This window comes from Streptosporangium sp. NPDC050855 (assembly GCF_044456585.1).
Taxonomy (GTDB): domain Bacteria; phylum Actinomycetota; class Actinomycetes; order Streptosporangiales; family Streptosporangiaceae; genus Streptosporangium; species Streptosporangium longisporum.
This window is the reverse complement of sequence record NZ_JBITFY010000011.1, coordinates 171,529-284,316: the sequence shown is the minus strand read 5'-3', so window position 1 is coordinate 284,316 and position 112,788 is coordinate 171,529. Positions and strand designations below refer to the sequence as shown.

At 72.5% G+C, this 112,788-nt stretch carries 105 protein-coding genes and 2 pseudogenes (1 of these 107 only partly in view); 55 read left to right on the top strand and 52 right to left on the bottom strand.

Translation table 11 applies throughout. From position 1 onward, the window contains the following. From ACIBCT_RS23355 to ACIBCT_RS23345, 3 genes are all read right to left on the bottom strand, one after another. Positions 1–235, bottom strand: partial view of a DUF4396 domain-containing protein gene (locus ACIBCT_RS23355; protein ID WP_399191770.1) — the 5' end (the start) only. 290 nt of this gene lie to the left of the window's left edge; only the first 235 of its 525 coding nucleotides appear in the window; it begins with the start codon at positions 233–235; its stop codon lies off the left edge, out of view. A 236-nt stretch (positions 236–471) separates the two neighbouring features. After that, positions 472–978 carry a GNAT family N-acetyltransferase gene (locus ACIBCT_RS23350; protein ID WP_399191768.1) on the bottom strand — a complete coding sequence of 169 codons (507 nt, stop codon included), beginning with the start codon at positions 976–978 and terminating at the stop codon, positions 472–474. Positions 979–1,089: 111 nt separating this feature from the next. Further along, the gene (locus ACIBCT_RS23345; RefSeq protein ID WP_399191766.1) at positions 1,090–2,037 is read right to left on the bottom strand and encodes a helix-turn-helix transcriptional regulator; all 948 of its coding nucleotides are present in this window, start codon (positions 2,035–2,037) and stop codon (positions 1,090–1,092) included. Between the two features lie 188 nt (positions 2,038–2,225). Here ACIBCT_RS23345 and ACIBCT_RS23340 point away from each other — a divergent pair, with 188 nt between their 5' ends. Beyond that, the gene (locus tag ACIBCT_RS23340) at positions 2,226–3,170 is read left to right on the top strand and encodes an alpha/beta fold hydrolase (protein WP_399191764.1); all 945 of its coding nucleotides are present in this window, start codon (positions 2,226–2,228) and stop codon (positions 3,168–3,170) included. Between the two features lie 195 nt (positions 3,171–3,365). On the opposite strand, the gene ACIBCT_RS23335 is transcribed toward ACIBCT_RS23340, so the two are convergent. Next, positions 3,366–4,211: an arylamine N-acetyltransferase gene (locus ACIBCT_RS23335; RefSeq protein WP_399191762.1), complete on the bottom strand. Its 846-nt coding sequence runs from the start codon at positions 4,209–4,211 to the stop codon at positions 3,366–3,368. A 75-nt stretch (positions 4,212–4,286) separates the two neighbouring features. Here ACIBCT_RS23335 and ACIBCT_RS23330 point away from each other — a divergent pair, with 75 nt between their 5' ends. The 3 genes from ACIBCT_RS23330 (at position 4,287) to ACIBCT_RS23320 (ending at position 6,733) form a co-directional block, all read left to right on the top strand. Further along, positions 4,287–4,949 carry a TetR/AcrR family transcriptional regulator gene (locus ACIBCT_RS23330; protein ID WP_399191760.1) on the top strand — a complete coding sequence of 221 codons (663 nt, stop codon included), beginning with the start codon at positions 4,287–4,289 and terminating at the stop codon, positions 4,947–4,949. Between the two features lie 223 nt (positions 4,950–5,172). After that, positions 5,173–5,580, top strand: coding sequence for a YciI family protein (locus ACIBCT_RS23325; RefSeq protein ID WP_344897820.1), 408 nt, complete (start codon positions 5,173–5,175; stop codon positions 5,578–5,580). Between the two features lie 7 nt (positions 5,581–5,587). Then, positions 5,588–6,733 carry an RNA polymerase sigma factor gene (locus tag ACIBCT_RS23320; RefSeq protein WP_399191758.1) on the top strand — a complete coding sequence of 382 codons (1,146 nt, stop codon included), beginning with the start codon at positions 5,588–5,590 and terminating at the stop codon, positions 6,731–6,733. A gap of 9 nt (positions 6,734–6,742) precedes the next feature. On the opposite strand, the gene ACIBCT_RS23315 is transcribed toward ACIBCT_RS23320, so the two are convergent. Then, positions 6,743–7,126 carry a hypothetical protein gene (locus ACIBCT_RS23315; RefSeq protein ID WP_399191756.1) on the bottom strand — a complete coding sequence of 128 codons (384 nt, stop codon included), beginning with the start codon at positions 7,124–7,126 and terminating at the stop codon, positions 6,743–6,745. 261 nt (positions 7,127–7,387) lie between these two features. Here ACIBCT_RS23315 and ACIBCT_RS23310 point away from each other — a divergent pair, with 261 nt between their 5' ends. Beyond that, positions 7,388–7,918 carry a MarR family winged helix-turn-helix transcriptional regulator gene (locus ACIBCT_RS23310; RefSeq protein ID WP_399191754.1) on the top strand — a complete coding sequence of 177 codons (531 nt, stop codon included), beginning with the start codon at positions 7,388–7,390 and terminating at the stop codon, positions 7,916–7,918. Positions 7,919–8,084: 166 nt separating this feature from the next. Here ACIBCT_RS23310 and ACIBCT_RS23305 read toward each other — a convergent pair whose 3' ends face one another. From ACIBCT_RS23305 to ACIBCT_RS23295, 3 genes are read right to left on the bottom strand one after another with little or no spacing between them, the layout of a single operon-like run. Next, a complete protein-coding gene (locus ACIBCT_RS23305; RefSeq protein ID WP_399191752.1) occupies positions 8,085–8,411 on the bottom strand; it encodes a DUF1048 domain-containing protein in 327 nt (108 codons plus the stop codon). Position 8,412: 1 nt separating this feature from the next. Then, positions 8,413–8,769 carry a DUF1048 domain-containing protein gene (locus tag ACIBCT_RS23300; protein ID WP_399191750.1) on the bottom strand — a complete coding sequence of 119 codons (357 nt, stop codon included), beginning with the start codon at positions 8,767–8,769 and terminating at the stop codon, positions 8,413–8,415. Further along, a complete protein-coding gene (locus ACIBCT_RS23295; RefSeq protein WP_399191748.1) occupies positions 8,766–9,092 on the bottom strand; it encodes a PadR family transcriptional regulator in 327 nt (108 codons plus the stop codon). The genes ACIBCT_RS23300 and ACIBCT_RS23295 overlap by 4 nt, the downstream gene beginning before the upstream one ends. 290 nt (positions 9,093–9,382) lie before the next feature. On the opposite strand from ACIBCT_RS23295, the gene ACIBCT_RS23290 reads away from it, so the two are divergent. Together ACIBCT_RS23290 and ACIBCT_RS23285 are read left to right on the top strand one after the other, a co-directional pair. Then, a complete protein-coding gene (locus ACIBCT_RS23290; RefSeq protein WP_399191746.1) occupies positions 9,383–10,801 on the top strand; it encodes a sensor histidine kinase in 1,419 nt (472 codons plus the stop codon). Beyond that, complete coding sequence (locus ACIBCT_RS23285; RefSeq protein WP_399191744.1) at positions 10,798–11,469, top strand: response regulator; 672 nt, start codon at positions 10,798–10,800, stop codon at positions 11,467–11,469. Before ACIBCT_RS23290 ends, ACIBCT_RS23285 begins: the two co-directional genes overlap by 4 nt. Positions 11,470–11,508: 39 nt before the next feature. Here the strand turns inward: ACIBCT_RS23285 and ACIBCT_RS23280 are convergent. Next, positions 11,509–11,949 (bottom strand): annotated as a pseudogene (locus tag ACIBCT_RS23280) (phosphatase PAP2 family protein); the annotation flags it as partial. 417 nt (positions 11,950–12,366) lie between these two features. On the opposite strand from ACIBCT_RS23280, the gene ACIBCT_RS23275 reads away from it, so the two are divergent. Beyond that, positions 12,367–12,813, top strand: a complete 447-nt coding sequence (locus ACIBCT_RS23275) for a hypothetical protein (RefSeq protein ID WP_399191742.1) — start codon at positions 12,367–12,369, stop codon at positions 12,811–12,813. Positions 12,814–12,828: 15 nt separating this feature from the next. Here the strand turns inward: ACIBCT_RS23275 and ACIBCT_RS23270 are convergent, their stop codons facing one another. Beyond that, positions 12,829–14,406 (bottom strand): MDR family MFS transporter, encoded by a 1,578-nt coding sequence (locus tag ACIBCT_RS23270; RefSeq protein ID WP_399191740.1) that lies wholly within the window; start codon positions 14,404–14,406, stop codon positions 12,829–12,831. Positions 14,407–14,583: 177 nt separating this feature from the next. After that, on the bottom strand, positions 14,584–15,198 hold the full coding sequence (locus tag ACIBCT_RS23265; protein WP_399191738.1) for a TetR family transcriptional regulator: 615 nt from the start codon (positions 15,196–15,198) through the stop codon (positions 14,584–14,586). Positions 15,199–15,609: 411 nt separating this feature from the next. Between ACIBCT_RS23265 and ACIBCT_RS23260 the strand changes: the two genes are divergently transcribed. The 9 genes from ACIBCT_RS23260 to ACIBCT_RS23220 all read left to right on the top strand — a co-directional run bounded on the left by ACIBCT_RS23260 (position 15,610) and on the right by ACIBCT_RS23220 (position 24,409). Then, complete coding sequence (locus ACIBCT_RS23260; RefSeq protein ID WP_399191736.1) at positions 15,610–17,160, top strand: ABC transporter substrate-binding protein; 1,551 nt, start codon at positions 15,610–15,612, stop codon at positions 17,158–17,160. After that, positions 17,157–18,137, top strand: a complete 981-nt coding sequence (locus ACIBCT_RS23255; RefSeq protein ID WP_399191734.1) for an ABC transporter permease — start codon at positions 17,157–17,159, stop codon at positions 18,135–18,137. The genes ACIBCT_RS23260 and ACIBCT_RS23255 overlap by 4 nt, the downstream gene beginning before the upstream one ends. A 1-nt stretch (position 18,138) precedes the next feature. Next, positions 18,139–18,951, top strand: a complete 813-nt coding sequence (locus ACIBCT_RS23250) for an ABC transporter permease (protein WP_399191732.1) — start codon at positions 18,139–18,141, stop codon at positions 18,949–18,951. Beyond that, positions 18,948–19,892, top strand: coding sequence for an ABC transporter ATP-binding protein (locus tag ACIBCT_RS23245; protein WP_399191730.1), 945 nt, complete (start codon positions 18,948–18,950; stop codon positions 19,890–19,892). The genes ACIBCT_RS23250 and ACIBCT_RS23245 overlap by 4 nt, the downstream gene beginning before the upstream one ends. Next, entirely contained in the window at positions 19,885–20,559 is a 675-nt protein-coding gene (locus tag ACIBCT_RS23240) for an ABC transporter ATP-binding protein (protein ID WP_399191728.1), read from the top strand. The genes ACIBCT_RS23245 and ACIBCT_RS23240 overlap by 8 nt, the downstream gene beginning before the upstream one ends. 473 nt (positions 20,560–21,032) lie before the next feature. Next, the gene (locus tag ACIBCT_RS23235; RefSeq protein ID WP_399191726.1) at positions 21,033–22,274 is read left to right on the top strand and encodes a sensor histidine kinase; all 1,242 of its coding nucleotides are present in this window, start codon (positions 21,033–21,035) and stop codon (positions 22,272–22,274) included. Positions 22,275–22,293: 19 nt separating this feature from the next. After that, positions 22,294–22,896: a response regulator gene (locus ACIBCT_RS23230; RefSeq protein ID WP_399191724.1), complete on the top strand. Its 603-nt coding sequence runs from the start codon at positions 22,294–22,296 to the stop codon at positions 22,894–22,896. Between the two features lie 128 nt (positions 22,897–23,024). Next, on the top strand, positions 23,025–24,173 hold the full coding sequence (locus ACIBCT_RS23225) for an anion permease (RefSeq protein ID WP_399191722.1): 1,149 nt from the start codon (positions 23,025–23,027) through the stop codon (positions 24,171–24,173). Next, complete coding sequence (locus tag ACIBCT_RS23220; RefSeq protein ID WP_399191720.1) at positions 24,170–24,409, top strand: hypothetical protein; 240 nt, start codon at positions 24,170–24,172, stop codon at positions 24,407–24,409. Before ACIBCT_RS23225 ends, ACIBCT_RS23220 begins: the two co-directional genes overlap by 4 nt. On the opposite strand, the gene ACIBCT_RS23215 is transcribed toward ACIBCT_RS23220, so the two are convergent. Then, a complete protein-coding gene (locus ACIBCT_RS23215; protein WP_399191718.1) occupies positions 24,348–24,644 on the bottom strand; it encodes a DUF3817 domain-containing protein in 297 nt (98 codons plus the stop codon). The genes ACIBCT_RS23220 and ACIBCT_RS23215 overlap by 62 nt on opposite strands. Positions 24,645–24,817: 173 nt before the next feature. On the opposite strand from ACIBCT_RS23215, the gene ACIBCT_RS23210 reads away from it, so the two are divergent. Beyond that, entirely contained in the window at positions 24,818–25,885 is a 1,068-nt protein-coding gene (locus ACIBCT_RS23210) for a LacI family DNA-binding transcriptional regulator (RefSeq protein WP_399191716.1), read from the top strand. 119 nt (positions 25,886–26,004) lie between these two features. Here ACIBCT_RS23210 and ACIBCT_RS23205 read toward each other — a convergent pair whose 3' ends face one another. The 3 genes from ACIBCT_RS23205 to ACIBCT_RS23195 all read right to left on the bottom strand — a co-directional run bounded on the left by ACIBCT_RS23205 (position 26,005) and on the right by ACIBCT_RS23195 (position 31,171). After that, entirely contained in the window at positions 26,005–27,513 is a 1,509-nt protein-coding gene (locus ACIBCT_RS23205; RefSeq protein WP_399191714.1) for a non-reducing end alpha-L-arabinofuranosidase family hydrolase, read from the bottom strand. A 25-nt stretch (positions 27,514–27,538) separates the two neighbouring features. Next, entirely contained in the window at positions 27,539–28,987 is a 1,449-nt protein-coding gene (locus ACIBCT_RS23200; RefSeq protein WP_399191712.1) for an endo-1,4-beta-xylanase, read from the bottom strand. A 75-nt stretch (positions 28,988–29,062) separates the two neighbouring features. Further along, positions 29,063–31,171 (bottom strand): family 43 glycosylhydrolase, encoded by a 2,109-nt coding sequence (locus tag ACIBCT_RS23195; RefSeq protein ID WP_399191710.1) that lies wholly within the window; start codon positions 31,169–31,171, stop codon positions 29,063–29,065. 835 nt (positions 31,172–32,006) lie between these two features. On the opposite strand from ACIBCT_RS23195, the gene ACIBCT_RS23190 reads away from it, so the two are divergent. Next, complete coding sequence (locus ACIBCT_RS23190; RefSeq protein ID WP_399191708.1) at positions 32,007–32,873, top strand: universal stress protein; 867 nt, start codon at positions 32,007–32,009, stop codon at positions 32,871–32,873. A 129-nt stretch (positions 32,874–33,002) separates the two neighbouring features. Here the strand turns inward: ACIBCT_RS23190 and ACIBCT_RS23185 are convergent, their stop codons facing one another. After that, complete coding sequence (locus ACIBCT_RS23185; RefSeq protein WP_399191706.1) at positions 33,003–33,740, bottom strand: SDR family oxidoreductase; 738 nt, start codon at positions 33,738–33,740, stop codon at positions 33,003–33,005. A gap of 92 nt (positions 33,741–33,832) precedes the next feature. On the opposite strand from ACIBCT_RS23185, the gene ACIBCT_RS23180 reads away from it, so the two are divergent. Then, complete coding sequence (locus tag ACIBCT_RS23180; RefSeq protein ID WP_399191704.1) at positions 33,833–34,696, top strand: LysR family transcriptional regulator; 864 nt, start codon at positions 33,833–33,835, stop codon at positions 34,694–34,696. Positions 34,697–34,763: 67 nt separating this feature from the next. Here the strand turns inward: ACIBCT_RS23180 and ACIBCT_RS23175 are convergent, their stop codons facing one another. Continuing rightward, positions 34,764–35,108, bottom strand: a complete 345-nt coding sequence (locus tag ACIBCT_RS23175; protein ID WP_399191702.1) for an ArsR/SmtB family transcription factor — start codon at positions 35,106–35,108, stop codon at positions 34,764–34,766. Between the two features lie 91 nt (positions 35,109–35,199). On the opposite strand from ACIBCT_RS23175, the gene ACIBCT_RS23170 reads away from it, so the two are divergent. After that, positions 35,200–36,198 carry a zinc-dependent alcohol dehydrogenase family protein gene (locus ACIBCT_RS23170; protein ID WP_399191700.1) on the top strand — a complete coding sequence of 333 codons (999 nt, stop codon included), beginning with the start codon at positions 35,200–35,202 and terminating at the stop codon, positions 36,196–36,198. A gap of 39 nt (positions 36,199–36,237) precedes the next feature. Here the strand turns inward: ACIBCT_RS23170 and ACIBCT_RS23165 are convergent, their stop codons facing one another. Next, positions 36,238–37,404, bottom strand: coding sequence for an erythromycin esterase family protein (locus ACIBCT_RS23165; protein WP_399191698.1), 1,167 nt, complete (start codon positions 37,402–37,404; stop codon positions 36,238–36,240). A gap of 298 nt (positions 37,405–37,702) precedes the next feature. Here ACIBCT_RS23165 and ACIBCT_RS23160 point away from each other — a divergent pair, with 298 nt between their 5' ends. Both ACIBCT_RS23160 and ACIBCT_RS23155 read left to right on the top strand, forming a co-directional pair. Next, complete coding sequence (locus ACIBCT_RS23160; protein WP_399191696.1) at positions 37,703–38,194, top strand: MarR family winged helix-turn-helix transcriptional regulator; 492 nt, start codon at positions 37,703–37,705, stop codon at positions 38,192–38,194. Then, positions 38,191–39,246 carry an alpha/beta fold hydrolase gene (locus ACIBCT_RS23155; protein ID WP_399191694.1) on the top strand — a complete coding sequence of 352 codons (1,056 nt, stop codon included), beginning with the start codon at positions 38,191–38,193 and terminating at the stop codon, positions 39,244–39,246. The genes ACIBCT_RS23160 and ACIBCT_RS23155 overlap by 4 nt, the downstream gene beginning before the upstream one ends. An 88-nt stretch (positions 39,247–39,334) precedes the next feature. Here ACIBCT_RS23155 and ACIBCT_RS23150 read toward each other — a convergent pair whose 3' ends face one another. After that, a complete protein-coding gene (locus ACIBCT_RS23150) occupies positions 39,335–39,871 on the bottom strand; it encodes a YceI family protein (protein ID WP_399191692.1) in 537 nt (178 codons plus the stop codon). Between the two features lie 108 nt (positions 39,872–39,979). Then, entirely contained in the window at positions 39,980–40,432 is a 453-nt protein-coding gene (locus ACIBCT_RS23145) for a nuclear transport factor 2 family protein (protein WP_399191690.1), read from the bottom strand. Between the two features lie 133 nt (positions 40,433–40,565). Here ACIBCT_RS23145 and ACIBCT_RS23140 point away from each other — a divergent pair, with 133 nt between their 5' ends. After that, on the top strand, positions 40,566–41,456 hold the full coding sequence (locus ACIBCT_RS23140; protein WP_399191688.1) for a LysR substrate-binding domain-containing protein: 891 nt from the start codon (positions 40,566–40,568) through the stop codon (positions 41,454–41,456). Between the two features lie 153 nt (positions 41,457–41,609). Here the strand turns inward: ACIBCT_RS23140 and ACIBCT_RS23135 are convergent, their stop codons facing one another. Beyond that, the gene (locus tag ACIBCT_RS23135; protein ID WP_399191686.1) at positions 41,610–42,011 is read right to left on the bottom strand and encodes a RidA family protein; all 402 of its coding nucleotides are present in this window, start codon (positions 42,009–42,011) and stop codon (positions 41,610–41,612) included. A gap of 131 nt (positions 42,012–42,142) precedes the next feature. On the opposite strand from ACIBCT_RS23135, the gene ACIBCT_RS23130 reads away from it, so the two are divergent. Beyond that, on the top strand, positions 42,143–43,138 hold the full coding sequence (locus ACIBCT_RS23130) for a helix-turn-helix transcriptional regulator (protein WP_399191684.1): 996 nt from the start codon (positions 42,143–42,145) through the stop codon (positions 43,136–43,138). A 252-nt stretch (positions 43,139–43,390) separates the two neighbouring features. Then, positions 43,391–43,708, top strand: a complete 318-nt coding sequence (locus tag ACIBCT_RS23125) for a hypothetical protein (RefSeq protein WP_399191682.1) — start codon at positions 43,391–43,393, stop codon at positions 43,706–43,708. Between the two features lie 118 nt (positions 43,709–43,826). Here ACIBCT_RS23125 and ACIBCT_RS23120 read toward each other — a convergent pair whose 3' ends face one another. Then, positions 43,827–44,783 (bottom strand): TerC family protein, encoded by a 957-nt coding sequence (locus ACIBCT_RS23120; RefSeq protein ID WP_399191680.1) that lies wholly within the window; start codon positions 44,781–44,783, stop codon positions 43,827–43,829. A 295-nt stretch (positions 44,784–45,078) separates the two neighbouring features. Here ACIBCT_RS23120 and ACIBCT_RS23115 point away from each other — a divergent pair, with 295 nt between their 5' ends. Then, a complete protein-coding gene (locus ACIBCT_RS23115; protein WP_399191678.1) occupies positions 45,079–45,402 on the top strand; it encodes a helix-turn-helix transcriptional regulator in 324 nt (107 codons plus the stop codon). Positions 45,403–45,574: 172 nt separating this feature from the next. Beyond that, complete coding sequence (locus ACIBCT_RS23110; protein WP_399191676.1) at positions 45,575–46,204, top strand: TetR/AcrR family transcriptional regulator; 630 nt, start codon at positions 45,575–45,577, stop codon at positions 46,202–46,204. Positions 46,205–46,304: 100 nt separating this feature from the next. Here ACIBCT_RS23110 and ACIBCT_RS23105 read toward each other — a convergent pair whose 3' ends face one another. From ACIBCT_RS23105 to paaA, 6 genes are read right to left on the bottom strand one after another with little or no spacing between them, the layout of a single operon-like run. Continuing rightward, positions 46,305–47,153, bottom strand: coding sequence for a 3-hydroxyacyl-CoA dehydrogenase family protein (locus tag ACIBCT_RS23105; protein ID WP_399191845.1), 849 nt, complete (start codon positions 47,151–47,153; stop codon positions 46,305–46,307). Between the two features lie 50 nt (positions 47,154–47,203). Next, a complete protein-coding gene (gene paaE, locus ACIBCT_RS23100; protein WP_399191843.1) occupies positions 47,204–48,301 on the bottom strand; it encodes a 1,2-phenylacetyl-CoA epoxidase subunit PaaE in 1,098 nt (365 codons plus the stop codon). Continuing rightward, positions 48,298–48,867 carry a 1,2-phenylacetyl-CoA epoxidase subunit PaaD gene (gene paaD, locus ACIBCT_RS23095; RefSeq protein ID WP_399191674.1) on the bottom strand — a complete coding sequence of 190 codons (570 nt, stop codon included), beginning with the start codon at positions 48,865–48,867 and terminating at the stop codon, positions 48,298–48,300. The genes paaE and paaD overlap by 4 nt, the downstream gene beginning before the upstream one ends. After that, positions 48,864–49,781 carry a 1,2-phenylacetyl-CoA epoxidase subunit PaaC gene (gene paaC, locus ACIBCT_RS23090; protein WP_399191672.1) on the bottom strand — a complete coding sequence of 306 codons (918 nt, stop codon included), beginning with the start codon at positions 49,779–49,781 and terminating at the stop codon, positions 48,864–48,866. Before paaC ends, paaD begins: the two co-directional genes overlap by 4 nt. Before the next feature lie 22 nt (positions 49,782–49,803). Then, a complete protein-coding gene (gene paaB, locus ACIBCT_RS23085; RefSeq protein WP_399191670.1) occupies positions 49,804–50,097 on the bottom strand; it encodes a 1,2-phenylacetyl-CoA epoxidase subunit PaaB in 294 nt (97 codons plus the stop codon). Then, positions 50,094–51,056, bottom strand: coding sequence for a 1,2-phenylacetyl-CoA epoxidase subunit PaaA (paaA, locus tag ACIBCT_RS23080; RefSeq protein ID WP_399191668.1), 963 nt, complete (start codon positions 51,054–51,056; stop codon positions 50,094–50,096). The genes paaB and paaA overlap by 4 nt, the downstream gene beginning before the upstream one ends. Positions 51,057–51,162: 106 nt before the next feature. Between paaA and paaZ the strand changes: the two genes are divergently transcribed. Beyond that, positions 51,163–53,217 (top strand): phenylacetic acid degradation bifunctional protein PaaZ, encoded by a 2,055-nt coding sequence (gene paaZ, locus ACIBCT_RS23075; protein ID WP_399191666.1) that lies wholly within the window; start codon positions 51,163–51,165, stop codon positions 53,215–53,217. A gap of 33 nt (positions 53,218–53,250) precedes the next feature. On the opposite strand, the gene ACIBCT_RS23070 is transcribed toward paaZ, so the two are convergent. From ACIBCT_RS23070 to ACIBCT_RS23040, 7 genes are all read right to left on the bottom strand, one after another. After that, positions 53,251–54,012, bottom strand: coding sequence for an ABC transporter permease (locus ACIBCT_RS23070; RefSeq protein ID WP_399191664.1), 762 nt, complete (start codon positions 54,010–54,012; stop codon positions 53,251–53,253). Continuing rightward, on the bottom strand, positions 54,009–54,872 hold the full coding sequence (locus ACIBCT_RS23065) for an ABC transporter ATP-binding protein (protein WP_399191662.1): 864 nt from the start codon (positions 54,870–54,872) through the stop codon (positions 54,009–54,011). The genes ACIBCT_RS23070 and ACIBCT_RS23065 overlap by 4 nt, the downstream gene beginning before the upstream one ends. Further along, positions 54,869–55,303, bottom strand: coding sequence for a DUF1048 domain-containing protein (locus tag ACIBCT_RS23060; protein WP_399191660.1), 435 nt, complete (start codon positions 55,301–55,303; stop codon positions 54,869–54,871). Before ACIBCT_RS23060 ends, ACIBCT_RS23065 begins: the two co-directional genes overlap by 4 nt. Positions 55,304–55,715: 412 nt before the next feature. Then, positions 55,716–56,957 (bottom strand): ABC transporter permease, encoded by a 1,242-nt coding sequence (locus ACIBCT_RS23055; protein ID WP_399191658.1) that lies wholly within the window; start codon positions 56,955–56,957, stop codon positions 55,716–55,718. After that, positions 56,954–57,640, bottom strand: coding sequence for an ABC transporter ATP-binding protein (locus ACIBCT_RS23050; protein ID WP_399191656.1), 687 nt, complete (start codon positions 57,638–57,640; stop codon positions 56,954–56,956). The genes ACIBCT_RS23055 and ACIBCT_RS23050 overlap by 4 nt, the downstream gene beginning before the upstream one ends. After that, positions 57,637–58,758, bottom strand: coding sequence for a peptidoglycan-binding protein (locus ACIBCT_RS23045; RefSeq protein ID WP_399191654.1), 1,122 nt, complete (start codon positions 58,756–58,758; stop codon positions 57,637–57,639). Before ACIBCT_RS23045 ends, ACIBCT_RS23050 begins: the two co-directional genes overlap by 4 nt. Continuing rightward, complete coding sequence (locus tag ACIBCT_RS23040) at positions 58,755–59,246, bottom strand: hypothetical protein (RefSeq protein ID WP_399191652.1); 492 nt, start codon at positions 59,244–59,246, stop codon at positions 58,755–58,757. The genes ACIBCT_RS23045 and ACIBCT_RS23040 overlap by 4 nt, the downstream gene beginning before the upstream one ends. Positions 59,247–59,386: 140 nt before the next feature. Between ACIBCT_RS23040 and ACIBCT_RS23035 the strand changes: the two genes are divergently transcribed. From ACIBCT_RS23035 to ACIBCT_RS23010, 6 genes are all read left to right on the top strand, one after another. Beyond that, a complete protein-coding gene (locus ACIBCT_RS23035; protein ID WP_399191650.1) occupies positions 59,387–60,790 on the top strand; it encodes a sensor histidine kinase in 1,404 nt (467 codons plus the stop codon). A gap of 155 nt (positions 60,791–60,945) precedes the next feature. After that, positions 60,946–61,647 (top strand): response regulator, encoded by a 702-nt coding sequence (locus ACIBCT_RS23030; RefSeq protein ID WP_399191841.1) that lies wholly within the window; start codon positions 60,946–60,948, stop codon positions 61,645–61,647. 142 nt (positions 61,648–61,789) lie between these two features. Beyond that, a complete protein-coding gene (locus tag ACIBCT_RS23025; protein ID WP_399191647.1) occupies positions 61,790–62,746 on the top strand; it encodes a D-alanine--D-alanine ligase family protein in 957 nt (318 codons plus the stop codon). Further along, on the top strand, positions 62,743–64,122 hold the full coding sequence (gene murF, locus ACIBCT_RS23020) for a UDP-N-acetylmuramoyl-tripeptide--D-alanyl-D-alanine ligase (protein WP_399191645.1): 1,380 nt from the start codon (positions 62,743–62,745) through the stop codon (positions 64,120–64,122). The genes ACIBCT_RS23025 and murF overlap by 4 nt, the downstream gene beginning before the upstream one ends. Positions 64,123–64,358: 236 nt before the next feature. Then, on the top strand, positions 64,359–65,051 hold the full coding sequence (locus ACIBCT_RS23015) for an aspartate/glutamate racemase family protein (protein ID WP_399191643.1): 693 nt from the start codon (positions 64,359–64,361) through the stop codon (positions 65,049–65,051). Between the two features lie 102 nt (positions 65,052–65,153). Next, positions 65,154–66,008 carry a class I SAM-dependent methyltransferase gene (locus tag ACIBCT_RS23010; RefSeq protein ID WP_399191641.1) on the top strand — a complete coding sequence of 285 codons (855 nt, stop codon included), beginning with the start codon at positions 65,154–65,156 and terminating at the stop codon, positions 66,006–66,008. A 244-nt stretch (positions 66,009–66,252) separates the two neighbouring features. Here the strand turns inward: ACIBCT_RS23010 and ACIBCT_RS23005 are convergent, their stop codons facing one another. Beyond that, positions 66,253–66,924: a DUF4097 family beta strand repeat-containing protein gene (locus tag ACIBCT_RS23005; protein WP_399191639.1), complete on the bottom strand. Its 672-nt coding sequence runs from the start codon at positions 66,922–66,924 to the stop codon at positions 66,253–66,255. A gap of 222 nt (positions 66,925–67,146) precedes the next feature. Between ACIBCT_RS23005 and ACIBCT_RS23000 the strand changes: the two genes are divergently transcribed. Beyond that, positions 67,147–67,881 (top strand): helix-turn-helix domain-containing protein, encoded by a 735-nt coding sequence (locus ACIBCT_RS23000; RefSeq protein ID WP_399191637.1) that lies wholly within the window; start codon positions 67,147–67,149, stop codon positions 67,879–67,881. 117 nt (positions 67,882–67,998) lie between these two features. Here ACIBCT_RS23000 and ACIBCT_RS22995 read toward each other — a convergent pair whose 3' ends face one another. Continuing rightward, positions 67,999–68,346 (bottom strand): YciI family protein, encoded by a 348-nt coding sequence (locus ACIBCT_RS22995; protein ID WP_399191635.1) that lies wholly within the window; start codon positions 68,344–68,346, stop codon positions 67,999–68,001. A gap of 437 nt (positions 68,347–68,783) precedes the next feature. Between ACIBCT_RS22995 and ACIBCT_RS22990 the strand changes: the two genes are divergently transcribed. The 10 genes from ACIBCT_RS22990 to ACIBCT_RS22945 all read left to right on the top strand — a co-directional run bounded on the left by ACIBCT_RS22990 (position 68,784) and on the right by ACIBCT_RS22945 (position 82,127). Then, entirely contained in the window at positions 68,784–73,259 is a 4,476-nt protein-coding gene (locus ACIBCT_RS22990; RefSeq protein WP_399191633.1) for a ThuA domain-containing protein, read from the top strand. Positions 73,260–73,711: 452 nt separating this feature from the next. Beyond that, the gene (locus tag ACIBCT_RS22985; RefSeq protein WP_399191631.1) at positions 73,712–74,869 is read left to right on the top strand and encodes an inositol-3-phosphate synthase; all 1,158 of its coding nucleotides are present in this window, start codon (positions 73,712–73,714) and stop codon (positions 74,867–74,869) included. Next, entirely contained in the window at positions 74,869–75,753 is an 885-nt protein-coding gene (locus tag ACIBCT_RS22980; RefSeq protein ID WP_399191629.1) for an SCO3242 family prenyltransferase, read from the top strand. Before ACIBCT_RS22985 ends, ACIBCT_RS22980 begins: the two co-directional genes overlap by 1 nt. Beyond that, positions 75,750–76,667 (top strand): sugar phosphate isomerase/epimerase family protein, encoded by a 918-nt coding sequence (locus tag ACIBCT_RS22975; protein WP_399191627.1) that lies wholly within the window; start codon positions 75,750–75,752, stop codon positions 76,665–76,667. Before ACIBCT_RS22980 ends, ACIBCT_RS22975 begins: the two co-directional genes overlap by 4 nt. Continuing rightward, positions 76,664–77,386 (top strand): EboA domain-containing protein, encoded by a 723-nt coding sequence (locus tag ACIBCT_RS22970; protein ID WP_399191625.1) that lies wholly within the window; start codon positions 76,664–76,666, stop codon positions 77,384–77,386. The genes ACIBCT_RS22975 and ACIBCT_RS22970 overlap by 4 nt, the downstream gene beginning before the upstream one ends. Then, the gene (locus ACIBCT_RS22965; RefSeq protein WP_399191623.1) at positions 77,386–78,240 is read left to right on the top strand and encodes a TatD family hydrolase; all 855 of its coding nucleotides are present in this window, start codon (positions 77,386–77,388) and stop codon (positions 78,238–78,240) included. Before ACIBCT_RS22970 ends, ACIBCT_RS22965 begins: the two co-directional genes overlap by 1 nt. Continuing rightward, complete coding sequence (gene eboE / locus ACIBCT_RS22960; protein WP_399191621.1) at positions 78,240–79,367, top strand: metabolite traffic protein EboE; 1,128 nt, start codon at positions 78,240–78,242, stop codon at positions 79,365–79,367. The genes ACIBCT_RS22965 and eboE overlap by 1 nt, the downstream gene beginning before the upstream one ends. Continuing rightward, positions 79,364–80,740, top strand: a complete 1,377-nt coding sequence (locus ACIBCT_RS22955) for a nucleotide pyrophosphatase/phosphodiesterase family protein (protein WP_399191619.1) — start codon at positions 79,364–79,366, stop codon at positions 80,738–80,740. The genes eboE and ACIBCT_RS22955 overlap by 4 nt, the downstream gene beginning before the upstream one ends. A gap of 76 nt (positions 80,741–80,816) precedes the next feature. Next, complete coding sequence (locus ACIBCT_RS22950) at positions 80,817–81,302, top strand: hypothetical protein (RefSeq protein ID WP_399191617.1); 486 nt, start codon at positions 80,817–80,819, stop codon at positions 81,300–81,302. A 162-nt stretch (positions 81,303–81,464) separates the two neighbouring features. After that, positions 81,465–82,127, top strand: coding sequence for an O-methyltransferase (locus ACIBCT_RS22945; protein WP_399191615.1), 663 nt, complete (start codon positions 81,465–81,467; stop codon positions 82,125–82,127). Positions 82,128–82,189: 62 nt separating this feature from the next. Here ACIBCT_RS22945 and ACIBCT_RS22940 read toward each other — a convergent pair whose 3' ends face one another. The 4 genes from ACIBCT_RS22940 to ACIBCT_RS22925 form a co-directional block, all read right to left on the bottom strand. Continuing rightward, positions 82,190–82,822, bottom strand: a complete 633-nt coding sequence (locus ACIBCT_RS22940) for a hypothetical protein (RefSeq protein ID WP_399191613.1) — start codon at positions 82,820–82,822, stop codon at positions 82,190–82,192. A gap of 3 nt (positions 82,823–82,825) precedes the next feature. Beyond that, positions 82,826–84,028: a hypothetical protein gene (locus ACIBCT_RS22935; RefSeq protein ID WP_399191611.1), complete on the bottom strand. Its 1,203-nt coding sequence runs from the start codon at positions 84,026–84,028 to the stop codon at positions 82,826–82,828. Between the two features lie 44 nt (positions 84,029–84,072). Further along, positions 84,073–84,438, bottom strand: a complete 366-nt coding sequence (locus ACIBCT_RS22930; RefSeq protein ID WP_399191609.1) for a hypothetical protein — start codon at positions 84,436–84,438, stop codon at positions 84,073–84,075. 88 nt (positions 84,439–84,526) lie between these two features. Then, positions 84,527–86,194: a hypothetical protein gene (locus ACIBCT_RS22925; protein ID WP_399191607.1), complete on the bottom strand. Its 1,668-nt coding sequence runs from the start codon at positions 86,192–86,194 to the stop codon at positions 84,527–84,529. Positions 86,195–86,336: 142 nt separating this feature from the next. On the opposite strand from ACIBCT_RS22925, the gene ACIBCT_RS22920 reads away from it, so the two are divergent. Beyond that, positions 86,337–87,032, top strand: a complete 696-nt coding sequence (locus ACIBCT_RS22920) for a response regulator transcription factor (RefSeq protein WP_399191605.1) — start codon at positions 86,337–86,339, stop codon at positions 87,030–87,032. Beyond that, complete coding sequence (locus ACIBCT_RS22915; RefSeq protein WP_399191603.1) at positions 87,025–88,119, top strand: sensor histidine kinase; 1,095 nt, start codon at positions 87,025–87,027, stop codon at positions 88,117–88,119. Before ACIBCT_RS22920 ends, ACIBCT_RS22915 begins: the two co-directional genes overlap by 8 nt. 82 nt (positions 88,120–88,201) lie before the next feature. On the opposite strand, the gene ACIBCT_RS22910 is transcribed toward ACIBCT_RS22915, so the two are convergent. Continuing rightward, complete coding sequence (locus ACIBCT_RS22910) at positions 88,202–89,146, bottom strand: NADP-dependent oxidoreductase (protein WP_399191601.1); 945 nt, start codon at positions 89,144–89,146, stop codon at positions 88,202–88,204. Positions 89,147–89,465: 319 nt separating this feature from the next. Here ACIBCT_RS22910 and ACIBCT_RS22905 point away from each other — a divergent pair, with 319 nt between their 5' ends. Beyond that, on the top strand, positions 89,466–89,651 hold the full coding sequence (locus ACIBCT_RS22905; RefSeq protein ID WP_399191599.1) for an NmrA family NAD(P)-binding protein: 186 nt from the start codon (positions 89,466–89,468) through the stop codon (positions 89,649–89,651). 56 nt (positions 89,652–89,707) lie between these two features. Then, positions 89,708–89,935: a hypothetical protein gene (locus ACIBCT_RS22900; protein ID WP_399191597.1), complete on the top strand. Its 228-nt coding sequence runs from the start codon at positions 89,708–89,710 to the stop codon at positions 89,933–89,935. A 9-nt stretch (positions 89,936–89,944) separates the two neighbouring features. Here ACIBCT_RS22900 and ACIBCT_RS22895 read toward each other — a convergent pair whose 3' ends face one another. The 6 genes from ACIBCT_RS22895 to ACIBCT_RS22870 form a co-directional block, all read right to left on the bottom strand. Further along, positions 89,945–90,517, bottom strand: coding sequence for a TetR/AcrR family transcriptional regulator (locus ACIBCT_RS22895; protein ID WP_399191595.1), 573 nt, complete (start codon positions 90,515–90,517; stop codon positions 89,945–89,947). 12 nt (positions 90,518–90,529) lie between these two features. Then, the gene (locus tag ACIBCT_RS22890; protein ID WP_399191593.1) at positions 90,530–90,664 is read right to left on the bottom strand and encodes a hypothetical protein; all 135 of its coding nucleotides are present in this window, start codon (positions 90,662–90,664) and stop codon (positions 90,530–90,532) included. A gap of 139 nt (positions 90,665–90,803) precedes the next feature. After that, positions 90,804–92,498 (bottom strand): amylo-alpha-1,6-glucosidase, encoded by a 1,695-nt coding sequence (locus ACIBCT_RS22885; RefSeq protein WP_399191591.1) that lies wholly within the window; start codon positions 92,496–92,498, stop codon positions 90,804–90,806. A 33-nt stretch (positions 92,499–92,531) separates the two neighbouring features. Further along, positions 92,532–93,350: a carbohydrate ABC transporter permease gene (locus ACIBCT_RS22880; RefSeq protein WP_399191589.1), complete on the bottom strand. Its 819-nt coding sequence runs from the start codon at positions 93,348–93,350 to the stop codon at positions 92,532–92,534. After that, positions 93,347–94,315, bottom strand: a complete 969-nt coding sequence (locus tag ACIBCT_RS22875) for a carbohydrate ABC transporter permease (protein WP_399191587.1) — start codon at positions 94,313–94,315, stop codon at positions 93,347–93,349. The genes ACIBCT_RS22880 and ACIBCT_RS22875 overlap by 4 nt, the downstream gene beginning before the upstream one ends. A gap of 10 nt (positions 94,316–94,325) precedes the next feature. Then, complete coding sequence (locus tag ACIBCT_RS22870; protein ID WP_399191585.1) at positions 94,326–95,603, bottom strand: extracellular solute-binding protein; 1,278 nt, start codon at positions 95,601–95,603, stop codon at positions 94,326–94,328. A 280-nt stretch (positions 95,604–95,883) separates the two neighbouring features. On the opposite strand from ACIBCT_RS22870, the gene ACIBCT_RS22865 reads away from it, so the two are divergent. After that, positions 95,884–96,909, top strand: a complete 1,026-nt coding sequence (locus ACIBCT_RS22865; protein WP_399191583.1) for a LacI family DNA-binding transcriptional regulator — start codon at positions 95,884–95,886, stop codon at positions 96,907–96,909. A gap of 34 nt (positions 96,910–96,943) precedes the next feature. On the opposite strand, the gene ACIBCT_RS22860 is transcribed toward ACIBCT_RS22865, so the two are convergent. Beyond that, positions 96,944–98,818: a ricin-type beta-trefoil lectin domain protein gene (locus ACIBCT_RS22860; protein ID WP_399191581.1), complete on the bottom strand. Its 1,875-nt coding sequence runs from the start codon at positions 98,816–98,818 to the stop codon at positions 96,944–96,946. Positions 98,819–99,286: 468 nt separating this feature from the next. Between ACIBCT_RS22860 and ACIBCT_RS22855 the strand changes: the two are divergent. The 3 genes and pseudogenes from ACIBCT_RS22855 to ACIBCT_RS22845 all read left to right on the top strand — a co-directional run. After that, a pseudogene (locus tag ACIBCT_RS22855) lies at positions 99,287–99,766 on the top strand (PHP domain-containing protein); the annotation flags it as partial. A gap of 32 nt (positions 99,767–99,798) precedes the next feature. Further along, entirely contained in the window at positions 99,799–102,825 is a 3,027-nt protein-coding gene (locus ACIBCT_RS22850) for a DNA polymerase III subunit alpha (RefSeq protein WP_399191579.1), read from the top strand. Further along, positions 102,822–103,832: a DNA polymerase thumb domain-containing protein gene (locus ACIBCT_RS22845; protein ID WP_399191577.1), complete on the top strand. Its 1,011-nt coding sequence runs from the start codon at positions 102,822–102,824 to the stop codon at positions 103,830–103,832. The genes ACIBCT_RS22850 and ACIBCT_RS22845 overlap by 4 nt, the downstream gene beginning before the upstream one ends. A gap of 1,503 nt (positions 103,833–105,335) precedes the next feature. On the opposite strand, the gene ACIBCT_RS22840 is transcribed toward ACIBCT_RS22845, so the two are convergent. Together ACIBCT_RS22840 and ACIBCT_RS22835 are read right to left on the bottom strand one after the other, a co-directional pair. Beyond that, a complete protein-coding gene (locus ACIBCT_RS22840; RefSeq protein WP_399191575.1) occupies positions 105,336–106,370 on the bottom strand; it encodes a hypothetical protein in 1,035 nt (344 codons plus the stop codon). A 787-nt stretch (positions 106,371–107,157) separates the two neighbouring features. Then, complete coding sequence (locus ACIBCT_RS22835) at positions 107,158–109,347, bottom strand: glycoside hydrolase family 9 protein (protein WP_399191574.1); 2,190 nt, start codon at positions 109,345–109,347, stop codon at positions 107,158–107,160. A gap of 862 nt (positions 109,348–110,209) precedes the next feature. Here ACIBCT_RS22835 and ACIBCT_RS22830 point away from each other — a divergent pair. Beyond that, entirely contained in the window at positions 110,210–111,727 is a 1,518-nt protein-coding gene (locus ACIBCT_RS22830) for an RICIN domain-containing protein (protein ID WP_399191573.1), read from the top strand. A gap of 280 nt (positions 111,728–112,007) precedes the next feature. On the opposite strand, the gene ACIBCT_RS22825 is transcribed toward ACIBCT_RS22830, so the two are convergent. Further along, complete coding sequence (locus tag ACIBCT_RS22825) at positions 112,008–112,751, bottom strand: MBL fold metallo-hydrolase (protein ID WP_399191572.1); 744 nt, start codon at positions 112,749–112,751, stop codon at positions 112,008–112,010. Positions 112,752–112,788: the final 37 nt, after the last annotated feature.

Sequence of the window (112,788 nt, the reverse complement as noted above, 5' to 3'; positions counted from 1 at the left end):
AGAAGAAGGCCAGGACGACGGCCAGGACGATGGTGGGCACGTTCGCCCACCCCAGGGCCGTGCCGATCACCATGCCGAGCACCTCGCCGATGGCGCACCCGGTCAGGCAGTGCAGGGTCGCCGACGCGGCCACTGCCCAGGTGGCCTTCCGCGCATGCCCGGCGTGCCCGGCGTGGTCGTGCCCGTGAAGCTCCTCGTGCCCGGTGTGACCACCGGGCCCCTTCGACTCAGCCATCGCGGCCTCCCTGCTCGCGCCTCTTCCCGGCGATTCACCCATAATATACCTAGGGGGGGTATATGGGCAACGCACCGCGTCCCGATCCGGGCCGCCGTTCCGCCCGGCGGGCGCCTCCGCGGCCTCGCCGGAGAGCCGATCCGGGGCGCGGGGACATGGCGGAACCCGTCAGGGGCCGGTGGCCACCGGCCGGAAGGGGCGGGCGTCCCGAGCTCGCCGTCGCGGCCCGGCCGGTGTCATCCTGCGGGGAGGACCATGACCATGGTGTCGGAGTCCGGCCCCGATCCGACGGTCGTGAACCCTTCGGCGGCGTACAGGCGGCGCGCGCGGTTGGCCCGCTCGACGCTCAGGCAGATGCGGGTGAGACCGCGTTCCGCCGCCCGGCGGGCGACCTCGCCCAGCAGGGCGCGCCCGACTCCCCTGCCCCGCCACGACGGCAGGACGCCCACCGAGAGCTCCGGGACGTCCCCGGACACGAACCCGTAGCCGGGGTCGTCGGGGCCGAACAGCCGCAGCCAGGCCGCGCCGACCGGTCGCCCGCCCTCCTCGACGGCGACCACTCCGAGATCGCCCGGCCGGGGCCAGCCCTCGACGTAGTGAGCGGTCCGGTGGTCCGCGAGGACGCGGTCGCGGCCGACCGCCTCCCGGGAGGGATCCCAGTTCACGGCGGCCACGAGCATGTCGGTGAGAAAGCCCGCGTCACCGGCCGTCGCCGCCCGCAGCGAGTATCCGCCTTCGTCCATACGGCGAATCCTGCCACCCGTCATGCCGGGCCACGCGGTGACCGTTCCCGGACGTCGTCCCGTGCTTCCCGAGCTCGCGGGCGGACCGGCCGACAAGCGCTCGTGCCGGTCTCAGCCGTATCGCTCGACGAGCGCGTCGCCGATCGAGGCCAGGTGGTCCCGCACACCCGGAGGGCCGGTCACCTCGAGCCATTCGACCAGCCCGGCGAGCTCGCCGGCGAGCGTGTACTCGTCGTGGCCGCGGATCACGACCTCGATGCGGCCGTCGGGCGTGGAACCTCCCACCTCGAGCCGCTCGCCGAGCCCCATCCGGAGTATGCCGATCCCGTGGGGAACGCAGACCGCCTGGACCACCAACGGTGTTCGTCTGCGGTCGACCTCGTCGGCGATCTCGCGCCAGCTCCCGGCGAGGTCGAAGTCCTCGGGCCGGTGCACGGGATCGTCGGTCGGGTCGACGGACGACACGCGGTCGATCCGGAAGGTCCGCCGGCCGGCCTCGGTGTCGGAGACGAGGTACCACGACGGACCCTTGGCGACGATGCCCAGCGGGTGGACGGTTCTCTCGGTCTCGGTGCCTCCGCGGTCGACGTAGCCGAGCCGCACCTGGACGCCGCGGATCACCGCGTCCTGGAGTTCGTCGAGGAAGCGAGGTGGCCGGCGCTCGACCCGGCTCGATCCCCATCGTTGCGGGTCCATGACCAATGACGACGCCGCCGCCTCGGCCTGCACCCGGAAGGGCTCCGGCAGGGCATGGACGAGCTTGCGCAGAGCCGCTTTCACGGCCGGCGTCGCAGCCGACGCCTGGCCGGCGACCAGGAACAGGGCGCGGGCCTCACTCGCGGTCAACCCGGACAGGTCGGTGCGGGCGCCGCCCACCAGGCGCCAGCCGCCGCCTCGGCCCTGCACGGAGTACACGGGCACCCCGGCCATGGCCAGGGCGTCGAGGTCGCGGCGGGCGGTGCGCTCGGAGACCTCCAGCTCCCGGGAGATCTCTGCCGCTGTCACCTGCTCGCGTCGTTGCAGCAGGAGGAGGACGGCCACCAGCCGGTCGGTTCGCACGCCGACGACACTTTCACATGAAACCGGTCATGAGGTGACCGGTTTCGGTCGGCAAGATGGCGACACGACCTCACCGGCGAGTCCCGCCACCCACGGCCGTGTCGACCCTCGGTCTCCCCGAGGGCGCCGACGCCGTCCCCGGGCGCCTTCGCCTCCTGACCACCCCGAAAAGATGAAGAGGAAATGCAATGTTCGATCCAGCCGATTTTCCCGAGCCCACCCTTGTCCCGGTCAACGGTGTGGAACTCGAAGTCTTCGAAGCCGGACGGCAGAACGCGGGAAAACCCATCGTGCTCTGTCACGGCTGGCCGGAGCACGCCTTTTCCTGGCGTCATCAGATGCCCGCCCTTGCCGCAGCGGGCTACCACGTCATCGTCCCGAACCAGCGAGGTTACGGAAAATCGTCGCGTCCGACCGAAGTGACGGACTACGACATCGAGCACCTGTCCGGTGATCTCACCGCGCTTCTCGATCACTACGGATACGAAGACGCCACCTTCGTCGGTCATGACTGGGGCGCGGCCGTCGTCTGGGGGCTGACCCTGTTGCATCCGAACCGTGTGAACAAGGTGATCAACCTGAGCCTGCCCTACCTCGAGCGCGGGGAAAAGCCCTGGATCGAATCCATGGAAGATGTGCTCGGCGGCGACTTCTACTTCGTCCACTTCAATCGACGGCCAGGCGTCGCGGACGCCGTGTTCGAAGAGAACACGTTCCGGTTCCTCCGCAACCTGTACCGGAAGAACCAGCCCCCCGCGGAGCCTCGGCCGGGTATGGCGTTGATCGATCTCGCCAGGGCGGAGACACCACTCGGTGAGCCCGTGATGAGCGACGGCGAACTGGCCGTTCTCGTCTCCGCCTTCGAATCGTCGGGGTTCACGGGCAGTGTCAACTGGTACAGGAACCTCGACCGCAACTGGCGCTTGCTGGCGGACGTGAACCCGATCATCCGGCAGCCCACGCTCATGATCTATGGCGACCGGGACACGGTCCAGAAGTCCGAAACGCTGACGGATTTCGTGCCCCACGCGGAAGTGGTCAGCCTGGATTGCGGTCACTGGATCCAGCAGGAAAAGCCGGAAGAAACAAACCAGGCGATCCTGAAGTGGCTGGACCGGCGGGATGCCACCTGACGCGTGCTCCGGGAGTGCCGTGGGCCGGCCGACGGCCGCGACCGGCCGGCCCACAGCAGCATGCGTCGGTCATGGACGGACAGCGAGACGCGGTGGCGGCCGACTCGAACGAAACCGCGGCCTGGCCGTCCGCCACCAGGCCACCTGCGACATCACCGCGATCGACGAATGACTCCGACCCGCTCATGGAACACGCTAGGGGGCGTCGGCGCGTGCGCGCCACAGGTCGTCCTGGGTGCCCGTCCTGTGCCAGAGCCGGGCGACGCCGTCCGGGCCGAGGTCGTCGAGCGGGACGAGGAAGTCCGTGGAGAGCGTTCTGGCGAAGTCGTCCGCGTCCCCGATCGTCCGGGACGTCCTGTCACCGGCGCCCAGCCGTCGCAGCGTGCGCGACAGCAGGACCAGCGTGTGGCCGCCGACCGGCCGGGCGGCCATGAGCGTGGTGACGTACGCCGACCCGGCGGAGGTGGACAGTTCCCGGCAGCGGTCGGCGAAGTCGGTGGTCTCGCGCGGTGAGAGCCGGAGGTCGTAGGAGGCGATCGTCCCGCCGGGGTGGTGGTGGAAGCGCCAGGTGTCCGGGTCGAGCCGCTCCATCCGGTACGTCAGGTCGCCCTGGGTGTGCGGCCCTTCGCGCAACGGCAGCGGCTCGACGAAGCCGTCCCCGATGCCCGCGTCGGCCAGCCAGCGACGATCACCGAGGTCGACCAGCAGCGCGTTGTGGTTGCCCCACATCGCCTCGCCCCGGGTCGCGCGCAGGACGCCGGCCTCCACCATCGTCACCTGGAAGCCGGCCAGGCGCAGCAGCATGGCCAGGCCGGCGTTCTGCTCGTAGCAGTAGCCGCCGCGTCGCCGCCGCACGAGCTTGTCGAACAGCGCATCCGGTTCGAGACTGATCGGCCTGCCGAGCTGGATGTCGAGGTTCTCGTACGGCACGGCCCGCCGCCAGGAGCGGTGCAGGGCGACCAGCGTCTCCGGGTCGGCGGTCACGGGCCCGCAGTATCCGATCCTGCGGAGTATCGGGTCGATGGTCATCTCTACGCTCATCTCTGCCTCCTAAGTGAAAGAAGATCCACCACTTATTCAGTGTAAGCGGAGAATTTTCATCCGTATACTGCTGGAGTGACGAACGAGGACCCCGGCCGCGCACTCCGGGCCGACGCCAGGCACAACCGCGAGCAGATCATCGAGGCCGCCCGCGTGCTCATCGCCGAGCGCGGCCCCGAGGTGCCCATGGAGGAGGTGGCCCGCCGCGCCGGTGTCGGGACCGCCACCCTCTACCGCCGCTTTCCCGACCGCGAGGCGCTGGTGCGCGGGGTCGCGCTGGACGGCTTCCACCGCGTGGTCGCCATCGCCCGCGACGCCGAGGACGAGGAGCCGGACGCCTGGCGGGCGCTGTCGCGCTTCGTCCGCCGGGCCTCCACCGAACTGCGGCTGGCCACCTGGCTGTCGATCTGGTTCGCCGGCACCTGGGAACGGATCCGCGCCGACCCCGAGGAACAGCGGCTGCGCCGGACCCTGCTGAAGATCCTCGACCGGCTCGTCCGCCGCGCCCAGACCGACGGCGACCTGCGCCACGACGTGGACGCCGGGGACCTGACGCTGATGATGGCCCTGCTGCTGCGGCCGCTCCCCGGCCTGCGTGCCGAGCTCACCCAGCGCAGCGTGGACCGCTACCTGGCGCTCATGCTCGACGGCCTGCGCGCCGGCCCGGACATCCGGCCGCTGCCCGAGGGCGACATCGGCCTGGCCGACATCGGCGGCGAACGGCCGCCTTCACCGTGACCGGCCCTGACCCGTCCGGGCCGGTGCTCCGCCGGATCCGGCCGGCGTCGGACCGCGGCCGGACGCCGAGCGGCTCCCGTGACCGTGCGTGGCCCTCGCGGGACGCGGGATCTTCGCGATCCACGGGAAAAAAGTCCCGGCGGGATGTCGAGAACCCGTCCGCGGCTCCGTCCCCGGGGCGGACACGGCCACAATGGAGCCGTACCGCACCGAGGAGAACACGATGGCGAAGTACCTGCTGCTCAAGCACTACCGCGGCGCGCCGGCGCCGGTCAACGACGTGCCGATGGACCGGTGGACGCCGGAGGAGGTCTCGGCCCACGTACGGTACATGCAGGAGTTCGCCGCCCGGCTCGAGAGCACCGGTGAGTTCGTCGACGGCCAGGCGCTCTCCCCGGAGGGCACGTTCGTCCGCTACGACGGAGAGGGGCGCCCGCCGGTCACCGACGGCCCGTTCGCGGAGACCAAGGACCTGATCGCCGGCTGGATGGTGATCGACGTCGAGAGCCACGGGCGGGCGCTCGAACTGGCCGCCGAGCTGTCCGCGGCTCCCGGGGCGGGCGGGAGGCCGATCCACGAGTGGCTGGAGGTACGCCCGTTCCTGACCGAGCTTCCGACCATCACGGAGTGACGGACCGGTGGACGAGAGGTTGCTGCGGGCCCTCACCCCCACCGTGATCGGCGTCCTCGTCCGTCGCGGGGCCGACTTCGCGTCGGCCGAGGACGCCGTGCAGGACGCCCTGGTCGAGGCCGTGCGGGTGTGGCCGGGCGACCCGCCGCGGGATCCCAAGGGCTGGCTGGTCACCGTGGCCTGGCGCAAGTTCCTCGACGCCGTCCGGGCGGACGCCTCCCGGCGGCACCGCGAGGTGCGCGTCGAGGCCGAGCCCGCTCCCGGTCCGGGCGAGGCGGCCGACGACACGCTCCGGCTGTACTTCCTGTGCGCGCACCCGTCCCTGACACCGGCCTCGGCCGTCGCGCTCACGCTGCGCGCGGTCGGCGGCCTGACCACGCGTCAGATCGCGCAGGCCTACCTCGTGCCGGAGACGACCATGGCCCAGCGGATCAGCAGGGCCAAGCGGACCGTCTCGGGTGTCCGGTTCGACCGGCCAGGTGACGTCGCCACCGTGCTGCGGGTGCTCTACCTGGTCTTCAACGAGGGCTACTCCGGTGACGTCGACCTCGCCGGTGAGGCGATCCGGCTCACCCGCCGGCTGGCCGCCGGGATCGACCACGAGGAGGTCGCGGGCCTGCTCGCGCTCATGCTGCTCCACCACGCCCGGCGCCCGGCGCGGACCGGCCCCGACGGCAGGCTTGTGCCGCTCGCCGAGCAGGACCGTGGCCTGTGGGACACCCGCCTGATCACCGAGGGCGTCGACGTGCTCCAGGCGGCCCTCGCCCGCGACCGCCTGGGCGAGTTCCAGGCCCAGGCGGCCATCGCCGCGCTCCACGCCGACGCCCGGACGGCCGGGGAGACCGACTGGGTGCAGATCGTCGAGTGGTACGACGAACTGGTGCGCCTCACCGGCAGCCCGGTGGCCCGGCTCAACCGGGCCGTCGCGGTCGGCGAGGCGGACGGCCCGCGGGCCGGCCTGGCCGCGCTGGCGCGGCTCGACCCGGCCCTGCCCCGCCATGCCGCCGTCGCCGCGTACCTGCACGAGCGTGACGGCGACCCGGTCACCGCGGCGCGGCTCTACGCCGAGGCCGCCCGGTCGGCGCCCAACCTCCCCGAACGCGACCACCTCGTGCGGCAGGCCGCGCGGCTCAACGTGCTGCTGCGCGGCTGAGCGGTTCCCTCACTCCCGGTCCCGGCGGGCGCGCAGCTCGCGGAGCTCGCGGAGTTCCCGGAGCTCGCGGAGTTCCCGGAGCTCGCGGAGTTCCCGGAGCTCGCGGAGTTCCCGGAGCTCACGGCGGGCCCGGTGACGGTCGCGGCGGCGCTCCTCGCGACGAAGGTGGTACCACTCCCGGCCCCCGTGGCCGTAGCCGAACAGGTGGTAGGCGTAGGTGGTGGCGCTCCAGTGACATCCGCTCGTGCGGTGGCTCAGGGACGCGCTGTCGGCGGTGATCTCCTCGGGCAGCGTGCAGGGCCCGAACCGGTGGTCGTGAACGGGCAGGCAGGTCACCATCGGTGTGTCCGCCATCCGCACCCACCAGGGCCGGGTCTTGTCGGTCTTGCTCATACGGTCACCTTTCGGCTCCGTGACGCCCCGGGCTGGGGCTGTCACAAGACCGGATGCACCGTGATCACCTCCGACTTCACGCACGATGGAACAGGACCGGAACGACGTCGCCGCTCAGGCGGACCGGCTCCGACGCTACTACGATCCGCGCGGGTGCGCGCGTCGCCCGCCTGGGGTGACACGGCCCCGGAGGGGCGACGCGGGCGCGCCGGGGGCGGCGCTGTCGCAACGCTTTGAATTCGCAACATGTACCGTGAGGGCATGACCGACAGCCGTCCCGACACCGAGGGCGCCCAGCCGCTCGACCCCGCCCAGCTGGGTGCCTACTTCGTGCTCATGGAGGCCGTCAGCCTGCTCCAGTACCAGGTCGAACAACAGCTGCGCGCCGAGGGCGGCATCACCTATGTCCAGTTCCAGCTGCTGGCCCGCCTCGCCCACGCCCAGGGGCCGCTGACCATGACCGAGCTGGCCGACGGCGTCGTCTACAGCCGCAGCGGCCTGACCTACCAGGCCGGCCTTCTGGAGAAGGCCGGTCTCATCACCCGCGGTCCCAGCCCCGACGACGAGCGGGCCACCGTGGTCGCCGTCACCGACGACGGCCGGGCGCTCGTCGACCGCGTCCTGCCCGGCCACGTCCAGGTCACCCGCCGGCTGCTGTTCGACCCCCTGACCGACGACGACCTGCACCACCTCGGCGACATCATGACCCGGGTACGCGACCACATGCGCGCCCGGCCGCCCCGCTCCGCCGCCCCCCGCAAGGGGAACGCCGCGCCCCCGGCCGCGTCGTGACGGGTCGCGTCGTGACCGGTCGCGTCGTGTCCGGCCGCGTCATGACGGGTCATGACGGGTCGCGTCGTGACGGGTCGCGACGGGCCGCGCCGATGAACACCGCGTGCGTGATCGGGCTGCGGCACCCCGGGCGCCCGCCGGTGCCTCGCCCGCGGGTGCCCGGGTGTCACGTCCCGGCCGTGCCGGGTCTCCCGCGGGCGGACTCCTGGTAGACGTCCGCGTAGGTGCGCGAGTCCTTGATCAGGTCGTCGCAGAAGGCGGCGACGTCGTCGCCGAGGAGTTCCCGGACCCCCGTGCCGGCCGCGACGCCCTCCTCGAAGAAGTCGACGATCCCCGGCAGCAGGGGCCCGTCGGGCAGGTCGACCGGCCCGACCTTGAAGAGGTACCTCTGGATCTCCGTGTAGACGATCCGGTAGTCCGGCGGGAGCGCCCTGACCCGCGCCGTGTGCACCCGCCACCGTCTCTTGCCCTCGATGATGTCCTGGATGCCCACGTCAGCCTCCCAGCCGGTCCAGTTTCCTCGCCACGTTCCTGTTCAGCTGCTCGCGCCACCGGTCGCGATGGCCCCGGCCCCTTTCCTCGCCGGCCAGCGCCGCGCAGAAGCCCTCGATGTCGTCACCCAGCACCTCGTGGGCGCTCTGCCCGTCGGCCGCGGTCTCCTCGAGCAGCCCCAGGGCGTTGTCGAGGATCGGCGTCAGGTTCCGGCCGGTGAAGTCCGCGTAGGGGGAGAGATGACCCTTGATCTCCTCCCACGCCGCCCGGTGGCCGGCCGGCAACGCCTGGGCCCGGGCCTCGAACGCCCTCCACTCCCTGGTGAGATCGCCGCCCGTGATGGTCTCCCAGACGTTCATCTCCCGCCCTCCCTCAGCTTCTCGAGCCGCGATGTGATGTACTCCCATTTCGCCCAGAACGTCGCGAGCTTGTCGCGTCCCGCGTCGTTGAGCACGTAGAACTTGCGCGGCGGGCCCAGCTCGGACGGTCGTTTCGTCACCTGGACGAGCCCGTTCCTCTCCAGCCGCAGCAGGATGGTGTACACCGTCCCCTCGACGACGTCGGCGAAGCCGAGTTCGTTCAGCCGGCGCGTGATGGCGTACCCGTAGGTCTCCTCGTTGCCGATGATCTCCAGTACGCAGCCCTCGAGCGTGCCCTTCAGCATCTCCGTCAGGTCGTCCATCGTGGGTCCTCTTCGCTCTCCCGGTATTCGGTGCCACCGAGTACCACTATACAGTATCACCGAGTAGCAGGTCGTGTCCCGGGGACGGCCGGTACGGGCCTCGGGGCGCCCCGGTTCATCGGCGAGCGCGCCGGGCGCGGGGAACCGGGCGCCTGCCGGTGGGGACGTCGTGGTGCGGGCCGGGTGCGGTCCATGCCCCCGTCCGGACACGGCGACCCGGCGGGTCCGTCCGTGCGGGGATGACGTGTCCGATATGAGTGTTCGAGGGTCTTCTCCTATTGTGCGGTTGCATGGGGAGAACGTCCGTGATGCCGGTCGGAAGCGGAGACGGCGACGGGTGGTGGCCTGCGGTCTCGGCGGAATGGCCGATCGGGCTGGCCGCGGCAGGCGCCGTTCTGAGCCTCGCCACCCCGTGGTGGGCGGTGCCGGCCGTGCCGGCCGCGTTCCTGGCCGGGACGCGTCCCGGACCCGCCAGGAACGCGGCGTTCGTGCTGGTCGCGGTGGTGTCGGCCGGTGTGGTCGCGATCTGCGCGGTCCCGGCGTGGACGGCGCTGGGGGACGGGTTCGTGGCGGTGGTGGCCGCCGCCATGACGGCCTGGTTCGCCGGGCGTTTCCGGCGGCAGTACCGCGCGCTCGTACGGGCGGGCTGGGAGCGGGCCGCGCATCTGGAACGCGAGCAGCGGCTGGTCGCCGAGCAGGCGCGGCTGCGCGAGCGGACCCGGATCGCCCAGGACATGCACGACGTCCTGGGCCACGAGCTCAGCCTGATCGCGCTGTCGGCCGGGGCGCTGAAGCTCGCCCCCGGCCTGGCGCCTGAGCACCGGGCGAGCGCGCAGGACATCAGGGAGCGGGCGGGGACGGCCGTGGAGCGGCTGGGCGAGGTCGTCGGCCTGCTGCGGGAGGAGGACGGGCCGGCCGAGCCCCCGGGCACGGACGTGACCGAGCTGGTCGAGCGGGCCTCGGCGGCGGGGCTCGCGGTCACCCTGCGCGTCGAGGGCGCCGCGGACGGCCTGCCGCCGGTGGCCGGACGCGCGGCGTACCGCGTCGTGCAGGAGGCGCTGACCAACGCCGCCAGGCACGCGCCCGGCGCGCCGGTGTCGGTGCGGGTACGGCACACCGAGGCGGAGACGCGGGTCGAGGTGGAGAACGGGCCCCCGGCCGGTCCCGCCCCGGCCGTCGTCTCGGGCGGCCGGGGGCTCATCGGCCTGGACGAACGCGTCCGGCTCGCCGGCGGGATCCTCGCCCACGGCCCTGCCGGCGGGGGCTTCACCGTCTCGGCCCGGCTCCCGCGCGACCGGGCCGTGCGCGCGGACCTCCCCGAGGACGCCGCCGTGCCGCGGGAGCACCGGCGGGCCCGCGGCAACGTGCGCCGTACGGTCGCCTTCGCCCTCCTGCTGCCCCTCGTGACGGCCGCGCTGATCGGCGGCGGCCTGCGCCTGTGGGAGGCGCGGACCGCCCGCTGGTCGGTGCTGCCGCCGCAGGACCACGCGGCCCTGCACCTCGGCCGGCCGCGCTCGGACCTGGCGCGCCTCCTGCCGGAACGGCAGGCCGGGCGCCGCCCGGACGTTCCCGAGCCGGCCGGACAGGGTACGACGTGCGAGTATTACGCGATGACCGCCGATCTTCTCGACGACCGGTACGGGGACGCCTACCGCCTGTGCTTCCGCGCGGGCCTGCTGGTGTCCTCCGACACCCTGGTGGAGAGATGATCCGGGTGCTCGTCGCCGACGACGAGCCCATGATCCGGGCCGGGGTGCGGGCGATCCTGGCCACCGATCCCGGCATCGCCGTCGTGGCCGAGGCCGCCGGCGGCCGCGAGGCCGTGGACCTGGTCCGGCGGCACCGCCCCGACGTGGCCGTGCTCGACGTCCGCATGCCGGGAGGCGACGGCATAGAGGCGGCGGCCGAGATCCGCAGGACGGTCTCCGCCACCGGTGTGGTGATCCTGACCACGTTCGGCGAGGACGACTACATCCTGCAGGCGCTCGGCGGGGGAGCGGCGGGGTTCCTGGTCAAGTCCGGTGATCCGGAGGAGCTGATCGCGGGCGTCCGGGCGGTGGCCGACGGGGCGGCGTACCTGTCACCGAGGGTCGCGGCCCGGGTGGTCGCGCACCTCGCCGCCGGTGACGCCGGGGCCCTGGCCGGCCGGCGTCGCGCCGCCCGCGTCCGGGTCGACACGCTGACCGCCAGGGAACGCGAGGTGCTGGGGTGCCTGGGGACCGGCCTGTCCAACGGGCAGATCGCGCGCCGGCTGGGGGTCGCCGAGGGCACCGTCAAGGCGCACGTCAGCTCGATCCTGACCCGGCTGGGCGTGGACAACCGGGCGGCGGCGGCCGTCGTGGCGCACGAGGCGGGCGTCGTCGCCGAGCAGCGCTGACACCGGGCGCGCGACGGCCGGGGTGATCGCCAGGAGCGCCGCCACCGCGACGCAGGCGCCGAGGACGGCCCCCGCCAGCACGTCGTGCGGGTAGTGGGCACCCGCCAGCACGCGCAGCGCCCCCGCCGCCACGGCCACCGGCACGGTCAGGACGGCCAGCCTCGGCCGCAGCACGCCCAGCCCGGCCGCGATCCCGGCGGCCAGGGTGGCGTGGTTGCTGGGGAACGACCAGTCCCCCGGCGGGGGGCAGCCCGCGATCGCCGTCACCGCCCGGCACGGCCGCTCCTCGTCCACGGCGAGCTTCAGGGCCTCGCTGAGCGCGTACGCGGCCACGGTGCCGGCGCCGGTCACGATCGTTCCCGCGACGCCGTACGCCTCCCGCCGCCGCAGCGCGCTCCAGCACGTCAGGGCGAGGACCAGCCCGAGCAGCACCAGGGGGCCGCCGGAGGCGACCTCCAGCCACGCGGGCACGCCGCCCATCGCCTCGTGAACCCACCGGTACGCCTCGGCGGAGGCGCCGGCGGTGACCCGTACCGGCTCGGGCGTGCCCAGCCCGCCGGGGGACAGCAGGCCCACCGTCGCCGCTCCCGCGGCCAGCAGGGCGGCCGGCCACAGCATCCTCGTACGGACGTTGTTCCACAGATCGGTCGTCATGGGTCAGGACCGTAGGAGCGGGCCACACCCCCGCGCCTCTGCCGGACGTCGGGTCCGGGACCAAGCGAACGTCGGGGTTGACACGCCGGCGGCGCGGCCCGGCGTCGCCGGTACGCGTACGGGGAGACGCCGGGATATCCTCGCCCTGCCGGCCCGACTGGAGGTCCGGCGACGCGCCCGGCCCGGCCGTCGCCGGGGCACGGGAGGTCCCGGCGCCCGCCCCCGCCCCCCGGAGAGACCGTCATGACCACGCCCGAGCACGGCACGACCTGGCGCGACGCCCGCTACGACATGCCCGTCGGCCGGCAGCTGGAGCGCTACGACGAGCTGGCCGCCAGGGACGCCTCGTCCCGCGCCCGGATCGAGCTGGTGGCCCGGGGGATCTACGATCCCGCCCGGCACGGGGCCGACGACCGGCCCGCGCTCACCGTGGCCGAGCACATCGAGCTGCTGGCGCTGGCGGAGAGCATCGCGCGCACCGTGCGCCACCCCTCCAACGTCCACCACGCGCTGCTGGCCGGGGTGACCTGGGCCGACATCGCCCGCGTCACCGACTCCGACGAGGCGACCGTCCGGCGGGACTACCGGCGGTGGGCCGACGACCAGTACGACCTCAACCGGCACTTCCCGGACCGCGGCATGACCGCCGACGAGCACGCCTCCGCGGTCGCCAGGGCCGCGGAGGGGTGAGGGACGCCCTCCCGCTCAGTGACCGGCGGCCGCGGCCTGCTCCCGGGCCAGCCTCTCCTCGCCCGACAGTGTGTTGAGCGGCTTCTCCTTGATGAACAGGACCGCCAGCAGCGCGAGCGCGGTGAGCGGCACGCCGATGAGGAACAGTTCGGCGGTGGCCGTCGCGTACACGTCCTGGACGACGCGGACGACGGGAGCGGGCAGTGCGGAGATGTCGGGTACGGCGTCGCTGTCGCCGCCCGCGCCACCGGCGGCTATCGGGCCGAGCTTCTCCGTCATGAGCGTGGTGATCCGCGCGGCCAGCACCGCCCCCAGGGCGCTGACGCCGACGGCGCCGCCCATGCTGCGGAAGAAGGTCAGCACCGAGGTGGTGACCCCCAGGTCATGGGCGGGCACGTCGTTCTGGGCGGCGAGGACCAGGTTCTGCATGAGCATGCCGACGCCGACGCCGAGCACCGCCATGTAGACCCCGAGCAGCAGCGTGCCGGTCTGGCCGTCGATGGTGCTGAGCAGGCCCATCCCGGCGAGCATGACGACGCCGCCGGCCACCAGGAAGCCCTTCCAGCGGCCCCACTTGGTGATGAGCTGGCCGGCCACGGTGGAGGAGACCAGCAGGCCGAACACCATCGGCAGGCTCATCAGGCCGGCGATCGTCGGGGACTTGCCGAGCGCCACCTGGAAGTACTGCGACAGGAAGACCGTGCCGCCGAACATGGCCACGCCGACCAGGACGCTGGCCACGGTGGCCAGGGCGACGGTGCGGTTCCTGAGGATGTACAGGGGGATGATCGGCTCGGCGGCGCGCGACTCCACCCACACGGCCAGCGCGAGGACGACCACGGCGGCGCCCACCAGGGCGACGGTCCACCAGGAGCCCCACTCGAACTGGTTGCCCGCCAGCGACGACCAGATCAGCAGCGTGGACACGCCCACCGTGATCAGCAGGGCGCCCAGGTAGTCGACCTTGACGTCCCTGCGGACCACCGGCAGATCGAGCGTGCGCTGCAGCAGGACGATGGCCAGGATCGTGAACGGCACGCCGATGAGGAAGCACCAGCGCCAGCCGAGCCAGGAGGTGTCCACGAGCACGCCGCCGATGAGCGGGCCCGCCACGGTGCCGACACCGAACACCGCGCCGAAGATGCCGGCGTAGCGGCCGAGCTCACGCGGCGGGATCAGGGCCGCCATCACGATCATCGCGAGCGCGGTCATGCCTCCGGCGCCGATGCCCTGCACGACGCGGCTGACGATGAGGACCTCCACGTTCGGCGTGAGGCCCGCGATCAGCGAGCCCACCACGAACAGTCCCAGCGAGAGCTGGATCAGCAGCTTCTTGCTGTAGAGGTCGGCCATCTTGCCCCAGAGCGGCACCGTGGCCGTCATGGCCAGCAGCTCCGAGGTGACGATCCAGGTGTAGACGGTCTGCGAGCCCCGCAGGTCGGTGATGATACGGGGCAGGGCGTTGGCCACGACGGTCGAGGCCAGGATGGACACGAACATGCCCACCATCAGCCCCGACAGTGCCTGCAGGACCTTTCTCCTGGAGGCGGGCGCCGCGGCCACGGACTCGGGCTGCGCGCTGGTGGATGTCATCTTTCCTCGATTTTCTCAGGTGATCACCGGCGTCCGCGGGACGGCCGCGGACACCGGCCGGACGAAGACGTTCACGGGGACGGCCGGAGCGGGACGGCCGGAGCGGGACGGCCGGAGCGGGACGGTAGGGGCGGGACGGTCGGAGGGGGACGGTGACCGGGGTGGTCACCGGGACGGTCACGGATCGGGCAGGCCGGCGGCGAGCCGGGCGAAGGCGTCGTCGACCAGGTCGGCCAGGGCCGTGCGGCCGTCGGCGGCGCTCCAGCGCATCATCGCCACCCGGAAGGCCGCCATGGTCACCGCGGTGACCAGCTCGGGGTAGCCGCTCGTACCGGCCTCCACCCCCGTCCGGCGCGCGACGGCGGCCGAGACGACGCGCTCGGTCTCGGTGCCGCCCGCGACCAGCCGGGGCAGGAGCGACGGGTTCTGCTCGAACACCTTCAGCCGCAGCAGCCACCGCTCGCGCTCTTTCTGGACGCGCTCGGCCTCGGCCCGCGACATCAGGCGCAGCGCCTCCAGGACGGGCACGTCCGCGGGCACGGCGTCCAGCTTCTCGCGCAGCTCGTCGGCGGACGCCGGGCCCGCGCCGACGAGCGCGTCCTCCTTGGACGGGAAGTAGTTGAAGAACGTCCGGGAGGAGAGGTCCACCGCCTCGGCGATGTCCTCCACCGTGACACCCGCCAGACCGCGCTCGGCCACCAGCGTCAGGGCGGCGTGCTCCAGGGCCGCGCGGGTCTCGAGCTTCTTCCGGTCCCTACGGCCGAGTTCGTAGGCGCTCTCTGCGGTGGTCACGGTGCCAACAGTAGGGAGGAACTTTCATATTCTGCAATGTTTCATATTATGAAGTGCCATAGATCACATCCGCGGACGGGCCGGCCCGTCCAAGCGGTCGTGCAGCCATTGGCGTCCCTCGCGCAGGGGCTCGGCCAGGTGGGGGTGCCCTCGTGCGGCGCGCAGCCATCGCCGCGCCGAGGACGAGGGTGAGGGCGGCGTACGCGCGGGTCACGGCCAGGCCCGCCCGGGGCGGGAGCGGGTCGTGACCGCCGAGCCGTGACGGGTCCGCGTCCACGTGCGCGAACGAGGGAACGCTCCGCGTGATCGCGAACTCGGCGGCGGAGGTGACCGCCGGCGGCCACGGCGCCAGGCCCGCGGCCGCCGACCCCGCTCTATTGCGAATCATTTGCAAGTGATAAGAATTCTCATGTGACTTGGCTTCCCCAGAAGTACGCCACGCTGTGCGCCGTCCTCGCCCTGACGGTCACGGCCTGCTCCGCCCCCCGGAACCCGGACGCCGCGCCGGACGACACGTTCGTCATCGGCCTGAGCTCGGAGTTCGACACCCTGAACCCGGTGCTCGGATACTCCCCGGACGGCGGCTCGCTGATCTTCGACGGGCTGATGCGCCGGGCCCCTGACCTGACCCTCGAACCCGCGCTCGCCGCCGGCCCGCCCGTCGTCTCCGCGGACGCCGAGACCGTCACCTTCACCCTGAAGGAAGGACTGAAGTTCCACGACGGCAGACCGCTGACCAGCCAGGACGTGGAGTACACCTACGAGGCGCTGCTCGACCCCGCCAACGCCTCCACGATCAGGAGCGACTACTCGGCGATCAAGGAGGTGACGGCCCCCGACGCGCGGACCGTGGTGTTCAGGCTCCGCCACCCCTACGCGCCGCTCGTGCAGCGCACCACGCTCGGCATCGTGCCCAAGGGCACAGCGGAGAAGACCAGGCCGGTCGGCAGCGGCCCTTACCGGTTCGTCTCCTGGACCCCCGGCGACAAGATCGTGCTGGAGGCCAACAAGGAGTACTGGGGCGGAGCCCCGGCGATCTCCAGGCTGGTGCTCGCCTTCGCCCCCGACGACAACGTGCGCGCGACCCGCATCCGGGCCGGCGAGTTCGACGCCACCGTCCTCGCGCCCAAGGCCGCAGCGGGCCTGCGCGGCCGGCCGGGAATGACCGTGTACGACGTGCCGAGCGCCGACTACCGCGCGATCATGTACCCGATGGACCGGCCGGTGACCGGCGACCGGGCCGTGCGCAGGGCGCTCGGCCTGGCCCTGGACCGCCAGGCGATGGTCGACACGATCCTCGCCGGCGCGGGCACCCCCGCCTACGGGCCGATCTCCCCCGACACCGTCTGGCACGACCCCGGGGTGACCGGCACCACCGACCCCGCGGCAGCGGCACGGCTGCTCGACGAGGCGGGCTGGACCATGGGAGAGGACGGCGTCAGGGAGAAGGCCGGGCAGAGGGCCGAGTTCACCCTGATGTACCCGGCGGGCGACTCGCTGCGCAAGGAACTCGCCCTGGCCGCGGCCTCCGACGCCAGGAGGATCGGCCTGCGCGTCGAGCCGATCGGCCTGGACTGGGACGCGATCGAGGCGCGGCTGGACAGGGACGCGGCGGTCATGGGATTCGGCAGCCCGTACGACCCCGACTACGTCAACTACGAGCTGTTCCACTCCGACTTCAAGGGCCGGGGCTTCCTCAACCCCGGCCGCTACGACGACCCCCGGGCCGACGCGCTGCTGGAACGGGGAAGGGCCTCGGGCCGGCAGGCCGAACGCCGACGGATCTACGCCGACTTCCAGAAACTCGTCAGGGACGACGAGGTCTTCTCGTACCTGGTCTTCCTCAAGCACGTGTACGTCGTCCGCGGCCGGTACGAGGGCATCGTGCCGGGCGTCGAGGGGCACGAGCACGCCACCGGGGGCCTGTTCGCCGGCGTCCACACCTGGAGGCCGGTCGCGTGAGGGCGATCCTCACCATGGTCGCCTGGCGGATCGCCTTCGCGGTGCCGCTGCTGGTGATCGTCACGATCGGCATGTTCGCGCTGGCCAAGGCCTCCCCCTTCGACCCGGTCAGGCAGTACCTCGGCGAACGCGCCCTGGTCACCTCCCCGGAGGCGGCCGAGGCGATCAGGCGGAACTGGGGCCTGGACCGGCCGGTCACCGAGCAGTACGCCACCTGGTTCACCGGCCTGGTCAGGGGCGAGCTGGGCGAGTCACGCTCCTTCCACCGGCCGGTCGCCGAGGTCATCGGCGAGCGGCTCGGCTGGACCCTGCTGGCCACCGGCTCGGCGCTGGTGCTGATGTTCGCCGGCAGCCTGCTGGCCGGGACCCTCGCCGCCCGGCGGCGAGGATCCTGGACGGACCGGGTGATCACCGGTGGCGCGTTCGCCAACGAGGCCGCCCCGGTGTTCTGGCTGGGACTGCTGGCCATCTGGGTCTTCGCGGTCCGGCTGGGCTGGCTGCCCGCCGGGGGCCTGACCGACGCCGCGTCGAGCACGGTCGACGCCGCCGACGTGGCCCGGCACATGGTCCTGCCGGTCGCGGTGCTGGCGATCTCCCAGTCGTCGTGGCTCGTGCTCTACGTACGCGAGTCGGTCATCGGGGTCCTGCGGGAGGACTTCGTGATCGGCGCGCGCGCCCGCGGCCTGCGCGAGCGGACCGTGCTCGTACGGCACGCGCTGAGGTCGGCGCTGCTGCCCTTCCTCACCCTGCTCGGCGCCCGGATCCCGGAACTGGTCACCGGCGCGATCCTGGTCGAGACGGTCTTCTCCTGGCCGGGCGTCGCCGCGGCCTCGGTACAGGCGGCGCTGGCGGTGGACTTCCCGCTGCTGGCGGCGCTCACCCTGCTGGGCACGGCGGCGGTGCTGGCCGGCAACCTGCTGGCCGACATCGCCTACACCGTGGCCGATCCGCGGGTCCGCACCCTGGGGGTGGGCTGAGATGCCGGCGAGGTTCGCGACCGCGGTCCTGGTGGTGCTGGCGCTGGCCGTGGTGCTGGTACCTCCCTTCGTGCAGCTGGACCAGAGCCTGGTGGACCTGCGCGCGGCCGGGCGGCCCCCCTCCCTGGCGCACCCCTTCGGCACGGACGAGGTGGGACGGGACGTGCTGATCAGGTCGATCTACGGGCTGCGGGTCTCCTTCCTCGTCGGGCTGGTGGCCGCGCTGGTCAGCATGGTGATCGGCGGGCTCGTGGGCCTGGCGGCGGGCAGCCTCGGGGGAGTGGCCGACCGCGTGCTCATGCGGGTGGTGGACGGGTTCAACGCCCTGCCGCACCTGCTGTTCGGCATCTTCGTCGTCGCGCTGTTCGCGCCCGGCGCCGCCGCGGTGGTGGTGTCGGTGGGGGTGACGCACTGGACCACGGCGGCGCGCATCGTGCGCTCGGAGGTGCTCTCGCTGCGCTCGCGCCCGTTCGTGGAGGCGGCGATCTCCGGGGGCTCGACCAGGACGCGGGTGATCCGCCGCCACCTCCTGCCGCACCTCCTTCCCCACCTGACGCTGGCGACGGTGCTGATGATGCCGCACGCGATCTGGCACGAGACCGCGCTGAGCTTCCTCGGCCTGGGGCTCCCGCCGCACCTGGCCTCGCTCGGCAACATGATCAACGACGGGCAGCGGTCGCTGCTCACCGGCGACTGGTGGTCGAGCCTGGTGCCCGGCCTGTTCATCGCGGTGCCCACGCTGGCGGTGTCGGTCCTGGCCCAGCACTGGCGCGACCGCCACAGCCCTCGCTGGAGATCGGAGCTGGAACTGTGAACGACCTCGGGCGACTGCGGGTCCGGGACCTGAGCGTCACCTTCCGCGTCCCGGGCGCGCTGGTACGGGCGGTCAGCGAGGCGACCTTCGAGGTACGGCCGGGCCGGTGCCTGGCGCTGGTGGGGGAGTCCGGGTGCGGCAAGTCGGTGCTCGCGCACGCGCTGCTCGGCCTGCTGCCCGCCAACGCCTCCGTCCGCGGCCGGGCCTGGCTCACGTGCGGCGAGCAGCCGGCCGAGCCGGTGGAGCTGATCGGTGCCCCGCAGGCCGTACTGGCCGGGAAGGTGCGCGGGCGCGCGATCGGGCTCATCCCGCAGAGCCCGGCCACCCACCTCACCCCGGTGCGCACCGCGCGGGCCCAGCTCCGGGAGGCCGTCCGCGAGCTCCGCTCGCACGCCACGGCCGACGAGCTCGCGGCCCGCTTCGGCCTGCGCCCCGAGGAGCTGGACCGCTACCCGCACGAGCTGTCGGGCGGTATGGCTCAGCGGGTGGCCAACGCGATCGCGCTGGCGGGCGACCCGTGGCTGGTACTGGCCGACGAACCGACCGGCGGCCTCGACCGGTCGCTGGTGGACCGGACCATGGCGACGCTGCGCGAGCTGTGCGACGAGGGACGCGCCGTGCTGCTGATCACGCACGACCTGCGCGCCGCCGAGCGGGTCGCCGACGATCTGGCCGTCATGTACGCCGGCCGCCTGGTCGAGACCGGGCCGGTGGCCGAGGTGCTCGGACGCCCCCGCCACCCGTACACGGCGGGGCTGGTGGCCGCCCAGCCGGACCGGGCGTTCGTCCCCGTCCCCGGCCTGCCGCCCGAGCTGACCCGGCTGCCTCCGGGGTGCGCGTTCCGGCCGCGCTGCGGCCGCCACACCGAGCGGTGCGCCACCGTGCCTGCGATGGACGGCGGCGTGGCCTGCCACCACCCCCTGGGAGGCAGGCATGCTTGAGGCGTCCGGCGTCACCGTCCGGTACGGCGCGCGCACCGTCCTGGAGGGGGCGTCACTGACCGTCAGGCCCGGCGAGGTGACCGGCCTGGCCGGGCCGAGCGGCTGCGGCAAGTCGACCCTGGCCAGGGTCATGGCGATGATGCTGCGCCCGGCGTCGGGCACCCTCGTCGTGGACGGCACGGCCGTGACGCGCTGGCGGGGGCGCGCGCCGCGCGAGCTGCGTACCCGGGTGGCCCTGATCTACCAGCAGCCCAGGCTCGCGGTGGACCCGCGCCTGACGCTCGCCGAGGTGATCGGCGAGCCGCTGGCCGCGAACGGCAGGCCGGACGGGGGACGCGTCGCCGAGCTGGCCGGGCAGGCGGGCCTGACCGGTGAGCTGCTCACCCGCAGGCCGCACGAGGTCTCCGACGGGCAGTTGCAGCGGGCCTGCCTGGCCAGGGCGTTGACCCTGGAGCCCCGCTACCTGATCTGCGACGAGATGACCACCATGCTGGACGCCTCCACCCAGGCGCACCTGGTCGGCATGGTGAACGCCTACCGGGAGCGCACCGGGGCGGGGGTGCTGGCGATCAGCCACGACCCGGTCCTGCTGGACCGCTGGGCCGACGGGGTCGCCCATCTCGCCGGCCTCACCGGCCGCGGTCACCGGGCGGATCCCCGCCGGTGACCCGGCGAGACGGTGACCCGGCGAGACGGTGACCCGGGAGGCGATGACCCGGGAGGCGATGACCCGGGAGACGGTGACCCGCGCCGTGCCGCGGATCAGCGGCGCCCGCGGGGGCCACCGGTCCCGGGTGTCGACGGTGAGCGCCACCCCGGGGTTCTGCCGCAGTGCCCGGAGCGCGCGCCGGGCGGTGCGACCGCGTCAAGACCTCTCCATGACATCTCCCAGGCCGACGTGTGACGCTACGTCAGTGCCGCCACCGCGCGACCGGATGGATACTGGGCCGGACCCTGGCCGTTCGACCCCGGAGAGCCACCCATGGACACCATGGACACCGACGCCCCGCGCGTTCCGCCGACGGCCCGCACGACCGTTCCCCGCGCGGTCCGCGCGGTGTTCCCCGTGGTGTTCGCCCGTTCTCGTCCCGGCGCCGGGCTTTCGTCCGACGGCGCGCGGTCACGGCCGGGGAGCGGCCGGTGGCCGGCGCGGAAGACCGCGGTCCCGGCCGGGACGAGCGCTCCGGCCGGAGCCGCCGCCCGGCCCGGCGGCTCGGCGGCCGGGTGAGGGCCGCAAGGCCGGCCCGGCCGGGGACGCGCACGGTCCCCGAGCCCGCCGGGACGACGCGGGGACGGCTGCGCAGGCTCAACCTCGTCATGTTCCTCCCGCTGCTCACCGTCGTCGGGCTGCTGCTGGTGGCGATGGACGCCCGGACCTGGTGGCAGGCCCTCGTCCTGGGGCTGGGCGTGGCCGCGGCCCTGGTGTTCTTCGTGCGGTGGGCGGCACGTGACACCGCCCGCGTCGCGATCCCCTGCCTGGCCGTCACCGCGGCCGTGTGGGCCCTCGGAGCGCTGGTGATGGGCACCGACACGGCCTTCTACGGCATCTTGATCGTGGGCTCCCTCGCCGTCCCCCGGCTGCCGCGCCACCGGGGCCTGGCGGCCATCGGGCTGATCTTCTATGTCGCCGCGGTGGGCGCGGCGAGACTGCTGGTCACCCGGGAGGACGTCGCGGGGGTCCTGATCGCGTACGTCATCGTCCCCGCGGGCGTCACGGCGGTGATGACCGGCCTCATGTTCCCCAACCAGAGGTTCTACGGCCTCGTCGCGGAGCTGGAGGAGGCACGGGAACGTGAGGCCGAGCTGGCCGTCGTCCGGGAGCGCGTGCGCTTCGCCAGTGATCTGCACGACATCCAGGGCCACACGCTGCACGTGGTGAAGCTGAAGATCGCGCTGGCCCGGAAGCTGGTGCACAGCGACGCCGAACGGGTCGAGCAGGAACTGCGCGAGGTGCACGCCCTGGTCAGCGAGACCATCACCCGGACCAAGGAACTCGCCTACGCGCAGCGGCGGCTCAACCTGTCCGCCGAGCTGGAGAACGCCAAGAACCTCTTCGAGGCCGCGGGCATCCGCGTGCACGTCGACCGCGAGGCCGAGGTCGACCCGTACGTCGGCGAGCTCCTGGGCCAGGTGCTGCGGGAGACGACGACCAACATCCTGCGGCACGCGCAGGCCGGGCAGGTGCGCATCACCCTGACGGGATCGGGCATCACCATCGTCAACGACGGCGCGCGGGAGGTCCCGCCTCCCGAGCTGCGAGGGCTCGCCACGCTCAGGGAACGCGTCGTGGGCAACGGGGGCGAGCTGACGGTGGAGCAGAAGGACGGGCGTTTCCTGACGGCCGCGGCGTTCCCGCACGGTCGTTCGGGCACCGCCCTGTGAGAGCGGGAAGGGACGGCCGATGACCACCGTGGTGCTCGCCGACGACGAGGCGCTGCTGCGCAAGGCGCTGGCGGCGTTGCTCCCCCTGGAGGGCGAGATCACCGTGCTCGCCGAGGCGGAGGAGGGGCGGGAGGCCGTCCGGGCCACGCTGCGGCACCGGCCCGACGTGCTCGTCATCGATCTGGAGATGCCCGGCATGGACGGGCTGGAGGCCGTCGCGGAGATCCGCCGCGCGCTCCCCCGGCAGGTGATCCTCATGCTGACCCGCCACGCCAGGCCCGGGGTGCTCCGCAGGGCACTGAGGCTCGGGGTCCAGGGCTTCGTCAGCAAGTCCGCGGAACCGGCGCACATCGTCTCGGTCATCGCGACCCTGCACGAGGGCAGGCGATGGATCGACCCGGACGTCTCGGCCCTCGCCATCGTCGACGACTGCCCGCTCACCGACCGCGAGCTCGACGTGCTGCGGGCCACCGGCGAGGGTTACTCGGCGGCCGACATCGCCGCCCGCCTCCACCTGGCGGAGGGCACGGTGCGCAACTACCTCTCGAACGCGATGCAGAAGACCCAGACCCGGACCCGGCACGAGGCGGCACGGTACGCCCGTGAGCACGACTGGCTCTGAGCACCGGCCGCGGCGCCCCGGCCTCCTCGGGCGCCGGGACGTGACCCCCGGTTGCAGGGAGTGTTAACTCTCCGTCAGGAAACGGTAACAGATGGTTAGAGGCCCTTCAAGGTGTCATATGTGCGGTTATGGATGCGAACCTCGTGTTGCTCGCGATAGTGATCGTGACCGCGCTGTGCTTCGACTTCACCAACGGCTTCCACGACACCGCCAACGCGATGGCGACCTCGATCGCCACCGGGGCGCTGCGGCCCAGGATCGCGGTCGCGCTGTCGGCGGTGCTCAACTTCGCCGGGGCGTTCCTGTCGCTGAAGGTCGCGGCCACCATCGCGACCGGCATCGTCGACACCGGCGCGATCACGTTGACGGTGGTCTTCGCCGGCCTGATCGGCGGCCTGGCCTGGAACCTGCTGACCTGGTACTTCGGCATCCCCTCCAGTTCCTCGCACGCGCTGATCGGCGGGGTGGTCGGGGCGACGCTGATCGCGGCGGGCACCTCGGCCGTCAAGGGGGCGGAGATCGTGTCCAAGGTGCTGATCCCGGCCGTCCTGGCGCCGTCGGCGGCGCTCCTGGTGGCCGCCGTCGGCACCTACCTGGTCTACGTCATCACCCGCGACGTGCCCGAGGGCACCCGGGGGCGCGGGTTCCGCTACGGCCAGATCGGTTCGGCGTCACTGGTCTCGCTCGCCCACGGCACCAACGACGCGCAGAAGACGATGGGCGTCATCACGCTGGCGATGATCGCGGCCGGGGTGATCGGCGAGGACGCCCGGACCCCGTTCTGGGTGATCCTGGCCAGCGCGACCGCGATCGCGCTGGGGACCTACCTGGGCGGCTGGCGGGTGATCCGCACCCTGGGCAAGGGGCTGACCGACATCGAGACCCCGCAGGGGTTCGCGGCCGAGAGCTCCTCGGCGGCCGTGATCTTCGCCTCCTCGCACTTCGGGTTCCCGCTGTCGACCACGCACGTGTGCACCGGCTCGGTGATCGGCTCGGGCGTCGGCAAGCACCTGGCCGAGGTCCGCTGGGGCGTCGCGGCCAAGATGGCCGTCGCGTGGCTGGTCACCCTTCCGGCCGCGGCCCTGGTCGGGGCACTGGCCTGGGCGGGGGCGAACGTGATCGGCGGCGCGCTGGGGGTGGGCGTGGTCTTCGGCGTCGCCCTGGTGCTGTCGGCGGCGCTGTACCTGGCCTCGCGGCGCGAGCCGGTCCACGCCGGCAACGTCAACGACGAATGGACCGGGCGCCTGGCCCCGGCGGTGAGGGAGCACGCGGCATGAGCGACTACGTCGACCTGGACGCCCTGTGGAAGGTCCTGCTCGCCTCGCTGCCGGCGGGCGCGGGCCTGGCCGCGGTCTTCTCCCTGGCCCTGGTGGGCCTGTCCGGCGGGCGTACGGCCGGGCGGGCGGGAGCCGGGCGACGTGTCACCCGGGCCGGCCGTGCCGGCGGGCCGGTCAGGCGGGTCGCCGGGCCGGTGCGCGCGCCGCCATCCGCCGTTCGAACCACACCGAGGTGAACGGCGGCACCGCGCACGCCAGGCCGAGCGCCACCGTGCCCCGGCTCCAGCCCGCCTCCCGCGCCGAGAGCACGACCCCGGCCGCGTACAGCACGAACAGCGCACCGTGGATCGGCCCGAACACCTTCACCCCGAGGTCGCCTGTCGCGGCCACGTACTTGAAGAACATCCCGACCAACAGACCCGCCCACGAGCACGCCTCGGCCACCGCCACGACCCGGAACCAGCGCAGCATGCCTCACCCCTCCACTCCGAATGATCACGCATACTCTACAGGCTGTAGAGCGCGGTCCTGAGACGGGAGGGCCCGCGGTCCCTCGCCGTCGGTGCGAGAGCCCGATCCCTCGCAAGATCACGGAAACCGTGAGGATCACCCGGTCGCGCCACCGGGCGATCTAAGCTGTCCCCATGACCGCCTCACGGGAGTCGTCCCCGTCGCCCGAGCGGCCCGAGCCCCTGACCATCGCGGAGATCGCCGAACGGGCCGCGGTGTCGGTCTCGACGGTGTCCAAGGTCGTCAACGGCAAGGCCGAGGTCTCCCCGGGCACCCGGACGGCCGTCGAGAGGATCATCGAGGAGTACGGCTACCGCCGCCAGCGCAGGCCCGCGAGCCGCTCGGCGATGATCGAGCTGGTCTTCCACGAGCTGGAACCGGCGTCCGGCTACGCGATGGAGATCATCAGCGGGGTCGAGCAGGTCACGCGACGGCACCGGCTGTCCCTGGTGCTCTCGCAGCTGCAGGGACGGCAGGTCGCGGATCCCGCGTGGTTCGAGGGCCTTCTGCACCGGCGTCCCTCCGGGGTGATCGCCGTGTTCTCCGGGTTCACCGCCGCCCAGACGGAACAGCTGCGCAAGCGCGAGATCCCCCTGGTCCTCGTGGACCCGACGGGCGAACCCTCCCACGAGGTCCCGTCGGTCGGCGCGGGCAACTGGAGCGGAGGGCTGACGGCCACCCGTCACCTGCTGGAACTGGGACACCGCCGTATAGCGATCATCGCCGGCCCGCCGCACCTGCTCTCGGCACGGGCCCGGCTCGACGGCTACCGCGCGGCGATGGACCAGGCGGGTGTACCGGTGGACCCGCGCCTCGTACGCGGGGACAGTTTCCTGTTCGAGGACGGCATCGAGCACGCGCTGGCCCTGCTCACCCTTCCGGAGCCACCGACCGCGATCTTCGCTTCCAACGACGGCCTGGCCATGGGGATCTACCAGGCGGCCGCGAGGACCGGCATGCGCGTCCCCGGCGACGTGAGCGTGGTGGGCTTCGACGACCTGACGCCCGCCCAGTGGGTCAGCCCGCCCCTGACCACCGTCCGCCAGCCGCTGCGGGACATGGGCATGGCCGGTGCGTCCATGGTGGTGGGTCTGACCAATGGCGAATCCCCGGTCCAGAACCGCCTCATCCTGAGCACCGAACTGATCGTCCGGGGAAGCAGCGCGGCGCCCGCCGGGAGACGTCCGGTACCGGTGGAATGAGGACGTGGGACCGTGTCCCACGGGGGCACTGGTGGGCCCCGGGCGCGGTGATCGCTCTCTCCCCGCGCCCGGGGCCGGTTCAGTGGGGACCGGCGGAAGGCCGGATCCGTGTCAGGTCGTCAGCGCTGGAGTGTCAGCAGGCCCGGCCGGTAGGGCAGGAGGCCGTAGTCGGACGGGTTGACGTTGGGGTCGCGGCCCTGGTAGAGCAGCTGCAGGTTGCAGGGGTCGACGGTCATGGTCTGGTCGGCATTGGTGCGCAGCAGCTCGCCGTGGCTGATGTCGTTGGTCCAGGTGGCGCCGCTGTTGGCCTTGCCGGCGAACGGGTTGGACTCGGTGGCGGCCTGCGGGGTCCACGAACCGTTCAGGCTGGTGGCGGTGAAGGAGCGGAAGTAGCGCCCCCGCGCGCCCATGGCCTCGACGATCATGAGGTAGCGGTTCTGGTTCTGCAGCTTGTAGACCTGCACGGCCTCGAACAGGTTCTCCTTCGTGTCGCTCATGATGACGGTCGAGGAGGTGCCGAAGTTGCCGGGGAAGTTCCCGATGGGCATGCCGGCGCGGTAGATCTTGCCGTTGTCGCCGGCGAAGAACAGGTACATGTTCGTGCCGTCACCGATGACGGCCTGGTCGATGGGGCCGGTGTCGGAGCCGGTGATGCTTCCGGAGAACAGGGTCTGCGGGGCCGACCAGCCGTTGGGGTTGGTGGGGTCGCTGGAGGTGCGGTAGGAGAAGGCCGGGCCGCCCCACTGGTAGGCCAGCACCCAGATGTTCTTGGGGGCGAAGTAGAACAGCGAGGGCGCCACCGCGGCGAACGACATCGCGTTCTGGCCGGCCGAGGCCATCTGCGACCAGTTGGTGAACAGGCCGAAGTTCATCGAGCCCCAGGTCTTGCCGAAGTCGTGGGTGGTGGCGTAGACGAGCTGCTTGCCCTGGTAGGGGGCGACGGTGAAGTCCTTGAGCGAGACCCAGCCCGACCTCGGGTTGGCCAGCACGCCGGTGGAGCTCCAGCGGTACGTCGAGGGAAGGTTGCAGGTGCCGCCGGTCGGCGTCACGGTCGGCGTCGGGCTCGGCTCGCTGCCGACCTTGACGAACTGCCACTGCTGGTTGGCGCCGCCCCAGTCGTCGTACTGGACGATGTTGGCGCCGTCGGCGGTGGAGGCGCCTTGGACCTCCAGGGCCTTGTTGCTGTTGCGGTTGATCAGCCGCACGTGACCTGCGTCGGAGTCGGCCAGGCGCCACTGCTGGTTGGTGCCGTTGAGGTCGGCCCACTGCACGACGGCGCCGCCGTTGGCGGTGGAGAAGCCGCTGACGTCGAGGACCTTGCCGGAGTGGCGGGACTTGACCCGGTAGTGGCCGCCGCCGGAGTCGACGAACTGCCACTGCTGCTGGTTGCCGTTGTTGCGGGTCCACTGGGTGATGCGGCCGCCGTCGGCGGTGGAGAGGTTGTAGACGTCCAGGGCCTTGCCGCTGGTGCGGTTGACCAGTACGTACCAGGCGTTGGTGTCCACCGTCGCCGCGTTCGCGGCGGTCGTCGAGGCCAGCCCCACCAGGAGACCGGCCATGAGCGTGGTCACGACCGCGATGATCGCCGCCGTGCTCCGGCGCGGACGCCGGGTATGCGTGATGTCCAAGGTGTGCTCCTTGTTCGAGAACCGATCAGCCGACACGGGAGAGCTGCCACTGCTGGTTGTTGCCGCCCCAGTCGTCGTACTGGACGATGTTGGCGCCGTCGGCGGTGGAGGCGCCCTGGACCTCCAGGGCCTTGTTGCTGTTGCGGTTGATCAGGCGGAGGTAACCGCCCGACGAGGTGGCGAGGCGCCACTGCTGGTTGGTGCCGTTGAGGTCGGCCCACTGCACGACGGCGCCGCCGTTGGCGGTGGAGAAGCCGCTGACGTCGAGGACCTTGCCGGAGTGGCGGGACTTGACCCGGTAGTGGCCGCCGCCGGAGTCGACGAACTGCCACTGCTGCTGGTTGCCGTTGTTGCGGGTCCACTGGGTGATGCGGCCGCCGTCGGCGGTGGAGAGGTTGTAGACGTCCAGGGCCTTGCCGCTGGTGCGGTTGACCAGCACGTACCAGGCGTTGGTGTCGACCTGTCCCGGGGTCGGCGTGGGGTTGGGGGTGGGGGTGCCGCCGGCGTTGAGGGCGTTGAGCGTGCTGGTGTAGGCGGCCTTCTTGTTGCCGGAGGCGTCGAACAGCAGCGGGTTCTCCCCGGTGCGCCAGGAGTCGCTGTCGCGGATGCCCCAGACGGTGATGCCGGTGCACCGGGACACCGCCAGGCACGCCCGGGTCACGCCGGCGTAGATGTTCGCCTGGTTGGACCCCTGGGCCACGTCGAGCTCGGTGATCTGGACGTCGACGCCGAGGTCGGCGAAGCGCTGGAGGTTGGCCTGGTAGTCACCGGAGAGGGAGCCGCCCAGGTGGGACTGGAAGCCGACGCAGTCGATCGGCACGCCGCGCGCCTTGAAGTCGCGCACCATGTTGTAGATGCCGGTGCTCTTGGCGTTGATCCCGTCGGTGTTGTAGTCGTTGTAGCAGAGCTTGGCGCCGGGGTCGGCGGCACGGGCGGCGCGGAAGGCGGCCTCGATCCAGTCGTTGCCGGTCCGCTGGAGGTTGGAGTCACGCCGGCCCCCGGAGCCGCCGTCGGCGAACGCCTCGTTGACCACGTCCCAGGAGTGGATCTTGCCGCGGAAGTAGGTGGCGACCTGGGTGACGTGGTTGATCGCGGCGTTGCGCAGGTCGGAACCTGACAGGCCCTGGGCCCAGCCGGGCTGCTGCTGGTGCCAGAGCAGGGCGTGACCGCGGATCTTCATGCCCTGTCCCAGGGCGTGGTTCACGATCCGGTTGGCGCTGGTGTAGTTGAAGGTGCCGCGCTGGGGCTCGGTGGAGCTCCACTTCATCTCGTTCTCGGCGGTCACCGAGTTGAACTCGCGGTTCAGGATGCCGACGTAGGTGGAGTCACCGAGCCTGCCGGCGGCGACGGCGGCGCCGAAGTAGCGGCCGCCCCTCTCCGCCGCCGACGCCCCCAGGGTGGAGGCGGCGTCCGCCGGGGCGGAGATCGCCGCCGACATGCCGATGGCGACCACACCGGCGCTCAGGAAGGACACGAGTTTCCGCAACCGTGTACGCCCGGAAGGCCCGGCCGCGCGATCTGGAGTGTTCATCACGTGGTGTCTCTCGGTTCAGGGGGTGGTGAGGTCGAAGCGGCGGACGGTGACCGCGCCGCCGAGGGATTGGGTGGCGTGGTTGAAGATCGCGAATCGGTAGCCCATGAAGAACTGCCAGGCGTTGTTGAGGGTGAAGGCCGGTCCCAGGGGGGTGAAGGTCACCCCGTCGGTGCTGTAGGAGAAACGGGCCTGTCGCCCGGCGCCGGGGCGGATGTCGGCGTTGGCGCGTAGCCAGATGCGGGTGCCGCTGATGGGGGCGCTGGCGGCTTCGGTACCCGTGCTGGTGGTCTGCCAGCTGCTGTTCATGCTCAGGCCGGTGGTCATCACCAGGCGGGTGGTGTTGTTGTCGCGTTTGAGGCCGATCCACGCTGACTGGTCGCGTAGCAGGGCCAGTCCGGAGCGGTCCCCGTTGGCCATGGCCGCGTGGTCGAGCTCGATCGTGGCGGTGGAGGAGGGGCCCTGGATGCGGTGGGTCAGCGTGTTACGCGCGTTGTAGAGGTCATTGGTGACGGTGGCGGTCTGCAGTCGCAGCCCGTTTCCGGTGGAAAAGCGGCTGGTGTCGGGGTTGTGGTTCCATTCCCAGCGGTGGCCCAGGGTGGGGGAGGTGAAGGTGTCGGGGCCGATCATCGATGTGACCGTCTTGGTGGTCTGGATGTTGGGCCGCGGGTAGGTGGTGCCCCAGGCGCCGTTGACGGTCTGGACGCTGGGCCAGCCGTCGGCGCTCCAGGTGATCGGGGCCAGGGCGGGCATCCGGCCGCCGGGGTAGGCATCGACGAAGGCCATGTAGTACCAGGCGCCGGTGGGGGTCTGTACCAGGCCGCCCTGGTGGGGTACGCCGCCGCCGGGGATGGGGCCGGGCATGTTCAGCAACACCTGGCGCATCTCGTACGGGCCGAACGGGCTGGTCGAGCGCAGCACGTACTGGCCGTTGGCCGGGCGGGTGAGCCAGATGTAGTAGTAGCCGCCGCGTTTGTAGAAGCGGGCGCCTTCCAGGGTGCCGACGCTTGCGGGGGTCTGGAAGACCTGCTGGGCGCGGACCTGGCCCAGGCCGTCGGGGGTGAGCTGGGCGACGCTGATGGTGCCGTTGCCGTAGGCGACGTACATGGTGTCGTTGTCGTCGATGAGCAGTCCGGCGTCGTAGTAGCAGTTGTTGATCCGGGCGCGTTTGGTCCAGGTGCCGTCCACGGCCGAGGCGGTGTAGACGTAGGTGCGGTTGAACTCGGTGCAGCCCATCCAGTAGTAGGTGCTGTTGCTGGGCCGGTAGTTCAGCGTCGAGGCCCAGATGCCCTTGACATACGCCCGCCCGCCGGTGAGGTCGTAGGCGGCCGAGTCGAAGTCCAGGCGCGGCACCGAGTGGCCGGCGTACTCCCAGTCGACCAGGTTGTAGGAGCGCAGGATCGGCGCGCCGGGGGAGTAGTGCATGGTGGAGGCGGAGTAGTAGTAGGCGTCGCCCACCCGGATGATGTCACCGTCGGCGAAGTCCTGCCAGACGACCGGGTTGGTGTACGTCCCCCCCGGAGTCGGGGTCGGGGTGGGGGTGGGGTCGGTGCCGCCGCCGACCTTGACGAACTGCCACTGCTGGTTGGCGCCGCCCCAGTCGTCGTACTGGACGATGTTGGCGCCGTCGGCGGTGGAGGCGCCTTGGACCTCCAGGGCCTTGTTGCTGTTGCGGTTGATCAGCCGCACGTGGCCTGCGTCGGAGTCGGCCAGGCGCCACTGCTGGTTGGTGCCGTTGAGGTCGGCCCACTGCACCACCGCGCCGCCGTTGGCGGTGGAGAAGCCGCTGACGTCGAGGACCTTGCCCGAGTGGCGGGACTTGACCCGGTAGTGGCCGCCGCCGGAGTCGACGAACTGCCACTGCTGCTGGTTGCCGTTGTTGCGGGTCCACTGGGTGATGCGGCCGCCGTCGGCGGTGGAGAGGTTGTAGACGTCCAGGGCCTTGCCGCTGGTGCGGTTGACCAGTACGTACCAGGCGTTGGTGTCCACCGTCGCCGCCGAGGCGGTGGTCACGTTGGCCACGAGCATGGCGGCGCCCATCAGAGCCGCCGCCATGGCGGCCAGCGCCCTTCTTCGCCACCCGTGGCGCCGTGGAGAGGGGGGCAGAGCCCGGACAGGGACTTTCATGGCGTGCTCCTTCGGTCAGGTGAGGCCGCTGAGCGGGACCGGGGGTGTGACGTTGGAGGTGACGACGCCGAAGGCGCCCGGCGCGTGACGCCGGTGCTTTGACTTCGAACAGGTTCACAGCTGATCAGGTGGAGGTGATGTCCGTTTCGTCGTGACAGGACCGATCTGATGTCCGGCGAAATGTTAACGCTAACATTTCCGGGACGTAAACTGAGAGTAAAGAACGAACCGGGGCTCAGTCAACGATCGTAAGCCTTGTTTTAGACCGAAACGTTCGGTAACGCCGGGATCGGTGGGGGTGTACGGGGTGGGCCGAGGCTTCGGAGGCCCCGTCCGCAGAGGGTGCCGATCCGTCGGTACGACGCATTTCGCTCGCTCTTCCAGCGATTTTGTCCGACGACGGCAAGGGGAGTGATCATGGTCTTTCTGGAGGGGCATGGCGTGGAGCCCGTGGCCGTGACGATGGGGCGACGGTGACCGTCACGGCGTTCGTTCCGAAAATTTCATGACGTTCATGGTCGTCTTCTGGGCGGACCGGCGCTCGGAGGCTCGCCCGCGCCCTCCGGTGCGTCCCCGGGGGAGCGGGGTCCGCTGACGGGGACGCGCTTACAGGGACACGCTGACAGGGTCCGCTGACGGGGATGCGCGGCCGCGTGGGTGAGTGTGCCGTACCGGATGGATCCGGTCACCAGGCCCGGCCCGGCTCACGCGTTCGGAGAGACCGTCACCGTGACCGGTCCCGCGGAGGTTCCCCTGGTAAAAGAAATCCTCACCGCCGTGGCGATCCGGCCGTCCGCCGAGGTGGTGGTGTCATGGGTCCCATGAGGGGGACGTCATGATCGTGGTGGGAGTGGACGGCTCGCAGGCCGCGCTCGCGGCCGCGGGCTGGGCGGCGCGGGAGGCCGCGCTCCGCGGTGACGAGCTGAGCCTGGTGCACGTCATGCCCGCCTGGCCTCTGGAGATCTCCGAGCGGGACCGCTACGCCGACGTGGGCCGCTGGATGCGCGAGGGAGCCACGTCCATGCTGGACGCGGCACTGGAACGCGTCCGCCAGGAGGATCTCCGTGTCGCGGCGCAGGCGCGGTTGCTGGGCGGTGACCCGCGTGCCGTCCTGATCGAGGTCGCGGCCGGTGCCGGGCTCCTGGCGGTCGGCAACCACGGGCTTGGGGGTTTCACGGGGATGCTGCTCGGGTCGGTGGCGCTGGGGGTCGCCGGGCGCGCCGCCTGCCCGGTGGCCGTCGTCCGTGACCCGCTCACCCCGCCGGGAGGGGAGGTGGTCGTCGGTGTCGACGGTTCCGCCACGGGGGCGGACGCCCTGGGATTCGCCTTCGCCGAGGCGTCCCTGCGCGGTACCGGCCTGCGGGCGGTGCACGTCTGGAACAGCCCGGTCGTCGGTGGCGGCCCCTCGGCCCTGCGGGTCGCACAGGAGGCGGCCGAGGCCGAACGGCGCCTGCTGGCCGAGGCCCTGGCGGGCTGGAGCGAGCGCCACCCCGACGTCACGGTCACCGAGCAGGTCGAACACGGCCACCCGGTGCACGTCCTGGCCGAGGTCTCGGCCCACGCCGGTCTGCTGGTCGTCGGCTCACGCGGCCTCGGGGACCTGGCCGGGCTGCTGACGGGGTCGGTCAGCCACTCGCTGCTGCACCACGCCACCTGCCCCCTGGTCGTCACCCCGGCCCCGGCCTCTCGCGGCCCCTCCTGACCGGCCCTGCCCGGGCGGTCACCCCGTCCACGCCGCCGCCCCGGCGGGTCTGGCCCCGGGCGGCGCCGCCCCTACCCGGGACCTCACCTGCCGGGTCGTCCGCGAGGAGGACGCGGGCCGGTTCCCGTGTCACCAGGGGATGACGCCGTCGTCCTCGAAGAACGAACCGGTCGGGCCGCCGTCGGGCAGCGTGGCGAGCCGGATCGCCGTGGCCGCGCCCTGTTCGGGGGTGCGGGGTGCCTGGAAGCCGGTGAAGTCGGTGGCGACCAGGCCAGGGCAGGCGGCGTTGATCAGGATGTTCGTACCGGTGAACCGCCGGGCGTACTGCACGGTGACGGCGTTGAGGAACGACTTCGACGGCGCGTAGGCCGCCATGACGGGGCCGATCTCGACGTCCGGGTCCGCCTGCCGGGTCAGGGAGGCGACGCTGCTGGAGACGTTGACGATGCGTGGCGACGCCGAGCGCCGCAGCAGCGGCAGCATCGCGTTGGTCACCCGGATGACACCGATGACGTTGGTCTCCACGACGGTGCGGAGCACGCCGAGGTCGAGCGTGGTCGGGTCCTGCACCCATCCCGGGCCCGTCGGCCCCGAGATGCCGGCGTTGTTGACCAGGACGTCCAGGCGTCCGGCCCGCCGTCCGACCAGTTCCGCGGCCTCGGTGACGCTCCGGTCGCCGGTCACGTCCAGCGGTACGCCGAACGCGTCCACCCCGGCGGAGCGCAGCTTCTCGACGGCGGTCCCGAGCCGGCCCTCGTCGCGGGCTCCCACGCCCACGCGGTAGCCGAGGGCGCCCAGCCCGGCCGCGATCTCGTATCCGATCCCCTTGTTCGCGCCGGTGACCAGCGCGGTCTTCGTTTCGCTCATGCCGTCGATGGTCGCTCTCGGGCGGGCGGCGCATCCAACACCGATACGGTGACCTGTCATACCCGGTGGGTATCACCGCATACGGTGTGGCCATGGACGCCCTGGAGATCCGTGAGCTGAGGTACTTCACCGCCGTCGCCGAGGAGCTGCACTTCGGCCGCGCCGCCGAGCGCCTCGGCATGGCCCAGCCGCCGCTGTCGCGGGCGATCCAGCACCTCGAGCGGCGCCTCGGCGTCTCCCTGCTGGAACGCGACCGCCGCGGGGTCTCGCTGACCGGCGCCGGAGAGGTGCTGCTGCACGAGGGCCGCGCGGCCCTCGACGCGGCCACGGCCGCCGCCCGCCGGACCCGTCGCGCCGGTGGCGCCGACGGTCAGGGCGGTTCCCGCAACCGCCTGGTGCTGGCGGTGAAGGCCGCCGCGTCTCACGAGCTGCTGCAGAAGCTCCTCGACGCCTACGCGGCCGAGCCCGGAGCCGCGGAGATCGAGGTGCTCCCGAGCGGTATGTGCGAGCAGGAGGAGATGCTGCGCGACGGCCGTGCCGACGTGGCGCTCATGCACGCGCCGTTCAACTCCCTCGCGGGGTTCGACAGCGAGGAACTGACGACCGAGGGGCAGATCGCCGTCCTGCCCGCCGGGCATCCCCTCGCCGCGCGCGAGACCCTGTCCATGGACGACGTCCGCGACGTCCCCGATCTTCCGCTCGCCCGCTGGCCCCGCCACGGCACGTACCCGCCCGGACCGGGTCCCGAGGTCCGTGACCAGACGCAGCTGGCCCAGCTGATCGCCCTCGGGCGTACCATGGCCGTCTTCCCCGACTCCGCCCGCTCCTGGCTGTGGGCCGGGCACGCCGCCGTCCCGCTGACCGACGCGCCCCCGGTCGTCACCTGCATCGCCTGGCCCGCGCACAGCCGCTCCCTCGCCCTCGCGAGTCTGGTCCGCACGGCCACGCGGCTGTGACCCCCGGGGGGTGACGGTCCGGGGCCGGGCGGCCCACCGGCGCCCGGCGCCGTGCCCTCAGTGACCCTCAGTGCCCCTCAGCGTCCCTCGGTGACCCTCGTCCCTCCCGCCGCTGCGCGGTGAGGGCGTCGAGCAGCCCGGGGAACGCCCCGTTCATCTCGGCGCGGCGCAGGGTGTTCATGCGCGAGGTGCCGACGTAGTGCTGCCGGATCAGGCCCGCCTCGCGCAGCACCTTGAAGTGGTGGGTGGCGGTGGACTTGCTGACCGAGATGTCGAAGGCGCCGCAGGCGATGTCCTGCCCGGCGGCGGCCAGCTGCGTGACGATGCTCCGGCGTACCGGGTCGACGAGGGCCTCCAGCACTTTCTGAAGGTCGAACTCCGAGACGTCCGGGTGTGGGGGCGTGCGGTCCATTCCCCCATAGTACGATCTGGATCAAAGTTTGACCGCGATCGTACTTTGATGGCACGGTGAGCGGTGTTTCCCGCGAGCGAAGGAGGACGCCATGACAAGGGTCGTACGGTTCCACGAGATCGGCGGGCCCGAGGTGTTGCGGCTGGAGGACCTGGAGGTCGGCGAGCCGGGACCGGGCGAGGTGCGGATCCGGGTGGACGCGATCGGGGTCAACAGGGCCGAGGCCCTGTTCCGGAGCGGCCTGTACATCGAGCGGGTCGAGCACCTGCCCTCCACGCTCGGCAACGAGGCGGCCGGTGTGATCGAGGCGGTCGGCCCCGGGGTGACCGGGTTCGAGGAGGGCCAGGCGGTCAGTGTCGTGCCGAGCTTCTCCCACAACGACTACGGCGTCTACGCCGAGCGGGCGATCGTGCCGGCGAGCGCGCTCCTGCCGCGTGCGGAGGACGTGGACGCGGTGACCGGTTCGGCGGTGTGGATGCCGTGGCTCACGGCCTACGGCGCGATGGTGGAGGTGGCGGGGATGCGGGCGGGCGACGTGGCGGTGGTGACCGCGGCCTCCAGCAGCGTCGGCCTGGCCGCGATCCAGACCGCCGACCGGCTGGGTGCCATCCCGGTGGCCGTGACCCGCAGCCGGGACAAGCGGCGGCGGCTGCTGCAGGAGGGCGCGGCCGAGGTGATCGTCTCGGACGAGGAGGACGTGCCCGGACGCGTGCTGGAGGTGACAGGCGGCCGGGGTGCCGAGTTCGTCTTCGACGCCGTCGCCGGGCCGGGGGTGACCGACCTGGCCCGCGCGGTGGCCGCCGACGGGACGATCCTCCTGTGGGGCGCGCAGAGCGGGCTGCCCACGCCCTATCCCGGGTTCGACCTCGGCATGCCCGCGCTGAACATGCGCACGTACACCATGCTGGAGATCACCAGGGATCCCGGGCGGATGCGGCGCACCACGGCGTTCGTCACCTCGGGCCTGCGCACCGGGTCCCTGCGCCCGGTGGTGGACCGTCTCTTCCCGCTGGAGGAGGTCGTGGAGGCCCACCGGTACATGGAGTCCGGCACTCAGTTCGGCAAGATCGTGATCACCGTGGCGCACTGACGCGAAGCCGCCCGGCCGTGGACGGACCGGCCCGTCCGTTCACCCCAGCCTGACGGCCCGGGGGAGGAAGACGATGCCGTCGACCAGGTCGAGGTGGGCCGGGTCCAGCGGGAAATAGGCGAAGTCGGGGGAGACGCGCGGGGCGGACCGGGTGACGGCCCCGGCCAGGCGGCGGGCGTCGACGAGCGAGTGCTCCCACGGGAGCGTGGACAGGACGCCCTCGACGGTGTCCGGGGACGGGGTGTCGTCGCCGACCGTGCCGAGGGCCGAGGCCAGGAAGGCGTACCGGTCGCCCAGGTACGTCCCGGTGATCGCCCCCGCGCTCCACCACTCCAGCGTCTGGTCGCCGAACGACATGAGGCTCTTGTTGCGCTGCAGGTGGAGGTTGGAGGAGAAGACCAGGGCGGGGCCGTGCTCGGCGACGGCACGCAGGTTGGCGGCCATCATCGCGTCCCGCAGCGCCGACAGCCGGCCCCAGCGTGCCGGGGAGTCGTCGGCCATCCCGTGGTGGTAGCGGAGCAGGCCGACGGCGGTGCGCGCGTACAGTGCCGCCCGCTCCCGGTCCCGCGCGCCCAGCCGCGGCAGCTGCGTCTCCAGCAGCGCCACCAGGTCGTCGGTGATCAGCCGTAGCCGCCGGGCGTCGTCGGACCGGCCGATCGACCGGGACGGGTCCATGGCCGTGGCCTCGTTCTCCCACCGGTCGTCCGGGCCCAGCAGCTCGTCGAGGGCCTTCTCGTCGCAGGGCAGGGGACCCTCCAGAAGGGCGTACAGGCCGGTGAGCGCCTGGCGCGGGCTCGCCGCCCAGTACTCCAGCGGGCCGTCGAACCCGAAGAACCTGAGCTTCTCATCATGTTCCTCGTTGTACGCGCGCATCCAGCGCACGAGTTCGCGGTTGGCCGGGAACGCGCCGAAACCATGACTGAAGCCGCGTTCCATGACGTCGTCGAGCGTGCCCGCGCCCGTCGCGATGTGCTCGTCGACCACGAGGCCCATGAGGCAGTCGCTCTCGGCGGCGAACGACCGGTAGCCCTCGTGCTCGACCAGATGACGGAAGATCTCGTTGCGCACCTCGCCCAGCTCTTCCACGAAGTGCCTGGCCTCGCCCAGGCCGAGCAGCAGGGGCCGTGAGGGAAGCGACCGGAGGAGAGCCGAGACTCCCGCGCCGTCGAGCGGCCGGGCCATGTCCTTGATGTCCTTGATGTCCATGCCTTCAACGGTATCGTTGAACCCTCGATGTAAACTTTTCCCTCTTATTGCCACTTCGTTCGCCGAATACCTTCAATCGGCGATGCATCCGTGAGGTCCCGGGAACCACCGCGCGACGTATCTTCGCGCACGACCGCGACCGGCTCGCGGGCTCACCGGGGGCCGTCCGCCATCACCCTGCCCTGCCCCGAACGGCCCGTGCCGACCTTCACGACGCGCGGACGCGCGGACTCCCGGCCGTGGAACGCCGTCACGGGCCCGACGCCTAATGGTCAACACGATGTAGACTGTTCACATCATGACAAGTACATCTGGCGGAGATCGCGACGTCGCGCGGCTGGCGTCCCGGCTGCGGATGCTGACCCTGCAGCGTTCGGACGCCTGGCTGGACCTCGACCTCACGCTGCCGCAGCTGCGCGTGCTGTTCGCCGTCCGCCGCAGGGACGGCTGCACGGTGTCGGAGCTGTCCGAGGCCCTCGGGCGACGGCTCGCGGCCACGTCCGCCCTGGTGAACCGGATGGTCCGCGCCGGGCTCCTGCAGCGGGTGAGCGATTCCGACGATCACCGGCGGGTCCGGCTGAGGCTCACCGACGAGGCGGAGCGGATGCTGGCTACGACGGACCAGCGGTCGGCGGACAGGTTCGCGGCCATCCTCGGACGCATGAGCGCGCAGGGCCGCGCGGCGCTGGCCGGCGCCCTGAGCGAGCTCATCGAGCTCGTGTCGGCGGACCTCGCCGAGGACCGGACACCGGGTGCCGATCCCCACCCCACGGAGGAAGGACTCCCATGAGCGCGTATCCGTACCGCAACCCGTACGAGGGCCTGTCCGGGACGATCGACATCAAGGCCGTCCGGGACGCCGGTTTCCGCGAGCAGCGGTTCGACACCGGCACCGTGCGGCTCAACTACGTGGTGGGCCCGGACAACGGCCCCCCGCTGGTCCTGCTGCCCGCGCAGATGGGGACCTGGGAGAGCTACCAGCGCGTACTGGTGCCGCTGTCGCGGCGGCTGCGGGTCTACGCGATCGACGTGCGCGGACACGGCAAGTCGAGCTGGACGCCGGGGGAGTACTCCTGGAACCACCTCGGCGCGGACATGGCGGCCTTCCTCTCCGAGGTCGTGCGAGCCCCCGCCGTCGTCGCCGGCAACTCCTCCGGAGGGCTCCTGGCCCTGTGGTGCGCGGCCAACCTCCCCGGCCGGGTCGCCGCGGCGATCCTGGAGGACGCCCCGGTGTTCTCCGCGGAGATGCCCCGCTTCCGCGACCGCGACCGCTTCGTGTACGAAGGGCTGGAACACCTCGCCGACACCCTCGGCGACCCCCGCGACCGGGATCTGGCCGACTACTTCCGCGGCCTGACGCTCCCGGTCTCCGAGACCCGGGAGAAACGCGTCCCCGACTGGTTCGTCTCCTTCCTGTCCCGCCGCGTCCGGGCGTTCCGGACCCGCCGCCCCGGGCGGCCGGTGGACATCCCCTACCTCCCGCTCAAGCTCCGTCTGCTGCTCAAGTGCCTGTCCATGTACGACGCGGACTTCGCGCGGGCCTTCGTCGACGGCCGGTTCTACGAGGGGCTCGACCACGCCGACGCGCTCGCCCGCGTGTCGTGCCCGCTGCTGGTGCTGCACGGCGACTGGCGGCGCGTGCCGGGCCACGGCCTGATCGGCGCGATGGACGACGAGGACGCGGCCCGGATCAGGAGACTCGTGCCGCACGGCCGGTACATGAAGATCAAGGCCAATCACGTGATCCACATGTCCAGGCCCCGCCGGTACGTGGAAGCGGTGAACACCTTCCTCGCCGAGGACGTCATGGGCGAGTTCGCCGCCCCGGCCGGACGGGCGTGACACCGCCTCCCGCCCGTCGGCTTCCGGGTTTCCGGGTTGCCGGGCTTTCGGGCGCGAGGCCGCGGATCAGGCGGGGACGCGGGCCGGGTCAGGTCCTGCGGATCACGGTGACGTCGAGCTCCAGCGCCACCTTCCTGGCGACCAGGCCCGCGGCGCCGGCCCAGTGCACGCCCCAGTCCCTGCGGTCGATCGTCGCGCCGCCCCGGAAACGGATCCGGGCACCATCCCGCGGGTCGTGCTCGACACCGATGCGCTCGACGTCCACGGTCACGGGCCTGGTCACGCCGCGGATGGTCAGGTCACCGGTGAGCCGGAAGCCGGTCTCGCCGGCCTGCCGTACTCCGGTCGAGGTGAAGGTGATGGCCGGGTGGTCGTCCAGGGCCAGGAACCTGCCGCGCAGCGCCTTGTCGCGTTGCGGGTTGAGGGTCTGGACGCTGCCGGTCTGGATCGTCACCGTGACGCTCGATCTGGACGGATGGTCGCCGTCCACGTGCGCGCCGCCCTCGAACCTCTCGAATCGCCCGCGTACCACGGGGCCGATCGTGTGCCGGGCGGTGAAGCCGATCCGGGTACGGGCGGGGTCGAAGGCGTAGTCGCCGGTCAGCTCGCCGAGCGTGGTCGTCATGCTGGTCGCTCCTGGAGGAAAGAGGCGGGGGAGGGGCGGAGGGGAACGGCCGTTCCTCCGGTTCCGGGCCGGTCGGTCGTCCGGTTCCGGGCCGGTCGTGAGGCGCGCTCACGCCTCGGGCGCGGCAGGGGGCGGTGAGCCCGCCAGCGGGCTGGAGTCGAGATAGCGGACCTCGTAGACGCGCTCGCTGAACCTCCAGCCGTCGGGGGTCCGCCGGTAGCGGTCGTGGTAGAGGGCGTGGTTGCGATGCGAGCCGCCGTCGCGCATCCGCCCGAACTCCTGGACGTACGCGCGGCCGGTCGCGGTGTCGCCGTCCAGCCGGACGACGCCCGGGTGGAGGTTCTGCACGAAGAACTCCCACAGCCCCTGCCCCCACTCGATCCCCGCCCGGATCTGCTCCCGGCCGGTGAACTCCCTGCCGATGTGCGGCCACCGCACCACGGCGTCGGGGGTGAACAGCGACCCGGCGCGGTCGTAGTCGCGCATCATCACCGCGTCGGTGAGTTCGGCGCGCAGCGATTCGATCTCGAAACGATCGGCGACGGCCCGCATGCCGTCCATCGGTCCCCCCGGCCCCGTCGGTGTGCCGGTCAGGCGGGGGCCGCCTGCCGGTGATGACGTGTCCAGCATCGCCGCAGGTCAGTGGCGGAACAATGTAAGCTTCGTGCAGCGATCCATAACACAGGGGTTATCCGTGGAGCTGCGCGACATCGAGATCTTCCTGACGCTGGCCGAGGAGCTGCATTTCGGCCGCACCGCCGAACGGCTCGGCGTGTCCCAGGCCCGGGTCAGCCAGGCCGTCGGCAGGCAGGAACGACGCCTCGGCGTGACCCTGTTCGACCGCACCAGCAGGCGGGTGACCCTGACTCCCGTCGGCCGGCGGCTGCGCGAGGACCTCCAGCAGGCCCTCGACCTCCTGCGGGCCGGGCTCGCCCGCGCCGAGGCGGCCGGCCTGGGCGCCGGTCAGACCCTGCGGCTGGGGGTGTTCGGCCATGCCGGGCACGAACTGCGCCCCCTCGTCGACGCGTTCCGCGCCCGCCATCCCGGGATCGACGTCCGGTTCGGCGAGATCAACGGCAGCGACCCGTTCACCGCCCTGCGTACCGGGGACCACGACGCGCACGTCCTGTGGCTGCCCGTCGCCGAACCGGACCTCACGGTCGGTCCCACCGTGTTCACCGCGGGCCGCGTGCTGGCCGTGCCGGCGGACCATCCGCTCGCCGGTCGCGGCACCGCGTCCCTGGAGGACCTCGCCGACAACCGTGTCGTCGACCTCGGCCCCGACGCCCCCGCGTACTGGGTCGAGTCCATGGTCCCCACCCGCACACCGCTGGGCCGTCGCGTTCCCCGCGGGCCCGCCGCGCGGACCTTCCACGAGATCCTCTCCCTGGTCGCCGCCGGGGACTGCGTCCACCCCCTGGGGGAGGTCGCCGCCCGCTACAACAATCCTCCCGGCGTCGTCTTCCTGCCCCTGCGCGACGCCCCCGTCCTGCGGTGGGCACTGACCTGGCGGTCCACCGCCGACGGCCCGGCCCTCCGCGCGCTGGCCCGGACCGCCGCCGACCTCGGCCCCATCGCCCTGTGACGACGGACGGCACGGCCCGTTATGAATCTACATCGTAAAGGCGGTCGATCGATTTCAGAATCGTTCACAGCAGGCCGAAGGCTCGTCACCCACGGACGAAGACCGCTCCGGGGAACCGCCTCCGGCAGGGCTGCCGGAGGCGGTGAGATCAGGTCACGCGACGGCGGTCCCCTCGAGTTCGACCATCAGGTCGGGGACGGCCAGCCGTGTCACCCCGAGCATCGTGGTGGGCGGTGCCACCCCGGCGGCGCCCAGTCGCGACGCCAGCGCACCGTAGTGCTCGAAGAGCCGGTCGACGTCGGTGGTGTAGACGTTGAGCCGGACGAGGTCGGCGAGGGACATGCCGGCCTCGCCGAGCACGGCCTCCAGGTTGTCGAGGCTCAGTTCGAGCTGCGCGGCCATGTCGCCGGCGTGCCGGGGCCTGCCTTCGCCGCCCATCGCGGTCTGCCCGGCGCAGTACAGGGTCCGGGTGTGCCCGGAGACGACCTCACCCTGGTTGTAGCCCAGCTCCACCGACCAGTTCCACGGGTTGATCGCCGTTCGCTCGGTTGTCATGTCAGCTCCATGTGATTCGTCGACGTCATGTATGTCCGCCGGCTCGTTGGCCGCCGTGTTTTTCGTGGCGTCGGTAAGCCTCTCGGTGAATCACGACATCCTGTGTCGTGTATCGGGGGCATACTTTTCGTGTGCGCGCCGACCGGTTGGTCTCGCTGGTACTGCTGCTGCGGCAGCACGGCCGGCTGTCCGCGACCGCGCTGGCCCGCGAGCTGGAGGTGTCCACCCGCACCGTGCTGCGTGACATCGAGGCGCTGTCCGCGGCCGGTGTCCCGGTCTACGCCGAGCGCGGCCGGCACGGTGGGTTCGCGTTGCTGCCGGGTTTCCGGACCGAGCTGACCGGGCTGAACCGTGACGAGGCCCTTGCCCTGCTGGTCGCCGGATCGCGGCGTGGCGCACAGGCGTTCGGCCTCGGCTCGGCGCTGGCCTCGGCGATGCTGAAGGTGGTCGACGCGCTGCCCGAGAGCTATCGGGACACCGCGGCCGGTGCGGCGGAGCGACTGCTCATCGACCCGGAGACCGACCTTCTCTCGCGCCGGCTGGTGGCCGAGGAGGTGCCCGACGCCGTCGTGGCCGAGGTGCTGCGCGCGGTGTTCGCCGGTCGCAGGCTGCGCATCCACTACGAGGCCGTGGGCCAGAGCCCGAGGTGGCGCACGGTGGACCCGATCGGCCTGGTCACCGTACGTGATCAGGGTTACCTGCTGGCCACGAGGTCCGGTGCGGACCGCACCTACCGGCTGTCCCGCATCCTGGCCGCCGAGGAACTCGCCGAGCCTGCGCAGCGGCCGGACCGGGTCGATCTGGACCGCGCCTGGCAGGAACGCAGCAGGCGGTTCCGGACCGGTGGCGACGATCAGGTCACCGTGCTGGTCCGGATGGACCCGGCGCGGCGGGAGGATCTGGTGGGCACCGCGCTGGCCGTTCTGGCCGAGGAGACCGAGTCGGACGGCCGGCTGCGGCTGGAGGTGACCTTCCAGGATGCGAGGCACGCCGAGTGGGCGCTGTGGCGGCTCACCACGAGCGCGGAGGCCCTGGCCCCGCAGTGGTTGCGTGACTCCCTGCGCGACCGTGCGGCCGCGATCGCCGCCTGCTACGAGGCTCCCCCCGGGAACGGGACCCGGCGTTGAGCGTTTCCGTGCGGCTTTCGGACCATGGGCCGGGTTCCGCCGTCCGGATCACGCCGGGGACCGGCGGTGGGACCGGTGGCCGGACCGGCGTGGCCGGCGCCCCGTATGCGGTCTTGATCGGTTCCGCCGGGGCGACTAGCCTGAGCGCCGGACCGGCGGAAGGCGGGGCGAGATGATCGCGTCACGCGGGAGGAACACCGGTCACGACGAGCCGCCCGACCACGCCGCGATGGAGTTCGGAACCGAGTGACGATGAGCGCGGAAGAGGATTTCGAGCAGGTCGGCGCCGAGCTGGCCGACCTGGGTGTACGGATCTCCGGGATGATGGGGAGCCCCGCCCTCAAGGATCGGGAGGGGAAGGTGTTCGCGAGCCTGCAGCGTGACGGCGCGATGGTGTTCCGGCTGGTCAGGGACACCCCCGAACACGCGGCCGCGCTCCGGCTGGCCGGGGCGTCCCTGTTCGACCCCTCGGGGAAGGGCAGGGAGATGAAGGACTGGGTGGTCGTGCCCCATTCCTCGGCGGGGACGTGGACGGATCTCGCCGAGGCCGCTCTCAGCCGGCCCCGCTAGTCCGGGAAGGTCGCCGCGACGGGCACGGGCGCTGCGGGGGAGGGTGCCGACGTGGAGGCGGGTGGCCCCGGCCCCATGGGCGCAGGTGTCGTCATGGGGGAGGGGGCCCTGTCCTCTCTCACGCCGGGGCGTCGGCGTCGTGGGTGGTGCGGGTGGTGCGGGTGGTTCGGGTGGTGTGCAGGCTCCATGCGATCGACACGGTGATGGTCACCACGATCACGCCCAGCGTCACCGGGATGGGCAGTTTCCCGACGGGGGTCTCGGACAGGATGAGCTTGACGCCGGCGAAGGCCAGCAGCACGGCGAGGCCGTAGTGCAGGTGCACGAAGCGGCGCAGCAGTTCGGCCAGGCAGAAGTACAGGCTGCGCAGGCCCAGGATGGCGAACGCGTTGGCGGTCCAGACGATGAACGTGCTGGTGGTGATGGCCAGGATCGCGGCGACGGAGTCGACGGCGAAGATCAGATCGGTGGCCTCGACGGCGATCAGGACGACGAACAGCAGGGTGGCGACGCGCCTGCCGTCGACACGGGCGAAGAAGGCGTCACCGTGGTAGTTCGCGTCGGTGGGGATGACGCGGCGGACCAGGCGTACCACGGGGTTGCGGTCGGGCGGGGTCTGCTCGCCGTGGCGGAAGGCCATGGTGTAGCCGGTGTAGATGAGGAACGCGCCGAGGAGGTACGCGGTCCAGAAGAAGGTCTCCAGCAGTTCCGCGCCGAGGAAGATGAACGCCAGCCGGAACGCCAGCGCTCCGATCACGCCCCAGAACAGCACCTTGTGCTGCACCGCCGCCGGTACGGCGAAGTGGGAGAAGATCAGCGCGAAGACGAAGACGTTGTCGATCGACAGCGCCTTCTCGATCAGGTATCCGGCGAAGTAGGTGCCGGCCACGTCGCCGCCCTGCCAGGCCCACAGGATCACGCCGAACAGCAGTCCCGCGGCGATCCAGACACCGGACCAGACGGCGCCCTCGCGGAAGCCGATGACGTGGTTGTCGCGGTGCAGGAACAGGTCGATCGCGAGCATCGCGGCGATCGCCAGCATCAGCGTCGCCCAGACCCACCAGGAAACGGACAACGGGAGCCCTTTCGACCGGCCGGGCCTCGCGCGGAGGCCGGCGCTGCTGGTCGAAGGTCTCCCCGGGCCACCGCGGTGGGTGGCTGCGTCGCCGGGATCCGGATCTGCCGGGTCCGTAATGACGGCGGCGCGTCGAACGTCGGGTACTCCCCCTCGAACTACGATTGAGTATTCACGAAGCACTTTTCGTGTGTCAAGAGTGGGGACAGGGGAATCACGATGCTGCTTTCGTGTCTTCGTGTGCGTACATTGGGGGGTGACCTGCCCCCGGCCCGACCGTACGGATGGTGATCAGATGTCTTCGACGGCTCAGGCCGGAGCGGCTCGCGGGACCAAGGAGTGGACGTTCCTGACCAATCACGCCCACGTGCTGCTGGCCATCGCCCGGGAGCCGACCGCCCGGCTGCGTGACGTCGCCGACGCCGTCGGCATCACCGAACGCGCCGCGCAGGCCATCGTCGCCGACCTTGAGGCCGCCGGTTACCTGCGCCGCGAACGCGTCGGGCGGCGCAACGAGTACACCGTCAACCCGGCCGGGCACTTCCGTCATCCCGCCGAGGCCGACCGGCGCATCGGTGACCTGCTCGCCCTGTTCACCGACTCCCGGGTCACCGGATGACGGCCGGACCGGCCGGGAGGGAGCGTCCGCGTCACAGCGGCCGGCGGGGGAGGGGCTCCTCGAATTCACGGACCGGGCGGATTCCGCCGGCCGGTCCGCGCCGGGGGTCTCTCCCGGACCGGGCGGACGGTCCCTGGACGGCCGCCGGAGCCGCCCGTGAGATGCTGCATCGGTGACGACGACCGGCCCCGCCGCCTCCACCCCGGCCCGCCGGCGTGGCCGTCCCGGCCACGACCAGGCGGCGATCCTGCGCACCGCGGTGGAGCTGTTCAACCGCAAGGGGTACGACGCCACGAGCATGGGGGACCTGGCCAAGGAGCTCGGCCTGACGAAACCGGCCATCTACCACCACGTCACGAGCAAGGAGCAGCTGCTCGGCGAGGCCCTGGACGACGCGCTCGACGAGCTGACGGCCGTCGTGGACGAGGCCACGCGGGATCGGGCCGGGACGACCGCCTACGCACGGTTACGCGAGGTGACGCGGCGCAGCGTCGAGGTGCTCGTGGCGCACCAGCCGTCCGTCACGCTCCTGCTGCGGGTACGGGGCAACAGCGAGGTCGAGCTGGCCGCGCTGGAACGGCGTCGCTGGCTGGACGACCGTCTCGCCGAGCTCGTCGCGGCGGCCGTCGCGGAGGGTGCCCTGCGTGGCGACGTCCCCCCGGCGCTGGTGAGCCGGCTGCTGTTCGGCATGGTGAACTCGCTGGTCGAGTGGTACCGCGCGGACGGGATGTTCGATCCGGTGACGATCGCCGAGGTGATCAGCCTCATCGCCTTCGACGGCCTGGCCCGGCACGAGGCCTGAGACCCCGCGCGACCGGCCGCGCCGACCGGACCGGCCGGTTCCGTGCGCTCTCCTGCGCCGCGTGGATCGGCTACGCCGTGCGGTCTCCCGTGCCACGGTCTCACCAGGTGAAGAAGCCCCGGCCGGTCTTGCGCCCGAGGTGCCCGGCGGCGACGAGGTCGCGCAGGATCCGGGGCGGCTCGAAACGGGGCCCGAGCTCGCGTGCCAGGTGCTCGGCGATCGCGAGCCGCACGTCGAGCCCCACCACGTCGGTGGTCCGGAGCGGCCCCATCGGATGGCGGTAGCCGAGGACCATCACCGCGTCGATGTCGGCCGCGCTCGCCACCCCCTCCTCCAGCATCCGCATCGCCTCCAGGGCCAGGCAGACCCCGAGACGGCTGCTCGCGAAGCCCGGGGAGTCCGACACGGTGACCGCCGTCTTGCCGAGCGCGGCCACCCAGCCCCGGGCCCGCGCGACCAGCTCGGGCGCGGTACGGGATCCGACGACGATCTCGACGAGGTCGCTCACCGGGACGGGGTTGAAGAAGTGCAGCCCGATGAAGCGATCGGGCGCGGCCAGGCCGGCGGCGAGCCCGTCGATCGACAGGCTGCTGGTGTTCGAGGCGAGCACGGCCTCGGGGGCGTGCTGGCCGGCCGTGGCGAGGACCGCGGCCTTGAGCGCCATGTCCTCGGGGACCGCCTCGACGACGAGCTCGCAACCGGCCAGTTCGGCCGGGTCGGCGGTCGTCCGCAGCCGCGCCATGGCGTCGGCGGGCGAGGTGGCGAGGGTGTTCCTCGCGTGGGACCTGGCCAGGCCGTCGCCCACCCGGGTCCTGGCCGCGTCCGCCGCCTCCCGGTCGTTCTCGACGATGACGACCCGGCTGCCGGAGGCCAGGAAGGCGTGCGCGATCCCGGACCCCATCCGTCCGCCGCCGAGGATCCCGACCGTCTCCGGCCGGTCGTCGTTCATCACGAAGCGCTCCTGTCGTCGGGAGTGGGGAGGACGTCGAAGGGGGCGACTCAGGCGTCGTAGTCGACGGTGACGCTGTCGCCGGTCGGGAACGTCTGGCAGGTGAGGACGAACCCGGCGTCGACCTCGGACCGGTCGAGGGCGTAGTTGCGGCGCATGTCGACCGTGCCCTCGCGGACGACGGCGCGGCAGGTCCCGCAGACGCCGCCCTTGCAGGCGAACGGCAGGTCGGAGCGTGCCGCCTGGGCGCCGTCGAGGATCGTCGTCTCCCGGGAGACGGTCGAGGTGGTGCGCCGGCCGTCGAGCACCGTCGTCAGCTCGCTCGTCGCGCCGGGCGGGATCTCGTTCCCGGCCCGGCGGGGGGACGGCGGCGGGGCGTCGGCGTAGAACAGCTCGACGTGGACGCGATCGGCCGGGACGCCGAGCTCGGTGAGCACCGGCCGCGCCTCCTCGATCATCGCCAGCGGCCCGCACAGCCAGACGTGGTCGAACACCTCGACGGGGACGAGGGTGGTCAGGAGGCGGCGCAGCCGGTCGCCGTCGAGCCGGCCGGAGAACAGCTCGACGTCGCGCGGTTCGCGCGAGAGCGTGTGCACGATCTGGAGCCGGGGACCGTGGCGGTTCTTCAGGTCGCCCAGTTCCTCGGCGAACATGACGGTGGCGCTGGTGCGGTTGCCGTACACGATCGAGACCTGGGCCCGGGGATGGCTGAGCACCGTCGCGGCGACCGACAGCATCGGGGTGATGCCGGAGCCCGCGGCGACGCACAGGTGCCGCTCGCCCGCCCGCGGGTCGGCCCGCCACGAGCCGGTGGGCGGCTGGACCTCGATCCGGGTGCCCGGCGTCACCTCGTGCACGAGCCAGGAGGAGAACAGCCCGCCGGGGATCTCGCGGACGCCGATGCGCGGCGCGGCGCCGGCCGGGGCGCAGATCGAGTAGGAGCGGCGGTGCTCGTGCCCGTCGATGAGGCGCCGCAGGGTGAGCGACTGCCCGGCGTGGAAGGCGTAGGTCTCGCGCAGCTCGTCGGGGACGGCGAAGGTGATCGCGGTGGCGTCCTCGCACAACCGGTCCACCGCCGTGACGGTCAGCGGGTGGAAGGCGGCGGCCCTGGAGCGGGCGGGGCCGGTCGCGAGCGTGGTCATCGTCAGATCTCCTTGACGTGCTCGAACGGTTCGGCGCAGTCGGTGCAGCGGTAGAGGGCCTTGCAGGCGGTGGCGCCGAACTCGGAGGTCGGCCGGGTGGCCGCAGAGCCGCAGCGCGGGCAGGGCGGCGCGGTGCGGGCCGGGCCGAGCGTGAGCGGGACCGGTCCGGCGCGCCGGGGTGCGGGGCCGGGCGCCGACAGCCCGGCGGCCCGCAGCGCGGCGCGGCCGCGTTCGGAGATCCAGTCGCTGGACCAGGGCGGGTCGAGCACGACCCGTACCTCGACGCGGTCGAATCCCGCGTCGCCGAGCCGGTGGACGAGGTCGTCGCGCATGGTCCCCATGGCCGGGCAGCCGGTGTAGGTCGGCGTGATCGAGACGATGACGGCCTGCGCGCCGCTCGCGTCCCGTTCCACCTCGACGCCGCGCAGCACGCCGAGGTCGACGAGGGTGAGCATCGGCATCTCGGGGTCGCGCACCTGACCGGCGACCTCGGCGGCACGCCGCCGGGCCTGCACCGCGTCCGGGTCGCGTGTCCGGCCGGGGGTCTCGGCGGCGCGCCGTCCGGCGTTCACCAGCGCCCGTCCGGGTGTGCGCGGGCGACCACCTGCATCTCGGCGAGCAGCAGGCTCAGGGCCTCGGTGTGCAGGCCGTCGCGGCCCGTCCGCCCTCCGACGCCGGCCAGCGGCGCCCGTTCGGGACGGCCGACGTCACTGAGGGTGAACACCTGGCCGAGGACGGCGTCCACCTCCTCCCGCAGGGACGCGGGGTCCACGCCGACGCCGGCCAGCGCCAGGGAGCGTTCGAGCGGATGCGCGGCGACCAGCTCGGGCTGCAGCGGCCACAGGGCGTCGAGGGCGGAAAGAAGCCTGCGGCGCGACTCCTCCGTGCCCTGCGCCAGGGTGAGGAACCAGCGCCCGGCCCAGTCGCGGTGGTAGGTGACCTCCTTGACCCCCTTGGCCGCCACCGCGGCCAGCACGGTGTCGCGGCTGGCGCGCAGCCGTTCCAGCAGCGCCAGCCGGGCCGTCGAGAACAGCAGCAGGCGGACGACGACGTGCGCGAAGTCACCGTTGGCCACCTCGGCCAGGCGTACGTTGCGGAAGGCACGGTCGTCGCGGAAGAAGGCGAGCGCGTCCTCCGGGGGCACCGGCGAGCCGTCGGGCAGCACGGGCACGACGCGCGGGTCCGCGGCGGCCGCGCGCGCCAGGAGCAGCCGCGCCTGCCCGAGGAGGTCGAGCGCCATGTTCGCCAGCGCGATGTCCTCCTCGAGGTCGGGGGCGCGGCTGCACCACTCCGACAGGCGCTGCGACATGATCAGGGCGTCGTCGCCGAGCATGAGGCAGTACGCGGCCAGCTCGGCGGGGTCCACGCCCTCGGGCGGGGTGGTGTCGACGCCGGCCAGCGGGTCCTCGAAGTCGGTGCCGAAGGCCCACTGGGAGGAGTCGCCGCCGAGCAGGCCGTCGAAGACGCTGCCGTGTTCGTCGTTCATGACCGTTCCGATCGTGTGGTGCTCACATGTGCGGGACGTCGCCGGGGATGTCGTAGAACGTGGGGTGCCGGTAGACCTTGTCGCCGCTGGGCGCGAACAGCGGGTCCTTCTCGTCGGGGCTGGAGGCGGTGATGGTGTCGGAGCGTACGACCCAGATGCTGACGCCCTCGTTGCGGCGCGTGTAGACGTCACGCGCGTGCCGCAGGGCCATCGCGTCGTCCGGGGCGTGCAGTGACCCGACGTGCACGTGGTTGAGGCCGCGCTTGCCGCGGACGAACACCTCGTACAGCGGCCACTCCCGCCGGCCGGCGCTCACCGGGCACCGGCCCGGTCGGTCCGGTCGGCGAAGGCCGACGCCGCCTCGCGCACCCAGGCGCCCTCCTCGTGGGCCGCGCGCCGGTGGGCCATGCGCTGGGTGTTGCACGGGCCGTTCCCGCGGATGACGGCGTCCAGCTCCGCCCAGTCCGGCTCGCCGAAGTCGTGGTGGCCGCGCTCCTCGTTCCAGCGCAGCTCGGGGTCGGGCAGCGTCACGCCGAGCGCCTCGGCCTGCGGCACCGTCATGTCGACGAACCGCTGGCGCAGCTCGTCGTTGGAGTGGCGCTTGACGCCCCAGGCCATCGACCGCGCGCTGTTGGGGGAGCGGTCGTCCGGCGGGCCGAACATCATGAGCGACGGCCACCAGAACCGGTCGACCGACTCCTGGACCATGGCGCGCTGGGCGTCGGTGCCGCGCATCATCGTCATGAGCAGCTCGTATCCCTGCCGCTGGTGGAACGACTCCTCCTTGCAGATGCGGATCATCGCGCGGCCGTACGGGCCGTAGGAGGTGCGGCACAGCGGCACCTGGTTGCAGATGGCGGCGCCGTCGACGAGCCAGCCGATCGTGCCGACGTCGGCGTAGGACAGCGCCGGGTAGTTGAAGATCGAGGAGTACTTCTGCCGGCCGGAGAGCAGCAGCTCGTTCAGCTCGGCGCGGCTGACGCCGAGGGTCTCGCACGCCGAGTACAGGTACAGGCCGTGCCCGGCCTCGTCCTGCACCTTGGCCAGCAGGATGGCCTTACGGCGCAAGGAAGGCGCGCGGCCGATCCAGGCGCCCTCGGGCTGCATGCCGATGATCTCCGAGTGGGCGTGCTGGGCGATCTGGCGGACGAGCGTCCTGCGGTAGTCCTCCGGCATCCAGTCGCGGGGCTCGATGCGGTCGTTGCGGGCGATCGTCGCGTCGAAGGCGGCCTGCAGCCGCTCCTGCAGGTCCGGCTCCGCCGGGGTGGTCGTCATCGTTCCTCCGCGGCCTCGAGTTCATTTACTTATCACTCGGTCAGTAATACCGTTGCACGGGGAGGGGCGTCCGCGCAACAGGTCGCGCCCGCGGAGAGGAGACGGTGTGAGCACGCTGCTGGAGAGCTACGTGGCCGGACGGTGGTTCCGGGCGGCCGACGAGGGGGAGCCCCTGCTCGACGCCTCGACCGGTGAGGAGGTCGCGCGCTTCTCCGGCCGTGGCCTGGACGTCGGCGCGATGATCCGCCACGCCCGGCGGACCGGAGGCCCCGCCCTGCGGTCCCTGACCTTCCACGAGCGGGCCGCTCTGCTCAAAGCGCTGGCAAAGTACCTGTCCGAACGTAAAGAAGAGCTTTACGCGCTGTCGGTGCGCACCGGCGCCACCTCGCGGGACACGGCGGTCGACGTCGACGGCGGCATCGGCACCCTGTTCAGCTACGCGAGCAGGGGCGCGCGCGAGCTGCCCAACGACACCGTCGTCCTCGACGGCGGCCCGGAACGCCTGGGCAGGGGCGGCACCTTCGTCGGCCGGCACCTCTACACCTCCCGGCCGGGCGTCGCGGTGCAGATCAACGCCTTCAACTTCCCCGTCTGGGGCATGCTGGAGAAACTGGCCTCGGCCTTCCTCGCCGGGCTGCCCTCGATCGTCAAGCCCGCAGGCCAGGCCGCCTACCTCGCCGAACGCGCCGTCCGGCAGATCATCGAGTCGCAGATCCTGCCCGAGGGCACGCTGCAGCTCCTCGCCGGCGGCCCGGGCGGGCTGCTCGACGAGCTGACCGTCCAGGACAGCGTCGCCTTCACCGGCTCCGCGCACACCGCGGGCATCCTGCGCAGGCACCCGAACGTCCTGGACGGCGGCGTCGTCCTGGGCGTCGAGGCCGACTCGCTCAACTGCTCGATCCTCGGGCCCGACGTGGGCCCGGACGATCCGGAGTTCGACCTGTTCGTCAAGGGCGTCGTCACCGAGATGACCGTCAAGGCCGGGCAGAAGTGCACCGCCATCCGCCGCGTGCTGGTGCCCGAGCCGATGGCCGGCGCCGTGGTCGAGGCGCTCGCCGCTCGCCTGGCGAAGGTCACCGTCGGCGACCCGCGCAACCCGCAGGTGCGGATGGGCGCGCTGGTGAGCCTCGGCCAGCGCGACGAGGTGCGCAAGGCGGTCGAGGCGCTGCGGGCGAGCGCCGAGGTGGTCTTCGGCGCCCCCGGCGGCACGGCCCCGATCGACGGCGACGCCGAGCGCGGCGCCTTCATGAGCCCGCTCCTGCTGCGCGCGCGGCCCGGTGCCGGCGAGCCGCACGAGGTGGAACCGTTCGGCCCGGTGAGCACCGTGCTCACCTACGACGGCGTCGAGGAGGCGGTCGATCTCGCCGCCCGCGGCAGGGGCAGCCTCGTCGCCTCCGTCGTCACCCACGACCCGCAGGTGGCGCGGGCGATCGTGCTCGGGCTGGCGCCGTGGCACGGCCGGGTCCTCGTCCTGGACAGGGACGACGCCGGGGAGTCCACCGGGCACGGCTCGCCGCTGCCCGTCCTGGTGCACGGCGGTCCCGGCCGGGCCGGTGGCGGGGAGGAGCTCGGCGGGATCCGCGGGGTGCTGCGCCACATGCAGCGCACCGCCGTCCAGGCCTCCCCGGACCTGCTCACCGCGGTCACCGGGCAGTGGACGACGGGGGCGAAGCGCCTGACCTCCGACGTCCACCCGTTCCGCAGGTCGCTGGCCGAGCTGCGGATCGGTGACACGATCGCCTCCGGGACGCGGACGGTGACGCTGGAGGACATCGGCCACTTCGCCGAGTTCACCGGGGACGTCTTCTACGCGCACACCGACGCCGAGGCCGCCGCGCGCAACCCGCTGTTCGGCGGCATCGTCGCTCACGGGTACCTGGTCGTGTCCCTGGCGGCCGGGCTCTTCGTCGATCCCGCGCCCGGCCCGGTCCTGGCCAACTTCGGTGTCGACGCGCTGCGCTTCCTCACCCCGGTCAAGGCCGGTGACACCATCGGCGTGACCCTGACCGTCAAGCAGATCACCCCCCGTGGCGGCGCCGACTACGGCGAGGTCCGCTGGGACGCCGTGGTGACCAACCAGGAGGACCGGACCGTCGCCACCTACGACGTGCTCACCCTGGTGGCCAAGACCTGGCCGTCGGCGTCGGTGCCGGAGACCTGAGACGAGCCGCGCCACCGCCCGGGACCCGCGGCCCTACGCGGTCCTGCGGCGGTAGGCGTTCATCGCGAGGAGGTACGCGACGACGAGGATGCCGGCGCACCAGGCCAGGGCGGTCCAGATGTCGGTGCCGACCGGCTGCTCGGTGTACAGGGCGCGGATGGCGTTGACGATGGAGGTCACCGGCTGGTGCTCGGCGAAGGCGCGCACCGGGCCGGGCATGGTGGCGGTGGGCACGAAGGCCGAGCTGACGAACGGCAGGAAGATGAGCGGGTAGGAGAACGCGCTCGCGCCTTCCATGGTCTTGGCCGACAGGCCGGCGATGACGGCCAGCCAGGTCAGCGCCAGGGTGAACAGGACCAGGATGCCGATGACCGCGAGCCAGGCCGCCACCCCGGCCCCCGAGCGGAAGCCCATGAGCAGGGCGGCGAGCACGACGACCGCGAGCGAGATCAGGTTGGCGGCCAGCGAGGTCAGCACGTGCGCCCACAGCACCGACGACCGCGCGATCGGCATGGACTGGAAGCGCTCGAAGATGCCGCTCTGCATGTCCGTGAAGAGCCGGAACGCGGTGTAGGCGATGCCTGAGGCGACCGTGATGAGCAGGATGCCGGGAAGCAGGTAGTTCACATAGGAGGCCGTTCCCGTCTCGATCGCGCCGCCGAACACGTAGACGAACAGCAGCAGCATCATGATCGGTGTGATCGCGGTCGTGACGATGGTGTCCACGCTGCGCGTGACGTGGCGCAGGGACCGTCCCAGCAGGACGGCGGTGTCGCCGAGGAGATGCGTGCTCACGGGTGTTCCTTACTCGTGCGTGCCGGCGCGGTGGTCGTCGCCGGGGTGGTGTTCGTGCCGCTGCCGCCGTCGCTGCCGCTGCCGCTGCCGCTGCCGCCGTCGCCGTCGCCGACGAGCGAGAGGAAGACCTCCTCCAGGGTCGGCTGCTTCTCGACGTACTCGACCGTGGCGGGCGGCAGCAGCCGCTTGAGCTCGGCCAGGGTGCCGTTCACGATGATCCGGCCCTGGTGCAGGATCGCGATCCGGTCGGCGAGGTGTTCGGCCTCGTCCAGGTACTGGGTGGTGAGCAGCACCGTCGTGCCCTGCTCGGCGAGTTCCCTGACGGCCTGCCACACCTCGATGCGCGCCTGGGGGTCGAGCCCGGTCGTCGGCTCGTCGAGGACGATGACCGGCGGATCGCCGATGAGGCTCATCGCGATGTCGAGGCGGCGGCGCATGCCCCCCGAGTACGTCGCGACCCTGCGCCCGCCGGCCTCGGTCAGCGAGAAACGCCTCAGCAGGTCGTCGGCGATCGTGCCCGGATTCCTCAGGTGCCGCAGCCGGGCGACCAGCACGAGGTTCTCGCGCCCGGTGAGGATCTCGTCGACGGCGGCGAACTGGCCGGTGAGGCTGATGGACTCCCGTACCTTCGCGGCCTGCGTGGCCACGTCGAAGCCGTTGACGCCCGCCGTGCCCGCGTCGGCCCTGAGCAGGGTGGCCAGGATCTTCACGACCGTGGTCTTGCCCGCCCCGTTGGAGCCCAGCAGGGCGAAGATGCCGCCCCGCGTCACGGTGAAGTCCACGCCGCGCAGCACCCGCAGGTCCCCGTACGACTTCTCCAGGCCCCGTACGTGGATCGCCTGGGTGTGCTGTGCCGTCATCGGGCGGTCCTTCCTTCTTCTCCGGTGTCCCCGGCGGTTTTTCCGGTGTCCTCGGTGGCGCGTTCGACGGCGGCGGTCAGCCGTTCCCGCTCCCGGCTGATCCACCGCCCCGTCGGGTAGTTCTGGACGAACGCCTCGACGAACCCCACGGGGTCGTCCCCGACGACGTCGCGGATCGGGGTTCCGCTCGCCGCGCTCTGCTCGAACAGGTCGGCGAGGTCCTCGTACATCGACGCCGCCTCGGAGCCGTCCCCGGGCCCGAACTGCATCAGGTAGCGCTCGATCGCCTCGACCGTCGTGCGGTAGTTCTCGGGAAGCCCCTTGACGCGCGCCCTGTACCGCCACCAGCGCTTCTTGTCCTCCAGCGGCCCGGTGACCACCTCCAGGTACTGCCGGTAGCGGCTCTTCGGCTCGTCCGACTCTGTGTTCATGTCTGCCTGCCTTCTTCGCGGAGCTGTCCGAGCCGTCCGGTGAGGGGGCTCCAGGTCCTCCGGAACCCTTCGAGGTGCTCCCGTCCCCGGGTGCCGAGGGGGCACGCCTTGCGCGGCGGCCCCGTACGGGAGGGGATCTTCTCCACCTACTCGGTGTCGCTGACTACCGGTACAAAGTAACACCGACTACCGGTATGCAGCAACACTGAATAGCTGGGGCCGCGGCGCGCGGACACCGTGATCGACGGGCACCTCATGGCGACCACCATCGCCGACCGCCCTGACACCGGGCCGTCGCGGCGCTGACACGACCGCTGACGCGACACCGTGGCGGGCCCGATCCGGTCCTCTCGGCGGACGGCCCCGTTCACGGTGCCGTCCTCCCGTGGCCGGGATCCACCGGCCGTCGCCGTCAGGCCGTGCGCAGCGCGTCGGTGGGGGACAGGCGGGCCGCCCGCATCGCCGGGTACAGTCCCGCCACGGCGCCCACGACGACCGCGGTGACCAGCGCCGCGCCCACCGCCGCCGGGGGGACCAGCGGCTGCCACCCGCGCTGGAGCGCCAGCGCGTACGTCACCGCGGCCCCGATCACCACCCCGCACACGCCACCGGCCACCGCGAGCATCAGCGACTCCACCAGGAACTGCACCGCGACATGGCCGCGCGCGGCGCCCAGTGCCCGGCGCAGCCCGATCTCCGTACGCCGCTCCAGCACGGCGATCACCATGACGTTCGCGATGCCGATCCCGCCCACCAGCAGCGCGACCGCTCCCAGTCCGACGAACAGCGAGGTCCCCGCGTCCGCGACCTCCAGGCGGGCCGACAGCGCGTCGGACGGCCGGCTGACGTCCACCTCGTTCGGACTCTCCGGGTTCGTCGCCCGCCCCAGCAGCCCGGAGACCTCCGTCGTCCGTGTCACGTCGGCCCGCACGTACACCCGGCTGGGCCGTCCCCCGTACCGGAGACCCTGCGCCGCGATCTCCGGGCCGATCAGTGCCGACAGGTCGATCTCCGGCGCCAGCTCGAGCGGCTCCAGGATGCCGATCACCGTGAACCAGCGGTCCTGGACCCACACCCGCGGGGTGCCGGCGAGATCCCGGATCCCCAGCGTCTGCGCGGTGGCGTGGCCCAGCACCGTGGTGGGGTAGGCGCTCGTGGCCCGGCTGAGGTACGTGCCGTGCGCCACCCTCGCGTTCAAGGTGGGCAGCAGCGAGGGATCGGCGACCCGGACCGAGAGCCCGCCGGTCAGCGTGGCCGGGATCCGGTCCGACCGGAACACCTGGACCCCGGGCAGTTCGGCGGTCGGCGCGGCGGACCGCACACCGTCGGTCCTCCTGATCGTCGCCGCGGCCGTCACCGGCAGCGGCACCTCGCGGCCGTTCGCGGACCGCCCGTCGGTCACCGTCAGCAGGTTCGTTCCCAGCCGGTCGATGCGCGCGAGCAGGTCGGCCTGGCTCGACCGGGTGATGCCCAGGACCGACACCACCGCCGCGATGCCGATGGCCACGCCCAGCGTGGACAGAACGGCACGCATGCGCCGCGTGCGCAGCCCCACGGCGGCCACCGGCAGCAGATCCGCGGCGCGCAGCCGGGACGGCGGCGCGGCGCCCGCGGGCGTCCGGGAGGGCCCGGAGGGCTCGTCCGGCCCGATCACGGACGGCTCCCGGAGTCGCGCACGATCCGGCCGTCGCGCATGTCGATACGCCGGCGCATGGCGTCCGCGACGCCGGGGTCGTGGGTGATGGTCACGATCGTGGTCCCGTCGTCGTTCAGCTCGCGCAGCAGGGCGAGGATCTGCGCGCCGGTGGCGGAGTCCAGGTTGCCGGTGGGCTCGTCGGCCAGCAGCAGGCAGGGACGTCCCACCAGGGCCCGGGCGATGGCCACCCGCTGCCGCTCGCCGCCGGAGAGCCGCCGGGCGAGGTGGTGTGCCCGGTGCGCCATGCCGACACGGGCCAGCGAGACGGCGGCCGCGGCCCGGCGCCGGGCGGCCGGTACGCCCCGGTACAGAAGGCCGGTGGCGACGTTGTCCAGCGCGGTGAGCCGGTCGAGCAGGTGGAACTGCTGGAACACGACACCGAGCCGGTGCGCCCGCAGCCCGGACAGCCGCCGATCGGTCATCGGCTCGATCGCCTGGCCGGTGATGCGGATCGACCCGCTGGTCGGGCGGTCCAGCCCGGAGGCCAGGTTCAGCAGGGTCGTCTTGCCGGAACCGGACGGGCCCATGACGGCCACCAGCTCGCCGCCGTGGACAGTGAGGTCGACGCCGCGCAGCGACTCCACCGGCGGCGTGCCGGGATACACCTTGCGGACGGCGCGCAGGTCGAGGACGGGGGTCATGGCGACGGCACCTCGACCCGGTCGCCGGGCCGCAGGGCGCCGGTCACCTCCACCGTGCCGGCGGAGTCGTCGAACAGTCCCGGCTCCACCCCGGTGAGCCGGCCGTCCGCCAGGCGCACCTGGTATCCGCCGCCGGGGCGGGCGAGCAGCGCGGTGACCGGCACCATCAGCACGTCCTCGCGGGTCGCGGTGGTGATGCCCAGCCGTACCGGAGCCTGGTCGAGCGCCGCGCCGTCCCGCGGCGGCCTGACGCCGATGACGACGGTCACCGTCGCCGGTGCCTCACCGCCCTGCGCGGAGTCGTTCCGCGGCGCGGCCGTGGCGACCCGTCCGATCCGCAGCACGGTTCCCCGCAGCGGTTCCGCACCCGTCATGGAGACGTGGACCCTGTCGCGGGCCCGCACCAGCCGCCGGCGGTCGGCGCCGATCCGCGCGGTGATCACCAGTCGCGTCGACGTCGCCCCCAGCACGGGCGTGTCCGGCCTGACGGTGCTCGCCGGCGTGGCGCGCACCTGCCGGACGCGCAGCCTGCCCGGCAGGAACACCACCTCGCCCATGGCCAGCCGGCCGTCGCGACGCCAGAAGGGCAGCCCCCAGGACGCCTGCCAGCGCCGCACCGCCGCGCTCGTCGCCCAGGTGAAGCGCGCGTCGACGACGATGTCCCGGCCGGGATCCATGCCCAGCGCGACGAGGTTGCGTTCGAGCTGCCGGACGTCGGCACCGTCGGTGGTCGCCGGTCCGAGATCCCGGTAGGCCGGTGTCGTGCCGTACAGCAGGCGCACCGGTCGCGCGTCCACCGAGTACAGGCGTTCGCCGCGTGCGACGACGTCACCCGGGGCGGGCAGCGTGGTCAGCACGCCGGGGGCGCCCTGGTGGACGACGGTGTACGAGCCGTCGAAGGTCAGGATGCCGCCGATCCGGATCCGCTCGGTGACGGTGCCGCGGGTGACGGCCGCCGTCGCGGTCCGCACCTGAGGGGACGTGTCGCCGGGAGCCGGGCGGTGGGCGGTGGCGCGCCAGAGGGTGACGGTCGCGGCGCCGGCGACGACCACCACCATCACCGTGATCGCCGCCCGCCTGGACGGGCCGGAACGGCGGGGGAGATCCGTCTGTGTCACGAGACGCTCCAGCTTCGCTCCCAGTGCTTCCGGCACGCCGCCAGGGCCCGCTGAAGCTCCGGGGTCTTGCCGTCCAGCGGGGTGCCGAGAACCGGGAAACTGCCGTCGGGCCTGGGGTCCGGCCAGTCCGGCACGCCGTTCTCGCGCAGGCACCGCGCGAACGTGCGCAGCCGGGGCACGTCGCGCGCGCCGGATCCCTCCCCGCCCGGCCGCCGGGGGATGCGGTCGACGATGCTCCGGCATGCCGCCATGGCGTCGTCCACCGCGTCGGCCGGCTGGTCCTGGGGCATCACCAGGTCGCCGTCGCGGACGGCCGGGTCGGGGAACTCCGGCACCCCGTTGTCCCGTACGCACTTCGAGAGTTCCCTGCCGAGCGCCTGCAGGTCCGTGTCGCTCGTCCGCCCGCCGGGTTCCCCGCCGCCCGGGCCGCACGCGGCCGGGCCGATCAGGAGCGTGACGGTGGCCACGATCCGAAGGAGTCTTGTCATGGGTCCAGGGTCGCGGCCGGGCGGAGGGACGTCGTCGGAGCATGATCCGGTCTCGGCGTCGCGGCCGTACGACCGCAGGGGGAGACGGTGTACGAGCCGGGTCCGATGCCGGGCGAGGGGCGGCTGCCTACGATGGGCGTATGCCCGGCTCCGCCCGTGTCCTCGGCCACGTCCCGCCCGGCCGGTGGGCGGTGGCGCGCGACGCCGGCCTCGTGCTGCCGCTCGTCCTGCTCTCGGCCGCGTCGGCCGCGTCGGCCGTGTGGCCCGGCACCGGTGAGCCCGTCACGCCGTCGGTGTGGTGGTGGTGGGGTGCCACGCTGCTGCTGGTCGCCGCGGTGCCGGCCCGGCGCCTCTGCCCGCTCGTCGCGGTGGTGCTGGCCGCCGTCGGCGGCGTGGCGCACCAGCTGGATCCGTACGTGCCGTTGCAGCCGATCGACCTCGTCGTGCCCTGGGCCCTGTACGGGCTCGTCGCGAGCCCGCGCGGCCGTCGCGGCGGGCGGGCGGCCTTCGGCGTCCTGCTCGTCGTCACGTACGCGGCGAGCCTGTGGGCGGTGTGGCGGCCACCGGTGCGCGGCGGGTGGCTGGCCTTCCCCGGGATGGCCACCAAGGCCGACCTCGTACGGGGCGCCGCGGCCGGGCCAGGTCTCCCCGACGTGCTGGGCGTGGCCGCCGCCAACGCGATCGGGACGGCGATGGTGCTCGCGCTCGCGTACGCGTGGGGGATCGGGGTGCGCGACCGGCAGGAGCGGCTGGAGGTGCTGGGCAGGCACGCCGAGGACCTGCGGCGGGAGCAGCGGCAGCGCGTCGCGCTGGCGACCGCGGCCGAACGTGCCAGGATCGCGCGCGAGATGCACGACGTCCTCGCGCACAGCCTCGCGGTGATCGTGGCGCAGGCCCAGGCCGCGGTGGCCGTGCAGCAGCGCCACCCCGAGCTGAGTGCCGGGGCGATGCGGGAGGTGGTGACCGTCGGCCGCGCGTCGCTGGCCGAGCTGCGCCAGCTGCTCGGCGTGCTGCGCGGCGACGCCGGGGAGGAGCGTGACCACGCCCCCCGGCCCGGGATCGGCGAGCTGCCGGCCCTGGTCGACCGCGTGCGGACGGCCGGGATCCCGGTGCGGTTCGACATGGCGGGCACCCCTCGGGTGCTGCCGGCGCTGCTGGACATGTCGGTCTACCGCATCGTGCAGGAGGCATTGACCAACACCGTGAAACACGCCGGTCCGGGCGCCGGGGCCGTGGTCCGCGTCCGGTTCGGCGACGACGGCGTGGAGGTGGAGGTCACCGACGACGGAGCCGGTCCGGCCGACGGGACGGACGACGGCGAGGGCAACGGGCTGCGCGGCATCGCCGAGCGGGTCCACCTCCTCGGCGGGCACCTGGAGACCGGGCCGGCCGGCGCGCGCGGGTTCCGCGTCCGGGCGCGGCTGCCCGTCGGCGGCCACCCGACCGGCCCGGTGCAGACAGCGAAGACGCCGCTGGAGACAGGGGAGACGGCGGAGACGGTGGAGACGTCGAAGACGGCGGAGCCGGCGGGAGATCGGGCGTGACCGGCTCCGAGGGGACGGCCCCGGGCGTTCGCGGGCGGACGGGCGCCTTCACGGCGACGGGTGGTCCCGGGGCGTCCGGAGGTTCCGCCGGTTCCGCCGCGGGGAGTGGCCCTGGGACGGACGCGGCCGGTGGGACGTCCCCGCGCGTCGTGCGGGTGGTGCTGGTGGACGACCAGGCGCTGCTGCGCACCGCGTTCCGGCTGATCCTCGACCAGGCGGACGACATCGTCGTGGTCGGCGAGGCGGCGGACGGCGACAGCGGTGTCGCCGTGGTGGAACGCACCGGCCCCGACGTCGTGCTGATGGACGTCCGCATGCCCGGCACGGACGGCATCGAGGCCACCCGGCGCATCCGGGCGCTCGACGGCGGCCGTTCCACCGCGGTCCGGCCGAGGATTCTCATCCTCACCACGTTCGACCTCGACGAGTACGTCTACGAGGCCCTGCACGCCGGTGCCAGCGGTTTCCTGCTCAAGGACGCCCTCGCCGAGGACCTGTTGTCCGCCGTCCGGGCCGTCGCCTCCGGCGAGGCGGTCACCGCTCCCAGCGTGACGCGCCGGCTCATCGCCCACTATCTCGACCGCGCCGAGCCGGAGCCGCGGCCCGCGGCCTCTCCCGTGCCCGACCGGCTCGCCGTGCTCACCCGGCGCGAGCGGGAGGTGCTGACCCTCATCGCGCGGGGCCGCACCAACGGTGAGATCGCGGCGGAGCTGCATCTGTCGGCCGGCACCGTACGGACCCACATCGGCCGCATCTTCGCCAAGCTGCAGCTGCGCGACCGGGTTCAGGCGGTCATCCTCGGCTACGAGTGCGGGCTGGTGCCCCCGGCCGACACCAGGGGAGAGCGGCACCGGTGATCCGGCCGGTACGGCCGTGACACGACCATGACACGGCGCTGACGAGGCGGGGACACGGCCGCCCCACAGTGGACGGAGTCGACCGGCGCCCCTTCCCGGAGGGGGCCGGCTGTCTCGTACCACCGAGGAAGGCTGATCGATCGTGACCGAACGCGTGCGCGTGGCCGTGCTGGCGGGCGGGCCGTCCGCGGAGCATGAGGTGTCGCTCCAGTCGGCGCAGGCCGTGCTCAACGCCCTGCCCAGGGATCTGTACGAGCCCGTCGCCGTCATCATCGACCGGCAGGGCAGGTGGCCGGTGGAACTGCGGCGCGATCTGGCGGACGTGGTCTTCCCCGTGCTGCACGGGCCGTTCGGCGAGGACGGCGTCGTCCAGGGTCACCTGGAGACGCTGGGCATCCCGTACGTGGGCTGCGGCGTCATGGCCTCCGCCGTGGCCATGAACAAGGTCGCGATGCGGCGCGCGTTCCTGGCGGAGGACATCCCGATCACCCCGCACGTGTGGTTCACCGAGTACGAGTGGCGCACCACCACCGACCCCTGGGGGCTGGTGAAGTCGCTCGACTGGCCGATGTACGTCAAACCGGCCGGCATGGGCTCCTCCATCGGCATCTCACGTGTCACCTCCATGGAGGAGCTGCGCGCGGGCGTGGAGCTGGCACTGGGTTACGACCGGATGGTCGTCGTCGAGCAGGGCGTGACCGCGCGCGAGCTCGTCTGCGGCGTGCTCGGCGACCATGACACCCCGGACGCCTCGGTGCCCGGCGAGCTCATCGTGCCCGGCGACTGGCTCGACTACGAGGCCAAGTACCTCAGCCCGGCCGAGATCGCCACCATCCCCGCGGCGCTGCCGGAACGGGTGGCCGAGGACGTGCGCGAGCTGACCCTGCGCGCCTTCCGGGCGGTCGGTGGCTACGGCCTGTCCCGCGTCGACTTCCTCTACGAGCAGGACACGGGGCGCCTGTACGTGCTGGAGATCAACACCATGCCCGGCTTCACCTCCCGTTCCGTCTACGCCAGGGCGTGGGCCGCCAGCGGTGTTCCGTACCCGGACCTGCTGCGCCGCCTCGTCGACCTCGCGTTCGCCAGGAGCGGCTCATGATCCCCATGACGCTGGAGAGGATCGCGCGGGTCGTCGGCGCGCGCCTGCACGACGTGCCCGACCCGCGGGCGCAGGTGACGGCGCCCGCGGCGGCCGACTCCCGCGAGGTGGTGCCCGGCGGCCTGTTCGTCGCGACGGCGGGCGCCCGCGCCGACGGACACGACCACGCGGCCGGTGCCGTCGCGGGCGGCGCCGTGGCCGTGCTGGCGTCGAGGCCCGTCGGCGTGCCCGCCCTGGTGGTCGAGGACGTCCGGCTCGCGATCGGCCTGCTGGCCGGGCACCTGCTGGAGCACATCGGCCCGACCGTGATCGGCCTGACCGGCTCCGTGGGCAAGACCACGACCAAGGACCTGCTGGCCCAGGTGCTCGAACGGCACGCCGCGACGGTCGCCACCGACAGGTCGTTCAACAACGAGCTCGGGCTGCCGCTCACCGTGCTGCGTGCCGACGCCGCCACCCGGTACCTGGTGCTGGAGATGGGCGCGGGCCGCAAGGGCGACCTGACGTACCTGACCGGGATCGCACCGCCCCGGGTCGGGCTGGTCCTCAACGTCGGCACCGCCCACGTGGAGCGCATGGGAACCGGACCGGCCGACGTGGCCGAGGCCAAGGGCGAGCTGGTCGAGGCACTCCCGGCGGACGGGTTCGCGCTGCTCAACGCCGACGACCCGTACGTCATGGGCATGGCCGACCGTACCGGGGCCCGGATCCTGTCGTTCGGCCGGTCGGCGCGGGCGCAGGTGCGGGCCGAGGCCGTGCGCACGACCGGCCGCGCGCGACCCGCGTTCGAGCTGGTGACGCCCTCCGGCCGCGCCCCGGTCGAGCTCGACCTCATCGGCGAGCACCAGGTGGGCAACGCCCTGGCCGCGGCCGCCGTCGCCACCGCGCTCGGCCTGGACGTCACCGAGATCGCCGACGGGCTGACCGCGGCACGGCGCCGCTCCGCCGGCCGCCTGGAGATCGTCGAACGGCCCGACGGCGTCACGGTCGTCGACGACGCCTACAACGCCAGCCCCGAATCCATGCGGGCCGGGCTGCGGGCCGTGAAGGCCCTGGCCGGGACCCGCCGTACCGTCGCCGTGCTCGGCGCGATGGGGCAGCAGGCGGAGGCCTCCCGCGCCCGGCACGCGGAGATCGGCCGGCTCGTCGCCGACCTCGGCTTCGACGTGCTGATCGCGGTCGGAGCGGGGGACCCGCTCGCGACGGCGGAGGCGGCGCGGTCCTCGGACCGGGACGTGGCCGTCCACACCGTCCAGGACGTGGCCGACGCCCTCGCGCTGGCCACCGCGCTTCTCGAACCGGGAGACGTGGTGTTCGTCAAGGCCTCCAGCGAGATCGGGCTCGGCGCCTGCGCCCGCGCGCTGGCCCGCGGCTGACCGCCGGCGCGCCCGTCACCGAAGGACCGGGCGGATCGGGCACGTCCACGCCGGCGCACCGCCCGGCCGCACCCAGGCCGCACCAGGCCGCACCAGGCCGCACCAGGCCGCACCAGGCCGCACCGCACTTCCATGCCGGCGCACCACCCGGCCGTACCAGGCCGCACCGCTGGCGGCACCGTCACCGGCACCATCACCGGCACCGTCACCGGCACACGTCATCGAAACGGGGTTCCATGCGCACCATCGGTCTCATCGGCGGGTTGAGCTGGGAATCGACGGTGGTCTACTACCAGATCATCAACCAGCGGGTACGAGAACGGCTCGGCGGCAGCCACTCCGCCAACAGCCTCATCTGGTCGGTCGACTACACGACCGTCGAGGACCTCATCTTCGCCGGCCGCTGGGACGAGGTGAGCACGCTGCTGGCCGACGCCGGCAGGAAACTGGAGGATCTCGGCGCCGAGGTCCTGCTCGTCTGCAGCAACACCTTCAGCCGGGTGAGCGACGACGTGGCGCGGGCCGCGAACGTGCCCGTGCTGCACATCGCCGACGCCGTGGGCGCGGAGGTCCGCGCCAGGGGGATGCGCAGGGTCGGCCTGCTGGGCACCCGCTTCACCATGGAGCAGTCCTTCTACCGGGACCGGCTGGCGGCCCACGGCTTCGACGTGGTCGTCCCCCGGCGCGAGCAGCGGGAACGGGTCCACCGCGTGATCTTCGACGAGCTGGTGCGCGGGGTGCTCCGGGAGTCCTCCAGGGACGCGTACGCCCGGATCATCGCCGAGCTCGCGGCCGACGGGGCCGAAGGCGTCGTCCTCGGCTGCACGGAGATCGAGCTCCTGATCACCGAGAAGGACACCGCCGTCCCGCTGCTGCCGAGCGCCCGGCTGCACGCGGAGGCGGCGGCCGGCTTCGCGCTGGCCGACTGATGCCCCCGGCCGCCTTCCTCTTCCCGATCATTTCTCATGGCGATCAAGTTGATCGGAAGTAATCGCTTTTCACGATGGAGGACGGCTCCTAACGTGGCCCGCATGACAGTGACCGCCGACGCGTCGGCAGGAGCCCGAAGCCCCCGCCCCCTCACCGGGCAGGCCGGCCTGTTCGACTACGACGCCGAGCTGCGCCTGCACAACGAGCTCTTCCGCGCCGCCGCCCGTGTCGGCCCGCGCGACCGTGTGCTCGACATCGGCTGTGGTACGGGGCAGTCCACCCGCGAGGCCGCCCGCGCCGCCGCCACCGGAAGCGTGGTGGGCGTCGACCTCTCCGCACCGATGCTCGAACGGGCCCGCCGGCTCAGTGACGACGAGGGACTGACCAACATCACGTACCGGCGGGCGGACGCCCAGGTCCACCGCTTCCCACCGGCGCACTTCGACCTGTGCATCAGCAGGTTCGGGGCGATGTTCTTCACCGACCCGATCGCCGCGTACACCAACATCGGCCGGGCCCTGCGCCCCGGGGCGCGCCTCGTGCTGCTGGTCTGGCAGGGGCGCGACCGCAACGAATGGGCCTCCGCGATCCGGCGGAGCCTCACCGCGGCGACGGCCGCACCCGCCCCGCCCACCGGGGGGCCGGGCCCGTTCTCGCTCGCCGATCCGGCCGTCACGCGAGGCGTCCTGACGGCGGCGGGCTTCACGCGGATCGGCTTCACCGACGTGCACGAGCCCGTCTTCTACGGCCCGGACACCGCCACCGCCTTCGACAACGTGCTCCGCCTCAGGGAGTACGGGGACCTGCTCGCCGGCCTCGACACCGCGACGGCCGAGCAGGCGCGCACGCGGCTGCGCGCCACCCTCGCCGCCCACGACACCGGCAACGGTGTGTACTTCGACTCGCGTGCCTGGATCGTCACGGCCCGCCGTCACCGGTCACCGCACCCGGCCTGACCCGGACGGCCCTCACGACGGGCCCGGCGGACGTGCGAGCCGGAACCCGGCGCGGTTCCGACGCGGTCCCGGCACGGGGTCCCGGCGCCGGGAGCCGGTGGGCCCTCACCGGCGCCCTTCCCGGCGTGCCCGGCGCCTCGTGAGCCGCGCGGCCGGTTCGACGAGTCCTCGGGTCGTCTTCCGGAGGGCCTCGCCCGGGTCGTCTCGGCCCGGGTGAACGGGCCGGGGCGTCGCACCCGGGGTCTCACAGGCTGCGGGCGGTGATGTCGCCGTGGGAGGTGGTGGCGTGGATGGTCAGGTCGGCGCCGTTGGTGCCGGTGTTGGTGAGGGCGTTGTGGATGCGGCCGTAGGTGGTGCCGGCGTCGAGGGTGGCGGAGGCCCCGCGGGTGGCGCCGATGTGGATGTCGCCGGAGTCGGTGCGCAGGGTGAGGGTGCCGCGGGTGGCCTCGGTGATGTGCAGGTCGCCCTTGTGGGTGCTGATGTGGGCGGGGCCGTTCAGGCGGCCGACGGTGAGGTCGCCGGACTGCAGGGTGAGGCGGGCGGCGGCGGTCTCGTCGAGTTTGGCCGAGCCGTGGGCGCTGTCGAAGGTGACCTCGCCGAGTCGTCCGACGCCTCGCAGTTCGGCGCTGGCGGCCGTGGCCTTGATGTGGGAGCCGGCGGGCAGCTGGACGGTGACCTCGACGGCTCCGGAGGCGCCGAGGAGCTGGTTCTTGGCCTGCGGTGCGGTGATGTGCAGGACGCCGTCGTTGTAGGTGATCTCGGTCTGCTGGGCCGCCTTGACGTCGCGGTTCTTGGTGGTGTTGGCGGGCCGGACCTCGACGGCGGTGTCGGTGCGGTCGGCGGCGATGAGGTGGATGCGGCCGGCGGGGACGTCCAGGACGGCGGTCACGGGGGTGGGGGTGTCGAACTTCTGCATGGTGTCGTCCTTCGGTTCGTTGTTTCTGATGAGGGAAACACTACGTTGCATTTCTGGATACGGCAACATACGAGTTGCGTATGAGAGGTATAACCGCAGTTCAACAACGTGAAAATGTTGCAATGGGTATGCATCTAATGCAATAGCCGTCATCCTGTTCGTTGCAATAGGGGAAGGATGAACGCTATGGTGGGGACACCACGGACCACGAAGGAGACCGCGATGCCGGGAGGCAGACTCACCCAGCAGGACCGCCAGCAGATCGCGCTGGGACTGGCCGACGGTCTGGCCTACGCGGAGATCGCCAGAGGTCTCGACCGTCCGACCTCGACGATCACGCGTGAGGTGATGCGCAACGGCGGCCCCACCGCCTACCGTGCCGACCTGGCCCACCGCGCCACCGAACACCGCAGCCACCGCCGCAGGCGCACCGCCCCCCGGGACCCGGGCGCGTCCCCGGAAGGCCACGGACGCGACAACGAGGCCGTGCGGGAGTACGAGGAGGTGTTCGCCACCGTCTTCATGCAGTCGGGCCTGCCCAAGATGACGGCCCGGGTGCTGAGCAGCCTCTACGCCACCGACACCGGCAGCCTCACCGCCTCCGAGCTCGCCGGGCGCCTCCAGATCAGCCTGGCGTCCGTCTCCAAGGCGATCACGTTCCTCGAGAGCCAGGGCCTCATCCGCCGGGAACGCGACGAACGCCGCCGCGAGCGCTACATCGTCGACGACGACGTCCTGTACCAGTCGACGATGGCCAGTGCCCGCGCCACCGCCCACCTCGGCGAGGTCGCCCGGCAGGGCGTCGGCATCCTCGGTCCCGGCACCCCGGCCGCCGCCCGCCTGGAGAACATCGCCCGCTTCGTCGACTTCGTCTCCGAGAGCATCGCCCGCGCCGCGGACCAGGCCCGCGAGATCCTCCACGCGAAACCCGGGACGACCCCGGACGGCGCCACCTGAGCAGCGAACCCGCCTGACCGTCGACTCACTCCCATCGTCATGCGGAAGGGTGAGGCGTCCCGGTCCGGGAGATTCAAGCGTCCCGGAATCCGAGGGCTCCGGCCGGCCCCGGCCGGGTCAGGAGGGTGACTCCCGGACGGGGCGGATCTCGATGCCCGCTCCCAAGGGGCAGTGACGTGCGATCTCCTCGGCCTCGTCCAGGTCCGCGCATCCTATGAGGTGGTGACCCGCCGGCTCCTGTCTCAGGGGCACGAACGGCCCGTCGGCCACGACCGGTTTCCGCCCCGACGGGCGGAGCGACCTGGCCTCCTTCGCCGGTTCAAGGGCCTCTCCTGAGAACGCGGTGCCCCGTTCCCGCAGGTACCGGGCGAATGCCTCATGCTCGGCCAGTGCCGCTCCCGTCTCTTCCTGCGAGATCGAGTCCCAGTGGTTCCCGGGATCGAACAGCAGCAGCGCGAACTTCATCGTCGTCCTCTTCGTGTTCGACGAGTGAGAAACATATCCCGTCCGACCGGCCGCTCGTTTCCATCGGAGCCGCCGACGCCGGTGCCCCGCACGAGGAAGCCACTCGACGCGCCAATTCGCCGGTTTATCATCATTCGTCCCATTCGACGGCTTTTACGTGTCTTGGCGGCCTTCCGTCGCCTGTCCCTTTTTCAGAACGCGTCACGCCCCTCGGCGACGACCGGGACGGCGAGCCGGTCGGGTCATTACGCCCCCTGTCAGGCGGTTTCTTTGCTTTGCATGACATGTGATGGTTTCTGTCTGGCTAGCTATGTATTTGATGACCGGACTTTTATTGACAGTCGACATAAGTCCGATCTACCGTCGCGAAACATACGTGACATACGTCCCGTTCCGTGCCGGGACGTGTTGCTCCACCAACCGAAGGGATACCCGCCATGCCCCCCAGGCGGAGATCAACCCACCCTCGCCGGAGGATCGCGCAGCTCTGCGCCGTGATCCTGGCCTTCACCGGAGCGGCCGTGCTCAGCGCGCCCCTGCCCGCGCAGGCGGTCGCGGTGATCGACCCGGCCGACTACCAGCGGGTGGAACTGGCCAAGGGCGCCGCCGAGATGGGCGAGCCCATGACCATGGCCGTGCTGCCCGACCGCTCGGTGCTGCACACGGCGCGTGACGGCAACCTGCGCCGTACCAGCGCGACCGGAGCGACGACCGTCGTCGGCACGCTGCCCGTCTACACCCACGACGAGGAGGGTCTGCAGGGCGTCGCCGCCGACCCCGGGTTCGCCACGAACAGGACGATCTACCTGTACTACGCGCCGAAGCTGAGCACCCCGGCGGGTGACGCCCCGGCCACCGGCACCGACTGGACGGCGTGGAAGGGCGTCAACCGGCTGTCGCGCTTCACCGTCAAGGCCGACTGGACGCTCGATGTCGCGAGCGAGAGAACGGTGCTGGAGGTGGCGGCCGACCGCGGCATGTGCTGCCACGTCGGCGGCGACATGGACTTCGACGCCCAGGGCAACCTCTACCTGTCCACCGGCGACGACACCAACCCCTTCGACTCGGCCGGGTACGCGCCCATCGACGAGCGCACCGCCCGCAACCCCGTCTACGACGCCCAGCGCACCTCCGCCAACACCAACGACCTGCGCGGCAAGATCCTGCGCATCAAGGTGAACCCGGCCACCGGCGCCTACACCGTCCCCTCGGGCAACCTGTTCGCGCCCGGCACGGCGGGCACCCGGCCCGAGATCTACGCGATGGGCTTCCGCAACCCGTTCCGGCTCAGCGTCGACAAGGCCACCGGCGTCGTCTACGTCGGCGACTACGGCCCCGACGCGGGCAGCACCGACGCCGCCCGCGGGCCCAGCGGTCAGGTCGAGTTCAACCGGGTGACCGGGCCGGGCAACTACGGGTGGCCGTACTGCACCGGGACCAACACCCTGGCCGAGACCTACGGCGAGTACACCTTCCCCTCGGGCCCCGCGGGTGCGAAGTACGACTGTGCCGCCGGTGGCCCGGTCAACAACTCCTTCCGCAACACCGGCCTGTCGAAGCTGCCGCCCGCCAAGCCCGCCTGGATCAGGTACGGCGGCGACGCCGGTTCCCCGCCGGAGTTCGGCGGCGGCTCCGAGTCGCCCATGGGCGGGCCCGTCTACCGCTACGACGCCGCGCTGAACTCCACCGTCAAGTTCCCCCGGGAGCTCGACGGCCACTTCTTCGCCGGTGAGTTCGGCCGCAGGTGGATCAAGGCGATCGAGGTGGGCGCCGACGGCTCACGCGGCGCCATCGCGGGCTTCCCGTGGACCGGCACCCAGGTGATGGACCTGGCCTTCGGCCCCGACGGCGCGCTCTACGTGCTCGACTACGGCTCGGGCTACTTCGGCGGCGACGCCAACTCCGCGCTCTACCGCGTCGAGTACATCAAGGGCGTGAACCGCGCACCCGTCGCGGTGGCCAAGGCCGACAGGAGCTCGGGCAGGAGCCCGCTGACCGTCACCTTCTCCTCGGCCGGTTCCGCCGACCCCGACGGGCAGGCCATCACCTACTCCTGGGCCTTCGGCGACGGCACCACCTCCACCGCCGCCAACCCCGTCAAGACGTACACGGCCGACGGTGACTACACCGCCACGCTCACCGTGCGCGACCCCCAGGGCGCCACCGGCACCGCGAGCGTGCCCATCACGGTCGGCAACACCGCGCCCACCGTCGTCATCGAGAGGCCACGCCGGGGCCAGCTGTTCCAGTGGGGCGACACCGTGCCGTTCACCGTCAAGGTGACCGACCCCGAGGACGGCACCGTCGACTGCGCGAAGGTCAAGATGACCTACGTGCTGGGCCACGACACCCACGGCCACCAGATCACCTCCAAGAACGGCTGCTCGGGCGAGCTGACCATCCCGGCCGACGGGGAGCACGACGACGCGGCCAACATCTTCGCGGTCTTCGACGCCGAGTACACCGACCGGGGCGGCCTGACCACCCACACCCAGCACGTCCTGCAGCCCAGGAAGCGCCAGGCCGAGCACTACGCGACCATGTCCGGCGTCTCGCCCATCACCAAGACGGCCGCGCACGGCGGCAGGACCGTGGGCGACGTCCACAACGGCGACTGGATCTCCTTCAAGGGCTACGACCTGGCCGGGACCACGAGGATCGACGCGAGGGTCTCCTCGGCGGGCGCCGGAGGCTCCATCCAGGTCCGCGCGGGCTCGGCGACCGGCACCCTCCTGGGTACGGCGACCGTGGCGCCGACCGGCGGCTGGGAGACCTTCGTGAACGTCTCGGCACCGCTGGCCGGGGCACCGGCCGGGCCGACCGACCTCACGCTGGTCTTCACCGGCGGCGCGGGAGCGCTGTTCGACGTGGACGACTTCACCCTCACCGGAGGGGGCACCACCGGACCGGCCGCAGGGCGGATCACCGGCGCCGACGGCAGGTGCGTCGACGTCGCGGGCGGCCTGAGCACCGACGGCACCAAGGTGCAGCTGTACACCTGCAACGACACCGGTGCGCAGAACTGGGCCAGGGAGGGCTCCACCCTCAGGGCGCTCGGCAAGTGCATGGACGTCGCGGGCGGCGTCGCCACCGACGGCACCAGGGTGCAGATCTACACCTGCAACGGCACGGGCGCGCAGAACTGGGCCAGGGAGGGCTCCACCCTCAGGGCGCTCGGCAAGTGCCTCGACGGCACCGACGCCGCGCAGCTCGTCATCAGGGCCTGCAACGGAAGCGCCGCGCAGAACTGGACGCTGCCCGGCGGGACGGGCCCCGGCCCCGGCCCCGGCCCGGATCCCGGCCCCGGGACGGGCAGCGGGGACGTCCTCGTCTTCTCCCGTACGGTGGGCTTCAGGCACGACTCGATCCCCGCGGGCATCCAGGCCATCAGGGATCTGGGCTTCACCGTCACCGCCACCGAGGACCCGACGGCCTTCACCACGGCCAATCTGGCGAAGTACAAGGCCGTCGTCTTCCTCAGCACCACCGGGGACGTGCTCAACGCCGCCCAGCAGGCCGCCTTCGAGTCCTACATCAGGGCCGGCGGCGGCTACGCCGGCATCCACGCGGCCTCCGACACCGAGTACGACTGGCCCTGGTACGGCAACCTGGTCGGCGCCTGGTTCGCCTCCCACCCCGCGGTCCAGCAGGCCACCGTCAAGGTGCAGGACCGGGCCCACCCGTCCACCGCCCACCTCGGCCCCACCTGGACCCGTACCGACGAGTGGTACGACTACCGCACCAACGCCCGCACCGGAGCCCGCGTGCTGGCGACCCTGGACGAGTCCACCTACTCGGGCGGCGGCATGGGCGCCGACCACCCCATCGCCTGGTGCAAGGCGTTCGACGGAGGACGGTCCTTCTACACCGGCGGCGGGCACACCGCCGCCTCCTTCGCCGAGCCCGCGTTCCGGCAGCACCTGCTGGGCGGGATCGAGTACGCCACCGGCAAGGCCAAGGCCGACTGCCGCGCGGAGAACGGCTACACGCCGATCTACGACGGTTCGGTCACCGGCTGGGAGCAGGCCGGGCCGGGAAGCTTCGCCAACGCCGACGCCACCCTGACCTCGCAGGGCGGCATGGGCCTGTTCTGGTACAGGGCGAAGGAGTACCGCTCCTACTCGCTGAAGCTGGACTGGAGGATGGCCGGGGACGACAACTCCGGCGTCTTCATCGGCTTCCCCGCCTCCACCGACCCCAACTCGGCGGTCGCGAACGGCTATGAGATCCAGATCGACGCCACCGACACCGCCGACAGGACCACCGGTTCGGTCTACGGCTTCAAGTCCGCCGACGTGGCGGCCAGGGACGCCGCGCTCAACCCGCCGGGACGGTGGAACACCTACGAGCTGCTGGTCGAGGGGGAGAGGCTGCAGGTCTTCCTCAACGGCGTGAAGATCAACGACTTCACCAACACCGATCCGGCCCGCTCGCTCCGGCAGGGGCACGTGGGCATCCAGAACCACGGCGCCGGGGACGACGTCTCCTTCCGCAACATCAGGATCAAGGAGCTCGGTTCGGCCGGGGGTGACACGACCGTCCAGGCGGAGAACTGGTCGCAGGCCAGCGGCGTGCAGACCTATCCGCACACCCCCGCGCACGGCGGCACCGTGCTCGGCTACGTCAACCCCGGCGACTGGGCCGCCTACGACGGGGTGAACCTGACCGGCGTCACCGGCTTCCGGGCCAGGGTCGCCTCACCCACCCCGACCGGCGGTTTCCAGATCCGTACCGGCTCGCCCACCGGTCCGCTGCTCGGCAGCGTCACCGTGCCGGCGACCGCCGGGTGGGAGACCTACACCGACGTCTCCACCGCGCTCAGCGGGGTCCCCTCCGGCACCGCCCGGCTCTACCTGGTCTTCACCGGGGCGGACTTCGACGTGGACGACTTCACCCTCGTCCGCGCGCCGTAGGGGAGCGGGGCCGCGCGTCGCGGGAGCCGTGTCTGAAACATGAGGGCCCGTCCGCCGCCCGCAGCGGGTGGCGGACGGACCCTCACCCCGCTCCTGCGACGAGCCCCGGGCGGGCGCGAGGACCGGATCACCCGGATCACCCGGGCCGGGACGGGGTTTCTGGCCAGGCCTCCTGACCGGGCCTCCTTACGCCGCACCGCCCTGACTGAAAAATATGTTCCTGAAACATATATCCGTAATATCCACGCAAAGTACGATTCATTGCACAGGCGGGTCGAGCCTCCCGGCCCGGCCCGCCGCGGAGTCGTCTCCTCCGCCCAGCGACCACGTATGCCCGCCGTGACATCCCCCGGGCCGGACGGCCGGAACGGTGATGTCGACGGCACCGCCCGGCCCCGGCCGGGCGGACGAGAACCGTCATCCCCAGGAGCCGACTCACCACAGGAGGTCAGATGCGCACGGGAGTGTGGCTGGTAGGAGCCCGAGGCTCCGTCGCCGTCACGAGCGTGATCGGAGCGCTCGCGGTACGCGCCGGTCTCGCCCCGCCGACGGGTTGCGTCACGGAACTCCCCGAGTTCCGCGACGCCGGGCTGCCGGGTCTGGGAGACCTGGTCTTCGGCGGGCACGACATCGTCGCGACCCCGCTGGAGAAGAAGGCCGCCGCGCTGGCCGGGGCCGGGATCGTACCGGTCAGGCTGGTGCAGGCGCTGCACGACGAGCTCGCGCGGGTCGAGGAGGACCTCCGGCAGGTGCCGCTCACCGCGAACGCCGGGAACCAGGCCGCGGCCGCGGAGCTGATCGGCGCCGACATCACCGAGTTCCGGCTGCGGCACGGCCTGGAGCGGGTCGTCGTCGTCAACGTCTCGACCACCGAGCCGGCCCCCGCGCCCCACCCGGCCCACGCCGACCTGGAGCTGCTGGAGGCCGGGCTGGCGAGCTCGCGGGACCTGCTGCCGCCCAGCGCCCTGACCGCGTACGCCGCCTTCCGCGCGGGCTGCCCGTACGTGGACTTCACCCCCTCGACGGGCGCCAGGCTGCCCGCCCTGGACCGGCTCGCCGGCCTGCTGGGGCTGCCGTACGCGGGCCACGACGGCAAGACCGGCGAGACGCTCGTCAAGTCGGTGCTCGCCCCGATGTTCGCCCAGCGCAACCTGCGGGTCCGCACCTGGTCGGGGATGAACCTCCTGGGCGGGGGAGACGGCGCCAGCCTCGCCGACCCCGCCGCCAACGCCGCCAAGGCCGCCAGCAAGCAGCGGGTGCTGGGCGAGACGCTCGGCTACACCCCGCAGGGCGAGACCCGCATCGAGTACGTGGAGGACATCGGCGACTTCAAGACCGCCTGGGACCTCGTCACCTTCGAGGGCTTCCTGGGCACGCCCATGCGCATGGAGTTCACCTGGCACGGCTGCGACTCCGCCCTGGCCGCGCCCCTGGTGCTGGACCTGGCCAGGCTCACGGCGGCGGCGCACCGCCACGGCCGCACCGGGCCGCTGGGCGAGCTGGCCTTCTTCTTCAAGGACCCGCTCGGGCAGGTGCCGCACGCGCTGGCCGACCAGTGGGGGACGCTCCGCGCGTTCGCCGCCACCCTCGGCGGACGGGAACCGGCCTGATGACGTCGGTGCGCGACCTCGCGGAACTCGTGCGCGCCCCGGCCGCCCTGTCGGTACCCGGTGACGTCGCCGCCGGGGCCGCCGCGGGGCAGGTGCTCGGCGGACGCACCCTCGGCCTGGCCTGCTCCTCGGTCTGCCTGTACTGGGCGGGAATGGCCGCCAACGACTGGGCCGACCGCCACCTGGACGCGGTGGAACGCCCGGAGCGGCCCATCCCCTCCGGCCGCGTGTCGCCCGGCACCGCGCTCGGGATCGCCGCGGGACTCACCGCCGCCGGTCTGGCGGTGGCCGGGCTCTCCGGCGGTCGCCGGGCCCTGGCGGTCGCCGTCCCGCTCGCCGCCGCCGTCTGGTCCTACGACCTGATGGCCAAGAACACGGCGGCGGGACCGCCCGCGATGGCGCTCTGCCGCGGCCTCGACGTGCTGCTGGGCGCCACCCCGGGGCGGAGCCTCGCCAAGGCGCTGCCCCCGGCCCTCACCGTCGCCGCCCACACCTATCTGCTCACCGCGCTGTCGCGCGCCGAGGTCTCCGGCTCCGGCCGCGGCCTGCCCGCGGCGACCCTCGCCGGCACCGCCGCGCTCGCCGTGGCCACCGCCCTGGGACGGGGCGAGGCCGCGCACGGGCCGCGGGCCGCGCGGGTGGTGCGGGCCGTGCGGGCCGGGCTCACCGGCTGGTACGCCGCCGGGTTCGGCCTGTCCCAGGCCCGGGCGGTCGCCGAGCCGTCGGCCTCCCGGCTGAGGACCGCCGTCGGCACCGGCATCGTCGCGCTGCCCGCCCTGCAGGGCGCGCTCGTCGCCCGCGGCGGCGCCACCCGCGAGGGCCTCGCGGTCGCGGCGGCCGTCCCGCTGGGCCGGGCCCTGGCCAGGAAGGTGTCACCCACGTGAGCCCCGGCGGCACGAGCGCGAGCCCGGACGCGAGCCCGGACGGGGGTCCGGGCGGGGACCCGGGCGGGACCGGCGGGGGGACGAGGTTCGGCTACGGCACCAACGGGTTCGCCAACCACCGGCTGGCCGACGCGCTGCGGGTCATCGCCGACCTCGGCTACCAGGGGGTCGCCCTCACCCTCGACCACGACCACCTGGACCCGTACCGGGAGGGGCTGGCCCGCAGGGTCGCGGCCGTCTCCGACCTGCTGCGCGACCTCGGCCTCGGCGTGGTCGTCGAGACCGGCGCCCGCTACCTGCTGGATCCGTGGCACAAACACGCCCCCACGCTGCTGCACGACGAGCGGGAGGCGCGCCTGGACTTCCTGAGCCGGGCGGTGGCCGTGGGCGCCGACCTGGGAGCCGAGGCGGTGTCGTTCTGGGCGGGCGTCCGCCCGGAGACGGTCGGCGAGGCCACGGCCTGGGCCAGGCTCGTCGACGGCTGCGCCCGCGTCACCGAGAAGGCCGCCGCCGCCGGCGTGCCGCTGGGTTTCGAGCCCGAGCCCGGCATGCTCGTCGAGACGATCGCCGACTGGCGCAGGCTCCACGCCGACCTCGGCGAACCGGCCGGGTTCGGCATCACGCTGGACATCGGCCACTGCCGCTGCCTCGAACCCGACCCGGTCCCCGACTGCGTCAGGGCCGTCGCCCCCCACCTGGTCAACGTGCAGATCGACGACATGCGCCGCGGCGTGCACGAGCACCTGGAGTTCGGCGAGGGGGAGATCGACTTCCCTCCCGTGCTGCGCGCCCTGGCCGGATGCGGCTACCGGGGCCTGGTCGCGGTCGAACTGCCCCGCCACTCGCACGCCGCGCCGCAGGTGGCCGCCCGGTCCCTGGACTTCCTGCGCGCCGCCGAAGGGACGAACGCATGACCCCGCGACCCGCCCCCGGGACGGACGACCTGCTGGCGGCGCTCGGCCAGGAATGGCTGGCCGAGGCCCGGCGCGGCGTCGCCGCCGAGCCCGGGACCCTCGCGCGGCACTTCGCCTCCGCCGGGCGCCGCGCCGGACGGGCGCCGCTGCCGGGCGTGCCCGGCTGGAGGGCCGACGAGGCCGCCAGGGCCGTCCTGCTCGCCGCGCTCCCGCCGGACGCGGCGGCCGGGCAGGTCGCCGACCTGTACCGGTACGGCGACGCCGACGAGAAGCGCGCCGTGCTCAAGGCACTGCCGCTGCTGCCCGTCGGCGCCGAGGCGGTGCCGCTCCTGCACGACGCGATCCGCACCAACGACCCCCGCCTGGTGGCCGCGGCGCTCGGCCCGTACGCCCGTCACCTCGACCAGGCCGCCTGGCGGCAGGCGGTGCTCAAGTGCGTGTTCATGGGCGTGCCGCTGGCCGCCGTGGACCGGCTGGAGGAGCGCGCCGACGCCGAGCTGGCCGGGATGCTGGCCGCGTTCGCCGAGGAACGCGCCGCGGCCGGCCGGCACACCCCCGACGACGCGGCCGCACTGCTCGACCACCTGACCGGCGGGACGCCCGACCCCCCGACCGGTGATCCGGCCGACCCCCCGACCGGTGATCCGGCCGGTGACCCGACCGGCGATCCGGCCGGTGACCCGACCGGTGACCCGGCCGGCGAGAAGAAGGAGGCCTGATGCGGATCTTCGACCCGCACATCCACATGACGTCGCGCACCACCGACGACTACGCCAGGATGGCCGCCGCCGGGGTGCTCGCCGTCGTGGAACCCGCCTTCTGGCTGGGCCAGCCGCGCACCAACCCCGGTTCGTTCACCGACTACTTCGACTCGCTGATCGGCTGGGAGCCCTACCGCGCCGGCCAGTTCGGCATCCTGCACCACGCCACCATCGCGCTCAACCCCAAGGAGGCCGGGGACCCGCGCTGCCGGCCCGTGCTCGACCTGCTGCCCCGCTACCTGGACAAGGACCGGGTCGTCGCGGTCGGCGAGATCGGCTACGACTCGATGACCCCCGAGGAGGACGACGCCTTCGAGCGCCAGCTCGCGATGGCCGTCGACCACGGGCTGCCCGCGCTCGTGCACACCCCGCACCGCGACAAGGCCGCCGGCACCCGGCGCACCCTCGACGTCGTCGCCGCGTCCGGCATCGACCCCGGACGGGTCGCCGTCGACCACCTCAACGAGGTCACCGCCGGGATCGTGCACGACTCGGGCTGCTGGATGGGCTTCTCCATCTACCCCGAGACCAAGATGTCGCCGCCCCGCATGGTGGAGATCCTGCGCGAGCACGGCCTGGAGCGGGTGCTGGTCAACTCCGCGGCCGACTGGGGCGTGTCCGACCCGCTGCTCACCCTGGAGACCGGCAGGGCGATGCTGGAGGCCGGGTTCGGCGAGGACGACGTCGACCGGGTGCTGTGGCGCAACCCCGTGGAGTTCTACGGCCAGTCCGGGCGCCTGGACCTGTCCGAGGTCGCCGGGGCGGGGGAGCCCACGTTCGAGGGCAGCTCCATCAAGCGCGGAGGGTCGTGATGCGGCTGCGTCACCCCGGCGGGCGGACGCTGCACCTGAGCTACTGCACCAACGTGCACCCGGCCGAGGACCTCGGCGGCATCGTCGGGCAGCTCGACACGTACGCGGTGCCGATCCGCGCCCGCCTCGGCGCCGAGACGCTGGGGCTGGGGCTCTGGCTGGCCGCGCCCGTCGCCGCCGCGCTCGCCGCCGACCCCGCGCTGCTGGCCGGGTTCCGCCGCGAGCTGGACGCGCGGGAGCTGGAGGTCGTGACGCTCAACGGCTTCCCCTACCGCGCCTTCCAGGACCCGGTGGTCAAGCACGCGGTCTACCACCCCGACTGGACGACCCCCGAACGGCTCGCCTACACCCTCGACCTGGCGCGCGTCCTGGCCGCCCTGCTGCCCGACGACGCCGCCAGGGGATCGATCTCCACGCTCCCGCTCGCCTGGCGCACCCCCTGGGACCGGGACATGGCCGGCCTCGCCGGGCGCAGGCTCGACGAGCTCGCCACCGGGCTGGCCGCCGTCGAGTCCGACACCGGCCGCCTGATCCGGGTGGCGTTCGAACCCGAGCCCGGCTGCGTGGTGGAGACCACCGACCAGGCCGTGCGCGCCCTGTCCGGCGCCGACACCGGGCGGCTCGGCGTCTGCCTGGACCTCGCCCACCTGGCGTGCGCCTGGGAGAAGCCCGCCGACGCGCTGCGCCGGTACGCCGAGGCGGGCCTGCCCGTCGTCAAGGTGCAGGTCTCCGCCGCCCTGGAGAGCGACGACCCCGAGGCCCTGCGCGAGTACGCCGAGCCGCGCTTCCTGCACCAGACCCGCAACGCGGCCGGTGACGACGCCGACGACCTCGACGAGGCGTTCGAGCGGGGACTGCCCGGACCCTGGCGGGTCCACTACCACGTACCGCTGCACGTCGCACCGCAGGCGCCGCTCGCCACCACCGTGCCGGTGCTGCGCGAGGCCCTCGCGGAGCTGGTCGGCGGCCCCGAGCCGCTCTGCGACCACTTCGACGTGGAGACCTACACCTGGGGCGTGCTGCCACCGGCGCTGCGCCCGCAGACGCCCGGCCGGCTCGCCGCGGGCATCGCCGACGAGCTGGACTTCGCCCGTGCCGAGATGCGCGACCTGGGAGTGAGAGCATGACATCGTTGCTGGTCCTGGACGTGGTGGGCCTGACCCCGAGGCTGCTGGCGCACATGCCGAGACTGCGCGCCGTCGCCGACGGCGGCTTCCAGGCCGAGCTCGGCACCGTGCTGCCCGCCGTCACCTGCTCGGTCCAGTCGACCTTCCTCACCGGCGTCGAGCCCTCCGGGCACGGCGTCGTCGGCAACGGCTGGTACTTCCGCGAGCTCGGCGAGGTCCTCCTGTGGCGCCAGCACAACGCGCTGGTCGGCGGGGACAAGCTGTGGCACGCCGCCCGCCGCGAGCGGCCCGGTTTCACCGTGGCCAACGTCTGCTGGTGGTACGCCATGGGCGCCGACGTCGACTGGACGGTCACCCCCCGGCCCATCTACCGCGCCGACGGGCGCAAGGACCCCGACTGCTACACCTACCCGCCCGGCCTGCACGAGGAGCTCACCGCCACGCTGGGCCCCTTCCCCCTGTTCACCTACTGGGGCCCGGGGGCGGGCATCGCCTCGTCCACCTGGATCTGCCGCGCCACCGAGCAGATCATGAGGGACCACGACCCCGACCTGACCCTGGCGTACGTGCCGCACCTGGACTACGACCTGCAGCGGTTCGGCCCGTCCGACCCGCGCTCGGCCGCCGCGGCCTCCGAGCTCGACACCGTGCTGGCCCCCCTGCTGGACGCCGCCGCCGCGCGCGGGACCACCGTGGTGGCCCTGTCGGAGTACGGCATCACCGACGTCTCCCGCCCGGTCGACGTCAACCGGCTGCTGCGCACCGAGGGACTGCTGAAGGTCTACACCCAGGACGGCATGGAGTACCTCGACCCCTGGACCTCGCGCGCGTTCGCCGTCGCCGACCACCAGGTGGCCCACGTCTACGTCGCCGACCCGGCCGACGTCCCGGCCGTCGCCAAGCTCTGCGCCGGCCTGCCCGGGGTCGCCGAGGTGCTCGACGAGGAGGGCAAGGCCGGAAGCGGCCTCGCGCACCCCCGCGCCGGAGAGCTGGTCCTCGTCTCCGAGCCCGACGCCTGGTTCACCTACTACTACTGGCTCGACGACACCCGCGCCCCCGACTTCGCCAACCTGGTCGAGATCCACCGCAAGCCCGGCTACGACCCCGCCGAGCTGTTCTTCGACCCCGCGGCCCCCGGAGCCGCCAAGCGCCGCGCCGCCCTGGCGCTGCTGCGCAAGAAGACCGGCATGCGCTACACGATGAACGTCGTCGGCCTCGACGCGGGCGCCCGCGCCGTGCGGGGCTCGCACGGCCGCCTGCCCGACGGCCCCCTCGACGGGCCGGTGCTGCTCTGCTCCGACCCGTCCGCGGCCAGGGATCGGATCGCCGCCACCGAGGTCAAGGACCTGCTGCTCGGGTTGTCCCTGCGCTGACCGGGCCCGTGCCCCACCCCGGCCGGCCGGGGTGGGGCCGGTCGCCGGGGGCATCCGCGGCGGTCAGGAGGGGGAGGTGTCGCCGCCGGTCGTGACGGCCCTGCGGACGCAGTCGCGGAGCAGGGCGCGGCGCCGGTCGTGCACGTCCTCGGGTTCCCGGTCGTCGGCCGCGTACACGTTGCTGACCGGGGACCAGGCCGGGCAGGAGAACTTCTGCCACTCCTTCCCGACCCTGACCTACGGCGGCACCGACCGTGAGGACGGGTCGACCACCCTGGGCGGCTACTCCCGCGAGTACGTCGTGCGCGAGGCGTTCGCCTACCCGCTACCCTCCGGCCTCGACCCGGCCGCGGCCGCCCCGCTGCTGTGCGCCGGCGTCACCGTGTGGGAACCCCTGCGCTCCCTCGGCGTGGGTCCCGGCAGCCGCGTCGCCGTGGCCGGGCCCGGCGGTCTGGGCCGACAACGGCATCGCCACCGACGTCGAGGTGTTCCCCTCCTCGCAGGTGCACACGACACTCGACCGCCTCGGGCGCAACGACGTCCGCTACCGCTTCGTGCTTGACATGTCCGACCTGGACTGAGACGGAAGAGATCGCCGAGGCGCCCGGCAGCAGGCGGTCCGGCCGCCCCGGGAGGGAGCCCACGTGCGTGCTCCCGAGCCGTCCGTACCCCGGCCCCGTTGTGTAAGGTCGGCGCCAGGACCGACCCGGGGAGACGTCAGGCGATGTACGAGTCAACGGAGCAGTGGCGAGCGGTCGACGACTACTTCGTCGCCACGCTGGTCGGCGAGGACGCCGCTCTGGCACAGGCGCGGCGGTCCAGCCGTGACGCCGGTCTGCCCGACCACGAGGTGGCACCCAACCAGGGCGCCCTGCTGTCGCTGCTGGCCCGCATGTGCCGGGCACGCCGCGTCCTGGAGATCGGTACCCTGGGCGGTTACTCGACCATCTGGCTCGCTCGTGCCGCCGAGCACGTGACCACGCTGGAGGCCGACGCCGAGTACGCGCGGCTCGCCCGGCGCAACCTCGAACACGCCGGCGTCGCCGATCGGGTGGACGTGATCGTCGGCGCGGCGGCGGACGGCCTCGACGAGCTCATCGCCCGCCGGGCCGAACCGTACGACCTGGTGTTCATCGACGCCGACAAGCCGAACAACCCGCGCTACCTCGAGGCCTCGTTGCGCCTGACCCGTTCCGGCAGCGTGATCGTCGCGGACAACGTCGTCCGCGACGGAGCGGTCACCGATCCCGGCAGCACCGACGAGCGTGTCCGGGGGGTGCGCCGCTTCCTCGAACAGGTCGCCGCCGACCCGCGGCTGGACGCCACGGCCCTGCAGACCGTCGGGTCGAAGGGGTGGGACGGCTTCGCCCTGGCACTGGTCCGGTAGCCCGGCCCGGTGCCGTCCCGGCCCGGGCCGGGAGTCGTGCGGCCGCGTACGGCGAGCGCCCGTCAGACGCCCATCGCCTCCAGGCGGCGGGAAGGGCGGTGACGGCGCCAGGCGACGACCAGGAAGGCGGCCGGGACGACGACGGGCAGGGCGCAGACGGCCCAGCTCAGCGCCGGCGGCGGGCCGGGCTGGTCGAGGACCGTGATGTCGTCCAGGGTGCCCGTTCCCCGTCCCCGGGGGCCGTCGACGGTGAAGGTGAGGCTCCACGTCCCGGCCGTGGGCAGTGACTGGATGTCCAGGCCCCACACGTCCCGTTTGCGGGGATGGCGAGAGAGCGGAGCCGCCCCGCGCATCGTCCCTTCCATGCCGGGACCGGTCATGGCGAGGGTGCCGGACTTGCCGGCCAGTCCCCCCTCGGGGGCGAAGGTGAAGTCCAGCGACCGCATGGCGCGCAGCGGCCACGTGGAGAACCCCACGGTCAGCCGGTACGGGCCGGCCTGCACCCGCTCGGTGTGCACGACCTCGACCGGCGCGTACACCTGCTCGGGCTCCGCCCGCGCGTGCGCCAGGGCGGACGGGGCCCAGATCACGGCTCCCAGGACGCACACGGCGACGAGCAGGGCGCGGACGCGGCGCCTCGGCGCGGAACGCGCGGAGCGGACCGGCCGGGGCCGCGGATACGTGCGGACGTTCACGGGTCAGCGGCCTTCCTGGTCGGCGGCGGGGGCGTTGAGACGCAGCAGTACGGCGAAGCGGGCCGCGAGGTAACCGGCCAGGGCACCGCACACCAGCCCGAGGAGCACCGCGGCCGGCACCGCGGCCGGCACCGCGGTCGCCGACGTGGTGGCCCGGCCCATCGGCCCTCCACCGGCCCCGGGGCGGAGCATCGACGCCTGGACGAGCATGGACAGGCTCACCACCACGCCGCCGGCGGCGCCGGCCAGCTGCGGCAGCCGACGGGCCGACCAGCCCCGCCCGCGCCCCAGCCGGAGCAACCCCTCGATCACCAGGGCCGCGGCGAGCATGAACATCGGGATGCCGGCCGGGAGCTGGGGCGCCATGTCCGGGAGGTTGTCCCGCAGCGGCAGGCCGACGTGGTCCGCGTAGACCCTCGTGGCCCACGGCGAGAACGACCAGAGGAACAGCTGCAGGACGCCGAGGACGACCGCGATGGACAGGGCCACGCGCGGGCGACGCAGGGTGATCGCTCCCAGGAGCACGAAGCAGACGGCGAAGAAGACGGTGCCCGCGAGGCCGGGGTCGACGGGAAGGGGCAGCCTCCGGAAGGCGGACGTGATGATCGGGGTGAACGTCATCAGCACGGCGATGCCGGCGACGAGGCCGATCCGCCCCCAGAGCCGTGCTCGGGCGGCGGAGAAGACGATGACGCCGCCGACCATGGTCAGGCTGATGGAGACGAACAGGGCGACGTGCGGTGGGGAGTCCAGTACGGCGTCGAAACCGTACAGGGAGTGCCACCACAGGTCGAACAGGCCGTAGAGCAGGAACGACGCGGCGCCCGTCCCGGCGACGAGGTATCCCAGGGGCGCGGTGAACGTGCCGCCGAGAACCCGGACCGGGCCGCCGCCCGCGGCCGGGTCGGCGGGGCGCCCGGCCCGCTGGGCGAAGGTGGCGCGCAGCACCATCACCAGGCCGGCGATGCCGGCGACGGCGCTGCCGGAGTACAGGATCAGGTGGGGCAGGGTGAAGAAGGTGTCCGGGCCGACCTCGATGTGCCACTGCACGTCCCAGCCGAGGCCGGCCGTCGACAACAGCGTTCCGGCCAGCACGGTGTACGCGCCGGCCACATCGGCCACGCCGGCCACGCCGGCCACGCCGGCCGTACCGGACGGTGGCCGGCCGGACGGGGAGGGCCCGCCCGGACCGGCCGGCACGGACACGGGAACAGGATCCATCGGACATGCCTCTCTCGCGAAGGGGTGGGTCAGGGGGAGACCGTGAGCGGGAAGACGAGCCGCTCACGAGGGCCGTCGCCGTCCACGGTGACCAGGAACTCCCACCGGCCGGGCATCATCAGCGGAAGGCCGTCCACGTGGTGGACGTCGCCGGAGACGCGTACGGCGGGAAGTCCGGGTACCGCGTGGCCCGCCGTGGGCAGCACCGCGGAGACCGTGACGGCCGGTGGCGGCCGCACGGCCGCGTCGCGCGGTTCGAGCCGGACGTCGACCGCGGTGACCCCGGTGACGGAGCGGAGACCGTCAGGGTCACCACGTGCCGGGCCGTGCCGCCCGTGAGGGTCACCGCGCCCCGCGGGGCGGAGCCGGACGCGGGCCGCGTCCCGCCCGGCCACGGCTCCCGCAGGGCGTGAACCGACAGCGCGGTGAGCAGGATCGCCGCCACGATCGTCGCGGCCACCAGGATCCGCAGGCCGGAGAGGCTCACGGGGCCTGCTCCGCACCGGCGACGTGGAGCAGGTAGGGGACGGTCAGGATCGTGTCGTCACGCTGGGCCTGGATCCACACCCGGTAGTGGCCGGCGGCCGGGAAGGTGTGGACGAAGGTGATGTCGGGGCCGTAGGCGGCGACGGTCTCGTCGGCGACGCCGTCGGCGGAGGCCGGGCCGCTCATCAGGTGCTTCTGCGGGGAGGAGACGGAGGACGGTCCCGGCGGCGCGTGCGCCCCCGCGTGTGCCCCCGCGTGCGGTGTCCCCGGCGTCCCGCTCGCGTCGCGGGCACCGGCCGGCAGCGCGCCCATGGAGTGGGAATGGGCCCACAGCTGGGCCTTCTGCGTCTGTTCCCCCACCGTCCCCACCGCCGCCGCCGAGGGGGAGAGCGGGCCGACGACCACCAGGTGGCCGAGCATGCCGAGCCAGGGCTGCAGGGTCGCCGTGTCCCCCACGCGGGCGGTCAGGACGGTGGCCTCGCCCGCCACCGGCGGCGACACGGTCAGCCGCACCTCGACCCCGGCCACGGTCCGCACGCCGGTCCCCGCCCGCACCGGGGCGTCACCGGCCGTGGCCGGTGCGCCGGCGCCGGGACCGGGCACCGCGTCGATGCCGGTGGCGGAGCGCAGCTGCTGGACGCCGCCGCCACGGCGGGCGAACTCGGCGGAGACCGCGTAGTGGCCCGCCTCGGACAGCGACAGGGAGACCTCGAACACGCCCGGCCCGGTCCGTACGGGATGCAGGTGCCACAACCGTCCCGAGGGGCCGATGACCAGCAGGTGCATCAGCGCCCCGTCGTGGACGACGACGTCGTCCGCGGGCAGGCCGGTGGCGGCGTCCGACAGGGTCAGCCGCAGCTCGGCGACCTCGCCGGCTCGGTCCGTGGAGGACGACAGCAGCAGCGTGGCGGGCGGGCGCGAGTGGTCGCCGGCCGGCCGCCCGGCTGCGGCGGCGTAGGGATCGTCGACGCCGTCGATGGTGGCGTCCACCTGGCCGCCCTGGGACGGCGGCGGCGGCAGCCGAGGCGACAGGAGCGCGCCGGTGACCGCCACGGTCAGGCAGGCCACGAGCCCGCAGGCCGGCACCAGGGTCCACCGGCCGCGGCGCGCGCGTACGGCGACCAGGACGGTGACCAGGATGAGGGCTCCGGCGCCGGAGAAGCCCAGGTAGGCGGCGGTCTCCGCCGGAGAGGTGGCCTGCTTCGGGACGACGAAGGGGATCGTCGCGACCCTGTGCCCGTCGCCGAGCGACAGCTCCCACGGACCGGCCCGGGTGACGTCCAGCACGGCGGAGTGGGTCCGCGGCCGGTCGCCCAGGGTCACCACGGCGGTGTCCGCGACCGTGCCCGAGGCCGAGGCGGCGGAGGCGGACGCGGAGACCCCGGTGGGCGTCACCGCGAGGTCCAGGGTGCCTGCGGGCGTGCCCGTATGCGTGATCACGTCCACGTGGAGGGGGCCGGGCACCCCGGTGACCCGTCGCAGGACGACGGTCAGCTCCCGGTCCCCGAGCGTCTGGGCGACGTGCACGTCGCCGCCGTCGCCCGGGTCGGCCCCGGCCGGGGGGCTCGTGGCGACCGTCAGGGCGCAGGCGCTCAGCAGAACGGCGAGCGCGGCACGCAGACGCGGACGTGAGGCGGTGTCGTCCATGTCATCCATGTCGTCCATGGACACGGCAGAGGATCCGGCCGGTCGTCGTTCGCGCTGGTTCGCTGCGGTTCATGCCTCCAGCCAAGACGGCGCGGTGTTGCCGGCGCGTATGCGGTTTTCGATATGCCGGCGATACGGTCCGGCCGGTAACGTCGGGAGCATGCGGGTGCTGATCGTCGAGGACGAGCCCTATCTGGCGGAGGCCGTCCGCGACGGCCTGCGCCTGGAGGCGATCGCCGCCGACATCGCCGGTGACGGTGACAGCGCCCTGGAGCTGCTGAGCGTCAACGCCTACGACATCGCCGTCCTCGACCGCGACATCCCCGGCCCCTCCGGCGACGAGGTCGCCGCGCGCATCGTCGCCTCCGGCAGCGGCATGCCGATCCTCATGCTCACCGCCGCCGACCTGCTCGACGACAAGGCCTCCGGGTTCGAGCTCGGCGCCGACGACTACCTGACCAAGCCGTTCGCGCTGCGAGAGCTCGTGCTCCGTCTCAGAGCGCTCGACCGCAGGCGCGCCCACCACAGACCACCCGTACGGGAGATCGCGGGCCTGCGGCTGGACCCGTTCCGCCGCGAGGTCCACCGCGACGGCCGCTACGTCGCGCTCACCAGGAAACAGTTCGCCGTGCTCGAGGTCCTCGTCGCCGCCGAGGGCGGTGTCGTCAGCGCCGAGGAACTCCTGGCGCGGGCATGGGACGAGAACGCCGACCCGTTCACCAACGCCGTGCGCATCACGGTCTCGGCACTGCGCAAACGGCTCGGCGAACCCGGCATCATCGCCACCGTGGCCGGTGTCGGCTACCGCATCGACACGGCACCCGGCACCGGGCGGGAGGCGGGGGAGCGTGGATAGGGCGCCCGGGCCGAGCGTCCGCCTCAGGCTCACCCTCAGCTACGCCGGGTTCCTCATGCTCGCGGGCACCCTGCCGCTCGCCACCGCGCTGGTCTACGTCCTGCAGGGCCTGCCCGGCCGCGCGATCCACGCCAACGGCAGCTTCCTGATCGACCGCCCCCTCCTGCTGGGCTCGTTCGCCTCGGTCGCGGCCGTCGTGCTGGCGTTCCTGCTGGTGTGCGGTCTCGCGGGAGGGTGGATCCTCGCCGGCCGCATGCTCGCGCCCCTGACCCGCATCACCGAGGCCACCCGCGTGGCCACGAGCGGATCGCTCTCCCACCGGATCCGCCTGGAAGGCCGGAGGGACGAGTTCCGCGAGCTCGCCGACGCCTTCGACGCCATGCTCGCACGGCTCGAGGCGCACCTCGCCGAACAACGGAGGTTCGCGGCCAACGCCTCCCACGAACTGCGCACCCCGCTGGCGATCACACAGGCCCTTCTCGACGTGGCGCGCGACGATCCGGCGCGGGACCACGGCGAACTCGTCGGCCGCCTTCACGCCGTCAACGCCCGGGCGATCGACCTCACCGAGGCACTGCTCCTGCTCAGCCGCGCCGAGCAGGGGTCCTTCACCCCGGAGCCCGTCGACCTGTCCCTCCTCGCGGAGGAGGCCACCGAGACGCTGCTCCCGCTCGCCGGGAGACGCGGCGTCACCCTCCACGTCTCCGGTGACACCGCCCCGGCCGCCGGGTCGCGGGCGCTGCTGCTGCAGATGACGACGAACCTGGTGCACAACGCCGTCGTGCACAACCTGGCCGGACAGGGCACCGCGTGGGTCACGACCGGCGTCCGTCCCGGGGCCGTGGTGCTCACCGTCGAGAACACCGGCGAGAGACTCGCCCCGCGGTCGGTCGCGACGTTCACCGAACCGTTCCAGCGCGGCACCGGACGGGTCCGCGACGACCACGCGGGCGTCGGCCTCGGCCTGGCGATCGTCAGGAGCGTCGCGCACGTGCACGACGGAACCCTCACCGTCGTCCCGCGCCCCGCGGGCGGGCTCCGCGTCGTCGTCCGGCTGCCCGCCCCACCGGCACCTACGGCGGGATGACCGGGCCGGAGCCGAACGTCCTGTCCGCCGGCGGCTCCGGCTTCGCCTTCCGGGCGCTTCGCTGCATGGGGACGTGAGGGGGTCAGGCGGCCGGCGCGAGGACGACGACCTTGCCGGACACGGCGCCGGCCGCGGCTTCCGCGTGGAAGGCCGGGAGGTCCTCGAGCCGGACGCGGCGGCTGACGTCGATGTGAAGCTCGCCCCGGTCGACCGCCGCCACGAGGCCGGCGAGCTGCTCCGCGTCGCTGCGGACGTAGAGGTTGAGCCCGCGTACCTGGCGTGCCTCGTCGCTCGGGGCCTGCATCCACACCGTGGTGTTGACCACCGTCCCGCCGGACCGTACGAGGGCGACCTGGTCGGCGAGCTGTGAGGGCTCGATCGGTGCGAGGTTGAGCAGGAGGTCGACCGGCAGGGTCACCGCGTCCGTCACGTCGGTCGCGGTGTGGTCGAGGATCTCGTCGGCGCCCGCGGCCCGGACCCGGTCCGCGCTGCGCGGGCTGGCCGTGGCGATGACGTACGCGCCGGCGTTCTTCGCCAGCTGTACCGCGTAGGCGCCGACGGCGCCTCCGGCGCCGGTGACGAGGACGCGTTGCCCGGTGGTGAGCCGGCCGAGCTCGAACAGTGCCTGCCATGCGGTCAGGCCCACCAGCGGCAGGGCGGCCGCGTCGGCGAGCGGCACGTTCGAGGGCGCGGCCGCCAGGATCCCGGCGGGTGCGACGACGTACTCGGCGGCCGCGCCGTCGCCGATCATCGGGAGGAATCCGACGACCGGGTCGCCGACGGCCACCGTGTCGACGCCGTCACCGAGGGCGTCGACCGTTCCGGCGACGTCGATGCCGGGTGTGTGGGGAAGCGTCACCGGGAAGGGGCCCTGGAGGCCGCCGCCGCGGATGCCGGCGTCGACCGGGTTGAACGACGTGGCCGCGACCCGGATGCGAACCTCGCCGGTGCCGGGGACGGGGAGCGGCACGTCCTCGTAGCGCAGGACGCCGGCATCGCCGTACTCGTGGAATCGCACTGCCTTCATGGCGGGCTTCTTTCTTCGACGGAGCAGTTATGCTTCGGATTCGAAGCACTTTGGTGAGATGAAGCTAGCACTGCTTCGAACTCGAAGCAAACGCGGGTACGACGGGACCGGAAGGCGTCCCCCTCACTTCGACCCCCGGACTCGGTGTGTAACGCGCGTTGATCCAGGTCGGCGGCCTGTGCGGGGTGGGATCATCCGGGCGGGCCCGAGGGCGGCGGTGCGGCCGTCCGAGTCCGCGTCGACGGGCATGGGCCCAGCATAGGGGAATAACGGAGGATTTCCTCCGGTTAAGCTGTCATCTTCTCGGATTGGACGACCCATGACTGATCTTCAGCAGCCCGTCGCCGTGATCGGTGCGACCGGACAGCAGGGCGGCGGCGTGGTGGACGCCCTGCTCGCGCAGGAGCAGGCGGTCCGAGCCCTGGTCCGCGACGCCGAGGGCACGCGCGCACGTGCCCTGCGAGCCCGCGGCTTCGCGACATCGGCGCCGCCGCGCGGCTGCTGATCGCCCCCGATGCGATCGACGGTGAGGCGGTCGAACTCGCCGGCGACGAGCTCACCATGGATCAGGTGGCCGAGCGGGTCGCGTCCGGGCTCGGCCGGCCGGCGCGGTACGAAGGGCTGCCGATCGACGTGCTCGGTGACGACGAGGACATGCGGGCGATGTTCCGGTGGTTCGCCACCGTCCCCGCCTACCGGGCCGACTTCGACCTCACGCGCCATCTCGTCCCCGACGTGCGCGACGTCGCGGCATGGGTGTCCGGCCAGGGGCCCGCGCGCCGGAGCTGACGCGCCGGGCTAGACGCGATCGGGCGCGATGCCGCGCAGGAACACCGCGCGCAGCTCGGCGGCGGCCTCGGCCCAGCCGGGCACGTTCGACATCGGCTGGGCGAGCATCGCCCCGAAGCGCACCACGGTGCCCGCGGTCACGTCCGTGCGGACCGAGCCGTCCCGATGGCCGCGCTCGAGGATGGCGCCCATGGTCTGCTGCATGCGCGCGCGCAGCTCGGCGGACTCGGTGCCCTCGGTCATGGGCGCTCCGTGGAGCGGGAGCACCAGTTCGTCGCGATGGGCGAAGGTCCGATGGAGGAACCGGCTGATCGAGTCGTGGCCGGTGCCGCCGGAGCTCAGCGCGTCCTCGGCCTCGGCCAGGATCAGGCGGTAGGCGCGGACCGCCATCGCCTCCAGCAGCGCCTCCCGGTTCGGGTAGCGGCGGTAGAGCGTCCCGATCCCGACTCCCGCCTCGGCCGCGATCTGCTCCAGCGGGACGAACCTGCCCTCGGCCAGCCCCGCACGCACGGCCGCGGCGATCAGCCGCTCGGCGTTCTCCGCCGCGTCCTTCCGAAGCCTGCGCGTCCCCGAGGAGGTCATGGACAACGCATCCTACGCGAGCGGAAGTGCCTGGTGCACGGCGGATCCGACGATCAAGGAGGCGCCGGACGGGGGATCGAGCCCGGCCCGGTCGGCCTCCTCGTGGCGCAGGTCGACGGTGAGGCCGGCCCGGTAGTCCTCCAGCATGGCCCGTACCGCGTCGGGATTCCCGGTGGCCGCGCGGAACTCGTCGTGTGCGTCGCGAACGTCACGGTGATGCGGGACAGGTGCTCGCTCAGGGGCGGGCAGTCGATGGACGCCGCCCGGGAGACCGCGCCGGGCCGGTCTACGGCGTGCGGCGCAGGTGGGCGGCGGCCAGGATGAGATACGCGCTGGCCGTCCAGGTGTAGGCGCGGTCGCGCAGGCCCGTCCCGATGCGGGCGTCGAAGTTCTCCGCGAATCCCGACTTCTCGCACAGGGCGCGGAACCGGGCGCTGATCTCGTCGGCGAGGACGGTCTGACCGGCCCGGCGCAGGCCGTCCTCGATCAGGACCGTCGAGGGGGCCCAGATCGGGCCTCGCCAGTAGCCGTCGTCCCGGTAGTGCGGTGAGGCCGGCAGTTCGGTGGCGAGCCCGTACTCGGTCAGATGGGTCGTGATCCTGGCGGCCAGGACCGTTCGGACGTGCCGGGGCAGCTCCTCGCCCAGCACGATCGGCATCAGGTCGAGCAGGCTGCTGCTGGTCCAGGTCTCCTGCGAACTCGCGCTCCGGGTGACGAAGCGGTCGCCGCGCCACAGCCGGTCGAGCATGGCCCCGCCCATCCGGTCGGCCGCCCGCGACCAGCGGACCGCCTCACCGGGCAGGGAGAGGTCGCCCGCCAGGCGGGCGAGCGTGCGCATCTGGAGGATCAGGAACGACGCCAGGTCGGCCGTCTCGACGACGCGTTCGGGCGCGAACGTGGTCGCGTTGTCCCATCCGCTGTCGTTGCCGTGCTGGTAGTGGGCCAGTTCGTGGCCGGGCACGCGCCGGGCGGTGAGCCAGAAGGTGGTCCACCGTTCGAGCAGGCGGTAGACGCCGGCTCGTTCCGGTGCCGGCAGCGGCGGGAGGTGGCGCAGGACCCAGCCGTGGATGGGGGGCTTGACGAAGTTGTACAGGACCTCCGAGTGGGTGATCGAGTCGGGCAGCGCGCCGGTGGCCTCCTGGTGGTCGAAGGGCAGGTGGAACTGGTCCCAGGCCAGCGCGGGCAGGCCCTCGGCGAGGGCGATGGCGTTGAAGCAGTGGTCCCAGCTCCACACCTTGTCCATCCAGTGCTTGGACATCAGCACCGCGGTGCGGGTGACGAACCCCGCCGGGCGTACGGTGGCCGACCACAGCACGTAGGCGGCGAGTTCGGCGGCGGGGGTGCGGTCGTCGCGCCAGGGGGCCACGGCGCCGAGGTAGTCCTCGTAGTCGCGCCGGGCCGCGCCGGCCACCTGCTCGAAGTCGCGCCCGCCGGTGTACGGGGCGCGGGCGGTCTCGAACTCCTCGATGGCGATCTCCCACACGTCCCGGTCCCCGGTGACCACGACGCCCCGCTCGACGGTGCCGAGTTCCTGCGCGCCCAGGTGTTCGGTGATCCGCCCGGCCAGGAGCGTGACGCGGTAGCGGCGCCCGGTCTGGTAGACGGTGAAGACCGCGGACCCGTCCCGGGGGTCGCGGAAGAAGTAGGGGCCGCTGAACGGCGTCAGGACCGGGTCGGCGGCCAGCAGCCGCAGGTCGACCCCGTGCCCGCGCACCCGCACGGTGTCGGTGTCCTCGTAGGCGAGGTCGATCCGCCCCGGGGCGCAGTCCCAGGTGAGCCGGTGCGGGGTGGCGGTGACGATGCCGTCGGCGCTGGGGACCAGCCGCAGGACGGGGTGCATGCCGGTCTGGTGGGAGACCAGGTGGACGTCCCGGGCGTAGGTGTTCTCGCCGACGACCGGCGAGAAGCCGAACCAGGAGCCGCGGAAGCTGAACGGGATCTCCCGCAGGGAGAACACCGGGCCGGTGACGGCGGCGGTCATGAAGGGATGGTCCTTTCGTGCGGTGGAGCCCGGTCAGTTCTTGACGGCGCCCGCGGTCACGCCGGCGGTGACGTAGCGCTGTGCGACGACGAGGAGTGCGACCGCGGGTATCGACGCGACGACGGCGGTGGCCATGATCGCGTTCCACTGCTGGTTGTTGTTGCCGATGTAGCGGTAGATGCCCAGGGTGATCGGCTGGTGGTCTCCTCCGCTGTCCAGCGTGCCGGCGAAGACGAAGTCCGACCACGCCCACAGGAACGCGAACAGCGACACCGTGATGATCGCGTTGCGGCTGACCGGCAGGACGATCGACCAGAAGGTGCGCGCGGCTCCGGCGCCGTCGACCCGGGCGGCCTGGAGGAGTTCGTGCGGGATGCCGGACATGAACGTGGTGAGGACGAGGACGGCGAAGGGGACCGCGAGGGTGGAGTCGGCCACGATCAGCCCGGGGAGCGTGTCGAGCACGCCGAGGTTGAGGTACATGGCGTAGAAGCCCATCGCCATGACGATCCCGGGGATCATCTGGGCGATCAGCAGCGCGAAGCTCAGCGCGCCACCGCCGCGCGGGCGCAGCTTGGCCAGCGAGTACGCCGCCGGGGCCGCGACCGCCAGGGTCAGCAGCACCGTCCCCAGCCCGACGACCAGGCTGACGCCCAGGTAGGGAAGCTGCTGGTCGAGGACCGCGCGGTAGCCGTCCAGGGTGGCGTCCACGGGGAACCACGACGGCGGGCTCCTGCGCATGTCGCGGTCCCGGGTGAGCGACACGTTGATCATCCAGTAGACCGGGAACAGCATCACGCCGGTCAGCGCGAGCCCGGTCGCGGTCTTCCACCAGCGGCGCGGGGATCTCATGAGGGGTCCTGCCTTCGCTGGAGGCGGATGTAGAGCAACCCGAAGACCAGCGCCGTCGCGATCAGGATGTTGCCGACCGCGGCTCCCGGGCCGAAGGCCGGCACCTGGTTCCCGAAACCCAGCCGGTAGGACCAGGTGGACAGGGTCGTGGAGGAGCCGCTCGGCCCGCCCTTGGTCATGATCCAGATGATGTCGAACACCTTCAGCGTGTAGACCAGCCCGAGCAGCAGAGTGATCGCCGAGACCGGCCGCAGCAGGGGGAGGGTCACGTTCCAGAACCGCTGCGGGCCCGACGCGCCGTCCAGGGCGGCGGCCTCGTGGACGGAGGGGCTGATCGACTGGAGCCCGGAGTAGAGGATCACCAGGTTGAACGGGACACCGATCCAGATGTTGGCGGCGATCACCGACCACAGCGACCAGTCCGGTGAGGTCAGCCAGTTGACCGGGCCGGCACCGAACGCGCCGAGCACCGCGTTGACCACGCCGGAGTCGCTGTTGAGCATCCAGGCCCAGGTCGAGGACGACACGATCAGCGGGAGCAGCCACGGCACCAGGAACAGGGCGCGCAACGTGGCCGACAACGGGAAGTGCGTGACGAAGAACAGGGCCAGGGCGAGACCGACGGTGAACTGGAAGGCCAGTGACACCACGGTGAACACCACGGTCTGCCACAGCGCGGGCCCGAACGTGGCGTCCCCGATCACTTCGAGGTAGTTGGCGAACCCGGTGAAGGGCGCGTCACCCCGGACGAACGAGCGCACCGTGTAGTCGCGCAGGCTCAGCTCCACGTTGCGGAACAGGGGATAGGCGTAGAACAGCAGCAGGTAGGCGACGATCGGTACCAGGAAGGCCCGTGCCGCCCACCGGTCCGGCCTCCGCGGGGCCGCTCTCCGGCGGCCCGGCCCGTCCGGTGCGGGACCGGCGCCGGCAGGGGCCGGGGTGGGGGCCTGCGCGATTCGGCTCATGGCGCGGGCCTTACCGGATCGCGGCCGCCGCCGCGGCCTGCGCGTCGGCCATCGCCCGCTCGGGGGTCTTGGCCCCGCTCAGCGCCGCCTGCACCGCGCCCCACAGCGGTTCGGAGATCTTCGGATACCTAGTGCCGAGGTCGTCGCCGGTACGGCCCTTGGCCGCCTTGACGGCCTTGACCCACACCGCGAGCTCGGGGTTCTCGCTGCTCTGCCGGGTCTGGACCTGCTCGGTGGGGGCGATGTACGACAGCGCCGTCGCCGTGGCGAAGGAGTTGTCGGTGCCGGTCAGGCACGTCACCAGCTTCTGCGAGGTGGCGTAGCGCGCCGTGTCCTGCTGGACGGGGACGCTGACGAACTCACCGCCCGTGGGCGCCGCCGCGGTCCCGCCGTCCTTGGCCGGCACCGGGATGACGCCGTACGCGAAGCCGGTCTCCTTGGCGCCGGCCAGTTGCCAGGTGCCGTTCTCGGCGAAGGCGTACTCGCCGGTGGCGAACTCCTGCCAGCTGGTGGTCTGCGTGTTGTTGATGACCGAGTTCGGGGCGAGCCCCTTCTTCAGCCAGCCGGTCCACAGCGCCACCGCCGACACGCCCTGCGGCGAGTCGAGTTCGGTGAGCTGCGCGCCCGAGCCCCAGAACCAGGGCAGGAACTGGAAGCTGCCCTCTTCGGTGCCGATGGCGGAGAACGTGATGCCCTTCCTGCCCGCCGCCTTGACCTTCTCCAGGGCCGCGGTCAGCGAGGCCCAGTCCGTGACGGAGGCGATGTCCACCCCCGCCCTGTCGAGCACCGCCTTGTTGTAGTACAGCGCCAGGGTGTTGGCGCCGATCGGGACGCCGTAGGTGTCGCCGCCGCTCTGCCCGGCCGCGAGGAGGTTGGGCGAGATCGCCGAGATGTCGATCTTGTTCTCCGCGGTGGTGGTGAGCACGCCGGCCTCGGCGAGCGTCGACACCACCGGGTTGTCGACGACGAGCACGTCGGGGGCGGTGCCCTGCTGCGCGGCGAGCAGCGCCTTGTTGGTCAGGTCGGTGGTGTCGTAGCCCGTGCGTTCGATCGTCACACCGGCCTGGGTGCCGCAGGTGTCCAGCAGCCTCACCCAGTCGGAGGTCCCGTCGTACTGCGGATAGGGGTCCCAGACGGTGTACGTCCCGCCGCCCGCCCGGCCGGGGTCTCCCGTGGCGCCGGAGGTGGGGGAGGTGGTCGAACAGCCGGCCAGGCAGCCGGCGGCCAGAAGGGCCAGACCCGCGCCGAGGGTGCGCCTGCTCGATCCCGCTGATTTCGATGCTGACATGGCTCCGGCCGTCCTTTCGGGGGCGGGGGATGGGGGCGTTCGTCGTTCGCGCCGTGCCGGCCTTCGTCGGCCGGTGTCACGCGCCTGTTTCCGCTAGGTGCCGGATCCGTTTATCGAATCGGTTCGACTGAACCTAAGGCGATGTCGCTGGCGCGTCAATGGGTCATCCGGGATCTCCTCGCCCGCGGGGTCGTTCTTCAGGCCGGATCCTGATGCTCCGGGCGAACCGGTTCCCTCTACCATGGGAGAGCGTCGTAGCCACGTCCGCTGAGGAGTGCCGGTGAACATCGGAGAGATCGCCAGGCGGTCGGGTGTGTCCCGCAGCACGGTGTCGTACGCGTTGAGCGGCAAACGGCCGGTGGCGGAGGCGACCCGGCGGCGGATCCAGACGGTCATCGACGAGCTCGGCTACCGCCCCAACGCCGCGGCCAGAGCGCTCAAGGAGGGCAGGACACGCACCATCGGGCTGGTCATCCCCCCGGCCAGCCAGCGCCTCACCGACGTCCAGCTGGGCTTCGTGGCCAGCGTGGTCGACGCCGCCGCACGCGCCGACCTCGACGTGCTGCTCTCGCCCTCCGGGGGGGAGCACGACCGCTCGTTCGAGCGCGTGGTCACCGGAGCCCGCGTCGACGGGGTCGTCCTCATGGAGATCCGGCTGGAGGACGACCGGGTCACCCGCCTGACGGAGGTCGGGCTGCCGTTCGTCGGCATCGGCCACACCAGCCGGCCCGACGAGATGACCTGGGTGGACATCGACTACGAGACGCTGATAGCCCGCTGTGCAGGCCATCTGGCGGACCTGGGCCATCGTCACATCGCCCTGGTCAACCGCTCGGCCGAGCTGGTCGCCGCCGGGTACGGCCCCGGTCACCGGGCGCAGCTCGGCTTCAGCCGCGCCGTCGCCGAGCGCGGCCTGGAGGGCGTGCAGGTCTGCTGCGCCGACGACGCCCAGGCGGGACGGGCCTGCGTCGAGAAGCTCCTGGTCACCCACCCCGAGCTGACCGCCATCGCCACCATCAACGAGGCCGCCCTGCCCGGCATGCACCGCGCGCTGGCGCACGCCCGTCTCGCGGTGCCCGGCGACTTCTCGCTCACCGGGGTCGCCGCCCGGCACTGGGCGGAGAACCTGCACCCACCGCTCACCGCGGCCGACATCCTGGCCGACGAGCTGGGCGCGCAGGCCGTCGACCTGCTCATCCAGCGCATCGCCGACCCCGGCCTGCCGCACCGCCAGCTGCTCACCGCCCCGCCGATCTCGCTGCGCGAGTCGACGGGGCCGGCGCGTCCCCGCGTCGGCCCCGCCTGACCCCGAGCACTGCGCCGTCCCCGCGTACGTCGGGTCAGCTCCTGGTCCATCTCTGGCTGCTCGTGCCGGTGCAGGACCACAGTTGTGCCTTGGTGCCGTTGGCGGTCCCGAAGTTGCTCGCCTCCAGGCACAGGCCGGACTGCACCCCGGTGATCGTGCCGTCGGCGTTGACGTTCCACTGCTGGTTGGCGCCGCCGTTGCAGTCCCAGATGATCACCCGGGTGCCGTTGGCGGTGCCCTGGCCGTAGGCGTCCAGGCACTTGCCGCCGTACACCTGCAGCTGCTTGGCCGGGGTCAGGGTCCACTGCTGGTTGGTGGCGCCTCCGCAGTCCCACAGCTGGAGCTGGGTGCCGTTGGCGGTGGTCGCGCCGGGCACGTCCAGGCACCGGCCGGCGTTGACGTTGCGCAGCACCGACGTCGGCCCGCCGCCGGGGTCGGAGGAGGGGGGCAGCAGCGTGATGGTGTAGGAGTCGTCGACGGCGGTGTGCGGCAGGTTGACCGTCGTGCCGTTGCCGGACAGGGTCACCACGGAGTTCTGGACGGTGACCGGAGCCGTGACGGCGCCGCCGCCGTTGTAGGGGATGCGCTCGGCGACGACCCGCACCCGGTTGTTCTCCACGATGCCGCTCGTGGCGTCCAGGCGCCGCAGGCCGACGGCGATGTTGCCGGTCGTGGAGCCGCCGCCGACCAGGATCTTGGCCGTCCCGGCGGCCTTGGTGGCGAACGCGTCGTACGAGGCGCTGGGGGTGACGGACACGATCTGCCCGGTCTGCGAGCCGTAGAAGCGGTAGGCCCACCATTCGCCCTTCGGCTGGTACCGGCCCGCGGAGTCGCGCACGAGCAGGTTGCCGAGGTCGTTGTGCAGGTTGCCCCCTCCCGCCCAGTTGGCGCGCAGGCCGTCGGCGCCGGCCCGCTCCAGGCGGGCGATGTACCAGGCCCCGTCGGCGGGGTTCTGCTCGTCGGGCGCCCCGTACTCGTTGATCTGGTAGGGCCGCGGGTGCGCGATGCCGCGGGAGTTCAGCGTGGTGTCGGCCGCCGCCACGTTGGCCACCGGGTCGCCCGGCAGCGAATGCCAGCTGATGATGTCGGGCACCACGTTGTTGGCCTTGACGTAGTCCAGGTACTGGTTCCAGAAGGCGTGGCCGGTGGACGGCACGCACGCGCAGCTCGGTCCGACGATGAGATGCGCCGGGAACGCGGCCCGGATTCGCTGGTAGGTGCGCCGCCACAGTTCGAGGTACTGGGACTGGGGACGGTTCCAGAACAGCGTGATGTTGGGCTCGTTCCACAGGTCCCACTGCACCGGGACGCCGGTGGCCCGCACGTCGCCGATCAGGCGGGTGAGGAAGGCGTCGTAGTCCGTCCAGTTGCCGTTGTCGCCGGGGAAGCGCGAGATCGGGTGGCCGTCGGCGCCCCACAGGTCGTGGACGAGCAGGATGAACTCCCCGCCCAGTGACCGGGTGCGCAGCAGCTGGGCGCGGGTGGCGTTCCACCGGCGGTCGTACTTGCCCGACACCCAGCCCCCCGGGCCGTCGAGCTGTGCCCCACCGGCCCGCATGTACCGGAACTTCACGTCGGTGAAGAACCGGTCGGGCGGGCCCGACGCGTTCTCGGTCATGCCGTAGATCCAGCCGGAGGCCCGGTAGGTGGGAGTGCCGCCACCGGCGGAGAAGTCGACGGCGATGGACTGGTCGGCGGCCTGGGCCGGGGTCGCGGACGTCACGACGGGGCCCGCGACGAGGGCGCCGACGGCGAGAAAGGCGGCGATCGCGCGGCGGCCCCCGTGCCGCCTGCCGGACGTGACGTCCGCACCCGGCTCCTCGGGCGCGCGGGGGCGGGGCGGACGGGCCGGGGGTGGTGTCGTGGGACGTCGCGGCCGGATCCGGCGGACGATGTCGGCGATGTTCATCGTGGACTCTCCTCACTCATGGGTGCTGCGTGCACGGTGAGTGGAACGGCTTCGTGGGGGTGCTGGTGGCGCGAACGGCGTGAAAACCAGGATGTCCGACGTCGGGTCGAATCGATTCGACCGCAGCCTAGAACTCGCTGTCAGTGATGTCAATGATGTGTGTCAGTGAGGTGAATGTATGGTTTCGAGCGCTCCTCGTACCCGTCCCGTGCCCGGCGCGGCGGGGCCACACCGGGCGTCACCTCCCGTGAGCGTGGGACATCGGCCGCGGAACGGCCGCCGGCCTCCTCTCGCGCCGGCCCCGTCGCGTGAAGCGGGCGAACGGCAGGGTCCCCGGGAGGCGTCGGCCCCGGTGACGGGTCCCGGCCCGGACCCACGACGGACGTGTACCGGAAATCCGGACTTTCGCGGCGTGTCGGACGGCGTGTTCCGGTGACGGGCGGCACATACTGATCGAACACGTATTCGATGCGGGATGTGCTCCCCGGGCCCGCCGTCACACCGGGAGGACTCATGCCGGGGAACGGGTTCGTGCATCTCCACGTCGCGTCCGGGTTCTCCGCCCGCTACGGGGCCTCCCACCCGCAGGACCTGGTACGCGCCGCGGCGGATCTCGGCATGGAGGCGCTCGCGCTGACCGACCGGGACACGGTGACCGGCGCCGTCCGCCACGCGAAGGCGTGCATGAGGGCCGGGGTGCGCCCGATCTTCGGCGTGGACCTCGCCGTCGCCGCGCAGATCCCCGCGCCCGCGACGGCACGCCGGGCCCGTACACCGGTCCGCGGTGGCGCCCGGGTGACGGAACCGCCGTTGCGGATCACCCTGCTGGCCCGCTCCGCCGCCGGGTGGGGGCGGCTGTGCCGCCTGGTCTCCGCCGCGCACGCGAGCCCGGCCGGCGGCTTCCCCCTCGCCTCCTGGGACGCTCTGCGCGAGCACGTGGGCCGGGACCTGTCGGTGCTGCTCGCCCGGCCTCGGAGCCCGTGCGCGCGCTCACGGCGGGACGGCCCGACATCGCCGAGAGGCTCCTGGCGCCGTGGCGGGAGGTCGCCGGCGAGGGCCTGTGGCTGGAGGTGGTCACGTACGGGCTGCCGGGTCTGGGAGCGGGCTCGTTGCGACTGGCGGCGCACACGCTCACGCTCGGCGACCGGCTCGGCATACCGGTCGTGGCGACGAACGCGGTCCGCTACGAGCGGCGCGAACAGCACCGGCTCGCCGACGTGCTGGACGCCGCCCGGCTGCTGCGGCCCATCCCGTTCCGGGCGGGCCGGCTGGATCCGGGGGAGCGGTACCTGAAGTCCGGCGCCGAGATGGCCGAGGTCGCCGAGCGGGTGGCCGCGTGCGCGAGCGCCGCCGCAGGCCGGGGACGCCGGCTGATCGAGGAGACGGCGCGGGCCGCCCGGCAGTGCGCCGTGGACCCGGTACGCGATCTCGGCCTCGGACGCCCGCACCTTCCCGAGCCTTACGTCGTGGGCGCCGGCACCGGCGCGGGGGACGGGATGCGGCTGCTGCGGCAGCGGTGCGCGGCGGGCATGACCGCCCGCGGCCTCGACGGCAACCCGCGGGCCGTGAAGCGGCTGGAGTACGAGCTGGGCGTCATCGCCACGCTGCGCCACGAGGCGTACTTCCTGGCGGTCGCGCAGGTGGTGGCCGACACGCGAGCCCTCGGCGTGCGGGTCGCGGCCCGCGGCTCAGGGGCCGGATCCATGGTCAACCACGCGCTGTTCGTCGCGACCGCCAACCCGCTCGAGCACGGGCTGTTGTTCGAGAGGTTCCTGTCCGAGCGGCGCACCACGCTGCCGGACATCGACCTCGACGTGGAGTCCGCGCGCCGCCTGGACGTCTACGACAAGATCTTCGAGCGGTTCGGGCCCGAGCGGGTGGCGGTCACCGGGACGGTCGAGACCTACCGGGCCCGCCACGCCCTGCGCGATGCCGGCCTGGCCCTCGGGATCGGCCCCCGGACGATCGACCGGATCGCCGCGTCGTTCCCCCGCATCCGCGCCGGTGACATCCGCGCCTGCCTCGCCGAGCTGCCCGAGCTGCGCCACCTCGCCGCCGAGGCGGCCCGGTTCGGGCCGCTGTGGAGGCTCGCGGAGGGCCTGGACGCGCTGCCGCGCGGGTTCGCCATGCACCCGTGCGGGGTGATCCTCTCCAGCGCCGGCCTGCTGGACCGGCTGGCGGTGCAGCCCGCCCCGGGCGGCGCGTACCCGACCGTCCAGGCCGACAAGCACGACGTCGAGGACCTGGGCCTGCTGAAGCTGGACGTCCTGGGGGTGCGGATGCAGTCGGCCATGGCGCACGCCGTCGCCGAGATCCGCCGTACCACCGGCCGGCACATCGACCTGGACGACCCCGGCCACGTCGACCTCGGCGACGAGGCGACCTTCGAGCTGATCCGCCGAGGATCGGTGCTGGGCTGCTTCCAGCTCGAGAGCCCGGGGCAGCGGGATCTGATCGCCCGGCTGCAGCCGCGGACCATGCGGGACGTCATCGCCGACATCTCGCTGTTCCGGCCGGGCCCGGTCGCCGGTGGGATGCCCGCCCGGTTCATCGCCGCACGCCACGGTCATGAGCCGCCGCACTGCCCCCACCCCGACCTGAAGCCGATCGTGGACGACACCTACGGGGTGGTCATCTGGCACGAGCAGATCATCGCGATCCTGGCCGTGATGACCGGCTGCGACCGCGCGGCCGCCGACGTCGCCCGCCGTGCCCTCGCCGACCCCGGGCGTCTCGCCAGGGTCGAGACCTGGTTCCGCACCCGCGCGGCCGAGCGCGGCTACGGCCGGGCCGTCACCGAGGAGGTCTGGGCGATCGTCCGTGAGTTCGGCTCCTACGGCTTCTGCCGGGCGCACGCGGTCGCGTTCGCGGTGCCCGCGGTGCAGTCGGCCTGGCTCAAGGCCCACCACCCGGCGGCCTTCTACGCGGGCCTGTTCGAGCACGACCCCGGGATGTGGGCGCCTCGCGTCCTGGTCCACGACGCCCGGCGCCACGGCGTCCCGATTCTGCCGGTCGACGTCAACGCCTCCCTCCCGTTCCACGGCGTGGAGAGGACGGGCGACGGCTGGGGCGTACGGCTGGCCCTGTCCATGGTGCGCGGCATCACCGCTCCCGAGAGCGCCCGCATCGCCGGAGGGCGGCCCTTCGTCTCGCTGCGGGACCTGTGGCTGCGGGCCCGCCCGTCCCTGCCGCTGGCCCGGCGCCTCATCCGGATCGGCGCCCTCGACGCCCTGCGCGGCGAGGCGAGCAGACGCGACCTGCTGCTCCAGGCCGCCGAACTGCACCGCCACCGCCGCCACGGTACCGGCACGAGCACCGGCACGAGCACCGACGGTCAGTTGCCGCTCGGCGACGAGCTCGACGGTGCCCGGGCGAGCGGGCTGGCGGAGATGACCGCCCGCGAGAGCCTGGGCGCCGAACTGGACGTGTTGTCCGCCGACGTCAGCCGTCATCTGCTCACCCACCATCACCGCCTGCTCGCCGAGCTCGGCGCCACCGACGCCCGGCACCTGCAGGCGATGCACGCCGGACGGCCGGTGCTCGTCGCCGGCGTGCGCGCCGCCACCCAGACCCCGCCCGTCCCGTCGGGAAAACGCGTGATCTTCGTGACGCTGGAGGACGACTCGGGCATGGTCGACCTGGTCTTCTTCGACCACGGCCACCCGGCATGCGCAAGGACGATCTTCCATTCCGGGCTGTTGCTGGTCCGCGGCACGGTCGCGCGCCGCGGCGACCGCCGCACGGTGGTCGGCCAGGCGGCCTGGGACCTCGAGGAAGTGGCGGCGGCCCGCCGGGACGCGGGCCCGCAGGCCGCCCTGGAACTCCTCGGCCGCACCGAGCCCGCGCCCACCCCCGCGCACGACGGCACCGCGGCACCCGCCGGGCGGACCCTGCCCGACGGGACGGCCGGTGCCCGCCTTCACCCGTGGAGCGATCTGCAGGTCGCGGGGAGCCGCTCGGCGGACCTGCGGCGCCTCGCGCACCGCGGTCCCGGGTCCGCGGGGTGAGCGACGTGCCCGCGCCCCGGAGCATCCTTCGCGTCCACCTGCACGGCATCGGCCCCGGTGACCGGCACCTCTACGAGACGGCGCTCACGCTGCTCGGCGACGTGACCCCGCTCGTCCAGGCCCTGCCGCCCGATGCCGCCGACCTCGACGTCACGGGCGCCCACAGGTACTTCGACGCCGAGGCCGGACGTCAGGACCTGGCCCACCTGGTACGCCTGCGCCTGGCCGCCCATGTCGGCCTGCGGGCCACGATAGGCGCGGGATGCACCCCCATGATCGCCGCCATGGCGGCCGCCGCCACCGCCCCCGGCGACGTCACCGTCATCGCGCCCGAGCCCGAGGCCGTCGCCGCCTTCCTCGGCCCACGGCCGGTGGCCGACCTGCCCGGCGTGGGCCCCGCGACGGCCGGCACCCTGGCGGGCTACGGCATCCGCTGCGTCGGCGACCTCCTCCGGGTGCCCCCGCACACCCTGCAGCGCATCCTCGGCAGTGCCGCCGCGCTGACGCTGTCCGAGCGCGCCCGGGGCCATGACCCCCGGCCCGTTCGTCCCGCGGCCCCGCCCGCGTCGACGGGCTGCGCGCACGGCTTCCCCCGTGACGAGCTCGATCCGGGCGCGCACCGGCGAGCCCTGCTGGACCTCGCCGAACGGCTCGGCCTGCGGCTGCGCACGACCCGGCAGGTCGCCACGCGGCTCGCGCTGAGCGTCACCTACGCCGACGGCACGAGCACCCATCGCTCGCGCACCCTGGACGAGCCCACCGCGCACACGCCCGCCCTCGCCGCCTGCGCCTACGACCTGCACGCCCGGCTCGGGCTCCAGCGTGCCCGTGTCCGCGCCGTCGCCGTGCGCGCCGAGCGGCTCATGGACGAGGAGCACGCCGTACGGCAGCTCGTCCTGGATCCGGGCGACGACAGGCGGCGCCGCATCGAGCAGGCCGCGGACCGGGCACGCGCCCGCTTCGGCGCGGACGCCGTCCGCCCCGCGACGCTGGCACGACCGCGCTGAGAAGGCCGGTCACCCGGCCGGGGGGCGCACGTCCCGGTCGCCGGTGCCGGTCTCGCGTGCCGCGGGGGAGCAGGTCGGCCAGCAGCAGCGCCTCCAGCGCGGCGACCGTCATGCCCTGGCCGTAGAGGGGGTTGAAGCTGCACAAGGCGTCGCCCGTCACGAGGTAGCCGCCGGGAAAGCTCCGCAGCCGCTCGTAGCGGCGTCGTGTGCTGGCCGGGAAGCGCATCTTCACCGGCGCGTCCAGCGGCACCGCCGACCGCACGACCTCGCCGACCTGCGGCGCGGCCAGGCCGGTGGCGTAGCGCGCCAGCCCTTCGTCGTCGGTGGGCGGCTCCTCGCCCAGCATGCCGGCCAGGACCACGGCGAAGCGGCCCTCCTCCTGGGCGGCCACGATCCCGGTGCGCGGCAGGGCCGGGACGGCGTTGGTCAGGACCCCCGACGGCCCGTCGAGGTGGTGGGACTCGCGCCGGTAGTTGCGGGTGACGTAGGTGATGTCGACGCGTACCTGCTCCTCCGGGGCGCACTCGTATCCCAGCTCGCGCAGCCACACCGGCGTCCGCGAGGCCCGTCCGGCGGCGTCCACGACCAGGTCGGCGCCGATGACCGACTCACCGACCGGCTCGCTGTCCGGTTCTGTGACCCGCTCGCTCGTCCCGGTGGTGCGGGGCCGGACCCGCACCCCGTCGACCCGTCGTGAGCCGTGCGCCACGGTGAGGCCGACCGCCTCGTACCCCGACAGGATGCTCACCCCGGGCAGTGCCGCGACCCGGTTCCGGACCGCGTGCTCCAGCAGCGGCCGGCTGATCCCGAAGGCTCTCAGCTCCGACGGCGCCCGGCGCATCAGGTACCAGTGGACCTCGTCGTGAAGATCGATCAGCGGGACCCCGAGGCGGGTCAGCTCGTCCGACAGGCCCGGCAGCAGCTCCTCGAACGCCTGCCTGCCGCGGGCCAGCAGGATGTGCAGCTGCCGTCCCTGCGGCACACCGCGGCGGGCGGCGACCTCGTCCGGCAGCGGGTCGCGATCGACGAGAACGACCTTCGCGTACCGTTCGGTCAGGGCCCGGGCGGCCAGCAGGCCGCCGATGCTCGCGCCGATCACGACAGCGGTGCACGGGTGCGTCATGATCGGAGGGCACGCCGACACGGTGGTCACCGGCATCGCCGTTCGTGCTCGATACCGCACCGTCTCCCTCCCAGGTCCGCGGCACGGGACCACGGATCTCACGGTCTCCGCACGAGCCGTCCGGCCGCCTCTACGGCCGGCGGTCGCCGACGCGTCGGAGATCCGAGCACGTCGGCGCGGCGAACGCCCGGGCTTGTTCTCGTGGCCGGCTTCTCCCCGGGGGAGCGGTTCAGAACATGGGGTAGATGGACGCGTCGTTCTTGCGGCCGGTGCGCTTCGGGCGCCGGAACACCTTGGTCACGAGCTTGCGCAGAAAAGCCATGATGAGACGACCTGATCTCGGGATTCGGGAGGAAGCGGGAAAGGGAGGGGCCGGAAGATCAGGTGAGATCGAGGGTCTCGGCCATGATGCGGGCGACGAGGTCGTAGCCGTGGTCGGTGTAGTGCGCCCGATCCACGAAGACCCAGTCTTTCTCGGTGACGGCCTCGGCGACGATCGGGTTGAGGTCGACGTAACCGACACCGATCTTCTCGCAACCGGCGCGCAGCTTCTCGGAGAAGGCCTGGGCGACCTCCTTCCTGGAGATGTCGCCGTACAGCGCTTCCCAGGTGCCCAGCTTGGAGATCTGGTCGATCTCGTCGAAGAGCAGCTGCTCCTGCGGGGCATGCCGGTCGCGCATCCACAGCGCCATCGGCTGGAGCACGTACATCAGCCGCGTCGTCGGACCGGCCAGCCGCTGCCAGCTGTCGAGGTGACGGAGCGTCAGGCCGGCCGCGGAGTCGATGACGGCGGAGATGTCCCGGCGTACGTCGTCGTGCGTGGAGATGGTGCGGCGGCGTTCGGAGCGGCGGCCGAGAATCCGGCCGGAGCTCTTGCGGTTGCTCTCGCGAAGTTCCTCCATCTTCTCGAAGTACTCACCGCAGAACCAGAAAGCGCCGTGGTCGCCCTGCTGCCATTCGGGAAGCCGTCCGACGGTCAGGTCGTTGAGCCCCGAGAAGACGACGATCTCGTCGATCTCGGGCAGCAGATGGCGATAGAGAGTGAAGAGCAGCAGCTCCTGCGTCGAGTTGTAGCAGCGCCCGCCGAAATTGAGCCACGGGGCGGAGGGGGCGTGCTTGCGCCACAACTGGGAGGCGAGGGTGGTCGCGTCACTGGTGGCCCCGATCCCGAGCACGGTGGAGCTGCCGGAGATCAGACGTACCGGACCTGCGGGCATGGTCCCGGCGGCCGAGGCGGTCTCTCCGCCCGGACCGTGTGAGACACGAAATCCCGCACGGTCGGTGTTGATGACGGAGGACCTGTAGTCGGCCCGGTGGAAATACATGAGGTACGGCAGGTAGCGGGTCTCGCCACGGTCGTCGAACCGCGTGTACTCCTGCATCTGCGGGGTCAGTTCGTCACGGTGAAGTTTCACGTCAGGCGTGCTCCTTGGCCGGTCTGGAAAAAGCGAAAACGGTGATCGGTGCTGTCGAAGGCCGGGATCGACCGGTATTCCGACAGGAGATCGGCGGGCACCGCGTAACGACAGGATCCGTGTGCCGGATTTCCGCTCGGGCAGCGGTGCGCAAAGCGTACTGCCGCTGCTTTCGCCCGGAATCCTTGATGTCATCGCGTCCGGAACAACCATAGGTGTCGCATGATGACTGTGAAGTACCCTCTCCTGGAACAATTTCGTCACTTCTATGGGTATTCTCAACCAAAATAGGACTTTTCAGGCTTGTCAAAATTTGCATTTGAGGCGTGGATCATCGCTCGCATTCTCCGTGCGCCCGGTATCGGGCCGAAGCGATCTCGTCCGGCCACGTATTGCGGTCCCGTCCGGCGTGTGTGAGTGAAATCTCACGTTTACCGAACAGGACGAATTCGACGTCGAGACATGTAATCTTGTAGCAGAACTATCACTGTGGGCTATTTCAGCAGTTCAATTCCTGCTGTGCGGCCATTCGGTCCCGGTCGGCCGAAGCCGTTCTGAACGAACCCTTGTCGGTCAGCCGATCAGGACGGAGCACGAAGGACGGCCGTCCCACGCGGATGGTGTGCGTCCGGCCCGGTGACGGGCGTGGCGCCGTGAAACGGTGACGGCCGTCGCGCGACCCTTCGGCAGCGAGGATCGAGCCCGTGACGGCCTCACGAGACGGGGCCGCGCCGGTGCGGAGCGGACTCTGCTCCGTCGCGCACCGGCGCGTCTCCCGCCGTTCGGGTCACCGGGCGGTGCAGGTCACCGCGGCAGGGGTGGCGTCGGCTCCGGACCCGGCGCCGTTGAAGCCGAAGGAGGTGGTGCCGCCCGAGGACAGCGCGCCGTTCCAGGCCAGGTTGGCCACGGTGACGGCCGGGCCGTTCACGGTGTGCGAGCCGCTCCACAGCTGGGTGATGGTCTGGCCGCCGGGGAAGGTCCACGCGACGGTCCAGCCGGTGAGCGCGGTGGTGCCGGTGTTCTTCACCGCGACGTTGGCTCCGAAGCCGCCGTTCCACTGGTTGGTGACGGTGTAGGTCGCGGCGCAAGCCTTACCGATCGGGGTCGGAGTGGGAGTCGGGGTCGGGGTCGGGGTGGGAGTCGGGGTCGGAGACGGGCTGGGGCCGGTGCCGCCGGCCTTCTCCGCGGTCCAGGCGCCGACCCAGGCCAGCACCGCGTTCCAGTTGATGGCGACCTCGTTCACCGACCAGGCCTCGATGTCGTCCAGGTAGCACTTCTGCGGCCGGCAGCCGCTGAGGCGCTGCTGGGCGACCGGGTCCTCCAGGCCGCTGTTCGGTCCGCCGGCCAGGGCGCCGGGCGGTGCGATGGGCAGGGAGGGGTCGATCTGGTTGGCCCAGAACCGGTGGTGGACGTTGCGGGAGGGCTTGTCGCCGTAGCCGGTGACGTAGGAGTAGCCCGTCGGGTTGCGGCCGAGCTGGTACGCCATGGTCTCGAACACCCCGGTGCGGAACCGTTCGGCGCCGGTGAAGTCGTGGGCCAGGGCCAGCAGGACGGTGTTGTTGAGGATCAGGTTGTTGGACCCCCAGATGTAGCCGCCGGACGGCTGGAAGGGCACCGGGTAGCCCTGGCCGCGCATCACGTTCAGCAGGCCGTCGGCGGCAGAGACGAAGGAGGCCCGCAGCTGCTGGCCGATGGAGGAGGTCAGGCCGTTGGGCACCAGCGCCAGCGTGATGTCGCCCAGGCTGCCGACCTCTCCCCACTGGGCGCCCTCGTTCGTGAAACTGCGCCCGTAGTACAGCGAGGAGGAGGTCAGGTCGGTGCGGTAGGCCTGCTTGCCGGTGGTGGCGTACAGCTCGGCGGCGGCCCAGTAGAACTCGTCGGTCACCTTGCCGTCGGCGTAGGAGCCGCCGCCGGTGCCGTCGGAGGCCGGGGCGAGCCGCGAGGGGTTGGCCTTGGCCGCGGCGTAGGCCTTCTCGGCCGCGGTCAGGCAGCGGGCGGAGAACGCGGAGTCGACGGACGCCCACACCCGGGCGCACTGGGCGGCCGCGGCGGCCAGGTTCAGGGTGGCGGCGGTGCTGGGCGCCGACAGCACCCGGGCCTGGGGGTCCTGGGCGGGCAGCAGCGGCAGCCCGGTCCAGTTGGCGTCGTGGATCTTGTGGTGGGCCATGCCGGCCAGCGGGCGGCCGTCGGGAACCTGCATCTTCAGCAGGAAGTCGATCTCCCAGCGGGCCTCGTCCAGGATGTCGGGCACGCCGTTGCCGCGCTCGGGGATGGACATGGTGCCGTCGGCGAAGGCGCCGGTGTCGGCACCGGGGACGTTCCTGGCCCGCTCGTAGGCGTTGACCAGCTGCCAGACGGACATGCCGCCGTTGACCACGTACTTGCCGTGGTCGCCGGCGTCGTACCAGCCGCCGCGCACGTCCAGCCGGTAGCCGCAGTCGCTGCGGCACGGCACGTTGTCGTCGCCCTGGTTGGGGGAGACGTTCAGGTGGCCGGCGGCTCGGGCGTACCGGTCGCCGCCGGCGTACTGGGAGGTGATCGCGATGCCGCTGCGCTGGTGGTAGAAGAACGCCAGCGCGTCGTAGGGCAGCTTCTTCCAGGCGGCGGTGCCGATGTCGAAGGGGTGGCTGGACTCGTTGTTCACGGTGAGCACGTAGTTGGTGCCGGTCCCGGTGTAGGACGAGAAGTCGATCTTGTGGACGGAGTCGCCGGAGCGGGAGTCGGCACCGAAGACGGTCGTGGTGCCGCCGGCCACCACCTGGTCGGAACCGTCCAGCAGGCTCCAGGCCAGCGGTGATGCGGAGCTGCTGATCACGGTCGCCTGCTTGGCCGCGTCGGGCGCGTAGGCGACCTGGTTGACCTTGATGCTCTGGCCGAGCGCCGGTCGTACGACGGCGTGGGCGGTTCCTGCGGCGGTGACCGCGGTGATCGACGCCGCGGCCAGGGCGGCGGCCAGCGCCGCCGCCGATAGCCGCATCCGGCCTGACATGTTCACACGGAGTCCTCTCGACCTGTGCTGTGCGGGCTTCACATCTTGGAAGCGCAGGCCGGGAAGGGATAGCCACCGCTGTCGAGGAAAGTGTTTCGTGCAGCTCACGGCGCCGTTCCCGCCGAATGCTTCTGTAACTTTCACGAAAGTTTCCGCCCGGTCCGCAGAATCTCGGCGCGACCGCTTCCCCGCGTCCCCGGCGGGGGGTCGCGCCGACCCGGGGCATGGGCGAGATCACCCGGGCATGCGGCATGGCCCCCGGGCTCACCGGCATGCCCCGAAGACCCGCGCCGCCGGCCACCGGGCATCGCGGAGGGTTGAACAGGCGATACGAGCTTCCGCGGCCGGGGACGGACCGCACACCATCGCCGCCACCGCGGGATGTTGACTGCGCGGAGATGAATTTCTTGTGAGGGGATGTTGACATCCCGCCCGTGAACCCTAAACACTTTGCGGAAATGCAGCAGAAACACGGATGTGACCTGATCGCCGACCCTTGAACGGGAACCGATGGCCCCATTGCCGAGCTCGCAGGAAAAAGATGTGCGCAGAGATGTTAACGTTAACAATTCCTCGCGTGCCCGTCGATGCATCTCGTTTCTCCCGAGGCCCCGCCGTGAGCGCGCAGCCGTGATGTCACCCCTCGCCGTCTTTCCGCCGATTCCCGGAAAGGACGCCCGCGGTGTCCCTGCGTCAGAGGAGCCGCCGAACCGGTCCGGTGACGACCACGCCCTCCACCTGGCGGTGAGCCCCGACGGTCTCGACCTGACGCCCCTGAACCAGAACGACCCGGTCGTCACGCCGACCGAGGATTCGACCCGGGAATTCAGATCTAGTGATTGGACACTTCATGGCACTGATCATGGCGTCTGATGGTCACTCATCAGGATCGTCGCGGAGCACCCGGTCGTCGCGCCGGTCGCTGATCGCCCTTGTGGTGACCGCGCTCGTCGCGGTGACGAGCCTCGTCGTCTCCGCGCCGCCGGCCGATGCCGCCACCAGCCAGTTCCGGGGCATGAACTGGGCCGTGCTGGGCGACAACTTCAGCACCGGCACGCTCGTCGTGCAGGGCCTGAGCCGGTCCGACAGCAACGCGACGGTACGGGCCAAGGCCAACGCCCTCTACGACGACATGGCCTCCACCCTGGGGGTCAACACCGTCCGGCTGCCCATCAACACCCACACCGTGGCCGACACGACCTGGTGGAACGCCTACCGCGGCGCCATCGACGCCGCCACCGCCCGCGGATTCAAGGTCATCCTGGCCTACTGGGAGGACGGCGCCGCCTCCGGCGGCAGGATCACGAACCTCGCCGCGTGGAACACGATGTGGTCCAGCGTGACCAACACGTACGGCTCGAACGGCAACGTCTACTTCGAGCCGATGAACGAGCCGCACGGCTACACGTCGGCGGAATGGCGCAACGTCGCGGCGAACTGGCTCGGCTACCACACCTCCGCGGTGCCCGGCCGGGTGCTCATCGGCGGCACCGGCTACAGCCAGGACCTGCGGGACGTCTGCAACGACGGCCGCTTCAACGCGACGCTGCTCTCCTTCCACCACTACGCCTTCTTCTACGGCGCCATGACCTACGACGCCTTCCGGAGCCACATCCAGACGCGCCTGGGCAACTGCGCCTCCCGCGCGGTCGCGACCGAGTTCGGCGCGCCGATGTCCACCGGCCTCGACTACGGCGACGCGAACAGCACCGACAACTTCGTGCGCCACATCCGCGCCATGGCCCAGGTCATGCGTGACAACCAGATGGGCGGCACCTACTGGCCCGCCCTCGGCGGCAAGCCGGGCACCATCGGCTACGACTGGTACTCGATGTACGCCCTGAGCGGCAGCGGCACCGACCTCAACCTGACCGTCCGCAACGCCTCCGGCGCCGACCGGATCCGGTACGCCTGGGGCGACACCGTCGGCAACCCCACCCCTCCGCCGGTGACGTTCTACAGGGTCGACGCGCGCCACAGCGGCAAGGCCATGGACGTCCAGCAGCCGAACACCGACAACGGTGCGCGCGTCGGCCAGTACACCTACGGCGGCAACGCGTGGCAGCAGTGGCGGTTCCAGGACGCCGGCGGCGGCTACTGGCGCATCGTCAGCCGCCACAGCGGGAAGTGCCTCGACGTGGTGAGCGCCTCGACCGCGGACGGCGCCGAGCTCGTCCAGTACACCTGCGGCACCGGCACCAACCAGCAGTTCCAGATGGTCGCCGGCGGTGGCCACTTCCAGCTCCGGGCACGGCACAGCGGCAAGTGCGTGGACGTGCCGTCCGCGTCGACCGCGGACGGGGTGGTCCTCAAGCAGTATCCGTGCAACACCGGTACCAACCAGCAGTGGTCGCGCACGGCCGTCTGACGATCCTCTCGACGTGACCGCGGGTCCGCGGTACGGCCCTCACGCTTCCGGTGGGACCGTACGAGCAGGGTGCGAGTGCTGATCAGGGCGACACCTGTGACGAGATCACCGGCAAGGGCCACGGCTCTCGCACCCACCTCCGCCGGCGCCGAGCGGTGCCCGGTGCCTTCCGGGCACCGGGGGACGCGAGAGCCGGCCGCTGCCGTCGAGGTGCGCCGCATGCCGGAAGCCGGAGAACGACGCCGGGCCTTCGAGATCCGAGGAGGCCTTGAGGCCTTGTTCAGGAGAGATCGACGGCGAGGCCGGGAGTGGCGATGGCGATCTCGCCGTCGTGTTCGGCCCCGGCGGCGGTTCGCGCGGCGGTGGCGTCCGTACCCGGTTGCAGGTGGGTCAGCAACAGGTGCCGGACGCCGGCCTCCTTGGCCTGCCGGCCTGCCTGGCGGGCGCTCGAGAGGCTGTGCCGCGAGACCTCCGGAACCCGGTCGGCATAGGTGGCCTCGGCCAGGAACAGGTCGGCGTCGCGTGCCAGCTCCACCACCTCGGGGCTCGGGGCGCTGTCGCCGGTGTACGCGAGCACCCGCTCGCCCGCCGTCAGCCGTACGCCGGCATTGGGCGCCGAGTGCGGCAGCAGACGGGTCTGCGCACGGAACGGGCCGATGTCGATCCGGTCGCCGGCGGTGAACTCGCGCAGGACATGGGCATCGGTCAGCATTCCCGGGCCGTCCAGCGCGAGCACCGCATCCAGGGCGCCGGGCAGTGAGTACACCGGCAGGGGGGTGGGCGGGTCGTCACGGAACGCACGCGCCCGCAACAGCGGGTTCAGATCGGCGCAGTGATCGGGATGTCCGTGGCTGACGAACACCGCGTCGACCTGATCGGCGCCGACCCGTTGCAGTAGCCGCGGCACCGTCGCGTACCCGGGATCGACCAGTAGCCTGAACCCGTCGTGCTCCACGAGGTAACCACTGCAGGCCTGACCCGCTCCCGGCCACGCACCGCATCCGCCGAGGACCGTCAGCAGCATCCATGAACCCTAGCGGCCGGCTCCCACGCCCGAGGAC

Bases quoted from the DNA above. Each gene is read 5' to 3' on its own strand.
- ACIBCT_RS23350 (WP_399191768.1), bottom strand. From the start codon at position 978: ATGGACGAAGGCGGATACTCGCTGCGGGCGGCGACGGCCGGTGACGCG.
- ACIBCT_RS23340 (WP_399191764.1), top strand. From the start codon at position 2,226: ATGTTCGATCCAGCCGATTTTCCCGAGCCCACCCTTGTCCCGGTCAAC.
- ACIBCT_RS23335 (WP_399191762.1), bottom strand. From the start codon at position 4,211: ATGAGCGTAGAGATGACCATCGACCCGATACTCCGCAGGATCGGATAC.
- ACIBCT_RS23325 (WP_344897820.1), top strand. From the start codon at position 5,173: ATGGCGAAGTACCTGCTGCTCAAGCACTACCGCGGCGCGCCGGCGCCG.
- ACIBCT_RS23315 (WP_399191756.1), bottom strand. From the start codon at position 7,126: ATGAGCAAGACCGACAAGACCCGGCCCTGGTGGGTGCGGATGGCGGAC.
- ACIBCT_RS23310 (WP_399191754.1), top strand. From the start codon at position 7,388: ATGACCGACAGCCGTCCCGACACCGAGGGCGCCCAGCCGCTCGACCCC.
- ACIBCT_RS23300 (WP_399191750.1), bottom strand. From the start codon at position 8,769: ATGAACGTCTGGGAGACCATCACGGGCGGCGATCTCACCAGGGAGTGG.
- ACIBCT_RS23295 (WP_399191748.1), bottom strand. From the start codon at position 9,092: ATGGACGACCTGACGGAGATGCTGAAGGGCACGCTCGAGGGCTGCGTA.
- ACIBCT_RS23290 (WP_399191746.1), top strand. From the start codon at position 9,383: ATGGGGAGAACGTCCGTGATGCCGGTCGGAAGCGGAGACGGCGACGGG.
- ACIBCT_RS23285 (WP_399191744.1), top strand. From the start codon at position 10,798: ATGATCCGGGTGCTCGTCGCCGACGACGAGCCCATGATCCGGGCCGGG.
- ACIBCT_RS23275 (WP_399191742.1), top strand. From the start codon at position 12,367: ATGACCACGCCCGAGCACGGCACGACCTGGCGCGACGCCCGCTACGAC.
- ACIBCT_RS23270 (WP_399191740.1), bottom strand. From the start codon at position 14,406: ATGACATCCACCAGCGCGCAGCCCGAGTCCGTGGCCGCGGCGCCCGCC.
- ACIBCT_RS23250 (WP_399191732.1), top strand. From the start codon at position 18,139: ATGCCGGCGAGGTTCGCGACCGCGGTCCTGGTGGTGCTGGCGCTGGCC.
- ACIBCT_RS23240 (WP_399191728.1), top strand. From the start codon at position 19,885: ATGCTTGAGGCGTCCGGCGTCACCGTCCGGTACGGCGCGCGCACCGTC.
- ACIBCT_RS23230 (WP_399191724.1), top strand. From the start codon at position 22,294: ATGACCACCGTGGTGCTCGCCGACGACGAGGCGCTGCTGCGCAAGGCG.
- ACIBCT_RS23225 (WP_399191722.1), top strand. From the start codon at position 23,025: ATGGATGCGAACCTCGTGTTGCTCGCGATAGTGATCGTGACCGCGCTG.
- ACIBCT_RS23220 (WP_399191720.1), top strand. From the start codon at position 24,170: ATGAGCGACTACGTCGACCTGGACGCCCTGTGGAAGGTCCTGCTCGCC.
- ACIBCT_RS23215 (WP_399191718.1), bottom strand. From the start codon at position 24,644: ATGCTGCGCTGGTTCCGGGTCGTGGCGGTGGCCGAGGCGTGCTCGTGG.
- ACIBCT_RS23210 (WP_399191716.1), top strand. From the start codon at position 24,818: ATGACCGCCTCACGGGAGTCGTCCCCGTCGCCCGAGCGGCCCGAGCCC.
- ACIBCT_RS23195 (WP_399191710.1), bottom strand. From the start codon at position 31,171: ATGAAAGTCCCTGTCCGGGCTCTGCCCCCCTCTCCACGGCGCCACGGG.
- ACIBCT_RS23190 (WP_399191708.1), top strand. From the start codon at position 32,007: ATGATCGTGGTGGGAGTGGACGGCTCGCAGGCCGCGCTCGCGGCCGCG.
- ACIBCT_RS23185 (WP_399191706.1), bottom strand. From the start codon at position 33,740: ATGAGCGAAACGAAGACCGCGCTGGTCACCGGCGCGAACAAGGGGATC.
- ACIBCT_RS23180 (WP_399191704.1), top strand. From the start codon at position 33,833: ATGGACGCCCTGGAGATCCGTGAGCTGAGGTACTTCACCGCCGTCGCC.
- ACIBCT_RS23175 (WP_399191702.1), bottom strand. From the start codon at position 35,108: ATGGACCGCACGCCCCCACACCCGGACGTCTCGGAGTTCGACCTTCAG.
- ACIBCT_RS23170 (WP_399191700.1), top strand. From the start codon at position 35,200: ATGACAAGGGTCGTACGGTTCCACGAGATCGGCGGGCCCGAGGTGTTG.
- ACIBCT_RS23165 (WP_399191698.1), bottom strand. From the start codon at position 37,404: ATGGACATCAAGGACATCAAGGACATGGCCCGGCCGCTCGACGGCGCG.
- ACIBCT_RS23160 (WP_399191696.1), top strand. From the start codon at position 37,703: ATGACAAGTACATCTGGCGGAGATCGCGACGTCGCGCGGCTGGCGTCC.
- ACIBCT_RS23155 (WP_399191694.1), top strand. From the start codon at position 38,191: ATGAGCGCGTATCCGTACCGCAACCCGTACGAGGGCCTGTCCGGGACG.
- ACIBCT_RS23150 (WP_399191692.1), bottom strand. From the start codon at position 39,871: ATGACGACCACGCTCGGCGAGCTGACCGGCGACTACGCCTTCGACCCC.
- ACIBCT_RS23145 (WP_399191690.1), bottom strand. From the start codon at position 40,432: ATGGACGGCATGCGGGCCGTCGCCGATCGTTTCGAGATCGAATCGCTG.
- ACIBCT_RS23135 (WP_399191686.1), bottom strand. From the start codon at position 42,011: ATGACAACCGAGCGAACGGCGATCAACCCGTGGAACTGGTCGGTGGAG.
- ACIBCT_RS23125 (WP_399191682.1), top strand. From the start codon at position 43,391: ATGAGCGCGGAAGAGGATTTCGAGCAGGTCGGCGCCGAGCTGGCCGAC.
- ACIBCT_RS23115 (WP_399191678.1), top strand. From the start codon at position 45,079: ATGTCTTCGACGGCTCAGGCCGGAGCGGCTCGCGGGACCAAGGAGTGG.
- ACIBCT_RS23105 (WP_399191845.1), bottom strand. From the start codon at position 47,153: ATGAACGACGACCGGCCGGAGACGGTCGGGATCCTCGGCGGCGGACGG.
- paaC (WP_399191672.1), bottom strand. From the start codon at position 49,781: ATGAACGACGAACACGGCAGCGTCTTCGACGGCCTGCTCGGCGGCGAC.
- paaA (WP_399191668.1), bottom strand. From the start codon at position 51,056: ATGACGACCACCCCGGCGGAGCCGGACCTGCAGGAGCGGCTGCAGGCC.
- ACIBCT_RS23065 (WP_399191662.1), bottom strand. From the start codon at position 54,872: ATGACGGCACAGCACACCCAGGCGATCCACGTACGGGGCCTGGAGAAG.
- ACIBCT_RS23060 (WP_399191660.1), bottom strand. From the start codon at position 55,303: ATGAACACAGAGTCGGACGAGCCGAAGAGCCGCTACCGGCAGTACCTG.
- ACIBCT_RS23050 (WP_399191656.1), bottom strand. From the start codon at position 57,640: ATGACCCCCGTCCTCGACCTGCGCGCCGTCCGCAAGGTGTATCCCGGC.
- ACIBCT_RS23040 (WP_399191652.1), bottom strand. From the start codon at position 59,246: ATGACAAGACTCCTTCGGATCGTGGCCACCGTCACGCTCCTGATCGGC.
- ACIBCT_RS23035 (WP_399191650.1), top strand. From the start codon at position 59,387: ATGCCCGGCTCCGCCCGTGTCCTCGGCCACGTCCCGCCCGGCCGGTGG.
- murF (WP_399191645.1), top strand. From the start codon at position 62,743: ATGATCCCCATGACGCTGGAGAGGATCGCGCGGGTCGTCGGCGCGCGC.
- ACIBCT_RS23015 (WP_399191643.1), top strand. From the start codon at position 64,359: ATGCGCACCATCGGTCTCATCGGCGGGTTGAGCTGGGAATCGACGGTG.
- ACIBCT_RS23010 (WP_399191641.1), top strand. From the start codon at position 65,154: ATGACAGTGACCGCCGACGCGTCGGCAGGAGCCCGAAGCCCCCGCCCC.
- ACIBCT_RS23005 (WP_399191639.1), bottom strand. From the start codon at position 66,924: ATGCAGAAGTTCGACACCCCCACCCCCGTGACCGCCGTCCTGGACGTC.
- ACIBCT_RS23000 (WP_399191637.1), top strand. From the start codon at position 67,147: ATGCCGGGAGGCAGACTCACCCAGCAGGACCGCCAGCAGATCGCGCTG.
- ACIBCT_RS22995 (WP_399191635.1), bottom strand. From the start codon at position 68,346: ATGAAGTTCGCGCTGCTGCTGTTCGATCCCGGGAACCACTGGGACTCG.
- ACIBCT_RS22990 (WP_399191633.1), top strand. From the start codon at position 68,784: ATGCCCCCCAGGCGGAGATCAACCCACCCTCGCCGGAGGATCGCGCAG.
- ACIBCT_RS22985 (WP_399191631.1), top strand. From the start codon at position 73,712: ATGCGCACGGGAGTGTGGCTGGTAGGAGCCCGAGGCTCCGTCGCCGTC.
- ACIBCT_RS22980 (WP_399191629.1), top strand. From the start codon at position 74,869: ATGACGTCGGTGCGCGACCTCGCGGAACTCGTGCGCGCCCCGGCCGCC.
- ACIBCT_RS22970 (WP_399191625.1), top strand. From the start codon at position 76,664: ATGACCCCGCGACCCGCCCCCGGGACGGACGACCTGCTGGCGGCGCTC.
- ACIBCT_RS22965 (WP_399191623.1), top strand. From the start codon at position 77,386: ATGCGGATCTTCGACCCGCACATCCACATGACGTCGCGCACCACCGAC.
- eboE (WP_399191621.1), top strand. From the start codon at position 78,240: ATGCGGCTGCGTCACCCCGGCGGGCGGACGCTGCACCTGAGCTACTGC.
- ACIBCT_RS22955 (WP_399191619.1), top strand. From the start codon at position 79,364: ATGACATCGTTGCTGGTCCTGGACGTGGTGGGCCTGACCCCGAGGCTG.
- ACIBCT_RS22945 (WP_399191615.1), top strand. From the start codon at position 81,465: ATGTACGAGTCAACGGAGCAGTGGCGAGCGGTCGACGACTACTTCGTC.
- ACIBCT_RS22925 (WP_399191607.1), bottom strand. From the start codon at position 86,194: ATGGACGACATGGATGACATGGACGACACCGCCTCACGTCCGCGTCTG.
- ACIBCT_RS22920 (WP_399191605.1), top strand. From the start codon at position 86,337: ATGCGGGTGCTGATCGTCGAGGACGAGCCCTATCTGGCGGAGGCCGTC.
- ACIBCT_RS22910 (WP_399191601.1), bottom strand. From the start codon at position 89,146: ATGAAGGCAGTGCGATTCCACGAGTACGGCGATGCCGGCGTCCTGCGC.
- ACIBCT_RS22905 (WP_399191599.1), top strand. From the start codon at position 89,466: ATGACTGATCTTCAGCAGCCCGTCGCCGTGATCGGTGCGACCGGACAG.
- ACIBCT_RS22900 (WP_399191597.1), top strand. From the start codon at position 89,708: ATGGATCAGGTGGCCGAGCGGGTCGCGTCCGGGCTCGGCCGGCCGGCG.
- ACIBCT_RS22895 (WP_399191595.1), bottom strand. From the start codon at position 90,517: ATGACCTCCTCGGGGACGCGCAGGCTTCGGAAGGACGCGGCGGAGAAC.
- ACIBCT_RS22890 (WP_399191593.1), bottom strand. From the start codon at position 90,664: ATGCTGGAGGACTACCGGGCCGGCCTCACCGTCGACCTGCGCCACGAG.
- ACIBCT_RS22885 (WP_399191591.1), bottom strand. From the start codon at position 92,498: ATGACCGCCGCCGTCACCGGCCCGGTGTTCTCCCTGCGGGAGATCCCG.
- ACIBCT_RS22880 (WP_399191589.1), bottom strand. From the start codon at position 93,350: ATGAGATCCCCGCGCCGCTGGTGGAAGACCGCGACCGGGCTCGCGCTG.
- ACIBCT_RS22875 (WP_399191587.1), bottom strand. From the start codon at position 94,315: ATGAGCCGAATCGCGCAGGCCCCCACCCCGGCCCCTGCCGGCGCCGGT.
- ACIBCT_RS22870 (WP_399191585.1), bottom strand. From the start codon at position 95,603: ATGTCAGCATCGAAATCAGCGGGATCGAGCAGGCGCACCCTCGGCGCG.
- ACIBCT_RS22860 (WP_399191581.1), bottom strand. From the start codon at position 98,818: ATGAACATCGCCGACATCGTCCGCCGGATCCGGCCGCGACGTCCCACG.
- ACIBCT_RS22835 (WP_399191574.1), bottom strand. From the start codon at position 109,347: ATGCGGCTATCGGCGGCGGCGCTGGCCGCCGCCCTGGCCGCGGCGTCG.
- ACIBCT_RS22830 (WP_399191573.1), top strand. From the start codon at position 110,210: ATGGCACTGATCATGGCGTCTGATGGTCACTCATCAGGATCGTCGCGG.
- ACIBCT_RS22825 (WP_399191572.1), bottom strand. From the start codon at position 112,751: ATGCTGCTGACGGTCCTCGGCGGATGCGGTGCGTGGCCGGGAGCGGGT.